The organism is Streptomyces justiciae, assembly GCF_015163075.1.
In the GTDB taxonomy this organism is placed as follows: Bacteria; Actinomycetota; Actinomycetes; order Streptomycetales; family Streptomycetaceae; genus Streptomyces; species Streptomyces justiciae.
This window is the reverse complement of sequence record NZ_JADDXU010000023.1, coordinates 56,699-139,974: the sequence shown is the minus strand read 5'-3', so window position 1 is coordinate 139,974 and position 83,276 is coordinate 56,699. Positions and strand designations below refer to the sequence as shown.

Genomic DNA, 83,276 nt, shown 5'->3' with positions numbered 1-83,276 from the left:
ACACCTCGAAGCCGCCGGGTCGCAGACGCACCCGGCGGCTTCCGTATGCCCCCCGTCGGCTGACACATCGGCGACCGGCCGCCTGCACTTCGGCTACTTCCGCCGCAGCTCCCGCGAGATGATCGAACGCGGAGCCGCGAACCGGCAGATGGCTAGGCAGGTCAGCCGGCGGACGCGGCGGTCGGTGGCCGCCCGGTGCGGATCGGTCCGTCGGTGCGTCGGCTGTACTGCGAGAACCCGCGATGCGTGAAGACGACGTTCGTCGAGTAGGTCGACGGACCCACGGTGCGCTACCAGCGCAGGGCTGCAGGCGACGGTGATTGCCGTGGTCACCGTCCTTGTAGCTACGGCCGGCTCCCGGCTCCTGCACCGGCTGCATCAGAGCCTGAGCTGGGCCAGCCTGCTTGGCTGCGTGATGAGCACCGCTCCCGCCGTTACGGCGCGATCATGGTCGACGTGGAGAGCCGGCTACCCGTTGGGCCTGGGACACACGCGGCGGTGCGCTAATCACCGACTGGCTGCGCGCGCACCCACAGATCCGTCCTGTGTCCCAGGACGGCTCGTCGGTCCACCGCGGTGCGACATATCGCCGCCTCTCAACAAGCGGCACCCCGCGCGGCTCGACGACTTGATCCACCGGGTCCGCACCTGCGGCGGTCCCCAACTGGGCAGCCTTACCACCTAGTTGCTCGACGACCTCGACGCGGCGACCGCGGCCGCAGGTGGCGGGACGCGTCGGCATTCGCCGCCTGCGCAATGCCTCCTGGCCCATGGGCGATCAACGCCCACGAAAATCCTGTACGCGCCGCGAACTACGCCCTACTGCGAACGGCTCTGGAGGAGCTCGCCGCGCAGACGACGAGCAGCTTGCGCCGTGGGTGACCAGAACCGTAGAGAAGCTGGCAGCCCTTGTGCTGCAAGTCCGGCACGGCTTCGTGATCCGCCGCAGGTACACGTGCTGCGGCATGCGTGGGTCCAGCACTACTGGGACGACGCGGACGGGCAGTTGGGCTGGCGCGGCCCGCCCGCTATACGACGCGAGCGGCCCCGCGATGCCACGATCTCCGAGACTGTCCCCGCCCGCGGCGTGCGGCGCTGCCGCTGTCCCATGCTGGCGAAGATGCGTATCGGAGATCACCAACAGCATCGGAAAGTGCCGAAGAGCCAGATCCAAGTCTCCGTTGACACCCGCGGGGTCGGCTGAGTCGCCCCCTGTCCACTCGGCAGCGAGGAACTCGACGCGGCCAGGGCAGGCAGTGTGAGATCAGTCGACAAGGTCGAGGGCAGCCTGGACGACGCTGTCGGTATCGATGCCGTGGTAGCGATACACCTCGTCCAGGGCGCCGGACTGGCCGAAATGTGTCACGCCCAGTGCGGTGAGGGACACCCTGTTGACGGTGGCCAGGAAAGCGAGGGTGTGTGGATGGCCGTCGAGGAGAGTGACCAGCGGCGTTGCACGGTCCGCGGGCAAGACCTGGTCGAGGATCCATGTCGGGTCATCCGACAGACCGCGACGCCCCTGGACCGCCCGGAACAGCAGATCTGGGCTGGTGACGCAGATGACGTCGGCGCTGTGACCGAGGGCGGTGAGCCGATGGGCGGCTGCCAGAGCTTCGGGGATCATCGCGCCCATCGCGGCGATGGTGACCGTCGGGTTCTGCGTACGCCGCAGCGGGTAAGCCCCCGCGACCACCTGACGCCGTCGTCGCTCGCGGGCCGCCACGTCGGTGGGCACTGCTGCCAGGGTCTGGTCGACGGATCGGGTGGACAGCCGCAGATACGCCGAGCTACCGCCCTCCTTGCCGAGGTTGCCGAGCGCGGCGAGCAGGGTCCACTCTGTGTCCTGGGCGAAGGCCGGCTCGTAGGACACACATCCTGGCTGCTCGATACCCAGGGACGGCGTGGTGATCGACTGGTGTGCGCCACCCTCCGGCGCCAGCGTGACCCCGGACGGCGTACCGACAAGGATCGACTGGCCGCCCGCGTAGATCCCGAACGACCAGGGTTCCAGGGCCCGGTTGACGAACGGGTCGTACACCACTCCGATGGGCAGCAGTGGCTGCCCCCACCTCGACCACGTCGCTCCCAGCTCCCCCAGCACACCGACCAGGTTGGTCTCCGCGATGCCCAGCTCCACGTGCTGCCCGGTGGGCTTCTCCCGCCAGTGCAGAATCGTCTCGGCATCGTCCGCGAACCAATCTGTGTGTTCGGTGTAGGACCACACACCGACCTTGTTCAGCCAACCGCCCAGATTGGTCGATGAACTGACGTCGGGCGCGACCGTCACGATCCGCCCGGCCGCCTCAGGCGCCCTGCGGGTCAGATCCAGCAGCGTACGACCCAGCGCCTGCTGCGTGTTGCCGTTGCCCGTTGGCGCCGGACGCCCGAGGTCCGACGGGATTTCAGGCGAAGCGTGATGCGGGATGATCGGGCGTCGTAGCCGCGCTGCCGCCGCCGCGCACAGCTGTGCCTCCGTCGACCCTGCGGGGAAGCCCGCCCACGGGTCGTCCAGGTTGCTCCCCAGCCGATTCGCCAGCTCCTCCATCTGCTCACCTGACAGCAGCGAGGAGTGGTTCTGCGGGTGGCCCTCGACCGGCAGCGCGTAGCCCTTCACCGTATAGGCGAAGACCACTGTCGGCCGGGAGTCGTCGATCGCCCCATATGCCCCGAGCAGCGCTTCCAGGTCGTGCCCGCCCAGGTTGCGCAGCGCGGACAGCAGCGTGGTGTCGTCCAGGTCGGCGATCAGTTTGGCGATCGGGTCGGCCGTGGACCCGGTCCCCGGCAGCCTTTCGCGCAGCTCACCAGCGCTGCACCGCAGCAGCCGCTGGTACTCCGGGTTGCCCATGGCGTCGATGCGGGTGCGCAGCGCATCGCCGCCGGGCCGCGCGAACAACTCCTCCAGCAACCGCCCGTACTTCAGCGTGAGCACCTGCCAGCCGGCCGCCGCGAACATGCCCTGCAGCTTTTCCGCCGACATCCCGGGCACGACCCGGTCCAGAGACTGCCGGTTGAGGTCGACGATCCACACGACCTCGCCCAGGTACGGAACCATCGGATCCTGCACGGCCTCCCAGATCGCGCCCTCGTCCAGCTCGGCGTCCCCGAGGAGCGAGTACTGCCGACCTGAGCCGGCCCCGCCGAAGTGGTCCTCCACATACCGGCGGGCGATGCCGCCCCAAATCGGGGCCGTGGCGCCGATGCCGACCGAGCCTGTCGAATAGTCCACCGGATCGGGGTCCTTCGACCGCGACGGATACGACTGCAACCCGCCGAACGACCGCAGCGTGGGCAGATATGACACGTCCAGCTCGCCCAGCAGGTAGTTGATCGCGTGCAGCACCGGCGAGGCATGCGGCTTCACCGACACCCTGTCCTCAGCGGCCAGCTCGTGGAACCACAGCGCCGTCATGATCGACGTCATCGAGGCACTGGACGCCTGGTGCCCGCCCACCTTCAGCCCGGTGGGGTTCGGACGGACCCGGTTGGCGTGGTCGATGATGGCCGTGGACAGCCACAGCACCCGACGTTCAACGGCCGCCAGTGCCTCCAGATCCATCCTGATCGCATGAGTCGTCATGACCACGGTCCTCCTTCCAGAAACGTTTGTATGGTCTGCAGCTGCATGGTCTGCGGCGTCTCGTCAGCGGGCAGAGCGGGCGGCGTCCGTGCTGCACCAGGTGACATGGTTGTCGGGCCGAACCGCGACGCCACTGGCGCAGCCGACTTCGCTGACGGCTGACCGCCTGCACGGCACCATCACGCCAGGCTCCCTTGCGGGCCGGAGGCCTTGGCTTTGGACGCCGCGGCGCGTGCCGGTTCCGGGATCAGTGCCGACGCGGCGAGCCCCACACCCCACATAGCGGCGATCACTGCGTAGCTCACCGTCCGCGAGCCGTCCGTGGCATCACGGAGCGCTCCGATCAGAAGTGCGCCGAGGAACTGGCCGATCGCTCCGAAGCTGTTCCCCACCGCCAGGGCCCCGGCGGCCGCTGCCGGGGGAAGTGCCGCGCCCGGGATCGACGCCAGGACGCCTCCGGTGCTGATGACCGCGCCGCCCGCTACTGCGAGCACCGTCATATGAGCCCAGAGGGTGTCGGGCAGCTGGGTGCCGACGAGCAGGGCCGTTGTTGCCATGCCGAACCCCATGAGCATCGGGGTTCTCCGGTTGTCGTGGGCGTCGCTCCACCGTGCGGCCAGCACCACGGCGATCGCCCCGACCAGCGAGGGCAGAGCGGCCATCGTCCCGACCTCAAGGGGTGTCGCGTGCGGAGAGAGGTCCTCGATGATGGTGGGCAGCCACAGGATCAGTCCCACCGATCCGCCGGTGCCGGCGAAGTACAGCGCCGCGAGCACCCAGACGAGACGCTGCCGGACCAGCAGGGCGAGGCGCATCCGGTCCTCGCCGGCCTTGACCGCCTCCTCCGCGGCAACGCGTTCGGTGACTGCCGCGCCCTCGGAACGCTTCAGCCAGCGGGCCCGGTCGGGGGTGTCCGCCGCGACGAAGAGCCACACGAACGCCCACACCAGCGGGGGCAGGCCCTCGATCAGGAAGACCGTGCGCCAGTTCAGGTGTTCCAGCAGCAGCCCGGTGAGCGGGGCGCCCAGCACCTGGGTAATCGGCAGTACCAGCAGGAACCAGGCCGCTGACCGGGCCCGCTCGGCGGACACGAAGTATCTGCTGAGCAGGAGGATGACGAGGGGGATCAGCGGCCCCTCGGCGAGTCCGAGCAGGAACCGCATGGCGACCAGCTGGGGCATGTTCTGCACCAGGCCGGTGCCCGTCGCGGCGAGGCCCCAGAGGATCATGCACCAGAACACGACCCTGCGCGGCCCGAAGCGGTGGGCCGCCCGTACGGCGGGTAGCTGAAGGAGCATGTAGCCGATGAAGGCCGCCCCCTGCGCGAGCCCGGTCGCGGTGTCTGACATGGGAATGTCGTCGTCGACGTGCGGGAACAGCTGTGCGGTGTTGGTGCGGTCGAGGTAGTGCAGCCCGTAGGTCACGAAGACGATGGGAATGAGGATCGTCCAGCGTGTCCGTGGCAGGGGGACGGGGGTGCGGGCGGAAAGGGACATGACCTACTCCTGGGGAGAGAGGAGCTTGCGCCGCTGTGGATGCAGGTGCGGGACGTGTGCGCTGTGCACGGTGAAGAAGCCCTGTCCGGCACGGAAGAACGAAGCTGAGGGGCGGTCGGGCAAGTGCCTTTCGCGTTCGAGGGAGATGGACGGCTGAGGCCTGGCGCGAGTGGGTGTCCGCGGGCAGATATCGGCGATGGTCGTTGGGCGTCCGGGGGTTCTGGCACGCGCGCGGGCCGGTGGTTGGGTCGCCCTTCGGATGGCGAGTGCAGGCGGGTGTGGGAGGCCCGGTGGGGAGGTCGTATACCTGCCCGATGCGGTGGCGGGCCCTTCAGGGCCTGCCGGGCAGGCGTTGCACGACGACCACCGGGCTCTCCCTGATTCGGGAGGAACTGGCCACCCTCATGGGCCGTCCCTCCCGGTCCTGGCCGCCCTTTACCGGGCCTGCTCCCGGTAGAGACCGATCTTGTCCATGAGGGGCTTGTCGCTGAAGTTGAACAGCACCGCCTCCTGGGCCTGGGAGGTGTTGGCGTGCCGGTGCCAGGCCCAGGTGGGGACGGCGAACGTGTCGCCCTTGGTCCACGCGAATTCGGTGCCGTCGATGACGGTCACGCCCTGGCCCTCGATGACGTGGTAGACGGTCGAGGAGGTGTGCCGGTGCTCCTCGGCTCGCAGCCCGGGACGCAGCAGGTTGACGCCGCACGACATGGTGGGTCCGACTGAGCCGCCGGTCGTGGGGTTGCGGAACTCCAGGGAGACCCCGTCGAAGGGGTCGCCGTCCTCGCCGCGCAGGGCGTCGAGCGCGCGGCGGGTGTCGGCCCACTTGTAGTTGAACAGCGGGGAGTCCATTCCCTCCCAGCGCGTCCAGGTCGGCAGGAGCTGGCCGACCCCGTAGCGCCTGATCGAGTCGCCGGTGCTCACGACCGGCTGCGCGCCCTCGGCCAGCTCCTCGTAGAAGATGCCTTCCAGCGACCTCGTGAGCGGCAGATCCAGCCCGTCCAGCCAGATCACGGGCTCGTCCCCGTCGTTGCGGTGGTCGTGCCAGCGCCAGCCGGAGGTGAGCACCACGTCGCCGGGTTCGAGCTCGCACATCTCGCCGTCGACGGTGGTCGACGCGCCGCGGCCCTCCAGGATCAGTCGGAGCGCGTTGATGGTGTGCCGGTGCGCGTCCGCGACCTCGCCGGGCAGCACCATCTGGATCGACGCGGTGAGCGTGTGCGTGGTCCCGATCTTCGGCTCCATGCCGGGGTTGATCAGGTTGAGCACCCGGCGGTCCGCCCCGTCCGCCCCCACCGGGAGCAGCTCGGCTGCCCTCAGCATGGCCGGACGGATGTCCGCCCACCGCCACAGATAGGGCTCCATGGCCGAAGAGGGCTCCGCCGGCATGAATCCCGGCTGGGTGATGAAGACCGGGCTCGCGTGGAAGGCGTGCACCTCGTCGACGAAGGCGGTGCGCTCCGCGGCCTGGGTCTCGGGTGTGGCTTCGGTGATACTCATCGGCTTTCGCTTTCTTTCTCGGCTTCGTTCCCGACTGCTTTCTCGACGGCGATCACATGTAGCCCCGGGAGCGGTAGAACCGCTCGGCGCCGGGGTGCAGCGGGAGCTCGGCGTTCTGCCAGGTCTTCGCCAGGTCGACGGGCTCGCTCAGGCCCTTGTGGGCGCCCTGGGACTCGAAGAGGGTCTCCATCTGGGGCAGTTGCTGCTCCAGGCCCTGCAACGCCAGGAAGACGAGTTCGTCGTCGACGTCTGCGCGGCAGTAGAGCATCCAGCCCGCGAAGTCGATCGTCGGGACGTCACTCCCGATGCCCGGCAGCCGTCCCGCGGGGAGCACGGTCCGGCGGGCGCCGTACTTCGCCTCCAGGGACGACAGCACCTCGTCCTCGACCGGCAGGAAGGTCATGGGCACGGCCTCCGCCAGCTCCAGCCACGACTTCGACATGATGCCCTCGTCGAAGACCGCGTCGAGCTTTCCGTCCGCGAGCAGGGCCGCGCGACCCGTCAGACCGCCGTCGGTGACTTCGAGGAAGTTCAGCTGCCGTTCGCCGGAGGAGACGGTGCCTCCCCAGCCCTCGATGTCCTCGACGCTCACCCCGTACTCGTCGTACAGCAGGTCCATCACCCAGCCCAGCGGGTGGCCCAGGTGCGTCGGCCCGGTCGAGATGCGCAACGGGATCTTCTCCTCGAAGATCTGCCGCAGCGAGGTGATCCCCAGATCCGCACGGACCGCCAGGGCGAGCTGGTCGAAGTGGGGGAAGACGCAGACCGCGCGCAGGTTGAGCGGCCTGTCGGTCAGCCCGAAGGCGGTGACACCGTCCGCCGCGGCCTTGGCCAGCCAGGGCGGCGACGTCATGCCGAAGTCGTAGGTGCCGTCGTCCACCAGCTGCATCCCGCGCATACACGATTTGCCGGTGTCGATGGTGTGGATCGAGACCGACGAACCCTCGGGCAACGGGCTGTTGTAGCCAGTGAGGCCGAGCCCGATCATGCTCCCGACCCTCAGCCAGTTGGCGCCCGAGGTGAGCAGCCGTACCTCGATAGGAGAACTCATCAATGATCATCCCCTTAAGTCGTTAGTCAGTACACTACTATGAGCCGCAGCGCGTGGCTACAGCCCGCCACACGTGTTTCGGGTAACGAGAGGGTGTGCACCCCATGCCGACGCCAGAATCCGCCTCTGCGCACAAAGACCGTCGCGTCGCGGCCGGCCACGACCTGGAGTCCGTGGCCGCCCACTGCGCCCGGCGAGGGTTCAACCCCGAGGTGGTCGCCGATCGCGAAGAGGCACTGCAGAGGATTCGTGAACTGATCCCGGCCGGCTCGGACGTCACCAACGGCAGCTCGGTGACACTCCGCGAGATCGGTCTCATGGCCGAACTGGAGTCCTCTCGGCACTGGCGCTGGCGCCGGGCCGAGATCTACGCCACGAAGGAGCCCGAGAAGCGCGTGGAGCTACGTCGTTGGGCAACTACCGCCGATTACATGGTGGGCAGCGTGAACGCGCTGGCCGCTACCGGTGAGGCCGTCTGTCTCGACGCGGGCGGCACCCGCGTCGGCGGCTACGCCTACGGCGCGGGAAAGGTCATATGGGTGGTCGGCCGCAACAAGATCACCCCCACACTGGCCGAGGCCATCGACCGTGTGCGCACACACGTCTTTCCGCTGGAGGACCAGCGCATGCGCAGAGACATGGGCCAGCCGGCCTTCGCCGGAAAGCTCCTGCTGGTCGAACACGAACCGCTGCCCGACCGGATCAAGCTGATCCTCGTGGACGAGGACCTCGGCTACTGACGGCCTCCCCGCGCCGAACACCCCCACTCCGCCGGCGTGCGCCTCTCGAAGGGCCCTGCGGGGGCGTACCTGGACCGGTGCGCCCCCGCAGGGCCCTTCAACCCGTCGGATCACCGCGTCACTGTCCGGTGCTGAACGTGTCCGCCAGGCCGGAGGACGAGTGCTCCGCCGAATCGGACTCCAGTGCGGCCAGGATTTCGGCCTGCCTGGCTCGGTACCGGGCCACGTTGGCGAGCTTGACGTCCTCGTAGCCGCGAACCATGTCCGGCAGTTCGGCGAGTTCACGGACGAGCGGGTCGCCGGGCGCGATCCGCACCGCGCGGCTGATCGCCTCGCGGTATTCGGCGATGAGTGCGCGTTCCGTGCGGCGGACGGGGTGGTGGCCGAAGGGGTCCAGCCACTTGCCGCGGACCGTGCGCAGGGCGCGCAGCGCGCGGAACGCCGGGCGGAACCACGGGCCGAGCTTGATCTTTCTGTCGATGCCGAGCGCACGCAGGATGGGCGGGTGGAGGTGGTAGGTCGCTCGGGAGCCGACACCGAACTGCGCGTCGATCTCGGCCTGCAGACGCGGATCCAGGCTGAGCCGTGCGACCTCGTACTCGTCCTTGTAGGCCATGAGTTTGTACAGGTTCCGGGCGACCGCTTCGGCGACGTCGGGCGCCTCGCGGCGTATCTGTTCGACGAAGCGGGCGTACTGCGCGGCGTAGGCCTCGCTCTGGTACGCGACCAGGTCGGGAATCCGCAGGTCGAGCAGCCGCGCGAGTTCGCTACCGGGTTCAGCTGCGACCAGGGACCGAAGGCCCGGGGAACCGGCGGGCTCGGCGGCTTCGTTGGCCGGCGGCGTGGCGGACAGTTCCGCCAGCAGGCCTGCGGGATCGGCGACGGCCTGGCGGCCGCGCCGGAACGCCTGGAGATTGGCGGCCACCGCCGTGCCGTTGAGCTCGATGGCGCGCTCGATGCTCGCGGCCGTGATGCCGACGGCCCCGGCCTGGTAGGCGGCGCCCAGCTGGAGGATGTTGGCGAACTGGTCGTCGTCGAAGAACGCTTCGGCCAGTCCGCGCGCGTCGAGGTAGTACTGGTGCCGGGTCGCGGCGTCGATGGCGGTTCTGAGGGACGACGCGCTCGGGAACGAGACGTTCGGGTCGACGATCATGCTCCCGGTGGGGACCTCGGTGGTGGACACCACGGCGGTCGTCCGGGCCGCGTGGGCCACACGCAGGTTTTCCGGGTCGGCACCGACGAGGGAGTCGCAGACGAGGTAGAGGTCGCATTCGCCGGCCGCGAGTTTCGCCGCCTGCTCGACGGACGCCGAGGTGATCTTGAGGTCGGAGACGACGGCGCCGCCCTTCTGGGCCAGCCCCGTCTGGTCGAGGGTCCGAACCTGTCGGCCGTCCAGGAACGCGGCGGTGGCCAGGATCTGCGTGGTGGTGACCACGCCGGTGCCGCCGACGCCGGTGATCCGCACGGTGAAGTCGCCCGTGACGGCGGGGTCGGTGAAGGCGTCCGCCGCCAGCTCGGCGAAGACCCGGTGTGCGCGTCGGCCGGTGGGCGTCACCGTCATGAACGACGGACAGTCGCCGGCGAGGCAGGCGTGGTCGACGTTGCACGACGACTGGTGGATCGCGGTCTTGCGGCCGAACTCGGTCTCCACCGGCTGCACGGACAGACAGTTGGACTTGACGCCACAGTCACCGCAACCCTCGCAGACACGCTCGTTGATGAAGACCTTGGCGGTGGGGGCAGGTTCGAGGCCCCGGCGCCACTTGCGGCGCTTCTCCGTCGCGCACTCCTGCTCATGGATGAGCACGGTGACGCCCGGGACCTTCGCCAACTCCTCCTGGGTACTCAGCAGTTCGTCCCGGTGGCGGACCTCGACCCCCTTGACGGCCCTGATACGGCGGGGCGCGTCGCTGGTGATGACCACCTTCGCCGCGCCTTCGAGGAGCAGCAGTTCAGCGACCTTGTGCACCGGCAGACCGCCCACCGCGTCCTGTCCCCCGGTCATGGCGACCGCGGAGTTGTACAGGAGCTTGTAGGTGATGTTCACCCCGGCGGCGACGGCCGCCCGCACAGCCAGGCTGCCGGAGTGGGTGAAGGTGCCGTCGCCGATGTTCTGCACGAAGTGCTCGGCGTCGACGAAGGGCGCCATCCCGATCCACTGGGTGCCCTCGCCACCCATCTGGGTCAGCCCGATCACGTCGCCGACGGCTTCGGGTTCCATGAACAACGCCATGGTGTGGCAGCCGATACCGGCACCGACGACCGTCCCCTCGGGGACCTTGGTCGAGGAGTTGTGCGGACAGCCCGAGCAGAAGTAGGGGGTTCGGCTCAGCAGCGGGAGATCTATACGGCCTCGGGGGGCGGGGGCCGGGGCGAGCTCGGCGTAGTGCGCGAGCCGGGAGCGCAGGCCCCTGGCGACCTTGTCCGGGTCCAGCTCGCCGGACTCTTCGAAGAACTCCTTCCCCCGCACCACGGGGGCGTCATGACGGCCGTAGAGGACCTCCTTGACCGCGGACTCGATGAACGCCCGCTTCTCCTCGACCACCACGATCTCGTCCAGGCCGGCGGCGAACTCCCGGACGATCTGGGGTTCCAGTGGGTAGACCGCGCCGAGCTTCAGCAGCCGGATCCCGAACCGGCCGAGATCCTCCTCGCCGAGCCCGAGGCTGCTCAGGGCCTGCCGGACGTCCAGGTAGGTCTTGCCCGCCGCCACGATGCCCACCCGGGCACCGCTGCCGCTGCCGCTGATCCTGTTGAGCCCGCTCGCCCGGATGTACTCCATCGCGAGCGGCAGCCTGGTCCGGAACAGGCTCTCCTCCAGGCCGGCCAGCTCCTTGCCGAGCAGTCGGGCACTGGGCTGATGACGGTAGGCGGAGTCGGGCAGCTCCGGCGGCGCCCACTCGCTGCTGACCAGGGCCGTTCCGGCCGTGTCGGCCACGTTGGTGACCAGCTTCATCGAGGACCACAGGCCGCTCGCCCTGGAAAGCTCCACCGCGTGCAGGCCGAAGTCGACGATGTCCTGGACATCGGCGGGGTAGAGCACGGGGACCGCGAGATCGGCCAGGGCACGTTCCGACGCGCATGGGACGGTGGAGGACTTGGCGTTCGGATCGTCACCCACGAGGGCCACCGCGCCTCCGCGCGGATCCGCGCCGACCAGGTTGGCGTGGCGCAGGGCGTCGGTCGCCCGGTCCAGGCCCGGGGCCTTGCCGTACCAGAGCCCGGTCACACCATCGGTGCGCGCGCCGAGTCGTGCCGTCAGCTGGCTGCCCATCACCGAGGTCAGGCCCAGTTCCTCGTTCAGGCCGGGCTGATGCACGACCCGGTACTCGTCGAGAAGGCGACCGCGCCGCGCCAGCTCCAGGTCGAAGCCGCCCAGCGGGGACCCCTCATAGCCGGAGACGAACGCGGAGGTCTCCCTCCCCTTACGGCGATCATGCCGGGCCCGGTCGAGCAGGACGCGGACGAGAGCCTGGATGCCGGTGAGATAGACCTCTCCGTCTTCTTGCAGGTAACGATCTTCGAGTGTGAACGTGACCACTGCGGAACTTCCTCACGGGCGATGGCGAGCATGCTCGGCGCGCGCAGCGCCATCTGCTCGGCGGGGGTGTGGCCGAGGCGCGGCCGGAACGCGGCAGCCTCGTGGGCCAGATGCTTGTCTCTTGCCTGATCAGGCCAGGAAATGCGCGCGGCTGAGCAGGTTGGGCGAAAAGCCGCCGCGGTGCGGCAGCGCGCCGACGGTGGGCGGGGCTGCATGCACTTGCGGCCCCGCGGCTGAGCCGCATATCGGCACTGCGAGCGGAGCGCTCAGGCGGCCGCGTCGCCTTACGGCGCGAGTTCGGTGGTGAAATACGAGCTGAGGCGCGCATGGTTGGAGCGGTAGTTGCCGATGAAGGAGGCGATGCGCCAGCCGTCCGGAGTCCGGCGGCAGGTTCCCTGCCCCAGCACCCCGGAGACTTCGAAGCCGCCGTCCGGCCAGGCGTTGGTCTGAGTGCCCGACATCATCACCTGGGCGGAGTCCCCGTCGAGGTTCACCACGACGTTGGTCCACTGGTGCTGGCCCGTGATACCGGCCGCCTCACGCCAGTTGGTCTTCCTGCTGAGTCCGGTGTTCTCGCCCTGGTCCCAGTTGACGAAGACCGGAACACCGTCAATATGGGTCGCCAGACTGCAGTCGGACGTGATCATCGAAGGAACCGCGTCCCAGTCCCAGCGATCGATATGCGCGTGGAACCGGAGGACCAGCTCGGTCACTTCGGCGCGGTCGAGAAATGCGGAAAACCGTTCCCGCAGGTCCGCGGGCAGTTGGCCGACACCGTCGGAGGTAGTCAACGGTTTGCTCCTTCCGGGCAGAGATGTTCGCACCGAGCATGGAGCGCCGACGTGGTGGTAGGCACCGCCGACAGCGCCCATCACCACGTCGATGCGTAGTTACCCTACAAACGACTACTCTTCAAACGCAAGGGGATGATGCCGGACAAGGCCTGCTTCAGGAGCCCGCGCGCGGTCCTTTCCGGCGAGCCGTTGCCTGCCGTCCGGCCGTGTCGCCGCCGCGGCGGGGTCCGGCCGGCCGCAGCGGTTCCCGGGACGGTTCGACGGTGAAGGCCGACTGGTTCAGGCGCTGCAAAAGGGCCGCGGCACGTCCCGGCGTCCTGAAACGCTGGACCTCGGGATCAGTGGTGAGCACCTCCCGCGCCTCCCGCTCGACACCCAGCTTGCCGAGCACCAACTGCATGCTCAGCTCGTAGCGGACGAGTTCGGTGGCCACCAGCACGATCGCCGGATCGTCCGCGAAGACGCCCCAGGCCTCGTCCTCCACCAGGCCACCGATGACGACCTGCTCGTTGTCCATACCGACGATCAACAACCGACAGCCCAGACTGGCCAGCGCCTCCTCATCGTTCGTCGTCCGGTGCAACACCGTGTAACCGACCGGCTCCTCCGGCTCAACCAGACTGGAGTACACGGTCTCGACCCGGATTCCGTTGCCGGCCGCCCGCCGCAACATCGGTGCGAGTTCCGCGTACTCGGCCGGCCACGCGAACAGCAGCAGACTCTGCTGCGCCGCACCGATCAGATCCTCACACCGCTCGATCAACTGCTTACGGCCGCCCAGCGGATGCGTCAGATGCGTGGTCTGCTGCGTGGTCACATGCCGCAGCGAACGCTCCAGGCTGTCCAGCGAGGCCTCGGTCTCCCGGCGGACCCTGCTCAACAGCATGTTCGCCGGCATGGGTACGTAGGCGGTCGCGCCGCCCTCGCCCTTGACCTCGTACGCCGCGTTCCTCGCCGTGAGCTTGCCGAGAATCTCATACACCGTGCTGCGCGGGACTCCGGAGCGCTTGGCCACCTCATACCCGTTCAGCGCCTCACCCGCCGAGATCAGCGCGATATACGCCTTGGCCTCGTAACCGGACATACCAACGAACTGAAGCTGCGAGATGAGATCGTCCACACCGAACATCGTAGTCGTTAGCAAACACACGTCCAGCGCCATCGGCTCGGCCGGCTCGGTCAGCAACCCGGGGAAACCGCCCGGAGCAGATTTGAGACCGGGAATCCACGGATCGCCCTGCCGAACAGATGTATCCCGGCCGGGGCCGGCGCGATCCACAGCACAAACGCGTCGCTCTTCTGCCGTCGCTGCAGTTTCCCCTCGCGAGGCCAGTGGCGACCTCCGACCCCGCACACCGCCGGCTCCAGGCGGCACGGCCGAGAAGGTGGGGAGCTCACCCCACCGCCCGTCGGCGTGCATCAATCTGCCGCAGCCGCCTCGCCGCCGCCCTCACCACACCGCAATGAAGCGCAGCACTGGTCAGAGGGTGCGGCCGAACAGGTCCAGCAGGCCCGCCCAGTGGCGTTCGTCCGCCTCCTTGTTGTAGAGGGGTAGGAGGTCGCTTGAGCAGAAGCCGTGTTGGGCGTCGGCGTACATTTCGCTGCGGTGGCGGACGCCGGCCGCGGAGAGGACCGCGTTGAAGCGCTCGACCTCTTCGGGCGGGTTGATCGTGTCCTTGTCGCCGTTGGCGAAGAAGACCTCGCCCTTGATGTGCTCGGCAGCCAGGTGGGGGCTGTCCGGCGCGTCGGTGATCAGGTGGGAGCCGTGGATGATGGCCGCGGCGGCGACCCGGTCCGGGTAGGAACCCGCCGTACGCAGGCACAGCATGCCCCCGTTGCAGTAACCCGTGATGCCCACAGAGCCGCCGGTGGTGAACTCACTGACCTCCAGCCAGTCGAGCCAGGCGAGCGCGTCACGCATCGCGTCCTTCGGAGTCAGCGACTGTGCCACCGGCACGGCTCTGCCGACGACGTCCCAGAGGATGTCGTCGGTGACGACGTCGGGCATCTCCACGACGGGTGCCGGGCTGCTGCGGTAGAAGACGTTGGGTACCAGGACCGTGTAGCCGGCCGCCGCCAGGCGGTCCGCCATCTTCTGCATGCTTGGGCGCACGCCCATGATGTCCGTGTAGAAGAGGACGGCCGGGTGCGGGGCGTCGTCGTCGGGGCGCGCGAGGTACGCATCGGCGCCTCCGTCCTGGGTGGGCAGGATCAGGGTCGTTCCACGGACTGCGACTGGGGTCACGGCTAACTCCATTTTGTGCGAGAGCGGCCTGGTCGCGGTGGTGTCACTTCTGAGGGATGAACACCGGCGCAGCAGTAGCGGCGAAGACCGTCATCCGATGCTTGTGCCGCCTGGCGCGCGGGGCCTTGTGCCTCTGTGGGCGGTGAAAGTCACCGATTCGGCGCGCCGGTCACACCTGCTGTACAGGCAATACCAGACCTTAAGCGGACAGCCGTCCGCCAGGACTGACCGTATGGGACAGCCATCCCTCTGGCAAGGGGGAGTGAGCAGCCGATGTCGATGCCGTCCATCGAGAGAGGCATACCGACCAGTCCAGTCCCATGCGGTTCGCGGGATGGGGCTCCAACTCGCCTGGCACCCGGAAGGCGGGCCCTTGGTACTGCTCGGCGTCCGCCATGCACGGCGGAAGCAAGCGGACAGACGCCTGTCCGCTCGGCAGGGCTGACCACTCGGCCGTCGACCTCCGGATCATCAGCCCCGCCCGGGCGCCCCCGCGCGCAACCCGTCCATGACGATGCCCAGAAGCCGCGCACTCTGGGTTTGCCAGTCCCCGCGGAAATCGATCTGCCAGATGCCGGCGATGGCCAGGATGAAGTCGTCGGCGGTCACCCCCGGTCGAATGGTGCCCGCCTCATGGTTGGCGGCGAGCAGAGCTTCGAGCGCCTCGACCACCAGGGCGTAGCCCGGCTGGGCCGGGCCGGCCGTCGTGCCGACGATCTGCCGCATCGCGTCCGACAGGCCGACCTTGGCGATGCCGAAGCGAGCGAGCTGGTCCATCCATTCACGCAAGGCCTGATCGGGCGCCCGGGTCTTGAGCAGTTCCGTCGCGGTGTCGGTGAGCACCTGCACCTCGTGACGGTAGATCTCAAGGACGAGTGCCTCACGGTTGGGGAAGTTGCGATAGAACGTGCCCTGCCCGACCCCCGCCTTCTTGGCGATCAGGCTCAACGGGACTTCCACGTCGCGGGACAACTCGGCCAGCGCCACCTTCAGGATCCGTTCCCGATTGCGCTGCGCGTCCGGGCGCTGAGGCCCGTCGCTCCTGGATCGCACTTCCCTCTCCTTCCGGGGCTCACGCACCAACCCTTGATAGCCGGACAGCTGTCCGCTATGTTCTCGACTTGCGGACACCAGTCCGCCTGATGTTCACCATAGCGTCGGCCGCAGCGGAGCCGAATGACGGACGGCGTGCGACCGGTGTTCGGTCCCGCCGTCGAGGCACATCGAATGGACGCCCCCGCTCCTGGCGCCCGTCACGGTCAACGGCGTCGGCGGGTTCGGAAAACGCGGGCGCGGTGGCACTCCCCAAAGGTGTCTGTCACCCCCGACACCCTCTCCCCTCCCGTACTGATCGGGTCCTGTCCAGGGAGTAACCAAGTGTCCAGGGAGTAACCAAGTGCTTGATATTTCCCGAGAATTGGGTCGCTGGCTCGAAGAGGGCCGGGAGTTCGCGGTGGCGACCGTCGTCGGCGTCAGTGGCAGCGCGCCGCGCGGGCTCGGGGCCGCCCTCGCTGTGGACCGTAACGGCACGGCCATCGGATCTGTCTCCGGAGGCTGCGTCGAAGCAGCGGTCTATGACCTGTGCCGACAGGCCCTCGCCAGCGGCACAAGCCTCGTTGAACGGTTCGGGTACAGCGACGACGACGCCTTCGCCGTCGGACTCACCTGCGGCGGCATCCTCGACATCCTCATCACACCCGTCACCGCCACCACACCGGCCCGGGCCGTCCTCGAATCCGCCCTGAGCGCCATGAACCACGGTGAACCAGCAGCCCTCGCCCGGATCACCCGCGGCCCGGCCGACCTCCTCGGCGCGCCCCTGCTCGTCCACGCCGACGGCACCTACGAAGGCTCGTACGCAGACGACCGCCCCGAACTGGAGCAGGCCGCCGCCGCTCAGGCACACGCCCTTCTCCAGGCCGGGCGCACCGGCACGGTCGAACTCTCCGAAGACGGCTCCCACTGCCCCGGCGGCATCACCCTGCTCGTCGAGACACACGTCCCGCCACCGCGCATGATCGTGTTCGGCGCCATCGACTTCGCCGCCGCACTCGTCCGCGCCGGCAAGTTCCTCGGCTACCACGTCACCGTGTGCGACGCCCGCCCCGTCTTCGCCACCCGAGCCCGCTTCCCCGAGGCCGACGAGATCGTCGTCGACTGGCCCCACCGCTACCTGCGACACACCGAGACCGACCCGCGTACCGCCGTGTGCGTCCTCACCCACGACGCCAAATTCGACATCCCCCTCCTCCAGCAGGCCCTGCGCATGCCCGCCGCCTACATCGGCGCCATGGGCTCCCGCCGCACCCACACCGACCGCGAGCGCAGACTCCTCGAAGCCGGCCTGACCGAACAGGAACTGGCCCGGCTCCGCTCACCCATCGGCCTCGACCTCGGCGCCCACACCCCTGAAGAGACCGCCCTGTCCATCGCCGCCGAAATCATCGCCACCCGACACGGCGCCACCGGTGTTCCCCTCACCCACACCCAGACCCCCATCCACCACACCCCGGCACAGCCCGTGGCCGTGGACGCAGCCTGACGCCGAACCTCACCGGCCCAGCGCGCACCGAACCAAGCGCACATCAGCCGGTCACCTTGTGGCCGGGTGTGAGGTGGTGGTCGGGTCCCGCTGGGGCTCCGAGATCGTGAGGGTGCTCATGCCGCGCTCCCTAGGGTGTCGATGCCGATCGTGGTCGTGGTGCCGTAGTACTCCACCGCATCCCTGGTCACGTCCTTGAACGCCTCTTCCGGCGGCATCGTCCGCTGACCCGGCTCGAACAGCGGAATTCCGCGCCACGGCGCTTGATCCTCTGCAGCACGCCGTGGGACACGACCCTGTGGTGTCCGGCGAGTTGAGTCTCAGGAGGCCCTGGTCTCGATGTCGATCGCCACAAGTTCGGCGGTTCACCTGGTCGGCGTTTCCCCTTTGGCGCCGAGTCCACTGTCGAGGCTGTGCGCGTGACCCACGTCTCTGGACAGCCTGGGTTAACAATCACTAACCTCCCCGATGTTAATTAACGTTAACTAACACGCAGGACCGTGCTTCGATTCTCTTCGAGCGGGCCGCGCGAGGAGACACCATGAACGCCCATGCCACAGCGCGCCGTCTCACAACCGAGGCCGATCCGTTCTCGGAGGCGTTCCGGCGCAACCAGGCCAGTCATGCCGCAGAGGTCGCGGGGCTGCGGGCGCGGCTGGCCGAGACCGCCGAGGGCGGCGGCCGACGAGCCAGGGAAAGGCATGTCGCGCGTGGCAAGCTGCTGCCGCGCGACCGTGTGGAGAACCTGCTCGATCCCGGGTCACCGTTCCTGGAACTGGCGCCGCTGGCGGCGTGGGAGCTGTACGGCGGGGACGCGCCGGCCGCCGGAGTGGTCGCCGGGATCGGCCGCGTGGCCGGGCGCGAGTGCGTCGTCGTCGCCAACGACGCCACCGTCAAGGGCGGCACGTACTACCCGATGACGGTCAAGAAGCACCTTCGGGCCCAGGAAGTGGCGCTGGAGAACCGGCTGCCGTGCATCTACCTGGTGGACTCCGGCGGCGCCTACCTGCCCCGGCAGGACGAGGTCTTCCCCGACCGGGAGCACTTCGGGCGCATCTTCTACAACCAGGCGAACCTGTCGGCCCGCGGCATCCCGCAGATCTCGGCGGTGATGGGATCCTGCACGGCTGGCGGCGCGTACGTCCCGGCGATGAGCGACGAGACAGTGATCGTGCGCAATCAGGGCACGATCTTCCTGGGCGGTCCGCCGCTGGTGAAGGCCGCCACCGGAGAGGTGGTCACCGCGGAGGAACTGGGCGGCGGTGAGGTGCATGCCCGCGTCTCCGGCGTCGTGGACCATCTGGCCGAGGACGACGCGCACGCCCTGCGCATCGTCCGGGACATCGTGGCCACGTTCGGCCCGCGAGCGCCGCGCCCATGGGACGTCGCCCCCGTCGAGGAGCCTGTCGTGGACCCCGCCGAGCTCTACGGCGTCGTACCGGCGGACAACCGCACCCCGTTCGACATCCGGGAGGTCATCGCCCGCATCACCGACGGCTCGCGCTTCGCCGAGTTCAAGGCCGAGTACGGCCAGACCCTGGTCACCGGCTTCGCCCGCATCCACGGCCACCCGGTGGGCATCGTGGCGAACAACGGCATCCTCTTCGCCGAGTCCGCCCAGAAGGGCGCCCACTTCATCGAGCTGTGCGACCAGCGCGGCATACCCCTGCTGTTCCTGCAGAACATCAGCGGCTTCATGGTAGGCCGCGCCTACGAGAACGGCGGCATCGCCAAGCACGGCGCGAAGATGGTCACCGCGGTGGCCACCACCCGGGTGCCCAAGCTGACGGTCGTCGTCGGCGGATCGCACGGCGCGGGCAACTACTCGATGTGCGGCCGCGCCTACTCCCCCCGCTTCCTGTGGATGTGGCCGAACGCCAAGATCTCCGTCATGGGCGGCGAACAGGCCGCCACCGTCCTGGCGACAGTCAAGCGGGACCAGTTGGAGGCCCGCGGCGAGGAGTGGTCCGCCGAGGCCGAGGCGGAGTTCAGGCGCCCCATCCGCGAGCAGTACGAGCAGCAGGGCAGCGCCTACTACTCCACCGCGCGGCTGTGGGACGACGGGATCATCGACCCCCTCGACACCCGTCAGGTGCTCGGCCTGGCCCTGACCGCGTGCGCCAACGCCCCTCTGGCCGAACCGCAGTTCGGCGTCTTCCGCATGTGACCTCCCTCCCTCAGATCCGAGGAGTCTCCAGGTGTTCGACACCGTCCTGATCGCCAACCGTGGGGAAATCGCGGTACGGGTCATCCGCACGCTGCGTCGGCTCGGCATCCGCGCAGTCGCCGTCCACAGCACAGCGGACGCGAGGGCCCGGCACGTACTAGAAGCCGACACGGCGGTGGCCCTGCGCCCCGGCGGGCCCGCCGACGGCTACCTCGACATCCAGCAGATCGTGGACGCCGCCCGTCGTACCGGCGCGCAGGCGATCCACCCCGGCTACGGATTCCTCTCCGAGAACGCCGAATTCGCCAGGGCGGTCACCGACGCCGGACTCGCCTTCATCGGCCCGCCGACGGCCGCGATCGAGCTGATGGGCGACAAGATCCGCGCCAAGGACACCGTTCGCGCGTACGGGGTTCCCGTGGTGCCAGGCAGCAGCGGCAGCGGGCTGACGGACGACCAGCTCGCCGAGGCGGCCGCCGAGGTCGGCCTGCCGGTGCTGCTCAAGCCGTCGGCGGGCGGCGGCGGCAAGGGCATGCGGCTGGTCCGCGATACGGCCGCCCTGCTGGAGGAGATCGCCACTGCCCGGCGTACGGCGCGCGGCGCCTTCGGGGACGACACCCTGCTGGTGGAGCGCTGGATCGACCGTCCGCGCCACATCGAGATCCAGGTGCTGGCCGACGCGCACGGAACCGTGGTGCACCTGGGCGAGCGTGAGTGCAGCCTCCAACGCCGCCATCAGAAGATCGTCGAGGAGGCCCCCTCAGTGCTGCTCGACGAGGCCACTCGGGCGGCGATGGGCGCGGCGGCGGTCGAGGCCGCTCGCTCCTGCGGCTACGTCGGCGCGGGCACGGTGGAGTTCATCGTCTCCAGCGACCGCCCGGACGAGTACTTCTTCATGGAGATGAACACCCGGCTCCAGGTCGAGCACCCGGTGACCGAACTGGTGACCGGCCTGGACCTGGTCGAGTGGCAGGTGCGCATAGCCGCCGGCGAACCGCTGCCCTTCGGTCAGGAGCAGATCGGATTCGACGGCCATGCCATCGAGGTCCGGCTCTACGCCGAGGACGCCGAACGGGACTTCCTGCCCAGCGGCGGCCGGGTGCTGACTCTGCGGGAACCGGCGGGCGAGGGGGTGCGCGTCGACTCGGGGCTCGTCGAGGGTTACGAGGTCGGCAGCGCGTACGACCCCATGCTCGCCAAGGTCATCGCGCACGGCCCGGACCGGGCCACCGCGCTGCGCAGGCTGCGCGCCGCCCTCGACGACACCCGGGTGCACGGAGTGACCATCAACGCCGGATTCCTGCGTCGGCTGCTCGATGACGACGATGTGGTCGCCGGACGTGTGGACACCGGGTTGGTCGAGGCCCGGCTCGACTCACTGGTGCATGCTCCGGTGCCACCCGAGGTTCCACTGGCCGCGGCGCTCGCCGTCCAGCTTTCGATGGAGTCTGCCTCGGATCCGCAGGCGTGGGTGGATCCCTTCTCCGTGCCGTCCGGCTGGCGGATCGGCGGCCCGGCCTGGATCACGCACCGGTTCCTGGACGGCGACCGTGAGCCCATCGAGATTCGCGTCCGCCGTGCTCCCCGTGGACCGGCTGCTTATGAGGTGTCCTTCGAGGGCGACGCGGCTGCGCCGGCCGACCTGCGCACCAGCGGGACCGGCAAGGTGCTCCTGACCTGGGGCAGGGAGACGCGGGGGCTCGACCACACGGTGGAGACGACCCCGACCGGAGAGGTCGTGCACTGGCTCTCCCTCGGCGCCGACACCTGGCGGCTCCGGACCTTCGATCCGGTCGCCGCGGCCGGCGCCGCCGCCGGAGGGATCGCGGGCGGCGCACTCGCCGCCCCCATGCCCGGCACGGTCACACTCGTGAAGGCAGCCGTCGGAGACACCGTCACCGCGGGCCAGGTCGTCCTCGTCGTCGAGGCCATGAAGATGGAGCACGCCCTGACCGCGCCCTTCGACGGCACGGTCACCGAGCTGCGCGCCGCACCGGGCGCCACCGTGGCCCTGGACGAGGTCCTCGCGGTCATCGAACCCGCGAATCCACCGGCATGAGACCCACCGGCGAAGTTCGCCCACGGCCGGCACACCCACCCCCGGCGAACGCCCCGGCCGTCCGGCCCCCAGATGCTCCACCCACACCGTCATGACACAGAGGACGACATGGTGAACCACCGACTCACTGATGAGCACGAACAACTTCGCAGTACTGTCGCGGAGTTCGCCCGCGACGTGATCGCCCCCGTGATCGGCGACCACTACGAACGGCATGAATTCCCGTACAAGATCGTCCAGGAGATGGGCAAGCTCGGCCTGTTCGGGCTGCCGTTCCCTGAGGAGTACGGCGGCATGGGCGGCGACTACTTCGCCCTCGGCCTGGTCCTGGAGGAACTCGCCCGCGTCGACTCCTCCGTGGCCATCACTCTGGAGGCGGGCGTCTCGCTCGGTGCCATGCCCATCCACCTCTTCGGGACCCCTGAGCAGAAGGCCGAGTGGCTGCCCCGGCTCTGCGCCGGCGAGATCCTCGGCGCCTTCGGCCTCACCGAACCGGGCGGCGGCTCGGACGCCGGGGCGACCCGTACGACCGCCCGTCTGGACGAGAACACGCGTGAATGGGTCATCAACGGCAGCAAGTGCTTCATCACCAACTCCGGCACCGACATCACCGGACTGATCACCGTCACCGCGGTCACCGGCACCACAGAGAGTGGAGCCAAGGAGATCAGCGCGATCATCGTCCCCGCGGGCACCCCGGGCCTGACGGTGGCGGCACCGTACTCCAAGGTCGGCTGGAACTCCTCCGACACCCGGGAGCTGTCCTTCGCCGACGTCCGTGTTCCGGCGCAGAACCTGCTGGGCCAACGCGGCTGCGGCTACGCCCAGTTCCTGCGCATTCTCGACGAGGGCCGGATCGCCATCGCCGCGCTCGCCACCGGCCTGGCGCAGGGCTGCGTTGACGAGTCGCTGAAGTACGCCCGTGAGCGGGAGGCGTTCGGCCGTCCCATCGGCGCCAACCAGGCCATCCAGTTCAAGATCGCCGACATGGAGATGCGCGCACACACCGCGCGGCTGTCCTGGTACCACGCCGCCTCCAAGCTGGTCTCCGGTGAGCCCTTCAAGAAGGAGGCCGCGCTCGCCAAGCTCTACAGCTCCGAGATCGCCGTCGACAACGCCCGCGACGCCACCCAGATCCACGGCGGCTACGGCTTCATGAACGAGTACGCCGTCGCCCGTTTCTGGCGCGACTCCAAGATCCTGGAGATCGGCGAAGGGACCAGCGAGATCCAGCGGCTGCTCATCGCCCGGCAGCTCGGCCTCACCGAGTTGGAGGGGGCACGCTGATGGACAAGGTCATCGCATCGGCGTCCGAGGCGGTCGCGGCGGTTTTCGACGGTGCGTCGCTGGCCGTCGGTGGCTTCGGGCTCTGTGGCATTCCCTCGGCGCTGATCCAGGCACTGTTCGAGCAGGGCGCGAGGGACCTGGTGGTCGTATCGAACAACTGCGGAGTCGACGACTGGGGCTTGGGGCTGCTGCTCGAAGCCGGCCGCATCACTCGCGCCACCTCCTCCTACGTCGGCGAGAACAAGGAGTTCGCCCGCCAGTACCTCGCCGGCGAGATCGAACTGGAACTGGTCCCGCAGGGCACGCTCGCCGAGCGACTGCGTGCCGGCGGCTGCGGCATACCGGCGTTCTTCACCCCGGCCGGCGTCGGCACCCAGATCGCCGAAGGCGGGCTGCCCTGGCGCTACGACGGTGCGGGCGGCGTGACCGCGGCCTCCCCACCGAAAGAGGTGCGCGAATTCCACGGGACGGAATACGTGCTGGAGGAGGCGATCACCACCGACTTCGCCCTCGTCCGCGCTGTCCGCGGGGACCGGCACGGCAACCTCGTCTTCGCCCGGTCGGCCCGGAACTTCAACCCCCTTGCGGCGATGGCGGGACGGGTGACCGTCGCTGAGGTCGAGGAGCTCGTCGAGCCAGGCGAGCTCGACCCGGACACCGTCCATCTGCCGGGCGTCTTCGTGCAGTCGGTGGTTCCCCTCACCGCGGCCGAAGTGGACGAGAAGCGGATCGAAAAGGTGATCGTGCACCAGACGACGGGAGGGTGGGAGTAATGGCCTGGTCCAGGAACGAGATGGCCGCCCGGGCGGCCGCCGAGCTGACCGACGGATCGTATGTGAACCTCGGCATCGGACTGCCGACGCTGGTGCCCAACCATCTGCCGCCCGGCGTTCACGTGGTCCTGCAATCGGAGAACGGCATCCTGGGCGTCGGCCCGTATCCCACGGCCGACCGGGTCGATCCTGACCTGATCAACGCCGGCAAGGAGACCGTGACCGTACTGCCGGGCGCCTCCTTCTTCGACTCCGCCCTGTCCTTCGGCATGATCAGGGGCGGGCACATCGACGCGGCGATCCTCGGGGCCATGCAGGTCTCCGCCGTCGGCGACCTCGCCAACTGGACCATCCCCGGCAAGATGATCAAGGGCATGGGCGGGGCGATGGATCTCGTGCACGGCGCACGGAAGGTCGTCGTGCTGATGGAGCATTCGGCCAAGGACGGCACGCCGAAGGTCGTCCGGGAGTGCACGCTTCCCCTGACCGGCAAGCGGTGCGTGCAGCGCATCATCACCGACCTGGGAGTCATCGACGTCACCGAACACGGGCTGGTCCTCGCCGAGACCGCCCCTGGCGTCTCCGTCGAGGAGATCCGGAGCAGGACCGAGGCCGACCTGACGGTGAGGGAGCCGGTGACGATGTGACCAGGGCAGACATGACAGCGGGCCCGAGGCCCGGACCGACAGCACTTCCCAGCCTCTTCGGCGCCCGATTCACGCGCGATCCGCACCCTGTCCTGGAGGAACTGCGCCGCACAGCACCTGTCCACCACGACCCCGACACCGGTCTGTGGCTGGTGAGCCGGTACACGGATGTGCGACAGATCCTGCTGGACCCGGTGACGTATCTGCCAGACAACGCCCAGCACGCCGTCGCCCTGCTCTCCACGCCCGCGCTGAGGGCCCTCGCCCGGGCCCGCTTCTCGCTGCCGCCCGCTCTCGCCAACAACGGTGGTCCCAGCCATGCCGGACTGCGCCGTCTGGTCACCCGGTTCTTCAACGCCGACCGTGTGGCCGCGGCGGTACCGCTGGTCGAGGAGACGGCACGGGAGACGCTGGCCCGTCTACGGGATCGATACACGTCAGGTGCCCCCTGCGACCTCGCCACGGAGTACGCGAAGGTGCTGCCGTGCCGGGTGATGATGCGCCTGCTCGGCATCGCGGACGTGCCCGCCGCCACGCTGGTCGAGTGGAGCGACGCCGCGCTGGAGTTGTTCTACGGCCGACCGTCGGACGAACGGCAGGTCCACTTGGCCGAGTTGGTCGGTGACTTCCACCGATGGCTGACGGACCAGGTGGCCGGGGCAGCGCCGGCGGACGGCCTGGTCGGCGCGCTGCGCCGGCACCGCCTGCCGAGTGGCGAGCCGCTGGACGCCCCGACCGCCGTAGCCGTGTGCTTCTTCGTCTTCATCGCCGGCCAGTCCACCACCGGCCAGCTCATCTCCACGGTGCTGCGCCGGGCCTTGGAGGACCACCAGGTCTGGGCACGGGCCGCCACGGACCACGACTTCGCACAGGCGTGGGTCGAGGAGGTACTGCGCCGTGAACCTCCCGTCACCACTTGGCGAAGGGTTGCCGCACGGGAAGTCGAACTGTCCGGCGTGCGCGTGCCCGCGGGTGCACAGCTCCTGCTGATGCTGATGGGCACAGGTTCGGATCCCGAGATCTTCGACGAGCCGGACCGGATGTGCCCGTACCGGGCGAACATCCGCCACCACCTGTCCTTCGGCGCGGGCCGGCACCGCTGCCCAGGAGCGTCGCTGGCCCGCACCGAGCCGGCGGTAGCGCTCCGCACGGCCGCCGAGCTGATACCGGACGCGGTCCTCGCCGAGGAGACGGACCCGCCGATGCTCGGGCTCCTCTCCTTCCGCGCACCACTGCGCGTGCTGGTACGCCGCCCCTGACCCCGCCGTCGCCAGGCCCGAGCAGACTGGCTGTGGAGACGGGAGCAGGGCAGGGGGCGGGGGCGGGAACCCCAGAGCACCCGGATTCGATCATGTCGACTCCCAGGACAGCTCGGGTCAGGGCGGCCGACAGCGCCCGTCCGGCCAGTAGGGCCGCGACGTAGAGCTGAAGCCGACAAAGCCCTCACTGACATGACGAACCAACCCTATCCTGGTGTAATCACCACATTGGTGTGGGCATGGTTCCCGAGAACGGATGAGTGACCATGGGCGGTACTGCGTCACACCGGCTGAGGCCCGGGCCGATCGGGAGCCGACGTTGTCCTGGCTGAGTACGGCCGTGTCGGACGAACACGGCGTTCTCACGGAGTGGAGCACCGGCGCCGAGCGGCTGCTCGGATACTCCTCCGCAGAAGTCGTGGGGCACTCCGCAACCAACCTGCTCTCCGGGCGGTTGCCCGGAGAGGCCAGGCAAGCTCTGAGAACGCGCTCGTCGTGGAGCAGCGAGATCGAGCTGCGACACCGGAACGGCAGTAGTGTCACCGTGGAACTTCTGGCCGTTCCCACGACCGGGGATGACGGAACCCAAAGGTGGTCCCTGGTGGCTGCTCCGGGAGTCAAGCGCTGTCGACGTGAGGCCGAAGTCCTCACTGAGTGGGCATTCGAACAGTCGGTTTTCTCCACCGCGATATACGACGCGGATGGTCGGCTGCTTCGGATCAGTGACGCCGGTGCCAGAGTGATCGGCGTCAGGGAGGACGAGGTACGCGGGCTGCGTCTGACGGAATTCCTACCGGGTCCCCCCTATACCGAGGTCGAGGAGCTGATCTTCACTGCGCTGGGGGCCGGTGAGCCGGGGAAGAAGCAGATATTTGTGCGGGCACCGGGTGAATCCCGCCCCCATGCGTGGACCGTCTTCGTGTGGCCGCTCAAGGGGGCATCCGGTCCGGTACAGGGCGTGTGGGTCTGCTCGCTCGACATCACCAACGAGTACCAGGCGCGGGAGAGGCTCGCCCTGTTGGACAGGGCCGGCGCTCGGATCGGGACCACGCTGAACGTGGAACATACCGCCCGGGAGCTGGCCGAGGTCACCGTTCCAGAGTTCGCCGATGTCGCCTGTATCGATCTTCTGGAATCGGTGCTCCGCAGCGAGGAGCCGGCCGACGGCCCGCTTCCCGGCGACGTAATGCTGCGCCGGGTCGCGTGTGAGACCGGCATTGAAGGTGCCGTCCCGTCTGTCGTGACGCCAGGGCAGGTGCAGGCCTGCGCGGATGCCTCCCCTTCGCGTCGTTGCCTGGCTTCCGGCGCTCCTGTCCTGGTGAGACCGGGGGATGCAGATTTCGACGGCTGGGTCGCGCAACTCCCACCTTCGGTCGCGCAGGGCATCGACTCGTTGATGGCGGTGCCGCTGCACGCCCGCGGGCACCCCCTCGGCGTGGCCGTCTTCGCACGCCGGGGACGGCCGGACCCCTTCGCTGAGGACGACCTGCTCCTCGCCGGGGAACTGGTGGCCAGAGCGGCGGTCTGCGTGGACAACGCACGCCGTTACACACACGAGCGGGCAACAGCGGTCGCCCTCCAACGGAGTCTGCTGCCACACCGAATGCCCAGCCACGCAGCAGTGGAAGCCGCCAGTCGATATCTGCCCGCAGACTCCCGGGTCGGCGTCGGGGGTGACTGGTTCGACGTCATTCCCCTGTCCGGCGCCCGAGTCGCCCTGGTTGTCGGGGACGTCGTGGGGCACGGTATCCATGCTTCCGCGTCCATGGCGGGGTTGCGCACCGCGGTTCGTACGCTTGCCGACGTCGACCTCTCCCCCGACGAACTCCTCACCCAGCTGGACGACCTGGTCATCAGCCGGTCCGCAGACGCCGAGCTCGACAAAGGGGGCGACGTCTCAAGCGAGATCGGCGCCACCTGCCTGTACGCGGTGTATGACCCGATTTCCCGCCGCTGCAGCCTCGCCCGCGCCGGTCACCTGCAGCCGGCGGTCGTCAGCCCGGACGGCTCGGTCGACTTCCTCGACGTGCCCACCGGTCCCCCGCTGGGCCTGGGCGGTCTGCCGTTCGAGACCACCGAGCTGGAACTGCCGGAAGGAAGTCTGCTCGTCCTGTTCACCGACGGCTTGATCGAATCCTACGATCGAGACATCGATCTGGGACTCAACAGGCTGCGCCACGTCCTGGCAGGATCCACCGAGTCGCTGGAGACGATCTGTGACAACGTGCTGGACAACATGCTCATCGAGCGCCCCGTCGACGACGTCGCACTGCTCATCGCCCGCACCCGTGCCCTCAGCGCCGACCGGGTGGCCGTCTGGGAACTGCCCGCCGACCCTGCTGCCGTCGGCAAGGTCCGCAAGCAAGCAGCCGCCCAGCTGGTCGCATGGGGACTGGAAGAGGCTGTTTTCGTCATCGAGCTGGTCGTCAGTGAACTGGTCACCAACGCCATCCGGTACGGTTACGCGCCCATCGTGCTGCGGCTGATTCACGACCAGGCCCTCATATGCGAGGTGTCCGACGCCAGCACCACCTCCCCGCACCTGCGCCGGGCGCGCACCTTCGACGAGGGAGGACGCGGCCTGTTCCTGGTCGCCCAGCTCTCCCAGCGCTGGGGCACCCGCCACACCACAACAGGCAAGACGATCTGGGCCGAGTGCGCGCTGGAGAGCTCCCCCAAGTAGGGCGGGGGCTGTACGGAGATCTGCGCAGTCGGCCGTCGAGTCCCGACGGATGTCTTGTGGGTGAGGGTTCATGGTCTCAAGCAATCAAGGCGATCAGCCCGCATCGGCCGGAACGGCCCGGCCTCGCCGACGCTCCACATCTCGTGGTCTGCGACGACGGCTGGCCGCAGGAGCCGTCCGACGCCGCGGTCAAGCCGTTTTGCGGCGCCTGCGAGCGCCCGCACGCGGATCTGATGATCAAGAAGACACCAGATTTCCGTCCTTACGGGAGGCCCGGCTCGACCTGGGCCGGGCTCGACGAACCCGGCCAGCTCCGGAACGCCTTCAAAACCCTTTATGGAAGGGGCAAGTGGGGGAAGAGTGCGCGACTGTGGTCGAGGTCGGGCGAGACGAAGACGCCCTCTGCTTCGACGAGGTGCTGGGCAGGGTGCGTTTCGGTGGCGATAGATCCGTGGACGTAGGTCTTTCGGTTCTCGGTGCGGGTGATGCGGGCCTGGGCGCGCAGGGGCGTGTCAAGCGGGACGGGCCGCAGGTAGCGGGTGGTGAGGGCGACAGTCATCGACGGGCGTGCGTTGTGCAGGCAGACCAGGCCCATGAGTTCGTCGAGGAGCATGGCGCTCATGCCGCCATGCGCGTAACCCGGCGGACCCTCGTGTGCGAGGGAGAGGGTGCAGTGGCCGGTGACGGTGTCGGCGGTGGTTTCCACGCGGATGGGGGGAGCGAGGGGGTTGCCCTTGCCTGAGACGGGGTTGTAGAAGCGCCGGCCGGTGGCGAAGTCGTCGATGGCGGGGACACTCGCCCGCAGGCGCCGGGGGTCGACCAGCTGATCGGTGAGGCGGCGGGCGGCGTCGGCGACAAGGTGCAGCGTCTCGGTGGGGGCTTCGGCGCCGACTGCGGCATCGACGAGGGCGCGGAGCTCGTCGCCGAGCGCGGTGACGGCGCGTCGACGCTGCTGCAGGTCGTCTTCCAGGACGGTGGGGCCGGTGCCGCGCTGGGCCGGCTGTGGGGTTTCGGGGTTCATCGATTCTCGTTCTGTGCGGGGGGGGGCGGTGCGGCGCGGCCTGGTGCGCGCCTGTTGGCGGAGGCCCGGCTTGGCGCCGGGCTGCTGTGCCGGCGGCATGGGCACAGCAGCCGGGGGTGTCACCTGGCGCGGGTGTTCTCGACCCCGCCGTGGACGTGAAGCCTGTCGGCCTGGTGCCGACCGTGCTCTCAATTGTCCAAGAGGAAGATCGGCTTGTGGCCGGCGTGGTCGGAGGTCAGGATGTCGGGGATCTCGTCCCATTGATAGATCCCGCTGGTGACCAGTTCAGGGTGGAGCTTCCCGGCGGCCACGGCTTCCAGCGTGGGTGTCATATTGGGCCGGGCGTGTCCCTTGCCGTTGTGGAAGTGGACTCCGCGCTGGTACAGGGCCAGCAGGGGCAGCTGGACCTCGTCGAAGTAGATGCCGACGCTGTTGACGTAGCCCTCTGGCATGACCGACAGCAGGGCCTTGCGAAGTCGTTCGGGGTTGCAGCTGGCGTCCACGGCGAGATGGAAGTCCTTCTCTCGCTTGCCGTTGACGTCGTGGACCTCGGCGCCGAGCTGCTCGGCGACCTTCATCCGGACTGGGTCGTCGTCGTAGTACACGGTGCGGGCGCCGGCGCAGTGGACCGCGACGTCGACGCAGTACAGGCCGATGGAGCCGGTCCCGCCGAAGACCGCGATCTTCGGGTCGGTGATTCCGGCGACGGTCGGCATCACCGTCTCCCAGCCGAGGGCGAGGTTGTCGCCGATCGAGGCGAGGTGCACGGGGTCGATTCCGGCGGGCAGCTTGGCCAGGTTGAAGTCGGCGTAGGGGACGCGGATGAGTTCGTCGAAGGTCCCGCCCCAGGCCCCGTTCACGGGGAGCCCGTACTGGGCGTCACCGTGGAGGAGGCAGCGGGCGGTGTGGCCGAGCTTGCACTGTGCGCATGTGCCGCAGGCGATGTGCCAGGCGACGCCGACGACGTCGCCGACCGCGATGTCCGTGCAGTCGGGGCCGACCTCGACCACCGTGCCCACGCACTCGTGGCCGAGCGGGAACGGGCCGAATCCGGAGAACGGCGTCTTGTCTCCGATGACATGGTGGTCGAGGTCGCACGTCGTGGCCGCGAGCGGACGCACGAGGGCGTCCGCGCCCTCGACGAGGGTGGGGGCGTCGATCTCGTCGAAGCGCAGTTGCCCGGGGGCGACGAACATCAGGCTCTTCATAGGAAAACTCCTCGGTTGCGTGGGGGATCCAGGGCCGCACGGTGTGTCCGTCGGCCCGGTCCCGCGTGCGGTCAGATGGCGCCGGACTCCGGGGCGCCGACAGGGATCGCCTCCAGGAAGAGCGCGTCCGGGGGGCCGGCCAGTGCCTGCGCCAGGGCGACGCCGATCTCGCGCATCGCGGCGCCCTTCATGTGCGCGCCCAGTGCCTCCTGCGAGGCCCATTTCTCGATCATGACGAACTCGCCGGTGGTTCCCGCCTTGCGATGCAGCGCGTACTGCAGGCACCCGGGTTCGGCAAGCACCGCGGGTATGGCCGCCTTGAACGTCTTCTCGACCAGCTCTTCCTGGCCCGGCTTCGCGACCATCGTCGCCACCAGGACCACCGGCTCGGCCATGGGGTACACCTCTCTCGATATAACACTCGTCATAATCATGGCAGAAGTTGCGGGCCGCTGGTCACAGCGGCTGGTTGGATCTCAGTTCCTTGCGCAGGATCTTGCCCGCCGATGACTTGGGGATCGCGGCGACGAACTCGACGGCCCGCACCTTCTTGTAGGGCGCGACCTGCGCGGCGACGAACTCCATCACCCGCGCGGCGCTCAACGCGGGATCCGCAGCGACGACGAACGCCTTCGGTGTCTCCTCGCCCTCGGCGTCGGCCACGCCGATCACCGCGGCGTCGGTGATCTCCGGGTGGGTCAGCAGCAGCGCCTCCAGCTCGGCCGGCGCGACCTGGTAACCCTTGTACTTGATGAGCTCCTTGATGCGGTCGACGATGTACACGCATCCGGTGGCATCGACTCTCGCCAGATCCCCGGTGTGCAGGAACCCCTCGGCGTCGAGCGTCTCGGCGGTGGCCTGCGGATTGCCCAGGTAGCCCGCCATCACGTTCGGCCCGCGCACCCACAGCTCCCCGGGCTCGCTCAACCCGTCGGCGGGCACACCGATCTCGGCGCCGGTCGCGGGGGCGACGAGCTTGTTGACCGTGTTGGGCAACGGCCAGCCGGCAGCCTCGATCGGCGCGCGGCACCCAGCGACCCCCGCCCCGCCGTCGGCCACCGGCACGAGGTGGCTGACCGGGCTCAGCTCGGTCATGCCGTACCCCTGCACGACCGGCACCGACAACCGCCGGGCCACCGCCGCGCCCAACTCCTCGTCCAGCGGGGCCGCACCGCTGACGATCGCCCGCAGCGAGCTCAGGTCGTAGGAGTCGACCATCGGATGCTTGGCCAGGGCCACCGCGATCGGCGGCGCGATGAACAGGTAGGTGACCCGGTGGCGCTGGACGGCCTCCAAGAACGCCGACAGGTCGAACCGGGCCATGGTCACGACGCGGCCGCGTGCGGCCAGTGTCGAGTTCAGCAGCACCGACATGCCGTAGATGTGGAAGAACGGCAGGACCGCGAGCACCACGTCGTCGGAACGCAGGTCCAGGACCGGCGTGAGCTGCGCGATGTTGGCCGCCAGGTTGCGATGGGTCAGCATCACCCCCTTCGGTAGGCCGGTGGTGCCGGAGCTGTAGGGCAGTACGGCCACTCGCTCGGCCGGGTCGAACCGGTCAGGCGCGGGCGCCGGGCCGGACACGGGCGGGCGTTCGGCGTCCAGAATCAGGGTCGCGCCCGGGTGCAGCCCAGCCGCGCCCACCGCTTCGCCGGCCTTCGCGGCCAGGGACGTCACCGTCACCAGCGTCCGCGCCCCGGAGGCGGTCAGCTGCTTGGCGATCTCAGCCACAGTCGACAGCACGTTCACTGTGGTCACGGTGGCGCCGGCCCGCAGGATCCCGTGGAACGCAACCGCGAACGCCGGCACGTTCGGACACAGCAGCGCCACCGTGTCGGCGGGGCGGACGCCACGCGCCGCCAGCTCGGCGGCGAACTCGTCGACGCTCGTACGCAAGGACCCGTACGTCAGCATGTCACCGGACTCCGCGGAGACCAGCGCGACTCGGTCCAGGTCGGCGGGGCCCAGACCTGCGAACAGGTAGGCGTGCAGCCCCCGTTCAGGCAGCACCACATCGGCATGGGGACTTACGAAAGTCATCGGCGCACCTTCAATCCAGGGCCGCGAAAGCGGCCTTGACGTACTGGGTCGTGCGGTCGCTGCCGAGCAGCCCGGTGCCCATGTGGTTCATGACGTACGAGATCGCGGCCCGGCGTTCGGTGTCGATCACGACCACCGATCCGCCCCATCCGGTCCAGAAGCAGATCCGTCCTTCCGGGAGATACGGCACCGCCGGGGACGGCAGCCCGAACCCGATGCCGAAGCGCAGATGCATCCCGAGCACCAGGTCCGGTCCGTTGGTCTGCTGGCGGAAGATCAGGTCGATGGTCTGTGGCGACAGCAGGCGTACGTCGTCGAGCGTGCCGCCGCAGGCGATGACGGAGTGGATCCTGGCGAGCGACCGGGCGTTGCCGTGGCCGCTCGCCGCGCCGATCTCGGAGCGACGCCACTCGGGGCGCCATGACTCCTCGGCACCGCCGAGAGGGCCGGTGAAGGTCTTCATCGCCACACCGTTCGGATCGGCGCCGGCGAGATCGCTCGACCGGAACGGCGGCGGTACGACATCGGCGACCCTGCCGAACTCGGAGTCCGGCAGACCGATGTGGAAGTCGGCGCCGAGCGGGCCGGCGATCTCCTCGGCGACGAACCCGCCCAGAGTGCGCCCGTCGATCCGTCGGACCAACTCGCCCACCAGATGGCCGTAGTTGAGCAGGTGGTAACCGGACGCCGTGCCCGGGGGCCACCACGGCGCCTGCGCGGCCAGCCGGGCCGTCGACGCCGGCACATCGAGGACGTCCGCGACGGTCACAGGCCGGTCCCACCCCGAGACACCGGAGGTGTGCGACAGCAGGTGCCGGACCAGCACACCTGCCTTGCCGCGCGCGGCGAACTCCGGCCAGTACCGGGCCACCGGGGCATCGACGTCGAGCAGTCCCCGCTCCACCAGCAGCAGCGCCGCCAGGGAGGTGACCGTCTTCGTGCACGACCACACATTGGTGATCGTGTCGCGCCGCCACGGCGCCGTACGGTCCTGATCGGCCCATCCGCCCCACAGGTCGACCACCGACTCCCCGTCGACCATGACCGCGATCGAGGCGCCGAGTTCGTCGCCCGCGTCGAGGTTCCCGGACAGCCGCGCAGCCAGCTCCGCGAAACGCTCGTCGCACACTCCGTCCAGATCCGCCACGGTCAGCCTCCCAGCCGGACGTCATCGCCGACCGGGCGCACCGACGCGCGAGGCACGCCGTGCAGCTCGCGGCGGAGGTTCGCGCGCGCGATGTCGGCGGTGTCGAGCAGATAGGTCTGGTGCATCCGCCACGGGGTGCGGTGGCCCTGCCGGGGGAAGCTCTGGACGCCCCTTTGGACATAGCCGGACGCCAGCTCGATCATGGGCTGCTCCCGGACACCGGGCTCCGCGGGAGGGGTGACCGCGGCGAGGTCCGCGCGGCGCATGTGGTTGAGGACCCGGCACACCAGCCGCGCGGTGAGGTCCGCCCGCATCGTCCAGGACAGATTGACGTAGCCGAAGCACAGTGCGAGGTTCGGCACGTCGTTGAGCATGGCTCCGCGCCACAACATGTGACCCGCGGGGTCGACCGGTCGGCCCTCCACGCTCACGGCGATGTGGCCGAGCGCCAGCATGCGCAGTCCGGTCGCCGTCACGACGACGTCGGCCGGCAGGACCCGGCCCGATCGCAGGCGGATCCCCTCGGGGACGAAGCTGTCGATGTGATCGGTGACCACCTCGACGTCCTCGCGCCGGATCGCCTTGAACAGGTCCGCGTCGGCCGTGATGCATACCCTCTGGTCCCACGGCGCATAGGAAGGGGTGAAGTGCTCACGTGCCGCCTCCGGGCCGATCCGCCGGGCGGCGGCCTGGGTCAGCAGCGCCCGCGCCCGGTCCGGAAAGCGCCGGCAGTAGTGGTAGAAGCCGTTGGAGTAGGCGGCGTTGCGCGCCCGGATGACCCGGTGCGCCAGCCCGGCGGGCAGGAACCGCCGGATCCTGGCGGCGACGCGGTCGCGACGCGGCAGCACGCTGATCCAGGTCGGCGTGCGCTGGAGCATCGTCACCTTCGCCGCGTCGCGCGCCATCGCGGGCACGACCGTGATCGCGGTGGCGCCGCTGCCGATCACTACGACGTTCTTGCCGGCGTGGTCGAGCCCGTCGGGCCAGAACTGCGGGTGCACGACCGTACCCGCGAAGGACTCGACACCGGGAAACTGCGGTTCATGGCCGCGCTCGTAGTCGTAATAGCCGGTGCACAGGTAGAGGAAGGAGCACGTCACCGTCGACCGGACCGGCCCGTCCTCACCGCCGCGCTCGACGGTCACCGTCCAATGCGCCGTCTCCCCCGACCAGTCGGCCGCGACCACCTTCGTGTTGCAGTGCAGGTGCCGGTCGATGCCGAAGCGCCGCACGGTTCGGCGCAGGTAGTCGAGGATCTCTGGCCCGTCGGCCATGGAGTTCTCACCGGTCCACGGCTGGAACGGAAAACTCAGCGTGAAGATGTCGGAGTCGGCCCGGACGCCGGGGTACCGGAACAGATCCCACGTCCCGCCCAGGGACTCACGGGCCTCCAGCAGGGCGTACGACCGATCCGGACACTGCGACCGCACTCGGTACGCGGCGTCGATGCCGGAGATCCCGGCGCCGACGATCAGCACGTCCACGTGGCCGGGCAGCGGAGCGGGATGCGCGGAACTCGTCATGGCACCCGAGTATGGGAGCGCCCGCCACCGGATACTTAACTCTGTGCGACAAGTATTTACCTTTGCGCGACACCCGGTGGCTGGTGGGTGTCCCTGGCGTCACGGCGGACCTGCGTCGGTGTCCTGCCGAACCACCGGCGTGACGCGCGCGTGAGCGCCGCCTGCCCCGCGAGATCGACCAATGACGCGATCTGGGAGAACGGCATGCCCGTCGTCGTCAGCAACCTGTGCGCGGCGTGCTTGCGTACGTCGTCGACGATGCCCTGGAACGAGGTGCCCTCATCCGCCAGCCGCCGCTGCAGCATCCGGGGGTGCATGTGCAGCCACGTCGCGACCAGGTCGATCCGCACGGGAAACGTGCCCAGCGCGCGGCCGACCGCCGACCGCACCGAGGCGGCGACCCCCTCGCGCGGGTCCACGTAGTGCGACTCCAGGTACTCGACGACCATGTGCCGCAGTTCGGGATTGACCGGCGCGGACATCGGCTGGTCGAACAGCTTCGCCGGCACCCGCAGCAGGGCCTGGTCCGTGTTGAACCGCACCGGCGCGCCGAAGAACTCGGTGTACACCGACTCGTTCGCCAGCGGCGGGTGGGGCAGGTAGACCCCGAGCAGCTCGTATCCGCCGCTCATCGTGATGAGATTGCGGTGCAGCAGCCCCAGACCCGCATCCATCGACTGCGGCTCGAAGGGAACATCCGGATGCACCAGCCGGTACTCGACCGCGCCCACTCCCGCGTAGTGCTCGGGGTCGGGCCCACGAGACAGCCGCAGGCCCTGGTTGTGCACGAACAGGAAGCGTGACGCACAGTCGAGGCCGTCTCCGACCGTGTCGCAGTTGCCGACGGCCACGGCCAGCGGCCCGAGCATCGACATGTCCTGGGATGCCGCCAGGCGCAGACCGAAATCAGGACAGTTCAGCCTCGCGGTGGCGCTCCGCAGAATCCGCCCGGCCGTGACCGCCGGCAGCAACCCGTGATCGGAGTCCAGATCACCGGGGCGCACACCGAACTCGGCCAGCAGCCCTGCCCCGTCGCCTCCGAGATCGTCGACCAGCCGGTCGATGCCTCTGATCGCGGCAGCCCGGATCTGGATTCGCATGCGCTCGAAGGTATCGGCCGGCCGACACAACGGCGGCCCGGTGTCCGGCGACGGGGGACGCCTCGCCGACGAGCGTCCCCGAGAACTTGTTACCACCTGCCCACTCCCGCCTGGCATCACGTTGCCGCCGATACTCGGATTCGGGGCAGCCTGCGATCACTGCCCCGCGCTAGAATATGACAGTCGTTATAGTCGCGGGGAGGGGCACAGGCTTATGGCCAAAGATCCGGAACACGGCCCGGCGCGGGTCAAGATCGTGGCCGGAGCCGCCGACATGATCAGCCGACGCGGCCTGAGCGCCACGAGCATCCGGGAGATGGCCAAGCACGCCAAGGCGCCGCTCGGCTCGACGTACCACTACTTCCCGGGCGGCAAGCGGCAGTTGGCCACCGAAGCGGTCCGCTACACGGGTGAGCGGATCGCCCGCACTCTGCGCAAGGAACTCGCGGCAGGCCCGGCCGCAGGACTGCGCGCCTTCCTGGCCCTGTGGCGCAAGATCGTCGTCGACACCGACTTCCACGCCGGATGCCCCGTCCTGGCAGTGGCCATAGAGGAACCCCCCACTGACGAGGTGCCACCCGCCCTGGTGGCCGCGGCCGAGGTCTTCGACCAGTGGGAGAGCCTGCTCGCCGAGTCCCTGCACGAACACGGCGCCGACGCCGAACAGGCCGTGCAGGTCGCCACGCTCATCGTCGCGGCCGTCGAGGGCACCGTGGCCCTGTGCCGCGCCAAGCGCAGCACCGAACCCCTGGACCGCACGGCAACGCAACTCCAGACCCTCATCGCCGCCACGATCAAGGACTGAGGGGCCGTCGGCCGCCTCCCCGAGGCACGGCCGGGCACACCACCCGGCGAACGTGTTGCGCCTGGCCGGACGCTTCTCATGCGCCGAGCACGGCGCGGACGGCGGCAGCCTTCTCCTCGGTGAACACGCCGCCGTCGAGGAGGGAGAGGATGGACAAGACGCCGCCGCGCGAGCCCCAGCCGCCCTCGTCGATCACGCGGAAGTTTCCCCCACCAGCTCGGCAACGGTTCCGCCACACCACAGGCGTCGGCCATCGCGGCCAGGACGCGCTTGATGACCTCGCCGCGGGCCTCCTGCCGCCAGTCTCCGTCCATGACCGTCACGTCGATCACCATCGCGTCGGCGCCCGGACCGGCATCCGCCAGTGGGTTCACAGGCTTGTGACGGGTTGCCAGGTGAGGGCCGCTCACGGGCACTCCCACCCAGGCAGGGCCGACGCCTCGCCGACTCGACATCCAGACGACCGCAACCCTGCTGCCGATCGCCGGCGTCCGGCAGGGCAAACCGCAGCGAGGCCGAGCGTTCTGCTTCCACAGAAAGATCGAGCTCCTCGACGGCAGCCCTACGGACGCGCCGGGCACACCCTGCGCTGTCGGCGGATTCTGCTCAGACAGCTGCCGGATCGAGACGACCAGCGGTTACGGAAGCTTGGGAGCCCAAGGAGAAAGAACCGCTCATTCGGCCCGTGCCGCCTCTCCGTCGGATCGCCGCCCTTGCCGTGAAACTCGGGACAGCATGGCGGTGGACCAATTGCCGGACCGCAAGAGCTGCTGACGGACGCCGACCGGCAGGGCTTCGGCTCACCCCTTGGGGCCGACGACTCCCAGCTCCATCTCACCGATCTTCTCGATGTACGCGTGCAGCCGGTCGCCGGGGTTGATGGCGCCGACGCCCGGAGGGGAGCCGGTGGTCAGGAGGTCACCCGGGTGAAGGGTCATGACGCTGGAGGCGTAGGCGATCATCTGGTCGATCGGCACCTTCATCGTGCTGGTGTTCACCGACTGCCGGCTGAGGCCGTTGACATTCAGCGTGATGTCGAGCTGCTGGGGGTCGCCGATCTCGTCGGCGGTGACGAGCCACGGGCCGACGGGGCAGAAGGTGTCGTAGGACTTGCGGCGGGTGCGGTCGCCGTCACCGCGGACGGTGACGTCGATGAGGATGGTGTAGCCGAGGACGTGGTCGAGGGCTTGTGAGGCGTCGACGTTCCGTGCGGTCTTGCCGATCACCAGCGCGAGTTCGCACTCATGGTGGATGGCATTGGGCAGGTCGGGCAGCTCGATGTCACTGCCCGGCCCGATGATGCTGCTGGGCGCCTTCAGGAAGACATCGAAGGCGAGGAACCAGGCCGCGGATGCGCGTTGGGCGTCAGTGAGGATGGGGTCCATTTCCGCGAGATGTTCGTCGTAGTTCGCCGCGGCACACACGATCTTCGACGGATTCAACACGGGGGCGTCGAGGCGGACTTGTTCGATCGGGATGCGCGGGCCGGTCGCGGCCACCCGCTCCAGCGGTTCCCGGAGCTTTTCGAAATCGGCGCACAGGCGCAGCCAGTGATTCTGTGCGTAACCCGAGTCGAAGCCCGGCGCCACGGAAGTCACATCCACAATCTCGGAGTCTTCGACGACGCCGATTCGGCCGCCGTCGAACAGTGCAAGTTTCACAGGGTCTCCCGTCGTAGGTATCACCGTGGCCATTACACATGGCCGTGAATCGACTAACGACTATAGAGTCCCGCGAGGTCCAGGTCGAGGGCCCCCATCGCGTGACCATGCTCATTCGTCGGACATCGACCACAGCCCTGAAACCCACACCGCGCTTCGAGTCCGGCGCGCACGCCGTCGACGGAGGGCGCGTACCGCCACGAGGGGAAGCGACCCGCTCGTCACGTCAGTGATGGCCATCCAGGTCGGATGCCGAGGATGGCTCGACGAAGTGACGGTTTCCATCGACTGTCCTGGTCATGGAAAAAACGGATCACTGTCCGCCACCTGGGCACATGGATCGCTCACCCCTGCTCACCCTGCCCGCCCTACAGAGGCTTACATCCTCGAATGATGCATTCATCCCGATTTCCCGCCGCGCAGCACTTCCCGTCTCCTCGATGGGAAGGTAGTGTCCAGGCCAGCGGACAGTCGTCCGCTTGTGGGTGTCGATGAGGCGTGTCCGACTCGCGACCACGCACCACGCGACACCCTCGGTCTTGCCTTGCCGGGTAGTCGTTCGTATCCTAACTACGCACTGCTTGTCACATGTCCACGTGGAGGCCGCATGTCTGACGGTCGTTCGTTGTCCGGGCTGAAGGTGGTTGAGCTCGGGCACCTGATAGCAGGTCCCGTCTGCGGTCGCATGTTTGCCGATCACGGCGCGGACGTGATCAAGGTCGAGCCGCCGAACGGCGATCCGATGCGGCACTGGGGTCGGCTCTACAACGGGGTGGGACTGCACTGGTCCTATGTCGGCAGGGGCAAGAGTTCCGTTGTCATCAACCTGGCCACGGCAGAGGGCCAGGAGCAGCTGAAGCGACTCCTCGGCGATGCGGACGTCGTCATCGAGAACTTCCGCCCGGGGACCCTGGAGAAATGGGGTCTGGGCTGGGACGTGCTCCACGAGCTGAACCCCGCCCTGATCCTCATCCGGATCTCGGGGTTCGGGCAGACCGGCCCCTACAAACACCGTCCGGGCTTCGGCCTGATCGGTGAGGCGATGAGCGGCTTCCGGTACATGACCGCCGAACCCGGCCGGCCTCCCGTGCGGGTGGGCATCTCGATCGCCGACACGATGGCCGGCATCTACGGATTCGTCGGGGCGCAACTCGCCCTTCGGGTGCGGGACCGGACGGGCGCAGGCCAGATGGTCGACGTCGCGCTCTACGAGGCCATGTGGAGCCTGATGGAGTCGATCGCGGCGGAGTACGAGCTGATGGGCGTCGTCCGGGAACCGCAGGGATCCATCCTGCCGGGCATCGCGCCGTCGAACGTCTACCAGACATCCGACGGTGTATGGCTCGCGATCGGGGCCAACCAGGATGCGGTCTTCGAGCGATTCGCCCGCGCGGCCGGTCACGAGGAGTGGCTCCTTCCCGACTCCTACGCCACGCACAACGAACGGGCGCTTCGGCAGACCGAGCTCGATCAGGAAGTCGCCGAATGGGCGAGGTCACTCGACTCGCAAAAGGCGCTTTTGCTGCTGGATGAGGCCGGGGTTCCGGCGAGCCGTATCTACAACGCGGCCGATATCCACAGCGATGAACATTTCCGCGCCCGCGACATGATTCTGCGCGTCGCCGATCCCTCCCTTGACAGCGAAGAGGTGCCTATGCCGGGCATCGTTCCCAAACTCTCCGCCACTCCGGGAGCGGTGGAACGCGGCGCACCGAGACTCGGTGAGCACAACCATCTGCTCGACTGAGCACGTTCCCTTCGGCAATTCCAAGGGATTGGCAAAGACTCTGGTCGTTCACCGCACGGCCAGAAGACCGAAGAACACATTCAGTGAAGCAATGAAACGCAATGGAGCGTGAGCCGTGACCACAGAGATCAGCAAGGCATTCCTGGACCACGGAATCCGGTTCGACATTCCGAAGAACTCGGTCGGCCTCACAGGCCTGGACCACGTCGGAGTGGCGGTCCGCGACCCGCACAAGGCCGGCAAGTTCGTCGAGCAGGTCCTCGGCGGTGTCGAGGTCTACCGGGCAGGCTGGGACGCCGAGGACATCAGGCTGGGGCGCCCGCAGCACATCTTCTACCACGTCGGAACGACGCTGCTCGAGATCGCCAAGCCGAAGGACGACAAGTCCTACCCGGACCTCACCACGCTGGAACCCCAGCCGCACTGGGCGTTCGGCACGACCGCCGAGGGCCTGCTCCAGTTCGCCGACCACCTCAAGGACCAGGGCGTCCCGTTCGACGGCCCGCGCAGCCACCGCGGCATGTCGGCGGTCTCCATCTACTTCCGTGACCTCGACGGCAACAACCTCGAGGTCACGACGTGGGAGGAGGTCCCCGAGGACAAGGTCACCCCCATGGGTGGCCCCTTCGGGTTCCCGAACTGGCCGGAGCTCCTCCACAACTGGACCCCGCGCGACTAGGAGTCGGACATGCCTGAGCCGGTTGTCTCGATTCGCGAGGTCGCGCCACGCGACGGACTGCAGCTCGAGAAGCCACTCGACCGCGCCGACAAGGCGCGGGTGCTGGAGTCTCTCGTCGCGACCGGGGCCAAGCGCATCGAGGCCACCGCGTTCGTCTCGCCCCGGGCCGTTCCGAGCATGGCCGACGCGGAGTATGTCGCCGAACTCGTGACGCAGTGGCCCGGGATCGAGTGGTCGGCGCTGGTGGCCTCCGTCAGTGGTGCGGAGAGGGCGATCAGGGCCGGGTTCCGCACCATCGAGTACGTCGTCTCGGTGGCGGACGGGCACAGCCAGGCCAACGTGCGCCGTTCCACGGCCGAGTCGCTGGACCTCGTGGGTCGGATCACGGAACTCGTCCATGAGGCCGAAGGCCGTTGCGAGGTCATCCTCGCGACGGCCTGGGACTGCCCCTTCGACGGCAGGACCAGCGCCGGCCGCACGGTCGAACTGGCCGCCGGCGCGGTGGCCGCCGGCGCCGACGTCATCGGGCTGGGGGACACGGTCGGGACGGTCGTCCCGGGGCGGGTCACGAGCACGATCGACGCCGTACGGACTGCTGTCCCCGGGACACCTCTGGCGGTCCACATGCACAACACCCGAGGGACGGGCCTGGCCAGTGCCTGGGCGGCGATCGAGGCGGGCGTGTCCATGATCGACGCATCAGCCGGCGGTTTCGGCGGCTGCCCCTTCGCGCCGGGAGCGACCGGAAACATCGCCACCGAGGAACTGGTCTACCTCCTCGAAGACAGCGGCATGTCGACGGGCCTCGATCTCGACGCGGTCATGCGGTCGGCGCGCCTGCTCGAAGCCGTACTCGGTCACCCCGGAGAGAGTCAACTGCTGCGGGCAGGCGGCAGGTTGCAGACGCGGCCACCGATGCCTGCCAGTTAGGACGCTCCGCCTCACTCGGCTCACCATCGGTGGCCGCCCTGGCCGGAGTCGGCCCGCTCGCGCTCACCCCCTCCGGCGCGGCGGGCCGACTCCCAGACATCACCCTCGACGCTCTCGGTGCGTGCCCTTTCCACTGCCGCTGGCATCCAGGTCCGCACCATCCCCCGGGAGCGAGGACCTCTTCGAAGTTCGGCCCCATAGGGAGAAGTGATGACGCAGGACAGACACTTTGATCACGTCGTCGTGGGCGGCGGCGCAGCGGGCAGCGTGGTGGCAACGCGTCTCAGCGAGCGCGACGGAGCTCGTGTCCTGCTCCTGGAGGCCGGCCCCCTGGACACCACTCCCGCGGGTCACCTGATTCCGCCTCTGGGTGTGTTCCAGCTGCAGCGCGGTGAGTTCGACTGGTGCGACGAGACCGTTCCGCAGCCAGAACTCCACGGCCGGAAGGTTCCGATCTCCTCGGGGCGCGTCCTGGGCGGCGGCGGGGCGATCAACTTTCTGTCCTGGTGCCGCGGCACACGCGGGGACTACGACGGCTGGGCGGAACGCGGCATGAAGGGCTGGGGATGGGATGACCTTCTGCCCAGCTTCCGCCGCGCCGAGGACAACGAACTCGGCGACTCCGAGGCGCACGCCCGGGGCGGGCCCATCGCGGTGACCACCCCGCGTGACGTCAACCCCATGTCGCTGGCCTTCGTCACGGCCTGCCTGGAGTTCGGGCTCGACATCAACCGCGATTTCAACAGCGGCGACCTGGACGGCGCAGGCCTCGTCTACAGCAGTATCCGAAACGGCGAGCGCAGCAACGCACGCGACTACCTAGTCCCGGCCATGGACCGGGCCCAGCTCACGGTGCAGGTCGGTGCGGTGGTCCGGCGGGTGCTGCTCAACAGGCAGCGCGTCGTGGGTGTGCAGTATCTGGATCGCGCCGGTCGGCACCGGACCGTGTCGACGGCGTCGGTGGTGCTGTGCGCGGGGGCCCTGCGCTCTCCGCAGATCCTCATGCTGTCCGGGATCGGTCCGGCGCAGCACCTTGCCGATCTCGGCATCGAGGTGGCGGCAGACGTCCAGGGAGTCGGCGCCAACCTGCACGACCATCCGACAGTGCCGGTCACCTGGCCGGTCGTGCGGGGCCGTACCTGGAACGACGCACAGACCGAGGAGAACATCGCCACGTACGCCGAGCGCAGGCGCGGGCCGCTCGCGGTTCTGGCGGAGGTTGCGGCCTACCTTCGGTGCGGGGAGGTCTCCGGTGCACCGGACATCCAGGTGCTGCCCGCGGCGGTCGACTTCTCCGGCGGCAGTGAACGCTGGCTCACGTGCATGGTGAGCCTGCTGTCCCCGGTCAGCCGTGGGCAGTTGCGCCTGCGGTCCGTCGACCCGTCGGCGAAGCCTCTGATCGATCCGCGGTATCTGACCGAGTCGTCCGACCGGCAGACGCTGGTGGAGGGGATCCGCCGGCTCATGGAGATCGCGGCCGCGCCCGTGTTCCGCGTCTATGTCGGGGAACAGCCGCGCGATCTGGCTTCCGCGGCGGACTCCGGCGCGGTGCTCGACTTCGTCCGCCGAACCATGGTGTCCATCAACCACCCCGTCGGCACCTGCCGGGCAGGCACAGACAGCCTCTCTGTCGTCGACCCCGAGCTACGGGTGCACGGCGTCGACGGTCTGCGTGTCATCGACGCCTCCGTCATGCCCGACATCACCCGAGCCCCGACGCACGCGGCGGCGGTCGTGATCGGCGAACGGGGCAGCGAGCTCATGGCCCAGCACGCGTGACGGGCCCGCCCGTCGCGCCATTTGCACACCACTCAGCACAGCACGACTTCCCAGAAAGAAGGCCACGGAATGCCGAACCAGACCCCCGCGACGAGCAGCCTCGCACAGGACGTACGCCCCGGGCCCGACTCCTCCCTGACCGCGGACGACGTGCTGCGGGCGGCGGAGGACCTGGTGCCGCTGCTGCGTGAAGGAGCCGCTGCGACCGACGACTCCCGACGGATTTCCGGCGACACCTACCGGCGGCTGGAGGACGCCGGTTTCCTCCACATCCTCAAGCCCAAGAAGTACGAGGGGCTGGAGCTCACCGATCACGAGCACGCGATGGTGACTTTGACGCTGGCCCGCGGCTGTGCCTCCACCGCCTGGGTCTTCTCGGTCCTGAGTGCCGGCAACATCGCCCTGCTCGCCTTCCCCGAGGAGGTGCAGGACGAGGTCTGGGGGCCGGACCCGTACGCGACGCTCGCCGGAAACATCAACTTGAACCCGAAGGCCAAGGTGGAGCGGGTACAGGGCGGCTACCGGCTGAGCGGCCAGTGGGGGTTCTGCAGTGGCTCGGACTTCTCGAAGTGGCTGATGTTCAACGCGCCCGCGGGCGAGAACGGTGAGGGGCACATGTTCCTCGTCGACCAGAAGGAAGCCGTGGTGATCGACGACTGGTTCCCGACGGGCTTGCGGGGAACGGGCAGCCGCTCGATGGCGATCGAGGACGTGTTCGTGCCCGACCGCCGGATCCTGCCGATGCGTGAGATCCGCCCGCTGCTGGAGCAGCGGCGCGCACTGCACCCGACGTTCGACTCACTGTGGTCGTCCTGGCCCGCGGCTGGCCGGTTCCCGTTCGCGGCGGTCGCCGTCGGCGCCGCCCTGGGCGCGGCGGACCACTTCGCGGAGACGGCCGCGTCGGCGACCCGAGTCGCCAGCGCCGTGGGCGGCGTCGCCAAGCTCGCCGACCAGGAATACGTCGCGACCGAGTTCGCGGAGGCCGCGGGCGAGCTGGACATGGCGAGGACACTCGTCGACCAGCGCAGCCTGGAGGCTTCGCGGCGGGCCGCCGCCCACCAGCCCCCGACCCCCACGGAGCTGATGCGCGACACCCGCGACAACGCGCTCGTCACCCGTATCGCCCTCCGCAACGTCCAGCGGATCGCCTCCCTCGTCGGCGCCAAGAGCGGCAACCCCGCGCACCCGGTCTCCCTCGCCAAGCGGGACGTCGAGATGGCCTCGCACCACGTGACCCTCAACTGGCGCCGGGCCGCTATCGACTACATGGCCACCGCCGCGCAGGGCTGACCAGCCCCGCCCGGCACACCTCTTCACGATCAGCGAAACCGAAGGTAGCGACATGAACGCCCATTCCCCCCGCAGCGACGACCTGAGCGGCCACGGCGTGGCAGTGGCCGAGCCGAGCCCCGTACTGACCGCGGACGCCTTCAAGTTGGCGTTCCGCCTCTACCCGGGCGGGGTGTCGCTCATCACGGCCGACGCTGGCACCGGCCCCGTGGCACTGACCGCGACGTCGGTGTCACCGGTCAGCGCCGAGCCGCCCCTCATCATGTTCTCTCTCTCAGCCCTGTCCTCCAGCACACCCACCATCAGGGACGCCGACACGGTCGTCATCCACCTCCTCAACGCCGGCACCCTCGACCTGGCGCAGCTGGGAGCCACCAGCGGCATCGACCGGTTCGCCGACACGACGCGCTGGGCGCGGCTCGCGACCGGCGAAGCCGTCTTCACCGAGGCGCCGGTGTGGATCCGCGCCCGCGTCCACAGCCGTATGGAAGCCGGCGGCTCGACGGTGATCGTGGCCGAGGCCCTCGAATCCAGCGTCCGGTCGGAGTCGTTCGACGCGTTGGCCTCCAGCGACGGGCTCGTGTACGTCAACCGGGCCTGGCACCGCATCGGTTCGCACTCCCAGATCGACTGAACGCGGCACCCTGCTGAAGGAGTCGGGTATGCGCAAGCCACACCGTCGGATCAGGAACAAGCTGGAGGCGGGCGACCGGGCCTTCGGCATCAGGCTCCAGCTGCCGAGCCCGGACATCGCGGAGATCGCCGGGTACGCCGGTGCCGACTTCGTCTGGCTCGACGCCGAGCACGGCACGATGGACCTCGGGGACATCGGTGGGATCGTGCGCGCCGCCGATGCGTCCGGCATCGACGCGATCGTGCGCGTTCCCGACCACTCGGCGAGCTTCATCCAGCGCGTACTGGACACCGGCGCCGCCGGGATCATCGCGCCGCACGTCCGTACCGTTGGGGAGGCGGCCGCGATCGCCAAGGCGACGCGGTTCGGCCCGGCCGGCACCCGGGGAGCGTGCGCGTCCACCCGTGCGTTCGGTCATCACAGCCCGGACTGGACCGCCGATCGCCGGCGCGCCGACGAGGACGTCCTCGCCTTCGGGGTCGTCGAGGACGCCGAAGGCATGGACAACGTCGAGGCCATCGCCCGCGAGTCCGGCCTGGACGGGCTGCTGTTCGGCGCGTTCGATCTCGCCCAGGACCTGGGCCGCGAAGGCGACGTGACCCATCCCGACATCGACAAGCTGCACCAGCGCTTCCTCGCCGCCGTGCGGGCGGCAGGCACGGAGTACCTCGCCGTCCCCGGCTGGGGCTCCGGCGGCATCACCGCGCTCGCCGAACACGCCCGGCTGTTCAGCCTGTCCGGAGACAGGGCGGCGCTCGCCACCGCGTTCCGCACCGCACTTACCGAGGGAGAAGGGGCGCTTATGGCCTAAGCGCACTGCTCGTCTCTACGCGCCCACGAGAACGAGCACGGATATGAGCCGAAGGGCGCACCCGATGTGGAGCCGCCATGTCGTACATCTCGGTTTTCGTCATCTTTCAACCGGTCGCGTTTACCGGCTTCTGTCCTGACGTGAGAGAGAGCAGCGCATGACATCAACAACCAGCATGATCACGTTGAAGGTCAACGGTGAAAAACACGTCTTGCCCGTTGACCATCGCACGACCCTGCTCGACGCGCTGCGCGAGCGGTTGGACCTGACCGGGACCAAGAAGGGGTGCGACCAGGGTCAGTGCGGGGCGTGCACCGTCCTGCTCGACGGGCGGCGGGTGGTGTCCTGCCTGCAGCTCGCGATGGCGGCCGAGGACCGTGAGATCACCACGATCGAGGGGCTCGCGGAGGATGACCGGCTGCACCCGGTGCAGCAGGCGTTCCTCGATCTGGACGGATACCAGTGCGGTTACTGCACTCCGGGACAGATCTGCTCGGCTGTCGCGGTGCTCGCCGAGCATGCGGCGGGCTGGCCGAGCGCGGTGACCGGAGATGTGCGGCCGGAGGCGGGACAGCCGGAACTGACGGCGGAGGAAATACGGGAGCGAATGAGCGGCAACCTGTGCCGCTGCGGTGCGTACGTGGCGATCGTCGAGGCTGTCGCACGCGCGGCTGACGCCCCCGGCAAGGCATCTGCCGTGACAGCCCGGCCCGAGGGGGCGAGACGGTGAAGGAATTCCAGTACCAGCGCGCGGGAGATGTCCCGGGCGCTGTCGCGCTGCTCGCCGCCGACCCGGAAGCTCGCTTCCTGGGCGGTGGCACCAACCTCGTCGATCTCATGAAGTGCGGTGTCGAACGCCCCGCCCGGCTTGTCGACATCCGGCGGCTGCCCCTCGACCGGATCGAACCGTCCCGGGAAGGCGGGCTGCGGATCGGTGCGACTGTGACCAACAGCGATCTGGCTGCTCATGCTGAGGTCCGTAGCCGTTACCCGGCACTGGCACAGGCGGTGCTGGCCGGTGCCTCCGGGCAACTGCGCAACATGGCCACGGTCGGTGGCAACCTGCTCCAGCGCACGCGGTGCCCCTACTTCGCGGACCTGGCCAAGCCCTGCAACAAGCGTGCCCCGGGCAGCGGGTGTCCCGCCATCACGGGTGAACACCACAACCACGCGATCCTGGGCGCTTCAGACCATTGTGTCGCCACGCATCCCTCGGACATGGGTGTCGCGTTGACCGCTTTCGATGCGATCGTCCAGTACGAGACGGCCGAAGGGCCGGGCGAATTGCCGCTCACCGAGTTCTATCTCCCGGTCGGCGACAGCCCGCATCGGGAGACGGCTCTGCCACCAGGGGCACTGATCACCGGCGTGACGCTCCCGCCCGCCCGGGTGGCCGCCAACTCCCGTTACCGCAAGGTGCGCGAGCGGGCCTCGTACGCCTTCGCGATGGGCTCGATCGCCGCCGCGCTCGACGTTCGGGACGGCATCGTCCACGACGTGCGCCTGGCCTTCGGAGCAGTGGCATCGCGGCCGTGGCGTGCCCGGGCGGCCGAGCGGCTGCTGGTGGGCCGCCCGGCGGACGCCGAGGCCTTCGCCGCGGCAGCCGACGCCGAACTCGCCGCGGCGAGGCCGCTGGCCGGCAACGCGTACAAGGTGACGCTGATCCGCAACCTCGTGGTCTCCGAGCTCACCACCCTGGTCCAGGAGGGAACCCGATGACCGTCACCGCAGGAAAGGAAGCCACCCGCTCCGTCGGTACCGGGCTGACCCGTGTCGAAGGCCGGGAAAAGGTCACCGGAGCGGCCCGCTACGCGGCCGAAGTCCCCTTCCCCGACCTGGCCCACGGCTGGCTGGTGCTGTCCACCGCCGCTCGTGGCCGCATCCGTTCGGTGGAGACCGCTCCCGTTCTCGCAATGCCGGGTGTGCTGGAGGTCCTGCATCACGGTAACGCCCTGCCGGTGGACGCCGGCTTCGTCATTCCGCTCCTGGGCACCCCTCCGGACTCCCTCGTCGCTCTGTTCCAGGACGACCGGATTCCCTGCGCGGGCTGGCCGGCAGCGCTGGTCGTCGCCGAGACCTCCGAACAGGCCAGGGAAGCCGCCGAAGCCCTCGTGGTGCACTACGAGACCGAGCCCCACGACATCCTGCTCTCCGGCGATCGCCCGGATGCCGTCGCGCTGGACAGCCAGGTGACCGGGCCGGGAGTGACGCTGAAGGGAGACCTGGAGGCCGAACTCGCGGCGTCGAGCTTCGTCGTGGACGCGCAGTACACCACTCCGCAGGAGCACCACAACCCGATGGAGCCGCACGCGGCCGTGGCCCGCTGGCACGAGGGCACCCTTGAGGTCGTCGACGCCAACCAGGGCAGCGGCTACATCGCACAGCTCCTCGCGCAGCTGTTCTCCCTCGACCCGGCCACCGTGCGGGTACGCGCCGAGCACGTCGGCGGCGGCTTCGGCGGCAAGGGGCAAATCAGCGTGCACCAGGTCGCCGCCGTGATGGCCGCGACCAAGCTGGAACGCCCCGTCCGCGTGGTCCTCACCCGCCGCCAGGTGTTCGCGCTGACGGGCTACCGCAGCGCCACCGTCCAGCGGGTCCGGCTCGGCGCCGACGCCGACGGGCGACTGCGGGCACTGAGCCACCGCTGCCTCGCCATGACCTCGACCACGTACGACTTCGCCGAGCCCACCACCGCCGTGGCCCGGGTGATGTACGACGCGGACGCTCACCACACCTCCAACGAGATCGTCCGGCTCGACGTGCCGACCCCCTCGTTCATGCGCTCACCAGGCGAGACACCCGGGGCGTTCGCCCTGGAGTGCGCCATGGACGAACTCGCGGAGAAGAGCGGCATCGACCCGATCGAGCTGCGTATCCGCAACGAGCCCGAACGCGGCCCGGTGTCCGGGCTGCCGTTCAGCAGCCGCAATGTGGTCGCCTGCTTCCAAGAGGGAGCGCGCCGGTTCGGGTGGAGCGAGCGCGACCCCCGTCCCGGCATACGCCGCGACGGGCGCTGGCTGATCGGCACGGGCACCGCGGCGGCCACCCACCTCGTGATGTCCGTGCCGTCCACGGCAGCCGTGACCGCGGAACCGGACGGGACCTTCACCGTCCGCATCGGGGCGTCCGACATCGGCACCGGCGCCCGGACCACGCTCACGATGATCGCCGCCGAGGCCCTCGACGTCGTACCGGACCGGGTACGGATCCATATCGGGGACAGCTCGCTTCCCCCGGCGGTCATCGCGCTCGGTTCGACCGGGACGCGGTCCTGGGGCTGGGCGATCAAGATCGCGGTCGACGAGCTGCGGAACATGCTCATCCCCGGTATGACCATCCCGCCCGAGGGAATCACGGCCAGGTCGGACACCACCGCCGCCGTCGTCGGCCTCATGCAGAACGCGCCGAAGGAACGGCACACGTACGGAGCCCACTTCGCCGAGGCCGCGGTGGACACCACCACAGGCGAAGTGCGGGTGCGGCGCATGCTCGGCGTCTTCGCCGCCGGCCCGATCGTCAACCCCCTGACGGCCCGCTCCCAGCTCACCGGCGGCATGATCTGGGGCATCTCCATGGCCCTGCACGAAGAGGCGGTCCTGGACGAGGTCACGGGTGGGATCGTCGGAGCGGACCTCGCCAGCTATCACATCGCCGCACACGCCGACGTGCCCAAGGTGGAAGCGACGTGGGTGGAAGAACCGCCAGACCCTGACGACCCGGTCGGGCTCAAGGGCATCGGCGAACTCGGGAACGTGGGACCGGCCGCGGCGATCGCCAACGCCGTCTGGCACGCGACCGGTGTACGCCACCGTCACCTGCCCATCCGCCCCGACCGAGTGCTGTCCGCGCTCAGCGACACCGTACGAGGAAAGGCGACACGATGAACACCTCTGAGCAGTCTCCTGGTAAGGCGACGGACAACGCGCCTCCTCTCGTGTACGACTCGGATGTTGTGGTCGTCGGGGGAGGAATCGCCGGTCTTGCAGCAGCCTTTCGCCTTCATCAGCAGGGCTGGAGTGTGACTGTTCTCGAAGCGGCGGAGTCGGTCGGCGGAAGGATGTCCAGCATCGAGCGCGACGGATTCGTGCTCAACCGAGGGGCGACGATTCTGCCGGCATCCTTCACCAACATCCTTCAGTTGACCGAGGACTCCGGCCTCGGGAAACCGTTCAAGCCACTCGCTGTTACCGTGGGCATGCCGCGGGACGGACGTATGCGTTTTCTCGTCCGCCGGGGTGGTCTGGGTGGAGTCCTCGACCTTGTCGGGACCGATCTACTCTCGTTCCGCAGCAAAATGTTGATGCCTCGTCTCGCCGTGGACGTGCTGCGTTGGCGCCGCCGATTGGCAGGTGACAAGACCTACCAGGCGGCAGCAAGACTCGACAACGAGACCGTTGCCTCGTACGCGCTTCGCAGACTCAACCAAGAGATTCTCGACTACGTGCTGGATCCTTTCCTCCGCGCCCTCTACCTCGGGGAAACGGCCGACATGTCAGTCGTTGACCTCTTTCTCTCGCTGAGCAAGCTCGGCGGCGGGCCACTGGAATATCCGAGCGGCATCAATTTCCTGCCCGAACGGCTGGCATCCTTCGTCGATGTGCGCACCGGAGCCGTCGCCCGGGACGTCCGGCATGTCTCCGGCGGCGTTCGCACCGTATGGCGGGACAGCGATGGTGAGCACACGCTCACCACCCGCGGCGCCGTTCTCGCCATGAACGGACAGGACCTGCTGCCGGTCTACCGCGACCTGTCCGACCGGCAGCGCGAACTGATCGGCTCCGTGCGCCACAAGAGCGTGCTCAAGGGAATCTTCGCCCTGCGCCGCCTGCCGGCGGATGTACCGACCCTCATTCCCGTGCCACGCGCCGCCGGCCTCGGCCTGGCCATCACCGTGGTCGACTCCCACTCGATGCCCGATTCCGTTCCGCCGGGCAAGGCCGCGATCTCCGGTCACTGGGTGAGTGAACACAGCAAGGAAGTACTTGAACGCCCTGACGAAGAATTGCTTCCCGAAATGATTCGGGAGATGGAGAAGGTCATTCCTGGGCTTTCCGCGGAGTTGGAGTTCGCCCATATCGTACGGTGGGGTTTCGCGACGAACTCAAGATACCGCGGGTTCTACGACACGGTGGCAAATATTCGCCGCACTCTGGATCCGGACGATGTCATTCAGCTCGCCGGCGAGTACCTCGCGCTCTCCGGGACTGCCAACTCTGTTGAGAATGGTGAACGTGCGGCAGCCAACCTTGATGAACGTCTGCGTTCGCTGTACGGATCGCCGAAGAACCCTTCGAATCTGTAAATCGGTCTGGACCTGAAACAGAACGCGACGTCGGTAAGAGTGATCAAACGTGCCGAGTCGAAAGTCGTTCACAGATTGACTATGCGTCAGGAGCGGCTGTTTCCCATCGGCAGGAGAAGACAGACATGGCAAAGATGACCTTCCCCGAGTGGGCCCCGCAGCGGACCGGGTTCCCGACGAGCGACCGGGCCGCGCAGATCAGATTTCTGCTGCGTTTCGCGATTCTCGCGCCGTCGGGCCACAACGCCCAGCCGTGGAGATACGAGATCGATCACGAGTCCGGGTCACTGCTCATCAACCTCGAGTGGTCGCGGGTCCTGCGGGTGTCGGACCCGAACGACCGCATCACCTTCATGGCCCTGGGCACAACGGCCCGCAACTTCGTCCGTGCGGCCGAATGCTACGGGCTTGCTGCGGACGCGCAGATCGTCGGGGAGGGCACCGAGTCATACGTGAGGGTTACGCTCACCGACGCCCGGGATGACGCCGAGCCGTCGACCGACTGGATCGATGCCATCACGCGCAGGATCTCCAACCGATCCAACTTCTACAAAGAGGAACTGAGCGAGCCGCTGAAGGCCCGGCTCACGGACTTCGAGGTCGCGGGCGTCGAAGTCCGCACCTACACCTCGGCGGACGACAAGCGGGCCCTCGCGCACCTCACCTCGATCAGCTCAAAGAAGCTCATCAACTCGAAGACCTTCCGCGGCGAGCTCGCTCAGCACGTCCACCCGAACACGACGACGAAGCGCACGGGGATGCCGGCGTCGGGGCAGGGGATTCCTGGGCCCATTTCGCCTCTCGCGCCGTTCGTCGTGCGCCACGCGAAGATCGGAACCTGGTTCTCGATCAAGGACCGCAAACAGCTCACCGACGCGCCGATGATTGTCGTCCTCATCACCCCGGGCGACGCTCCGCACGACTGGATCCGGGCCGGCATGGCACACGAGGAGCTGTTCCTGAGAACGACATCCGAGCGGCTCGCGCTCGACACCTTCGCAGCCGCGACGTGCGACGACGACTCGCGGGCGAGGCTGGCAAAGCGTCTGGAGGTGGACGGCTACCCCCAGATCCTGGTCAGGACCGGACGTGCGAAGAAGCAGAACAGGCCCCACACCCCGCGGCTCCGCATCGATGACGTCTTCACAGAGGCTCCCGCCGTGTAGAGAGCCGGCGAGTCTGCTCAGCCAAGCTCAGACACAGCCATCGGGTACCTCTCTGTGCTGCGTGGGTGAACGTTGCCGGGGCGGCGATCGCCGCCCCGGCATGGCGCATCAACTGGGCCGGGTGGCGGCGAGGTCGTTGAGGGCGCCGTTCACGACGTACCAGGAGACATTGAGGGTGTCGCGGTCGGGTGTGTGGGCTTCGCGGAATTCGCGGTGGGGGTGGACGAAGTTGCGGTAGTCCCGCAGGGCGTGGCTGAAGTTCGTCACGTCCGCGTCGATCCAGCGTGCCTTGTAGCAGATGTCGATCAGTTCTCCGAGGTTCATGTTGTTGGGGCCTTTCCTGCCGAGCAGGGTGGCGTCGCGTTCCTGGACCGCGGTGAGCAGGACGCCTTCGAGGAGGCTGCCGAGCATGATGACGGCGGCAACGTGGGCGCCGTTGGCGAAGCAGGTGCGGGCCTCGTCCAGCCGACGCCCGAGCAGGGCGGCCATGCGCTGGTCGGCGATGATGTCGGCCATGGTGGCCTTGAGTTCGACCGGGGCGTGCTGGCCGGGGTGGGCGAGTGCGGGGTCGCAGGGCACGAGGCGTGGTCGGCCGCCGGGGTTCTCGAGACGGAGACCTTCGTGGACGAGGAAGGTGTTGACGGCCGCGAGGACCTTGGGGAGCTGGTCGGGTTCGTCGTAGTACTCGCGGGCGTCGGCCAGGCGGAGCAGAACCTTCTCCAGTTCGCTGGGCTGTGTGCGGCGTTCCAGGAGGCGGTCGAGCGTCCACTCGGCGCGGGATTCCCCGTCGATATCCGGTACGTCGCGCCAGCCGGCGTTCTGCAGGAAGTGGGCGATCTCGAAGGCTCTGCGGTAGAAGAGGTGGTCGTCGCCGCAGATGACGCGGGCGAGTTCCTTGAGGGTGTTGGTGTCGAGCGGGGCCGACATGGCCCCCTGGGTCTGTGTCATGCGGAGACCTCCAGGCCGTCGTCGCCGTCCGTGTCGTTGTCGTCCATGCCTGTTGCGTCCTGCTCGGCGGAGGCGTCCGCTTCGTCGGCCTCGGTGTCGTCGGTTGCGTCCGGAAGGGCGAGTGGCGCCCAAGGAGCGCTGGTCGTGGGTGCGGCCGGGGTGGAGGAGTAGTCGGCCGGGCGGATGTCCAGGCGGTCGAGTTCGTCCCACAGGCCGTTCAGTGCCTCTTCCGGGTCGAAGCGGAACTCGCTCTCCCGTACGCGCCAGAAGCGCCAGCCCACGCGGCGCAGTTCGCGGTCGCGCTGATGGTCGCGGTCGATCTGCTCGCGTGTGGTGTGGTGGAAGTACTCCCCGTCGCACTCCACGGCGAGTCGTCCGCGGGCGCCGACGACGACCAGGTCGATGCTCTTGGTGCCGGCGGGGTACTGGGGTAGGACGTGGTAGCCGCGTTCCTTGATCTGCAGGTAGACCTGCTGCTCGAACAGGGACTGGAACGGCTGGGTGGGCACGTCGGGGCGGACCGGGCCGATGTCATGGGCGGCGGCGAGTGCCGCGGGCGGGTTGTCCATGTAGGTGAGGAGGTTGAGTCGCAGGTCGTTCGTCCTGAGGCGGTCGTGCGGCACGGAGTGGAAGAGCCACATCTGGTCCTGGGCCCGGCTGGCGGCGACGTTGTAGGCCTGCTGTTCGGGGCGGGAACCGCCGGCGATACGCGGTGGGTCGGTGACGACCATCGACAGCAGGATGACGTGCCGTTCGTCGCCCTGGAACGATGCGGCGTTGCCGACCCGGATGCGGTGGTGTTCGCGGGCGGTCGGCGAGATCCGCTTCTCGATCAGGTTCTGCAGGTATTTGGTCTGCCCGAATCCCTGCAGCACGATCACGCCAATGGTCTTGTCCTGGTAGGCCGCATCGGTCGTCATCCGTTCCAGGGTCTCGACGATGGCTTCGGCTTCCTTGGGGTTGTGGATGCGTCCTTCCCTGCCGACGGTCGCGGCGTCCTCGACGAAGGTGGTGCGCAGGGGTTCGAGGCGTTCGCCGCCGTACTGGCGCAGGGGCAGCAGCTTGTTGTCGTAGAAGGTGCTGGACGACCAGTTGATGATCTCCGGGACGCAGCGGAAGTGCTCATCGAGCCGGATCACCTCGGGAAAGAAGGTGGTCAGCAGGCCGTAGAGGTTGGTGTGCGGCATGTACAGCTCGCGCAGGCCGGTGGGCATGTCGGGCAGGTGGGCCGCGAGTTTGTCGCGGATCGCCTGGTGGCGGCCCTTGCCAGAGAGCGGAGGGGCGCACTGTTTGTCGTCGCCGACGACAATCACCCGCGGAGCCAGCCACAGCAGGAACAGGGCGTCCATGCCGGCCTGGCTCGCCTCGTCGACGATCACGACGTCGAACGAGTGGCGCTGGGCCTGGATCATCTCGGCGACCTGAGCGATCGGCATGACCCAGGCGGGCACCGCGCCCTGCGCCACGGTCATCCGTTCGCGGGCGGCGGCCCGGAAGTGCCCGGCACTTCGTCCCTTGCCGCGTCCGACGGACGCCATGTGGGTGCGGTATGCCTGAAGGGCCGACTTCTGTTCCTGTGTCATGTTCTGGCGGCAGTGCAACCGGCCCCAGGCCGCGGCGAGTTCACCGGTCACCTCCTCCAGGCGTGTTTCCTGTTCGGTCAGCTGGGCATCGAGCTTGTGTTCCAGGCCGGGCGTACGTCGTACGGTGATGAACTGGGCGGCCTTGCCCCAGGCCCAGGCGCGTTCCAGCGCCGCCAGGCGGTGATCCCACGCGGGATCGTGGGCCTCGTCCAGCAGACGACCTGCCAGAAGCGGGTGCGCGGCGCGCAGCGTGTTGAGGAGCTGGGCGCACTGCCGTCGGTTCGCGTCCTGCCGGTGCGCCAATTCCAAGGCCTCGACAGCCTTGGCGTAGGCATCGAGGTCCTGGTCGCGCAGGGCCGTGACGAGCGCCCGGGCCTCTTCTGATGGATGCTCGCCAGCTGGCGTGGCGCTCAGGTCCGCGTCCCAGCGGGCGAGTTGGGCGAGCGCGTCGTCGGCGGCGCGGCGCCCGGACAGCGCGGTCATCGCGAGCACCAGGTCCTGCCACGTCTCCCGGGTGGTGAGCAGCAGGCGCACACCATGCCGGACCAGGAGCGCGTCGACGTTCTCGCGCGCCCGGGCGAATGCGGCGATGTGCTGCAACTGGGCCGTACGGCCGTCGAGTTCGGCGAGCTGCACCTCGATGTCGGCGTCGGGGAGCGGGGCTCCGGCCTGCTGCCAGCGCACGGCCACCGCGTCCAGCGCGATATGGGCGCGCAACCGGGCCAGAACGTGGTCGAGGTCCTCGACCGTGCGTGGGGCGCGGCCGTCGATGGTGCACAGGGTGAGGATCTCGTGGGCGTTCTTCTGCGCGCGCGAGGCCAGAGGCTGCATCCGTTCACGCACGGGGCGACCGCCCTTGGCCTCCAGGTGATCGCGTAACGCCTGGCCGGTGGTGACCATGCGCCCGGCTTGGTCAGCGTCCAGGTCCTGCGGCAGGCGGATGGGCCGCAGCCCGGACGCTTCCATGGAGCGCCGGGCTGCGGAGATCTCCGTGGTGGTGGCGGCGACGCGGTCCCACAGGGCGAGGTCGGTGCGAGCCAGGCGCTGGGTGAGTGCGCGGGTGATCCAGGAGTCGTTGCCCCAGCGGGTGGTGTCAGCGGTGAGACCGAGGTGGTGCAGGGATGTGGCGGCACTCTCCAGGAGGAGAGTGACCTCGTCGGTGATCTCAGGGGCGAGCGTGGCGAGTTCATTGCGCAGCTTCACCGTCTGCGGCGTAAGCCCATCGTCGGTGAGGCGGCTTGCGGCGAACGTGTTTGCCACCTCGTGCGCGGAAGGCACCTGCTCCAGCGCGGGCAGCGCGCCGCCGGACCGCGGTTCGCCCGCGCCGTCGCGCAGCAACAGCATTAGTTCCTGAGCCTGTTCGGCGGTGAGGGGCGGTGCGGTCGTGGCGCCCTCGGGCAGTGCTCCGATCCAGCCGTTCGCCTCTGCCTGGTCCTGGACCCGTTGCACGATCTGGGCGAGTGTCCCGTCGTAGCCGGGGGCGACAGCGCGGTGCCGGTACTCCTCCTCCCGCAGTGAGAGCACCTGTTCGGTGAGGGTGTTGATCCGGCCGCGGGTGTCCAGGCGCAACCTGCTGAGCCGCTCGATCTCGCCGTGCAGCGTCTCGGTGTCGGCGCCGGCCACCTGTTCGGTGAGCGCGGTGACGGTGCGGTCCAGCTCACTCGTGCCGTCCTGACGGGTGGAACTCAGCAGCAGCACGCACAGGTCACGAACGGCGGGCGGCAGCTTGTCGCGCAGCACCGTCAAGGGCTGGTCCCTCGCGCTGGTCACCAGGACGCGCTGGCCCTGCGCGAGCAGTGCGGACAGCAGATTGGCGATCGTGTGCGTCTTGCCCGTGCCCGGCGGACCCTGCACTACGACCCCGGTCTCCTTCTCCAGGCGCCGTAGCACGCTGCGTTGCTGTTCGTTCGTCTTGCCGGGGAAGAGCGGGTCGTCCCCGAACAGCGGGGCCCGGTCCATCCCGCGACCGTCCCACGCCGCACGCTCGGCCGGGTCGGGGTTCATCACCATCTGGGCGAGCCCGAGCGGCGCGTGTCCCTCAGCCACGATGGCGTCGGCGATCTGGCTGTACACGCGCAGCAGAGCGTTGAGGTTCCGGGGCCGCAGCACCAGGGCCGGGGCATACGTCAGGCGTGCTGCGGGCTCCGGCGCCTGCGGCGGTTGCCAGCGTGCGCTGAAGGCGATGCGCTGCTCGGTGGCCCGCTCCTGCCACTGCGACAGCAGCTCCAGCGCGTCAGGGTGCAACGGGTGCGTCGACCGTGCGGCGATCTCCTCCGCCAGAGCCGCGCCCCGCTCCCGTACCCAGCCGTCACCGGTGTCCAGAAAGTCCTGGTCCTCCAGACGCAGAGCGCCCTCCGCGGACAGCCGCACGGTCACCCGTGCCGTACGGCGGTCCACGGATGTCTCGAGCCGCTGGGTGAGCAGATGCCGGTGCACCGTGTCCGCGTCCGGCTGGCTCCACGTCAACAGGCCGACCGCAAGCACCAGTTCGGTCCGGTCGTCCTCCAGGGCCAGCCGCTGGTGCCAGGCGTAGACCTTGTCGTACAGCGCGCGCAGCGGACGCTCGCGCCGCTCCCGCTCGGCCCACTTGCGCCACCGGTCCAGCCAGGGCCCGTACGCCCGCTGCACCTCGCCGGCCTCGTCGCGCGACACGGTGGCGCCGTCGTCCTCCGCCGTGGCGCCGCTGAGGACCGGCAGGTGACTGCGCCCCGGTCCGTGCTCGGCCAATGGCGGGTCGATCCCGTCCGCGTCCATGCACAGCAGCGGGTCGACCCATCCGTCGAGTACCTCAGGCAACTCTGGCGGCGTGGACTGCGATACGTGGTCCAGCCGAAGGATCATTCCGTCGTCGCGCGGCGTGGGCCTGCTCACCTGCTCAGGCAGGTCGGCCAGCCACAGCCGCTCCCGCTCCCGCTCCCGGCTCCGGTCGTCGCGCTGCCGTTGATGGCTGCTGTGCACCATGTCCCGCAGGAAGTTCACAAGGCCGGTGGTCTGTGCGACGACATCGGGGTGGGCGGCGTGGCGTCGTTCAGCGTTCACTCTTCTCCTCCCGGTCGCTGACGAACGTTCCAGGATGAGGGGCGCCCCGGCATGCGATGACGCGCTTCGATGAAGATGGCCTGATCGCCTCCACGGAAGGGATGTGGGCGGCAAAGAGCAGGCGTGCCACATCAGTTCGAGAAGGTGGTTGCGGCACCAGGTTGAAGCGCTTCGATCGTGGCGAGCAGGGTGTATCGCCTGTGTGCTGCCGCCGGGACTCTCGTTCAAGGCGCTTGGCGTGAAATCGGCTGATTCCCGGAACAGTGGGTACAGGACGCCCGCCCGTCTGACGGCGGTCATGACAAGGGGCTCTGATCAATAGTTCCGGCGGCGATATGGGTGCGCGGCTGGCTGAACGAACTGTTCACAGCCGAGTACTTCACTGACCGGTTATCCCGGCCGACGGGCGGCTTGACCTGTCGCCGGCCCGTCTCACGATGGTCTCGGTGCTGCTACGCAGTACGCGGAGAACCCCACCGGCCGGCAGGCCGCCGAGTCCGTGCGATGCCGACTGGACCGGAAGTACCGCCTCAGCCTGAAGCTGGATGCCCCGGGCTCCGACTGCTCGCTGCTCGGCGACTTCCGGCGACCGCATGGCCGAGGGGGACCGCGCCGCCCCGGCTGCTTGCCGTGATAGTTGACCGCCTCGCGTCCGCGGACCTGCTCAAGCGGCACGCTCGGCTACGTACCGATGCACTCACTTGCTCGCCGCGGTCCGTCGACTCAACCGCGGCGAACTGGTCGCCGAAATCCTGCGGTTGACCCCGGGTGAACTCGCGGCGTAAGCCGAGGCCTGGTTTGCCGAGCTCATCACGCCACGGTGGGCCGACCGCGACGGCCTGCCGGTCCGCTTCGACCGGCTGCCTCGAATGGGGTGGACCCTCACCCCGCAGCACCGCTCCCCCGTGGCCTGAGCGCGTCACAGACGAGGTCGAGCAGGCGATCGACCTGCTCCCTGGGGGCGTCGGCCGCGATGGCGAAAAAGACGCCGACGAGCATCGCGGTGACGTCGTCGGGGTCGACGTCCGGCCGGAGGACGCCGGCCGCGGCGCCCCGCTCCAGGAACTCGGCGATCGCCGCGGTGACGCGCTCCCGCGAGGGAGGTGCGATACGTCCGGCAGCGAACCCTGCCCGCAGTGTTTCCATCATCCCGTGCTTGGTGGCAACAAAGGTGGCATAGCGGCCCATCCAGGCCCGGAACGCGACATCGGCAGGGTGCTGTGCCAGCAGGGCGGGGACGCTCGCCGCGACCCCTTCCAGTTCAGTGGCATAGACGGCGTCGACGAGGCTTTCGCGGGTGGGGAAGTGGCGATACAGGGTCCCGATCCCCACTCCGGCTTGGCGGGCGATGGCCTCCAGGGCAACGGGACCGTCACCTGCCGCGAAAGCGGCCTGGGCGGTGGCGATGAGCTTTTCGCGGTTGCGCTGCGCATCGCGGCGGGTCGGCCGACCGCCGGCATCGGACGTTCCGCCCGACTTGCGGGCCGGTGACGCTTCGGACGGACTCAAAACGGAGGCTCCTCCGGTAGTGCTACGGTGAACGTAACGGAGGCTCCTCCGCTTTCTTCATTTTCCCATGAGAGCAGGTAGTCATGACGTCCGCAGGCACCCCCTCCTCCGAAGCCGCTCCTGCCGGGGCCTCGCGCCCCGGTGGCATTGGTTCGCTGGCCGGTCGTACCGTGTCGCGCGTCGGGTATGGCGCGATGCAGCTGGCGCGTCTACAGGGCGACCGCAGCGCCGCCGTCGCCCTCGTGCGCCAGGCGATCGACCTCGGCGTCGACCACGTGGACACTGCCCAGTTCTACGGCAACGGCTTTGTCAACGACGTACTCCGCGAAGCGCTTCACGGTCAGGACGACGTCCTGATCGTGAGCAAGGTCGGCGCCACCGCCGACCCCGACGGCCCGGTGCCGGTGCGTCTGGCGCAGCGGCCCGAGGAGCTGCGGGCCGAGATCGAGAGCGAGCTCGCCACGCTCCAGCGGGAGCAGATCCCGGTGGTGAACCTCCGTCGCGTGGATGGGGGTCACACGGGGGTCCCCGTCCCGGACGACCAGATCGTCGACCTCGACGACCAGCTCGCGGAAATGATCGCGTTGCGCGAGGAGGGCAAGATAGGTGCGATCGGGCTAAGCAGCGTGACGCTGGACGTTCTGCGCCGCGGCCTGCCCGCGGGCATCGTCTGTGTGCAGAACCCCTACAGCCTCGTGTCGCGCGAGGACGAGGACATGGCACAGTTCTGCGCGGACGAGGAGATCGCCTGGGTGCCGTACTTCCCCCTCGGCGGCGCGTTCCCGGGTCGACCGAAGGTGACCGACGAGCCGGCTGTGCTCGCCGCGGCCGAGAAGCTGGGGTGCGCCCCGGCGCAGGTCGGCCTGGCCTGGCTGCTGCACCGATCCCCCAACGTACTGCTCATCCCGGGCACCACCGACACCAGCCATCTCGTAGCGAACCTGGCGGCGGGCGCGATCACCCTGGACGAGGAGACTCTCGCCGCCCTCGACGCAATCCCGACACGCCCGGCCGCCGCGCCGGGCCACTGACGCAGCACCGGTTCCACCACGCCACCGCCACTCGATCCGCCGCCGGCCATTCCGGTCGGACACCAAGAGGGACCGCGCTCAGGACGAGCCGTCGAGCAGGCGCTTGGGGTGCATGCCGTCGACCATCCCGAGGAAGGGCGGATGGATGCTGTAGCCGAGCATCCGGCGGATGTCCTCGGTCACCGCTCGCACAGTGTCCCTGGTGGTGGAAAGGGTGAACGCCTCCTGCGGCCTGAGCCATGGCTCACAGTACTGGGCCGTGACGGCCAGTCGAGCGCGGTCGGAGGCGTTGGCGCCGCCTCCGTGCCACAGAGTGCCGACGAAGAAGACGCATGAGCCGGGTGACATAACGGCCTTCACTCGGGCGTCGCCGTCCTCCGGCCGACGGTCACCCCAGAGCTGGCTTCCCGGCAGGACCACGGTGGCTCCGTTGTCCTCCGTGAAGGCGTCGATCGCCCACACCGTGGCCGCGCTCAGCGGCGGCCGGGGACGGGGAATGGGGTACATGCCGTCGTCGGGGTGCAGAAGTTGGGGGTTCTCCCCGGGGAGGATATTGATGACCTGGAGCTGTGAGAGCAGGTAGTTCGGCATGAGCAGCCGGTCCAGAAGGGCCAGCACGCGCGGATGGTCGACCAGCCGGTCACAGGCCCGGGTCTTGTCGAGGGCGCTGTAGAGGCGCTGGGTCAGCCGGCCCTCGAAGGTGTTGCGGCCGGTCCTGTCCAGCAGAGGCGTCACGGCCGCCCGAATGTCCTGGCACTCCGCTTCGGTGAGCAGGTTGTCCAGGATGACGTAGCCGTCCCGTCGCAGGGCGGCGAAGTCGGCGTCGACCACGGCTTCAGGGACTGCGGTTCCACTGCTTTCCGTCGCCTTGTGCCGCCGAGCCAGGTCGGCGTGCAGGCCGTCGAGCGAGTCGATGGTGCCCACAGGGCTGTGGCCGGGTTCGGGCAGGTGGGGCGAGTGAGACATGGTGTCGTGCTCCTCGATGGGGAGGGCGGCTCAGCCGGGTCCACAAGCCCCAGGGGGCTGACCCGTTACGCCTGACGGTTGTAGTTGTCATGAACCAAACATGTCCTGCAGCCCGCACCGAGTGCGCCCGCCCGAGGTCACACCCCCAGGGCCATCTACGCCCGGTCCGAGCTCATGCGCATGATCTCGATGTCGACCCTGCCGAGCCTGCGTTCCTCGACCATTCCGTCTCGACGGGCTCACGACACCGAGCAAAGCGGACAACTGTCCACTACCAGAAACGATACCCGGCCCCTCGCTCGAACGGCAAGCGCACCCTCGCGCGAGAAGCTCAATTCCTTCACTCTTGCCAACCGGACAGTCGTCCGGTACGTTCTCCCCAGCTACCGGACGACTGTCCGCTTAGCTTCATCCGTGACGTCCAGGCCAGCGGACGGCGCCCCAAGGCAGCGCCGCCGCAAGCGACGTCCCCCTCCCCCGCCAACGTCCCCAGACAACGGAGTTCCACCATGCATCTGCCTCGCCGAACCGTCCTGACGGGGGCAGCCGCCGCGGCCGCCGCCCTCTCGTCATCACCGGCGATCGCGGCACCCTCCAGGAGTCGGCACACCGGCCCGGCGCACCTGTCGAACACCCGCATCCTGCTGCGCAACGGTCATGTGATCGACACCGAGCCTCAGCCGGTCGCCCACGCCGGTACCGACGTCCTGATCGAGAGAGGCCGGATCACCGCCGTCGGCCGCAACCTCCGCGCGGGCGGCGCCACCGTCATCGACGCCACCGACCGGATCGTGCTTCCGGGCTTCGTCGACACCCACCGCCACGTGTGGCTGTCGGCGCTGCGCACCTCGACCGTGGGCCTCGACCTCAACGCCTACCTCGGCGTCCTGGGCCAGTACGGCCCGCGGCTGCGCCCCCAGGACATGTACAACGCGACCCTGGCCGGCCTGCTGGAGAGCCTCAACTCCGGGGTCACCACCCAGCTCGACTACAACCACGGCCTGTACTCGCCCGACCATGCCGACGCGGCCCTCGACGCAATGCAGGCGGCAGGTCTGCGCGCGGTGTTCGCCTACGGCGCCCCGATCGGACCGGCCGCCGACCTCGCGGATGTCCGCAGGGTCCGCACCAAGCGCCTGTCTGACGACAAGGCACTCGTCACCATGGCCTACGGTCCGCTCGGCCCTTCCTTCACACCGATCCAGACGGTGATCGAGGAATGGCGTATGGCGGACGAACTGGGCCTCCCCCTGACCTTCCACGTCAGCGCCGGCCCCGTCACGCAGACGCCCATCGCCGCACTGAAGGAGCGCGGTCTGCTGCGCCCCAACACGCTCTACGTGCACGGCAATTCGCTCTCCGACAGCGAGATCAAGCTGATCAGCGACTCGGGCGGCAAGGCCGCCGCCGCGCCCAGCTCTGAGGCCGGGATGCGCGTCGGCGCGCCCGTCTCCAGCCGCTTCCAGCGCCTCGGTGTCACCGCTGGCCTCGGCGTCGACGCGGTGTCCTCCGTCCCCGGCGACATGTTCTCCCTCATGCGGGCGGCGCTGCTCGCCAGCCAGGTCACCGACGACGCCCCGCTGACCGCCAAGGACGTCCTGCGGATGGCCACGATCGACGGCGCCTCCGCGCTGGGGCTCGACGACCGGATCGGTTCGCTGCGCCCCGGCAAGCAGGCCGATGTCGTCCTGCTCCGCCTGGAGGACCTCGACATGCTCACCGCCGAACGCGATCCGATCGCGGCCGTGGTCCAGTCGGCGAACCCGCAGAACGTGGACACGGTCATCGTCGCGGGACGGGTGATGAAGTCCGCGGGTCGGCTGCTCCACGCCGACCTCCGCCGCACCGCCCGGGCCCTGCGCTCCACGGCGGCCACGATCAGCGGCAACTGACCCTGCCTCCGACTGTTGGCCGCCCCCGAAACGGGACGTCGATCGCCGGCGTCGACGCTCTGATGCCCCTCCGCATCAGAGCGCGGGCCGGTCGCTCTGCGAGCCCGAAGCCGTGATGTTCCCCCCACGACCTCGGGCTCGGGCCTGCCCGGCGTGTCAGGCGTTCTTCTCGGAGACCCCGGCAGAGTCGAAGGTGGCCATGTCACGCAGGGCACGGACCGCCGCCTGGACGAGGGGCAAGGCCAACAAGGCGCCGGTGCCTTCGCCGAGCCTCAGCCCCAAGTCGACCAGGGGATGCAGGTGGAGATGCCGCAGGGCGATGGCGTGCCCCGGCTCGACCGAGCGGTGTCCCGCCACACAGACGTCCAGGGCGGCCGGAGACAATGCCGCCGCGACCAGCGCCGCCGCCGCGGCGATCACACCGTCCAGGATCACCGGGACCCGGTGCGCGGCGGCGGCCAGTACGAACCCGGCGAGCGCGGCGTGTTCCAGACCGCCGACCGCCGACACCACGCCGATGGGGTCGCGAGGGTCCGGCTGATGCCGTGCGAGAGCCGTGCTCACCACCTGTGCCTTGCGCCGACGGGTCGGCTCGTCGACGCCCGCTCCATGGCCGGTGACCTCGTCCGGGTCGGCACCGGTGAAGGCGGCGATGAGCGCCGCAGACGCCGTGGTGTTGGCGATGCCCATGTCGCCGGTCAGCAGGCAACGGCTGCCACGGTCCACGAGTTCGTCGGCGACGCCGATGCCGACCTCGATGGCGCGGACGGCCTCCTGTCTGGTCATCGCGGGCCCAAGGGTCATGTCCGCGGTCCCACCCCGGATCCTGCGGTGCAGCAGTCCGTCCGACGCGCCCTCCCCATCTGGCACCGGAGTCGCCACGCCCACGTCCACCACGACCACCTCGGCTCCGAACTGCGCGGCGAAAGCGTTCACGGCACCGCCCGAGGCCAGGAAGTTGTTGACCATCTGAGCCGTCACCTCCTGCGGCCAGGCGCTGACGCCCTGGGCGTGGACACCGTGGTCGGCGGCGAAGACGGCGACTGCGGCGGGCTCGGGCATCGGCGGCGGGCAGACGCCGGCCAGGCCCGACAGTCGTATCGACACGTCCTCCAGGAATCCCAGCGACCCGGGCGGCTTGGACAGCCTGTTCTGCCGGTCACGGGCCGCGGCGAGGGCGCCGGGGTCCGCGGGGGTAATGGCGGCCAGTGTGCTGTCGAGCAGCAGGCCTTCGGCCAGGGACGACGAAGAGACCGGCTCGAAGCCGGGTGCGGGCATCACGAAGGAACACCTTCCGATGTCGGCGGTTTTCCACGCCACCGTGACGGACCGTGCCTGGGCGGGAGGTGCCTGGCCGCGGGACGGGCGGAATATCCTGGCTCCCGGATCTCGGTACGCGGCCGTACGACCTGGTGTCCGACGCCGACTCCCGGCCTTCCCAGCGGTCGGCTCACGCCGGTTGCCAGTGGCCATGCGCGGGAGGCGGCTCCCCGGTTACAGTGGCGGGCCCGCCCCGGAGTTGGGCCGTTCCGCCCGCACCGGAGTTCCTCCGCATCCGTCCCGCGCATCGTGCCATACGCCTGCTGCCGGTCAGCAGGCGGGGACCGGCCAACAACAGGTCCTGGATCTCCTCCGCGTCCCAGACGTCGGCAGGGTCAAATTGCGGCTCGGAGCCGGCGCCGATCGTCTGCTCGGCCCAGACGGTCTTTTGGTGGAACCGGCTGCCTCCGCGCCTGGCGAGTCGGGCCACCAGGAACAGGTCTCGCCCTCCGCGGTGACAGCGACCTCACTCGCCGCACGTCCTACGACACCTTCTGCCCCGTTGGCCCCTGGCTCGTCACCGCCGATGGCGTCAGCGAGTTCCAGCGACGGTGAACACCGGCACGATGAAGGTCCCGATCGACCAGATGATCACCTACGCCTCCAGCGTGATGCCCCTGCGACCAGGTGACCTGTCACGACCGATGCCCCCTCCGGGCGGCGCCCCCAGCGGCTGACCGGGGCTGCTGCGGGCTCACCACGTAACACGCGACCGGTGCGCGACCAGGCCCTGCGGACCGTCTCCGTTCCCCTCCTGGAGCGTTTCCGCTTCGGAGGGATCGACCGGTGTCTGCTCATGAGCCAGCAGGGGCAGCGAAAGCCGAAAGGTCGCCCCCTGGCCGGGGACGGATTCGACCTCAATCGTGCCTGCGTGAGCGGTGGCCAGAGAGTGCGCGATGGAGAGACCGAGACCGGCGCCCCCGGTGGCACGGGTGCGGGAGGTGTCGGCGCGGTAGAAGCGCTCGAAGATGCGGGCTCGCTGGCCCGGGGTCAGCCCCGGCCCCTCGTCGGCCACTTCCAGGACCGCGTGGTCGGCGATGACGCCCACCCCGATGCGGATGGGCGTACCGGCCGGTGTGTGGGAGACGGCGTTGCCGACCAAGTTGGTCACCACCTGGCGCAGCCGAGCCTCATCGGCGAGGGCCGGCGCGGAGGCCGGTGGGGTGTCGCCTGCCGGACCGGTGAGCGTGACGGTCCGCGCCGCGTCCAGGGCACGTACGTCGTGCAGGGCGTCCGCCGCGAGCGTGCGCAGGTCGGTGGGGGCTAGGTCGAGGTTCGACGCGTCGCCCGGCGCGCGACCGGCCGTGGGTTGCCCCGTGGCTTTGAGCGCGTCTTCGTCGAGACGAGCCAGCAGAAGCATGTCCTCGACAAGGCGGGTGAGGCGCTCGGACTCACGCGCGATGCGGGCCATCGTGGCGTCGATGTCCTCTCGGTCCGCGAGGGCACCCATGCCGTGGAGGTCGGTGAGGCCCTTGATGCCGGCGAGCGGCGTGCGCAACTCGTGGCTGGCGTCGGCTACGAAGCGGCCCATCCGGGCCTCGGACTCGGCACGGGCAGCGAACGCGGCCTCCAACTGGCCGAGCATGCCGTTCAGCGCCGTGGCAAGACGTCCCAGCTCCGTGTTCGGACCAGCCAGTTCGGGAACCCGGCGGGAGAGGTCACCGCCGGCGATCTCGGCTGCCGTCTGCTCGACACGGGACAGCGGCCGCAGCCCGGACCGCACGGCGAACCAACCCGCTACGGCCAGGACCGCGAGCAGAGCGAGCCCGGTGGTGCGGTAGTTCTCCCACATACGACCCACCGTGCCGTCCACCTGCTCCATCGACGTCGCCACGACCACGCTGCCGGAGCCGGAGGCCGACGTCACCGTGCCTCCCGGCAGCACGGCACGCGTCACCCTCGGCACCGCGATCACTCGCCAACGTGTGTCCCCCTCCGTACTGCCGACGGTGAAGGGGCGGCCACCGCGGGCGGCGACTGCGGCCACGTCCAGACGCGAAAGAGCCGGGCCCCGCGCCTCTCCGGCCCGGTGCTGTGACCCGACGGAGTCGATGCTGTTCTCGATGGCGCCGTCCGCCGCGACATAGGTGATGACCGGGTTGCCCAGGATGTCGGCGCGGAACTCGCTCACCCGCGCCGGCGGATCCCGGTCCGCTCCGTTCTGCGCCATCGTGGGCGGCAGGACAGCGAACACCTGGGCGGTCGCACGGAGTTGGGAATCGACGCGATCCTCCATGTACCCGCGCAACGCATTGCCGGTGACCAGAGAGAACGCCGTGAACCCAGCCGTCAGCAGGGCGACGGCCAGCACCAACACCCGATTGCGCAGGGATGCTCGCGCCCACAAGACACGCACGCGCCGGTGCCGGGTCATGACCTGGGGCCGCGCAGTACGTAGCCGACACCGTGCACGGTGTGGATGAGTTTGGGACCACCGTTGTCGATCTTGCGGCGCAGATAGCTGATGTAGGTGTCGACGATGCCGGTGTCGCCGTTGAAGTCGTAGTCCCACACCCTCTGGAGGATCTGCGGTTTGGCGACCGTGCGCCCGGCGTTGCTCATCAGGTGATGCAGCAGACGGAACTCCGTGGGTGACAAGCGCAGCGGCTCGCCCCCGCGTGCCACCTGGACCGCGTCGGGGTCGAGTTCCAGGTCGGCCACGCGCAGCAGGCCGGTAGGGGCGCCGCTGGTGCGTCGTAGCACGGCCCGGATGCGGGCGATCAGCTCCTGGAGGTCGAACGGCTTGGTCACGTAGTCGTCACCGCCCAGCACGAGTCCCTCGACCTTGTCCCGGGTCGCGTCACGAGCAGTGAGAAACATGACCGGGATGTGCGCGGTACGGGTTCCCGCGGCCGGGCGGTGCCGCTCGCGCAGTCGCCGGATCACTTCGAAGCCGTCCAGATCGGGCAGCATCACGTCCAGCAGCACCAGATCCGGCGCGACCTCGTGCGCACGGTCCAGGGCCTCCTGGCCCGTCCCGGCCGCAGCGACGGTGAAACCGGCGTACCGCAGGGCCGCGCACAACAGTTCTCGGACGGTGGGCTCATCATCCACGATCAACAGGTTCACGCCCGTGTCCATCACCGCCGGGTCGCTTCCAACTCCGGTACCGGGCAGGACGGAGCGCTCAACAGATGTCAAAAGATGCCTCCAGGCGAGCGGGAACAGGCTCCCGGCTCTGCCGGACTGGAACGTGCGACGGAAGTCACGGGACCCACGGCGGCCGGAATGCTGCCGGGCAGGATACGAAGGGGGCTGTTGTCACCGCGTAAAGCCCGGCGTCAGCGCACGCCACGGCCACGCACTGTGGACAGCAGGGCTCCGGTGAATCCGGCGACGCTGCCGACGAGACGGCCACCGCGCACCACGGACAGCAGGCTTCCGGCGAACCCCGCTGCCGCACCGATGAGGAGCCCGAAGCCGACCGTCGTCAGCACACTGCCGCTCAACTCGGCCCGCATGCCTCCCATTTCGCTGCCGAACATGCTGATGCCGAAGTTTCCGGACGCCCCGACCTCCCAGGTCGCCAGGCCCAGGACCACGGCGGTGACCACACCGAGCCGCTCGGCCATGACGAAGTGCCCGGCCAGCGGGCCCCGGTAGGGGAGCATTGGCCGCTTCCGGCGGGAGTGGGTCGTCCGAGCTGCCCGGCAGGCACAGGCGACCAGGATGAGGCCGGTCACCGTGAGAGCCACAAGCCACAGCGGCCAGTCGGCCACCGACAAGGACCTCAGATGTTCGACGCGGTCGGGTTGTTGTGTGTCCCCCATCCCGCCGGTGTCGGCCATTCCCCCCATGAGAGCGGCCATCGGATTGCTGCCGTCGCTCTGCACCTGGTGCATCGCGGCCGTCCACGAGGAGCCGACGCCCAAGGTCAGGAACACCACCAGGGCATTCGGGGCGACCAACAAGGCGGCGCCAGCTGCCGAGCCCGCCCGGCCCCCGACCACCGCCCCGACGAATGCCACGGTCACCGTCGGCAGGGCGGCCAGGACGAGAACCGCGCGGACGACAGCCGAGAGGCTCCGCCCCCAGTCGGTGCGCAGCTTGTCGAGCGCACCGCCCAACGGCAGCCGCCCCCGGCGGCTGATCAAGCACCCTGTGCCGATCACGACGGCCACCCACAGCAACGCGCCCAGGCCTGCCAGCCCTGCATTCACCTCGTACGCCATCGACTGCGCCCCCGCACCGCCACCGCCCATGAGACCACCCATGCCTTCCGCGGACTGGTCTTCTCCTGGCCTCATCCCGGACATCGCCCCCTCGGGCAGGGTGGCCGATCCGTGACCGAGGCCCGCCACGATCATGAACGTGACCATGGCCGCGGCAGCCGCTCCAGCTGTCCGGACGGCCACTTCGCCGCCAGTGAACCGTCGTTGCTGCCCTTGACGCAGCCGCCGGGAGAAGGTGAGCCAGAGGACGACGGCACCGGACATCGTCACGCCGAGCGGCACCACATGGGCCGCACCGGTCATCGACGCTCCCATTCCGCCACCGCCGAACATGGAGGTCAGCGCGTCCGTCGAGCCGGAGTCGGCGGAGGGATCCGGGCCCGCGGTGACCGGGCCCCCGACGGCCATGGCCGTCACGGTCATTGTCAGACGCCACAGCGATCCGAAGGAACTCGCGCCGAGCAATGCGAGCGCGAGTACGGACACGGTCGCCATCGCGACCAGTGCGCACAAGGCGGCAGCCGCTCCTTCCGCCGCGTTCTGCCACGGACCGATCAACCCCACTGGCACGGTGCGCCGCTGGGACTGCCGCTTGTCGCCCGGCTGCGGGCCGTTGCCTGGCCTCTGACCGTCTCGAGGCCGCGGACTGTTCCGCGACCGTGGACTTGCAACAGTCCGACTCTGAACACGGGGCGTGGTGGCAGCCATGCGGGAAACACTCCGCTCGCTCACAGGGGAGCACGCGGCGCCGACGGGGGAATTACGACGCCGCGTGCCATGGGGACTCGCACACCTTGGCGGTCCCGGCTACGACGCCCCCGAGAGGTTCTGGGAGATTTCTGAGAGTCGGCGGGAGAGCGTCCCAGGTCACGCAGTACGCACCGACGGAGTCTCCGGCCTCCTCTCAGAAAGTTCCCAGAAGGGCCTGCCACCTTCGACTCGATTGCACTACAGGAGTCGGCGTGCAAGGCTTGCATTTATGAAGGAAAGTGCAATCACGTTGAGGCGGAAGTGGGTCGCGGCACGCATCACTGCTTGCGCCCAGGCGCTCGCCGAGGAGCGCGGCATCGACGGATTCACGATGGACGATGTCGCCGAGTGCGCCGGGGTGTCGAGACGGACGCTGTTCAATTACGTGCCCGGGAAGCTGGACGCGATCCTCGGTGTGCCGCCCGATCCGGACCCTGCGCTGTTCTCCGAGTTCCTGGGCGGCGGGCCGACCGGCCGGCTCGGGGACGACGTCAGGGCGATCGTGGGCGCGCTGCTGGAAAGCAAGGACAGCGAGCCGGGTGACGTGGAACGCGTCCGACGGCTGATCGCCTCGGACGTCCGGTTGCACAAGGCGATGCACGAACGGTTCGGCAAGGTCACCACGTTCTTCGCCGAAGCGATCCTGACCCGCGAGGGCCCGGACGCCGATCCGCTCCGGGGGCGAGCGGTCGCCACGGTGACGTTGGCGCTGTTCGACCTGGCGCTCCAGAACTTCGTCGCCGACCCGAAGACGAGTCTGGTCGACCACTACATGCGAGCCATCGACAGCGCCGCCGCTCTCTTCGACTGATCTTGCCCCCAGCTTCTGCGCAACGCCCAGCCATTTGGAGCCTCCATGGCAAGCACCACCGTCCAACAGCCGGAGAAGCTCGATCGCAGTGTCATCGTCACCGGGCTCGTCGTCGTGTCCGGAATGATCATGGTGGTCCTCGACTCCACGATCGTGAACGTGGCCCTGGACACGTTGAGCACGAAGCTCGACGCGCCGCTGTCCACCACCCAGTGGGTGATCACCGGCTATCTGCTCGCGGTGGGGCTGGTCATCCCACTCACCGGCTGGGCCATGGACCGGTTCGGAGCGAAGGCGACATGGATCACCTCCGTGACGCTCTTCGTAGCGGGTTCGGCCCTCTGCGCGATCTCCTGGTCGATCGAGAGCCTGATCGCGTTCCGGGTGATGCAGGGACTCGGCGGCGGAATGCTGCTGCCCGGTGGACAGGCGATCATCACCAGGGCCGCGGGTCCGCAACGCCTGGGACGCGCGATGAGCATCCTGGGCGTACCCATGTTGTTGGGGCCGGTGTTCGGTCCCGTGATCGGCGGTCTGCTCGTCGAGTACACGAGCTGGCAGTGGATCTTCCTGGTCAACGTCCCCGTCGGTGTCCTCGCCGTCGCACTCGCGGTATGGAAGCTGCCCGCCGGCGGCGCCCTGACCGAGCCCGGCCGCCTCGACCTGCGCGGCCTCGTGCTGCTTTCCGGCACCCTCGCCTCCCTGCTCTACGGGCTCTCCCAGGCCAGCTCGCACGGCGGCTTCGGCGAATGGAGCGTGCTCGGGTGGCTCATCGGCGGCGCCGCCGGCCTGGTCCTGTACACCTGGCACAGCCTGAGCAGGGGAGCCGCGTCAATCATCGATGTCCGCCTGCTGGCGGACCGGCTGTTCGCCAGCGGTACCGTGGCGATCTTCCTGGTCGCCATCGGGATGTTCGGCGGCATGCTGCTGCTTCCGCTGTACTACCAGACCGTCCGCAACGAAGGCGCGCTGAACGCCGGCCTGCTGCTCGCCCCGCAGGGCCTCGGCGCGATCGTGGCGATGGTGATCGGGGGCAGGCTCACCGACCGGATCGGCGCAGGCTATGTGGTGCCCGTCGGCATCGTGCTCGCGCTGCTCGGCACCTTCCCGTTCACGCAGGTGGGCGTCGACACCTCGTACGCCTGGCTGAGCGCAGCGCTGTTCGTGCGCGGCATGGGGCTCGGGTCGGTGATGATGCCGACGATCGCCGCCGCCTACACGAAGCTCAGCAAGGACGCGGTCTCGCGGGCGGCGCCGACACTGTCCGCCATCCAGCAGGTCGGCGCGTCGCTCGGCAGCGCCCTGCTGGTGACGGCACTGACGCAGCAGTTCACCGACCGACTCACCTCGCAGGGTGTCCAGGCGTCCGGCGGCGGGGCCGACCAGATCAGCTCGGTTCCGCCGGAGCAGATGTCGGTTGTCGGGCCGCTCCTGGCCGACTCGTTCGGTTTCGCGTTCTGGGTCGCCTTCGCGCTCACGGCGGTGATCATCATCCCCGCGATGTTCCTGCCCCGCCACGCGGCCCGCGACCGGAAGGAGACACCAATGGCTCCCGGCGTCTAGATCCGGTCGAGCACTCCTCCGCGTGGGCCGACGACGATCACGTTGTCGCCATGGCGGGCGGAGGGCCGGGCCCTGCGCCGGAGGTGCCGCCCGGTGATCAGGATGGCTTCGCGGACGTGACGGCGGCAGCGCGTGCCGGTTCCAGGATCAGCACCGCCGCGGCTAGACCCACGGCCCACATGCCGGCGATCCCGGCACAACTCACCGCCCGCGAGCGAGGCCAGAACGCCTCCGGTGCTGATGACCGCGCCTCCCTCCACGTAAGCATGCCTGACCGAAGCACGGCCGGAACGCGGCCGCCTCGTCGGTGCGATGTGTGGAGATACCTGTCTCGTGTCCGGTCAGGCAGCCGGCGGAGCGCTCGGGCGGTCGCGTCGCCGTGCGGCGCGGGCTCGGTGGTGAGGTACGAGCTCAGGTTCGCGTCGTTGGAGAGGTAGGTGCCGATGAAAGAGGCGATGCCCCAGCCGTTGTTCTGGCCCCGGCCCCAGTTGAGGAAACCGGAACACCGTCGCCAGACTGCAGTTGGACGTGATCATCGAAGGAACCACGTCCCAGTCTCAACGATCGATGGGCGCGTGGAACCGCAGGGCGGGCTCGGTCACTTCGGCACGGTCGCGGAGTGCGGAGAATCGTTGCACCAGTGCATAGTTAGGCTACAAACGACGAACTCGGGCACAGGATGTCCGGCCTTGGGCCGGGGGCCGTCCGCTTCGGGAACGTTCAGAGAGGGGTTCAGGAGCCTGTGCGCGGACCCTTCCGGCGAGCCGTTGCCTGCCGTCCGGCCGTGTCGCCGCCGCGGCGGGGTCCGGCCGGCCGCAGTGGTTCTCGGGACGGTTCGACGGTGAAGGCCGACTGGTTCAGGCGCTGCAGCAGGGCCGCGGCGCGTCCCGGCGTCCTAAAGCGCTGCACCTCGGGATCGGTGGTGAGCACCTCCCGCGCCTCCCGCTCGACCCCGAGCTTGGACAGCACCAGCTGCATGCTCAGCTCGTAGCGGACCAGTTCGGTCGCGACCAGCACGATGGCCGGATCGTCCGCGAACACCCCCCAGGCCTCGTCCTCCACCAGACCACCGATGACGACCTGCTCGTTGTCCATCCCGACGATCAACAACCGGCAGCCCAGACTGGCGAGCGCCTCCTCATCGTTCGTCGTCCGGTGCAACACCGTGTAACCGACCGGCTCCTCCGGCTCGACCAGACTGGAGTACACCGTCTCCACCCGGACGCCGTTACCGGCCGCCTGCCGCAGCATCGGCACCAGCTCCTGATACTCGGCCGGCCACGAAAACAGCAGCAGACTCTGCTGCGCCGCACCGATCAGATCCTCACACCGCTCGATCAACTGCTTACGGCCACCCAGCGGATGCGTCAGATGCGTGGTCTGCTGCGTGGTCACATGCCGCAGCGAACGCTCCAGACCATCCAGCGAAGCCTCCGTCTCCCGACGGATCCGACTCAGCAACATGTTCGGCGGCATCGGCACATACGCCGTCGCACCGCCCTCGCCCTTGACCTCGTACGCCGCGTTCCGGGCCGTGAGCTTGCCGAGAATCTCATACACCGTGCTCCGCGGAACCCCCGACCGCTTCGCCACCTCATACCCGTTCAACGCCTCACCCGCCGAGATCAGCGCGATATACGCCTTGGCCTCGTAACCCGACATACCAACGAACTGAAGCTGCGAGATGAGATCGTCCACACCGAACATCGTAGTCGTTGGCCAACACACGTCCAACGTCATCGGCCCGGCCTGCTCGGTCAGTAACCCGGGAAAACCGCCCGGAGCAGACCAAGATCAGCGGCGCCGGCCGACTCCACCCCAGCGGGGGAATTCCGGGGTGTGAGCCGACCGGCGACCAGCCGCACCCATGCCTCAGCGGGCAGGGTGAGTGTGCCGTCGGGCCGGTCGGGTACGTCGAAGTCCACGCTGACCGGCGCCTGGAGGCGCAGCGCGAACGTGGACGCGGGATCGGTCGTGTTGACCTGGATCACCGCTCGCAGGCCCTTCAGCCCTTCTGTCTCGCTGATCCAGGGGAGCAGGTTCGGCTTGCCGTGCAGCAGTATGGCGGTGGCCGCCGGATCCAGCGTGGCATGCTCATCGAAGGCGACGCGCACGTCCCACGAGTGCAGGGTGAACTCACTCAGACGCAGCCGCGCGGTGCCCGCCACCACGTCGAACGGCTCGGTCAGGAAGCCCAGGTCCACGCGGAGCCGCGCGCGGGTGCCGACGTCCAGGGACTCATAGAGCGCCACGAGGGATTCGTTCGCCCGCAGGAAGGAACGGGCGCGCACCTGCCGGGACATGGCGTTCCACCGGTCCCACACCGCGAAGTTGAAGCCGTCTCCGAGGCCGACGCAGCCGTCGAGGGCGGCCAGGATCACGGATCGCGCGATCTCGGCGCCGCTCCCCAAGTGTCCGAGAACCTGCGAGACGTCCCAGTCGGACGCGCCCGAGCGCCGGGACAGATCGTCTTCGTCGAACCCGCGGACCACTGCGGCAAGGCTGTCGTGCCCGACGCGCAGGGCGTTGATGACCACGTCGACGTCGCTCACTTCCCAGTGCTCCGTTCGCTCGACCGGCTCCACTTTAACCGAACAATGTTCCCTTAACAACAGGTCTGGTGTTCTGTTAACGCAGGTCGTGACAGGATGCACGCATGTCCGAGTTTCTGCGCGCCAGGCGGCCTGAGCACAAAGAACAGCGTCGGCAGGCCATCCTCGACGCGGCGCGGAGGCTGGCTGTCGATTCCGGCGTCCACAACGTCACGCTCAGCGGTGTCGCCGCGGAGGTCGGGCTGGCCAAGTCCAACATGAGCCGGTACTTCGGTACCCGCGAGGAGATGTATCTGGAGCTGGCCTCGGAGTGCTGGCGCGACTGGGGCCGGGCCGTCGTCGAACGGCTCTCGACCGGTGACGCCGTCGTCGCGACGCTCACCGAGACCCTGCAAGCCCGGCCTATGTTCTGCGACCTGCTTGGCCACACGGCGACCAGCCTCGAACACAACGTCTCCGTCCCGGCGGCGAGTGGCCACAAGCGCGCCATGATCGTCGTCATCGACGAACTCGGCGACGCGATCGCCGCGGCCGACCGGCGCCTGACCGAGAAGGAAGGCCGTGATCTGGTCATGGCGGCGGCCGGGCTCGCCGGCGCCGTCTACGCGGCAGCCAACCCTCCCTCCACGCTCGCCGAGGCGTACGAGCGCAACCCCGAACTCGCGGCGGCGCGGCCTGAATTCGAGCCGACCCTGCGGCGGCTCCTGGGTGCGATCGCCGCGGGGCTGCCCGCTCTGCGCCCACACACGGCCTCCAGCGCGCCGAGTTGACAGGGACACGGGCAGGACACACATCGCTGCCACTCCCCTCCTCGGGTCTCACATTTTCCGGAACACGGCCTGACGCTGACGAGATCTCATGTCAGGGCGCTCATGCCTCGGCCCGAGAACGAACCGGGGCATGAGCAGCCCCACGATGCGGACAAAGATCAGCGGGAGACCGGCTCGGGCTGCCGGTCCTCCTCGACCGTCTCCGCCGGGCCTTCGACGGACAGGTGCGGGAGGCGCTTGTCGAGCCAGCCGGGAATCCACCAGTTGGCCTTGCCGAGCAGGTACATCGTCGCCGGGACCAGGACCGTGCGCAGGACGAACGCGTCGATCGCCACGGCGGCGGCCAAGCCGATCCCGAACTCGGCGACGATCCGCTCACCGCCGAAGGAGAAGGCGATGAACACGCAGAACATGATGGTGGCCGCGGCGGTGATGACACGCCCCGTCTCCGCGATGCCCACCGAGACGGCCCGCTTGTTGTCGCGGGTGTGGATCCACTCCTCGTGCATCCGGCTGACGAGGAACACCTGGTAGTCCATCGACAGACCGAACAGCACCGACAGCATGATCACCGGCAGGAACGCCTCCACGGGTCCGGCCGCACCCCAGCCGAGGCGCTCCGAACCCCAGCCGTACTGGAAGAACGCGACGATCACGCCGAAGGAGGCGGCGGTGGCGAGGATGTTCATCACGGCGGCGACTAGCGGCACCATCAGACTGCGGAACGCCAGGAGCAGCAACAGGCAGCCGAGCGCAACGATGACCGTGAGGAACAGCGGGAGCTTGCCGGTCAGCACCTCGGCGAAATCGTCGAAGATCGCCGTCTGGCCGCCCACGTAGACCTGGAGCGTCGTGCCCTTCTCGGCGGCCGGGATCACATCGTCGCGGAGGTGGTTGATGAGGTCCGCGGTGTCCTCGGACTGCGGGGACGTTGTCGGGAAGACCTGGACGATGCCGACCTTGGCATCGGCCCCCGCCGGGAGCAGGGTCACGTCGGCGACGCCCTTGGTGTCGGAGACCTGCGTGGCCAGGCTCTCCAGAGCCTGCCGGTCGCCGGAGCCCGGCGTCTCCGCGACGAGCTGGAGCGGACCGTTGAACCCGGGGCCGAAGCCGTCGGCCAGGAGGTCGTATGCCTTGCGGGTGGTGGTGTCTTCGGGGTTGTTACCGGCGTCCGAGGAGCCCAGCCGCAGTGAGAGCACCGGCAGGGCGAGCACGGTGACCACCGCCAAAGAGATCACCGAAAGGACCACCCGGCGCCGTTCGGCGATCACGGCCCAGCGAGCCCACATGCCCGGCCGGTTTTCGCGGAGATCGGTCTGCGTGCGGCGTTCCTTACGGCTCAGCACCCGCATGCCGATGAAGCCGAGCAGCGCGGGCAACAGGGTGACCGCGGCGAGAACGGTGAAGACCACGGCCGTCGCCGACGCCACCGCCATGCCGTTGAGGAAGTCCACGCCGAGCACGAACAGGCCGAACAGGGCGACCACGACGGTACCGCCGGCGAACAGCACCGCGCGGCCGGAGGTGTCGATGGCCTTGATGACCGACGCCTCCATGTCCATGCCGGACTTCAGGTTGGAGCGGTGCCGGGTGACGATGAACAGCGCGTAGTCGATGCCGACGCCGAGACCGATAAGCGCGCCCAGGATGGGGCCGACCTCGCCGATGTTCATGACGTGGGTGAGCAGGGTGACGGTCATGAGGCCGACGCCGACCCCGGCGATCGCCGTGGCGATCGGCAGCAGCATCGCGAACAGCGAGCCGAACGCCACGAACAGCACGATCGCGGCGGCGACCACACCGACGAGCTCGCTCAGGCTCTGCTCGGACTCCTCGACCTGCCCGATCGGATCGCCGCCGAGCTCCACCTTCAGCCCGTCGACGCGCGCCTTCTCGGCCGTGTCGACGAACTTCTCCAGATTGGCCTTGTCCAGGTCCATGGCCTGCTTGGTGAAGTTCACGGCGGCGTAGGCGATGTGCCCGTCGTCGCTGATCTGCTTCGCGCCCTGCTTGCTGTACGGGCTGGTGATCGCGGCCACTTGCGGGATGTCGGCCAGTTGGTCGAGGGTGGCGGTCATCCGGTCCTTGACGGCGGCGTCCTCGACGTCACCGTCCGACTCCCACACGACCGTCGCGGTGGCGCCGGACTGGGCCGGCATTGTCTCCTGCAGCAGTTCGAGCGCCTTGGACGACTCGGTACCGGGCAGGGAGAAGCTGTCGCTGGCCTTGGTACCGGCGGCAGTCGACGCCAGGCCCACACCGGCTAGCAACGCCACCCAGAGGAGCACAACGACGAACCGGTGGCGGTAGCACCAGCGGGCAAGGGCGGACAAGGGAACTCCTCACGAGCGAGGCGGACACGATGCCTCCAGCGTCATCCGCGCGAGCCACCCGACCCGTCCGTCTGACGGATGGTTTCCGCCCTACCGCGATCGCGGTACCGCCCTACACCACGGGCGGAGAGCCAGCCCGGACCAGGCCCGTCTCGTAGGCGAGCATGACCAGTTGGGCCCGGTCATGCACACCGAGCTTGGCCTGCGTGCGGTTCACATGGGTCTTGGCGGTGGACGGGCTGATCCCCAGCCGTCCGGCGATCTGGTCGTTGCCGAGCCCGGCCGCCACCAGGACGAGGGTCTCCCGCTCCCGATCAGTGAGCACCCCAAGCCGCTCGGCGGCGGCACCGGTGTCCTGCGCGGGCCCGCGCAGGAACCGGGCGATCAACGCCCGCGTCGCAACCGGGGACAGCAGTTCCTCCCCCCGCGCCACCAAGCGGATCGCCTGCTGAAGCTCCGCCGGCTCCACGCCCTTGCCGAGGAACCCGCTTGCCCCGCTGCGCAACGCGGCAAACACGTACTCGTCGACCTCGAACGTGGTCAGCACCAGGACCCGGACGTGCGGCAGCGCGGAGGTGATCTGCCGGGTGGCGGTGAGGCCGTCCGCGCCGGGCATCCGGATGTCCATCAGCACGACGTCGGCCCCGGCGGCGAGCCGGACCGCCTCCCTTCCGTCGGACGCCTCGCCCACCACCTCCATGTCGGGCGTGGAGTTCACCAGGACCTTGAAGCCGGCCCTGACCAGCTCTTGATCGTCGGCCAGCAAGATTTTGATCGTCATGTTCCCGCCCCTTCGTGCGGCAGGAGGACGCGCACCTCGAACCAGCCGTCGGCCGTGCGCGCCGTGAACGTTCCGCCAAGGGCATGCGCGCGTTCCCGCATGCCGAGCAGCCCATGGCCGCCTTCCCCGCGTTCCAGGGCGTCCAGCCCGGTGGAGAGTCCCGAACGCGCCGCGGGATCCGACCGGTTGCGGACGTGGATCCGCAACGCGGACGGCAGATAGTGGAGTTCCAGCTCGGCGAAGGGTTGACAGGCGTACTTGCTCGCGTTCGTCAGCGCCTCCTGGACGACCCGGTACGCGGTGAGCCCCACCGCCGCAGGCAGGTCGACGGGCGGTCCGGTGACCTTCTGGTCGACGATCAGGCCAGCGGCTGCGAACCCCGCGATGAGGTCGGGCAGCGCGTCCACCCCGGGGGACGGCTCCACGGCCGCCTCGTCGGGGGCGTCCGGCCGCCGCAGCAGCCCGATCGAGGTGCGGACCTCCGTCAGGGAGGACCGGGCGGCCCGCCGGATGTGCGCGAGGGACTCCCTGGCCTGCCGGGGGTCCGTCTCCAGTACGTGGTCCACGACCGCCGCCTGCACGTTGATGAGGGCTATGTGGTGGGCCAGGACGTCGTGCAGCTCCCGGGCGATACGCAGCCGCTCGTCGATGACCCGGCGGTGCGCCTCCTCCTCCCGCGTCTGCTCGGCCCGCCGCGCCCGCTCCTCGACGGCGGCGATGTAGGCGCGCCGGTTGCGGACCGCGAAGCCGACCGCAGCGGCCGAGGCGCTCAACGCGATCAGCGCGATGCTCTCCGGGCCCAGCCATCCGCCGTGACCGAACACCACGCTCACGCCGGCCAGCAGGACCGCGACGACGGTGACCGCCGCCACCGCCTCGCGCCGCGGCCGGTGCAGTGCGCAGGTGTACATCGCGATCATCGTGGCCGGCATCAGCGGGCTCTTGTGCGGGCTGGACGCCAGGTAGACGGCCGTTCCCGAGGCCGTCGCGAGGAGCACCGCCCACGGCAGGCGCCGCCGGAAGACCAGGGACGCGCAGATCACGGCCCCGAAGAACGCGCCCCGGGCGGTCCACGGCCCGGTGCTGCTGTTCCCGTCCATGACCGGCACCAGCATCGAGATGCCGTACACCGCTACGGCCAACAGCACGTCCATGGCCGGTGGGCGCCCGGGACCGCTGGTTGCTGAAGTCACCTCTCGCCTCCCGAGCCGGGGTCAGCCTTGGCCGTAGGAGGGCATCTCTATGCCGCGTGCGCGCAGGGAGTCGCCCACCTTGGCCAGAAGCCTGAGCAGTTCGCTGCGTTCTTCGGACGTGAAGTCGTCGAAGAGTGCCGCGGCGGCTGCTTGCGAGGGGGCGAGTTCCTGCTCGACCACCTGTCGACCGGCCGGGGTGAGCTCGACCAGCCTGATCCGGCGATCACGGGGATGGGTGACCCGGCGGACGAGTCCTTCCTTCTCCAGTCCGTCGACCAGGACGGTCATGTTTCTGGGGGACAGGCCCAGGGGTTCGCCGAGCTCGCTCATTCCGGCCGGTTCGCTCTTGAGCGTCAGGCCGAGGAGCAGGATGGCGCGGGGCACCGTCATCGCGCCGCTGGCCGCGGGCATGTTGACCTGTACCCACCGCCGCAGGCCCTTGCGGAGACCCGCGAACGCCGCGAGCAGCTGTTGGCCGGTCACAGAGGAGACGATCCCGCCGGGTGTCCCTGAGTCGTAAGTCGAAGTCGACACGGGACTCCTTATCAATTGACAGTATCTCCTTGGTTACATTAACAATGGTGTCAGAGGTGGTGCAGTTCCGGCAACCGGCAGTGAGTCGCCACCGTCGAGCCGCGCTCCAGACCGCGCCGACACAACCCCCACAGACCAGAACGGGACAACCAGCCATGAACCAAGTCACACCGCAGCGCGTTGTCGTCATGACCGGCGCCACCGCCGGGCTCGGCGCCCATGCGGTGCAGCGCATCGCTGCCCAGCCCAATACGCGGGTCATCATCGGTGCCCGCGGAAGCGGCACGGCACCGCGTGGCGCCGAGGTCATCCCGCTCGATCTGGCCTCGCTCGCGAGCGTCCGGGCATTCGCCGCCGCGGTGATCCAGGAGCTCGGTGAAGCCCGGATCGACATCCTGGTCCTGAATGCCGGCCGGCAGGCGGTCGGTGACGACCAGCGAAGCGCGGACGGCTTCGAGCTGACGTTCGCCGTCAACCACCTGGCCCACTATCTGCTGGCCCGACTCCTGATGCCGCACATGGCCAACTATGGCCGCCTGGTGATCACCACGAGTGACACGCATGACCCGAAGGTCACCCCGATCGGGCCCAAGACCCTTGAGCCCCAAGAGCTGGCGCACCCGAGCAAGAGCATCGGCGTGCGCGCCTATTCCTCGTCCAAGCTGTGCAACATGCTCACCGCGTTGTCCTTCGCGTCGCTGGACGAGGTGAAGGCCCGCGGCATCAGTGTGGTCGCCTTCAATCCCGGTCTGACCGGGGGCACCTCGCTCGGCCGCGAGGCCTCACGTGCCCGGCGGGTGCTCCTCACGGTCCTGATGCGCACCATCTTCCGCGTGGCCGGTCTCTTCAAGCCCGAATACGTCATGGGCACAGCCGAACGCTCCGGTGAAATGCTGGCGGAGGTCGCTCTCGGTACCGTCGCTCCACCGCCCGGACGGATCTACGTCTCCCTGGTCAAGGGCGACCCGACGTTCCCCGACCCCTCGGAACTGGCACGCAGCCGAGACGCCCAGGACATGCTGTGGCGCGAGAGCGCGGCGATGGTCGGCATCGCGTAGAAGCCGCCGAGGAGCGACGCGCGGAACACCGGGGCGTCGCAGCGCAAGACGTGGAACGCAAGAGAGGTCTGCTGCACTGTGGGAATCCTGTTCGTCCTGCTCATCCCGGTGGTCGTGGGGGTGATGGGCGGCCTGCACTGGTATGTCTGGCGCCGCGTCGTCCGAGACACGACCATGCCCGGCACAGTGGGGCGGCGGCTGGGCACCGCGGTGCTCGTCGCGGCCCCCGTCATCATGCTGGCGGCCTTCGTCGGCTCGCGGGTCGGGCTGCCGTTCCCCGTGGTGCAGGTCCTTTCATGGCCCGCATATCTCTGGGTCGCAGTCGCGCTCTACCTGCTCCTGGGCGTGCTCGCGGGTGAGGTGGTCCGGCCCGCGCTGACCTGGTGGCTGCGGCGCCGGGCCGGGCGGGCACCGCTTCCCGAGCGGAACGCCGAGCCGGTCAAAGTGCCTGATGACGCGACTGCTCCGACGCCACTCTCCGCACCTGCGGCCGACATCGGCGGCGAGGCCTCCGCAGACCTGTCACGGCGGATGTTCGCGGCCCGGCTGGTCGGCGGAGCGGCGGCCGCGGTGGCACTCGGCACCGTCGGCTACGGCACCTACGGAGTACTGCGCGGACCGCGGGTGAAGCGGGTGACGGTACCGCTGGCGAAGCTGCCCAGGTCGGCGCACGGCTTCCGGATCGCGGTGGTCAGCGACATTCATCTGGGCCCGATCCTCGGGCGCGGGTTCTCCGAGCGGGTCGTGGAGATCGTGAACTCGACTCAGCCCGACCTGATCGCCGTGGTCGGCGACCTGGTGGACGGGTCCGTGGCGGACCTGGGAACTGCCGTGGAGCCGATCTCCGGGTTCCGGGCTCGTCACGGGACGTTCTTCGTGACCGGCAACCACGAGTACTTCTCCGGCGCGGAGGAGTGGAAGGCCCATGTGCAGGAACTGGGACTCAAGCTGCTGGCGAACCAGCGGGTGGAGCTCCCGGCCTTCGATCTCGCCGGAGTGAACGACGTGACCGGTGAGGACCACCACGACGCCCCCGACCTCGCAGCCGCGCTGCGAGACCGGGACCCGTCACGGACGTCGGTTCTGCTGGCCCACCAGCCGGTGTTCATCGACGAGGCCGTACGGCACGGAGTCGACCTGCAGCTGTCGGGCCACACCCACGGCGGTCAGTTGTGGCCGATGAACTACGTGGCGGAGCTGGCGAACCCGACGGTGGCGGGGCTGGAGCGGTACGGCGACACACAGTTGTACGTGTCCCGCGGCGCCGGTG

The 83,276-nt window shown here is 69.0% G+C and carries 60 protein-coding genes and 1 riboswitch (1 of these 61 cut by a window edge); of the genes, 29 read left to right on the top strand and 31 right to left on the bottom strand.

The features are described from left to right. Positions 1-1,264: 1,264 nt before the first annotated feature. From IQ210_RS41390 to IQ210_RS41375, 4 genes are all read right to left on the bottom strand, one after another. Complete coding sequence (locus tag IQ210_RS41390) at positions 1,265-3,577, bottom strand: transketolase-like TK C-terminal-containing protein (protein ID WP_026178576.1); 2,313 nt, start codon at positions 3,575-3,577, stop codon at positions 1,265-1,267. Between the two features lie 179 nt (positions 3,578-3,756). Then, positions 3,757-5,073, bottom strand: coding sequence for an MFS transporter (locus IQ210_RS41385; protein ID WP_019068893.1), 1,317 nt, complete (start codon positions 5,071-5,073; stop codon positions 3,757-3,759). Positions 5,074-5,508: 435 nt separating this feature from the next. Next, positions 5,509-6,570, bottom strand: coding sequence for a cupin domain-containing protein (locus IQ210_RS41380; protein ID WP_019068892.1), 1,062 nt, complete (start codon positions 6,568-6,570; stop codon positions 5,509-5,511). A 52-nt stretch (positions 6,571-6,622) separates the two neighbouring features. Next, positions 6,623-7,621, bottom strand: a complete 999-nt coding sequence (locus IQ210_RS41375) for a TAXI family TRAP transporter solute-binding subunit (protein WP_194084408.1) — start codon at positions 7,619-7,621, stop codon at positions 6,623-6,625. A 104-nt stretch (positions 7,622-7,725) separates the two neighbouring features. On the opposite strand from IQ210_RS41375, the gene IQ210_RS41370 reads away from it, so the two are divergent. Then, the gene (locus IQ210_RS41370; RefSeq protein WP_078532446.1) at positions 7,726-8,361 is read left to right on the top strand and encodes a lactate utilization protein; all 636 of its coding nucleotides are present in this window, start codon (positions 7,726-7,728) and stop codon (positions 8,359-8,361) included. Between the two features lie 118 nt (positions 8,362-8,479). Here IQ210_RS41370 and IQ210_RS41365 read toward each other — a convergent pair whose 3' ends face one another. The 5 genes from IQ210_RS41365 to IQ210_RS41345 all read right to left on the bottom strand — a co-directional run bounded on the left by IQ210_RS41365 (position 8,480) and on the right by IQ210_RS41345 (position 15,994). Continuing rightward, positions 8,480-11,902, bottom strand: coding sequence for an indolepyruvate ferredoxin oxidoreductase family protein (locus IQ210_RS41365; RefSeq protein WP_019068889.1), 3,423 nt, complete (start codon positions 11,900-11,902; stop codon positions 8,480-8,482). Between the two features lie 284 nt (positions 11,903-12,186). Next, positions 12,187-12,693 (bottom strand): nuclear transport factor 2 family protein, encoded by a 507-nt coding sequence (locus tag IQ210_RS41360; RefSeq protein ID WP_019068888.1) that lies wholly within the window; start codon positions 12,691-12,693, stop codon positions 12,187-12,189. 157 nt (positions 12,694-12,850) lie between these two features. Next, positions 12,851-13,882, bottom strand: a complete 1,032-nt coding sequence (locus tag IQ210_RS41355; protein ID WP_228049395.1) for a TrmB family transcriptional regulator — start codon at positions 13,880-13,882, stop codon at positions 12,851-12,853. A 294-nt stretch (positions 13,883-14,176) separates the two neighbouring features. Next, positions 14,177-14,941, bottom strand: coding sequence for a dienelactone hydrolase family protein (locus IQ210_RS41350; protein WP_019068886.1), 765 nt, complete (start codon positions 14,939-14,941; stop codon positions 14,177-14,179). 471 nt (positions 14,942-15,412) lie between these two features. Further along, positions 15,413-15,994 carry a TetR/AcrR family transcriptional regulator gene (locus IQ210_RS41345; RefSeq protein WP_194084407.1) on the bottom strand — a complete coding sequence of 194 codons (582 nt, stop codon included), beginning with the start codon at positions 15,992-15,994 and terminating at the stop codon, positions 15,413-15,415. A 343-nt stretch (positions 15,995-16,337) separates the two neighbouring features. On the opposite strand from IQ210_RS41345, the gene IQ210_RS41340 reads away from it, so the two are divergent. The 8 genes from IQ210_RS41340 to IQ210_RS41305 all read left to right on the top strand — a co-directional run bounded on the left by IQ210_RS41340 (position 16,338) and on the right by IQ210_RS41305 (position 28,358). Next, positions 16,338-17,483: an XdhC family protein gene (locus IQ210_RS41340; protein ID WP_194084406.1), complete on the top strand. Its 1,146-nt coding sequence runs from the start codon at positions 16,338-16,340 to the stop codon at positions 17,481-17,483. 541 nt (positions 17,484-18,024) lie between these two features. Continuing rightward, the gene (locus IQ210_RS41335) at positions 18,025-19,650 is read left to right on the top strand and encodes a carboxyl transferase domain-containing protein (RefSeq protein ID WP_019068882.1); all 1,626 of its coding nucleotides are present in this window, start codon (positions 18,025-18,027) and stop codon (positions 19,648-19,650) included. Between the two features lie 31 nt (positions 19,651-19,681). Further along, on the top strand, positions 19,682-21,709 hold the full coding sequence (locus IQ210_RS41330) for an ATP-binding protein (RefSeq protein ID WP_019068881.1): 2,028 nt from the start codon (positions 19,682-19,684) through the stop codon (positions 21,707-21,709). 108 nt (positions 21,710-21,817) lie between these two features. After that, complete coding sequence (locus IQ210_RS41325; RefSeq protein ID WP_019068880.1) at positions 21,818-22,996, top strand: acyl-CoA dehydrogenase family protein; 1,179 nt, start codon at positions 21,818-21,820, stop codon at positions 22,994-22,996. Continuing rightward, entirely contained in the window at positions 22,996-23,769 is a 774-nt protein-coding gene (locus tag IQ210_RS41320; RefSeq protein ID WP_019068879.1) for a CoA transferase subunit A, read from the top strand. Before IQ210_RS41325 ends, IQ210_RS41320 begins: the two co-directional genes overlap by 1 nt. Then, positions 23,769-24,416: a CoA transferase subunit B gene (locus IQ210_RS41315; protein WP_019068878.1), complete on the top strand. Its 648-nt coding sequence runs from the start codon at positions 23,769-23,771 to the stop codon at positions 24,414-24,416. Before IQ210_RS41320 ends, IQ210_RS41315 begins: the two co-directional genes overlap by 1 nt. Before the next feature lie 11 nt (positions 24,417-24,427). Next, the gene (locus tag IQ210_RS41310) at positions 24,428-25,675 is read left to right on the top strand and encodes a cytochrome P450 (protein WP_019068877.1); all 1,248 of its coding nucleotides are present in this window, start codon (positions 24,428-24,430) and stop codon (positions 25,673-25,675) included. Between the two features lie 340 nt (positions 25,676-26,015). Continuing rightward, positions 26,016-28,358 (top strand): SpoIIE family protein phosphatase, encoded by a 2,343-nt coding sequence (locus IQ210_RS41305; RefSeq protein ID WP_322658049.1) that lies wholly within the window; start codon positions 26,016-26,018, stop codon positions 28,356-28,358. 334 nt (positions 28,359-28,692) lie between these two features. Here IQ210_RS41305 and IQ210_RS41300 read toward each other — a convergent pair whose 3' ends face one another. The 7 genes from IQ210_RS41300 to IQ210_RS41270 all read right to left on the bottom strand — a co-directional run bounded on the left by IQ210_RS41300 (position 28,693) and on the right by IQ210_RS41270 (position 36,397). Then, complete coding sequence (locus IQ210_RS41300) at positions 28,693-29,379, bottom strand: PaaI family thioesterase (RefSeq protein WP_194084404.1); 687 nt, start codon at positions 29,377-29,379, stop codon at positions 28,693-28,695. Between the two features lie 188 nt (positions 29,380-29,567). Beyond that, positions 29,568-30,587, bottom strand: a complete 1,020-nt coding sequence (locus IQ210_RS41295) for a zinc-dependent alcohol dehydrogenase (protein ID WP_019068874.1) — start codon at positions 30,585-30,587, stop codon at positions 29,568-29,570. 71 nt (positions 30,588-30,658) lie between these two features. Further along, positions 30,659-30,982, bottom strand: a complete 324-nt coding sequence (locus IQ210_RS41290; protein ID WP_019068873.1) for a putative quinol monooxygenase — start codon at positions 30,980-30,982, stop codon at positions 30,659-30,661. 61 nt (positions 30,983-31,043) lie between these two features. Beyond that, positions 31,044-32,627: an AMP-binding protein gene (locus IQ210_RS41285; RefSeq protein WP_026178571.1), complete on the bottom strand. Its 1,584-nt coding sequence runs from the start codon at positions 32,625-32,627 to the stop codon at positions 31,044-31,046. A gap of 10 nt (positions 32,628-32,637) precedes the next feature. Continuing rightward, the gene (locus tag IQ210_RS41280; RefSeq protein ID WP_019068871.1) at positions 32,638-33,774 is read right to left on the bottom strand and encodes a serine hydrolase domain-containing protein; all 1,137 of its coding nucleotides are present in this window, start codon (positions 33,772-33,774) and stop codon (positions 32,638-32,640) included. Positions 33,775-33,776: 2 nt separating this feature from the next. Continuing rightward, entirely contained in the window at positions 33,777-35,297 is a 1,521-nt protein-coding gene (locus IQ210_RS41275; RefSeq protein ID WP_026178570.1) for a flavin-containing monooxygenase, read from the bottom strand. Positions 35,298-35,353: 56 nt separating this feature from the next. Continuing rightward, on the bottom strand, positions 35,354-36,397 hold the full coding sequence (locus IQ210_RS41270) for an AraC family transcriptional regulator (protein WP_019068869.1): 1,044 nt from the start codon (positions 36,395-36,397) through the stop codon (positions 35,354-35,356). Positions 36,398-36,611: 214 nt separating this feature from the next. On the opposite strand from IQ210_RS41270, the gene IQ210_RS41265 reads away from it, so the two are divergent. Next, on the top strand, positions 36,612-37,202 hold the full coding sequence (locus tag IQ210_RS41265; protein WP_019068868.1) for a TetR/AcrR family transcriptional regulator: 591 nt from the start codon (positions 36,612-36,614) through the stop codon (positions 37,200-37,202). 800 nt (positions 37,203-38,002) lie between these two features. On the opposite strand, the gene IQ210_RS41255 is transcribed toward IQ210_RS41265, so the two are convergent. After that, the gene (locus IQ210_RS41255) at positions 38,003-38,863 is read right to left on the bottom strand and encodes a fumarylacetoacetate hydrolase family protein (protein WP_019068866.1); all 861 of its coding nucleotides are present in this window, start codon (positions 38,861-38,863) and stop codon (positions 38,003-38,005) included. A 607-nt stretch (positions 38,864-39,470) separates the two neighbouring features. Between IQ210_RS41255 and IQ210_RS41250 the strand changes: the two genes are divergently transcribed. The 12 genes from IQ210_RS41250 (at position 39,471) to IQ210_RS41195 (ending at position 53,201) form a co-directional block, all read left to right on the top strand. Then, entirely contained in the window at positions 39,471-40,610 is a 1,140-nt protein-coding gene (locus IQ210_RS41250; protein ID WP_078532443.1) for a CaiB/BaiF CoA transferase family protein, read from the top strand. Positions 40,611-40,725: 115 nt separating this feature from the next. After that, positions 40,726-41,289 carry a VOC family protein gene (locus IQ210_RS41245; RefSeq protein WP_019068864.1) on the top strand — a complete coding sequence of 188 codons (564 nt, stop codon included), beginning with the start codon at positions 40,726-40,728 and terminating at the stop codon, positions 41,287-41,289. A 9-nt stretch (positions 41,290-41,298) separates the two neighbouring features. Continuing rightward, on the top strand, positions 41,299-42,219 hold the full coding sequence (locus IQ210_RS41240; protein ID WP_019068863.1) for a hydroxymethylglutaryl-CoA lyase: 921 nt from the start codon (positions 41,299-41,301) through the stop codon (positions 42,217-42,219). 210 nt (positions 42,220-42,429) lie between these two features. Then, positions 42,430-43,998: a GMC family oxidoreductase gene (locus tag IQ210_RS41235; RefSeq protein WP_019068862.1), complete on the top strand. Its 1,569-nt coding sequence runs from the start codon at positions 42,430-42,432 to the stop codon at positions 43,996-43,998. A gap of 69 nt (positions 43,999-44,067) precedes the next feature. Further along, positions 44,068-45,288: an acyl-CoA dehydrogenase family protein gene (locus IQ210_RS41230; RefSeq protein WP_194084403.1), complete on the top strand. Its 1,221-nt coding sequence runs from the start codon at positions 44,068-44,070 to the stop codon at positions 45,286-45,288. Between the two features lie 52 nt (positions 45,289-45,340). Next, complete coding sequence (locus IQ210_RS41225; RefSeq protein WP_019068860.1) at positions 45,341-45,922, top strand: flavin reductase family protein; 582 nt, start codon at positions 45,341-45,343, stop codon at positions 45,920-45,922. Between the two features lie 28 nt (positions 45,923-45,950). Beyond that, on the top strand, positions 45,951-46,733 hold the full coding sequence (locus tag IQ210_RS41220) for an HpcH/HpaI aldolase family protein (protein WP_019068859.1): 783 nt from the start codon (positions 45,951-45,953) through the stop codon (positions 46,731-46,733). 175 nt (positions 46,734-46,908) lie between these two features. Next, positions 46,909-47,463, top strand: coding sequence for a (2Fe-2S)-binding protein (locus IQ210_RS41215; RefSeq protein WP_019068858.1), 555 nt, complete (start codon positions 46,909-46,911; stop codon positions 47,461-47,463). Then, positions 47,460-48,452 (top strand): FAD binding domain-containing protein, encoded by a 993-nt coding sequence (locus IQ210_RS41210; protein ID WP_194084402.1) that lies wholly within the window; start codon positions 47,460-47,462, stop codon positions 48,450-48,452. The genes IQ210_RS41215 and IQ210_RS41210 overlap by 4 nt, the downstream gene beginning before the upstream one ends. Further along, complete coding sequence (locus IQ210_RS41205) at positions 48,449-50,617, top strand: xanthine dehydrogenase family protein molybdopterin-binding subunit (RefSeq protein WP_019068856.1); 2,169 nt, start codon at positions 48,449-48,451, stop codon at positions 50,615-50,617. Before IQ210_RS41210 ends, IQ210_RS41205 begins: the two co-directional genes overlap by 4 nt. After that, on the top strand, positions 50,614-52,035 hold the full coding sequence (locus tag IQ210_RS41200) for a protoporphyrinogen/coproporphyrinogen oxidase (RefSeq protein ID WP_228049393.1): 1,422 nt from the start codon (positions 50,614-50,616) through the stop codon (positions 52,033-52,035). The genes IQ210_RS41205 and IQ210_RS41200 overlap by 4 nt, the downstream gene beginning before the upstream one ends. 125 nt (positions 52,036-52,160) lie before the next feature. Next, complete coding sequence (locus IQ210_RS41195) at positions 52,161-53,201, top strand: Acg family FMN-binding oxidoreductase (protein ID WP_194084401.1); 1,041 nt, start codon at positions 52,161-52,163, stop codon at positions 53,199-53,201. A gap of 108 nt (positions 53,202-53,309) precedes the next feature. Here IQ210_RS41195 and IQ210_RS41190 read toward each other — a convergent pair whose 3' ends face one another. The 3 genes from IQ210_RS41190 to IQ210_RS41180 form a co-directional block, all read right to left on the bottom strand. Next, on the bottom strand, positions 53,310-54,149 hold the full coding sequence (locus IQ210_RS41190) for a hypothetical protein (RefSeq protein ID WP_194084400.1): 840 nt from the start codon (positions 54,147-54,149) through the stop codon (positions 53,310-53,312). Continuing rightward, positions 54,146-58,771 (bottom strand): AAA domain-containing protein, encoded by a 4,626-nt coding sequence (locus IQ210_RS41185; RefSeq protein ID WP_194084399.1) that lies wholly within the window; start codon positions 58,769-58,771, stop codon positions 54,146-54,148. Before IQ210_RS41185 ends, IQ210_RS41190 begins: the two co-directional genes overlap by 4 nt. 882 nt (positions 58,772-59,653) lie before the next feature. Continuing rightward, positions 59,654-60,280, bottom strand: coding sequence for a TetR/AcrR family transcriptional regulator (locus IQ210_RS41180; protein WP_194084398.1), 627 nt, complete (start codon positions 60,278-60,280; stop codon positions 59,654-59,656). An 83-nt stretch (positions 60,281-60,363) separates the two neighbouring features. Between IQ210_RS41180 and IQ210_RS41175 the strand changes: the two genes are divergently transcribed. Further along, a complete protein-coding gene (locus tag IQ210_RS41175; RefSeq protein WP_194084397.1) occupies positions 60,364-61,311 on the top strand; it encodes an aldo/keto reductase in 948 nt (315 codons plus the stop codon). Positions 61,312-61,389: 78 nt separating this feature from the next. On the opposite strand, the gene IQ210_RS41170 is transcribed toward IQ210_RS41175, so the two are convergent. Continuing rightward, positions 61,390-62,277, bottom strand: a complete 888-nt coding sequence (locus IQ210_RS41170) for a phytanoyl-CoA dioxygenase family protein (protein ID WP_228049392.1) — start codon at positions 62,275-62,277, stop codon at positions 61,390-61,392. Positions 62,278-62,786: 509 nt separating this feature from the next. Here IQ210_RS41170 and IQ210_RS41165 point away from each other — a divergent pair. Then, the gene (locus tag IQ210_RS41165) at positions 62,787-64,169 is read left to right on the top strand and encodes an amidohydrolase family protein (protein WP_019068848.1); all 1,383 of its coding nucleotides are present in this window, start codon (positions 62,787-62,789) and stop codon (positions 64,167-64,169) included. Between the two features lie 156 nt (positions 64,170-64,325). Here IQ210_RS41165 and cobT read toward each other — a convergent pair whose 3' ends face one another. The 4 genes from cobT to IQ210_RS41145 all read right to left on the bottom strand — a co-directional run bounded on the left by cobT (position 64,326) and on the right by IQ210_RS41145 (position 70,225). Continuing rightward, entirely contained in the window at positions 64,326-65,447 is a 1,122-nt protein-coding gene (gene cobT, locus IQ210_RS41160; RefSeq protein ID WP_019068847.1) for a nicotinate-nucleotide--dimethylbenzimidazole phosphoribosyltransferase, read from the bottom strand. Between the two features lie 91 nt (positions 65,448-65,538). Then, positions 65,539-65,718: riboswitch (cobalamin riboswitch) on the bottom strand. A gap of 465 nt (positions 65,719-66,183) precedes the next feature. Further along, positions 66,184-67,845 (bottom strand): sensor histidine kinase, encoded by a 1,662-nt coding sequence (locus IQ210_RS41155; RefSeq protein ID WP_322658036.1) that lies wholly within the window; start codon positions 67,843-67,845, stop codon positions 66,184-66,186. Positions 67,846-67,859: 14 nt separating this feature from the next. Further along, a complete protein-coding gene (locus IQ210_RS41150) occupies positions 67,860-68,570 on the bottom strand; it encodes a response regulator transcription factor (protein WP_019068844.1) in 711 nt (236 codons plus the stop codon). A 200-nt stretch (positions 68,571-68,770) separates the two neighbouring features. Next, on the bottom strand, positions 68,771-70,225 hold the full coding sequence (locus IQ210_RS41145; RefSeq protein WP_322658059.1) for a streptophobe family protein: 1,455 nt from the start codon (positions 70,223-70,225) through the stop codon (positions 68,771-68,773). A gap of 415 nt (positions 70,226-70,640) precedes the next feature. Between IQ210_RS41145 and IQ210_RS41140 the strand changes: the two genes are divergently transcribed. Beyond that, on the top strand, positions 70,641-71,222 hold the full coding sequence (locus IQ210_RS41140; protein ID WP_194084396.1) for a TetR/AcrR family transcriptional regulator: 582 nt from the start codon (positions 70,641-70,643) through the stop codon (positions 71,220-71,222). A 45-nt stretch (positions 71,223-71,267) separates the two neighbouring features. After that, positions 71,268-72,785 (top strand): MDR family MFS transporter, encoded by a 1,518-nt coding sequence (locus IQ210_RS41135; protein ID WP_194084395.1) that lies wholly within the window; start codon positions 71,268-71,270, stop codon positions 72,783-72,785. A 732-nt stretch (positions 72,786-73,517) separates the two neighbouring features. Here IQ210_RS41135 and IQ210_RS41130 read toward each other — a convergent pair. Together IQ210_RS41130 and IQ210_RS41125 are read right to left on the bottom strand one after the other, a co-directional pair. Beyond that, on the bottom strand, positions 73,518-74,492 hold the full coding sequence (locus IQ210_RS41130) for a TrmB family transcriptional regulator (RefSeq protein WP_194084394.1): 975 nt from the start codon (positions 74,490-74,492) through the stop codon (positions 73,518-73,520). 50 nt (positions 74,493-74,542) lie between these two features. Beyond that, positions 74,543-75,337 carry a maleylpyruvate isomerase family mycothiol-dependent enzyme gene (locus IQ210_RS41125; RefSeq protein ID WP_019068840.1) on the bottom strand — a complete coding sequence of 265 codons (795 nt, stop codon included), beginning with the start codon at positions 75,335-75,337 and terminating at the stop codon, positions 74,543-74,545. 104 nt (positions 75,338-75,441) lie between these two features. On the opposite strand from IQ210_RS41125, the gene IQ210_RS41120 reads away from it, so the two are divergent. Further along, positions 75,442-76,107, top strand: coding sequence for a TetR family transcriptional regulator (locus IQ210_RS41120; RefSeq protein WP_194084393.1), 666 nt, complete (start codon positions 75,442-75,444; stop codon positions 76,105-76,107). A 158-nt stretch (positions 76,108-76,265) separates the two neighbouring features. Here the strand turns inward: IQ210_RS41120 and IQ210_RS41115 are convergent, their stop codons facing one another. From IQ210_RS41115 to IQ210_RS41100, 4 genes are all read right to left on the bottom strand, one after another. After that, on the bottom strand, positions 76,266-78,440 hold the full coding sequence (locus IQ210_RS41115; RefSeq protein ID WP_019068838.1) for an MMPL family transporter: 2,175 nt from the start codon (positions 78,438-78,440) through the stop codon (positions 76,266-76,268). Between the two features lie 112 nt (positions 78,441-78,552). Beyond that, positions 78,553-79,221 (bottom strand): response regulator transcription factor, encoded by a 669-nt coding sequence (locus IQ210_RS41110; RefSeq protein WP_019068837.1) that lies wholly within the window; start codon positions 79,219-79,221, stop codon positions 78,553-78,555. Then, complete coding sequence (locus tag IQ210_RS41105) at positions 79,218-80,414, bottom strand: sensor histidine kinase (protein ID WP_158697174.1); 1,197 nt, start codon at positions 80,412-80,414, stop codon at positions 79,218-79,220. The genes IQ210_RS41110 and IQ210_RS41105 overlap by 4 nt, the downstream gene beginning before the upstream one ends. 21 nt (positions 80,415-80,435) lie before the next feature. Further along, positions 80,436-80,948, bottom strand: coding sequence for a MarR family winged helix-turn-helix transcriptional regulator (locus tag IQ210_RS41100; RefSeq protein ID WP_322658030.1), 513 nt, complete (start codon positions 80,946-80,948; stop codon positions 80,436-80,438). A 188-nt stretch (positions 80,949-81,136) separates the two neighbouring features. On the opposite strand from IQ210_RS41100, the gene IQ210_RS41095 reads away from it, so the two are divergent. Continuing rightward, complete coding sequence (locus tag IQ210_RS41095; RefSeq protein ID WP_019068834.1) at positions 81,137-82,006, top strand: SDR family NAD(P)-dependent oxidoreductase; 870 nt, start codon at positions 81,137-81,139, stop codon at positions 82,004-82,006. Positions 82,007-82,084: 78 nt separating this feature from the next. After that, positions 82,085-83,276, top strand: partial view of a metallophosphoesterase gene (locus IQ210_RS41090; RefSeq protein WP_019068833.1) — the 5' portion only. It continues 74 nt past the right edge of the window; the window shows 1,192 of its 1,266 coding nt (coding positions 1-1,192); the start codon lies at positions 82,085-82,087; the stop codon falls past the right edge of the window.

Excerpts from the sequence above, each read along its gene's own strand:
- IQ210_RS41270 (WP_019068869.1), bottom strand. The coding sequence starts at position 36,397 with ATGCGAATCCAGATCCGGGCTGCCGCGATCAGAGGCATCGACCGGCTG.
- IQ210_RS41200 (WP_228049393.1), top strand. The coding sequence starts at position 50,614 with ATGAACACCTCTGAGCAGTCTCCTGGTAAGGCGACGGACAACGCGCCT.
- IQ210_RS41380 (WP_019068892.1), bottom strand. The coding sequence starts at position 6,570 with ATGAGTATCACCGAAGCCACACCCGAGACCCAGGCCGCGGAGCGCACC.
- IQ210_RS41325 (WP_019068880.1), top strand. The coding sequence starts at position 21,818 with ATGGTGAACCACCGACTCACTGATGAGCACGAACAACTTCGCAGTACT.
- IQ210_RS41170 (WP_228049392.1), bottom strand. The coding sequence starts at position 62,277 with ATGTCTCACTCGCCCCACCTGCCCGAACCCGGCCACAGCCCTGTGGGC.
- IQ210_RS41235 (WP_019068862.1), top strand. The coding sequence starts at position 42,430 with ATGACGCAGGACAGACACTTTGATCACGTCGTCGTGGGCGGCGGCGCA.
- IQ210_RS41295 (WP_019068874.1), bottom strand. The coding sequence starts at position 30,587 with ATGAAGAGCCTGATGTTCGTCGCCCCCGGGCAACTGCGCTTCGACGAG.
- IQ210_RS41300 (WP_194084404.1), bottom strand. The coding sequence starts at position 29,379 with ATGAACCCCGAAACCCCACAGCCGGCCCAGCGCGGCACCGGCCCCACC.
- IQ210_RS41140 (WP_194084396.1), top strand. The coding sequence starts at position 70,641 with ATGAAGGAAAGTGCAATCACGTTGAGGCGGAAGTGGGTCGCGGCACGC.
- IQ210_RS41290 (WP_019068873.1), bottom strand. The coding sequence starts at position 30,982 with ATGGCCGAGCCGGTGGTCCTGGTGGCGACGATGGTCGCGAAGCCGGGC.
- IQ210_RS41195 (WP_194084401.1), top strand. The coding sequence starts at position 52,161 with ATGGCAAAGATGACCTTCCCCGAGTGGGCCCCGCAGCGGACCGGGTTC.
- IQ210_RS41265 (WP_019068868.1), top strand. The coding sequence starts at position 36,612 with ATGGCCAAAGATCCGGAACACGGCCCGGCGCGGGTCAAGATCGTGGCC.
- IQ210_RS41150 (WP_019068844.1), bottom strand. The coding sequence starts at position 68,570 with ATGGACACGGGCGTGAACCTGTTGATCGTGGATGATGAGCCCACCGTC.
- IQ210_RS41165 (WP_019068848.1), top strand. The coding sequence starts at position 62,787 with ATGCATCTGCCTCGCCGAACCGTCCTGACGGGGGCAGCCGCCGCGGCC.
- IQ210_RS41205 (WP_019068856.1), top strand. The coding sequence starts at position 48,449 with ATGACCGTCACCGCAGGAAAGGAAGCCACCCGCTCCGTCGGTACCGGG.
- IQ210_RS41335 (WP_019068882.1), top strand. The coding sequence starts at position 18,025 with ATGAACGCCCATGCCACAGCGCGCCGTCTCACAACCGAGGCCGATCCG.
- IQ210_RS41095 (WP_019068834.1), top strand. The coding sequence starts at position 81,137 with ATGACCGGCGCCACCGCCGGGCTCGGCGCCCATGCGGTGCAGCGCATC.
- IQ210_RS41120 (WP_194084393.1), top strand. The coding sequence starts at position 75,442 with ATGTCCGAGTTTCTGCGCGCCAGGCGGCCTGAGCACAAAGAACAGCGT.
- IQ210_RS41370 (WP_078532446.1), top strand. The coding sequence starts at position 7,726 with ATGCCGACGCCAGAATCCGCCTCTGCGCACAAAGACCGTCGCGTCGCG.
- IQ210_RS41285 (WP_026178571.1), bottom strand. The coding sequence starts at position 32,627 with ATGACTTTCGTAAGTCCCCATGCCGATGTGGTGCTGCCTGAACGGGGG.
- IQ210_RS41130 (WP_194084394.1), bottom strand. The coding sequence starts at position 74,492 with ATGTTCGGTGTGGACGATCTCATCTCGCAGCTTCAGTTCGTTGGTATG.
- IQ210_RS41135 (WP_194084395.1), top strand. The coding sequence starts at position 71,268 with ATGGCAAGCACCACCGTCCAACAGCCGGAGAAGCTCGATCGCAGTGTC.
- IQ210_RS41175 (WP_194084397.1), top strand. The coding sequence starts at position 60,364 with ATGACGTCCGCAGGCACCCCCTCCTCCGAAGCCGCTCCTGCCGGGGCC.
- IQ210_RS41390 (WP_026178576.1), bottom strand. The coding sequence starts at position 3,577 with ATGACGACTCATGCGATCAGGATGGATCTGGAGGCACTGGCGGCCGTT.
- IQ210_RS41215 (WP_019068858.1), top strand. The coding sequence starts at position 46,909 with ATGATCACGTTGAAGGTCAACGGTGAAAAACACGTCTTGCCCGTTGAC.
- IQ210_RS41110 (WP_019068837.1), bottom strand. The coding sequence starts at position 79,221 with ATGACGATCAAAATCTTGCTGGCCGACGATCAAGAGCTGGTCAGGGCC.
- IQ210_RS41320 (WP_019068879.1), top strand. The coding sequence starts at position 22,996 with ATGGACAAGGTCATCGCATCGGCGTCCGAGGCGGTCGCGGCGGTTTTC.
- IQ210_RS41240 (WP_019068863.1), top strand. The coding sequence starts at position 41,299 with ATGCCTGAGCCGGTTGTCTCGATTCGCGAGGTCGCGCCACGCGACGGA.
- IQ210_RS41315 (WP_019068878.1), top strand. The coding sequence starts at position 23,769 with ATGGCCTGGTCCAGGAACGAGATGGCCGCCCGGGCGGCCGCCGAGCTG.
- IQ210_RS41230 (WP_194084403.1), top strand. The coding sequence starts at position 44,068 with ATGCCGAACCAGACCCCCGCGACGAGCAGCCTCGCACAGGACGTACGC.
- IQ210_RS41310 (WP_019068877.1), top strand. The coding sequence starts at position 24,428 with ATGACAGCGGGCCCGAGGCCCGGACCGACAGCACTTCCCAGCCTCTTC.
- IQ210_RS41385 (WP_019068893.1), bottom strand. The coding sequence starts at position 5,073 with ATGTCCCTTTCCGCCCGCACCCCCGTCCCCCTGCCACGGACACGCTGG.
- IQ210_RS41275 (WP_026178570.1), bottom strand. The coding sequence starts at position 35,297 with ATGACGAGTTCCGCGCATCCCGCTCCGCTGCCCGGCCACGTGGACGTG.
- IQ210_RS41220 (WP_019068859.1), top strand. The coding sequence starts at position 45,951 with ATGCGCAAGCCACACCGTCGGATCAGGAACAAGCTGGAGGCGGGCGAC.
- IQ210_RS41225 (WP_019068860.1), top strand. The coding sequence starts at position 45,341 with ATGAACGCCCATTCCCCCCGCAGCGACGACCTGAGCGGCCACGGCGTG.
- IQ210_RS41375 (WP_194084408.1), bottom strand. The coding sequence starts at position 7,621 with ATGAGTTCTCCTATCGAGGTACGGCTGCTCACCTCGGGCGCCAACTGG.
- cobT (WP_019068847.1), bottom strand. The coding sequence starts at position 65,447 with ATGCCCGCACCCGGCTTCGAGCCGGTCTCTTCGTCGTCCCTGGCCGAA.
- IQ210_RS41190 (WP_194084400.1), bottom strand. The coding sequence starts at position 54,149 with ATGACACAGACCCAGGGGGCCATGTCGGCCCCGCTCGACACCAACACC.
- IQ210_RS41250 (WP_078532443.1), top strand. The coding sequence starts at position 39,471 with ATGTCTGACGGTCGTTCGTTGTCCGGGCTGAAGGTGGTTGAGCTCGGG.